The organism is Oceaniferula flava (assembly GCF_016811075.1).
Taxonomy (GTDB): Bacteria; Verrucomicrobiota; Verrucomicrobiia; order Verrucomicrobiales; family Akkermansiaceae; genus Oceaniferula; species Oceaniferula flava.
On sequence record NZ_JAFBGL010000001.1, the window covers coordinates 345,756 to 461,098 of the forward strand.

General features: G+C 55.2%; 95 protein-coding genes, 4 tRNA genes and 1 pseudogene (2 of these 100 cut by a window edge). 65 read left to right on the forward strand and 35 right to left on the reverse strand.

Annotated features, from left to right (window positions below; genetic code table 11):
* From JO972_RS01495 to JO972_RS01555, 13 genes are all read left to right on the forward strand, one after another.
* Positions 1-336, forward strand: the end of a protein-coding gene (locus JO972_RS01495; protein ID WP_309488217.1) for an Amuc_1100 family pilus-like protein. The gene continues 729 nt to the left of window position 1, outside the view; only the last 336 of its 1,065 coding nucleotides appear in the window; its start codon lies off the left edge, out of view; its stop codon occupies positions 334-336.
* Between the two features lie 51 nt (positions 337-387).
* On the forward strand, positions 388-1,410 hold the full coding sequence (locus tag JO972_RS01500) for an Amuc_1099 family pilus-like system protein (protein WP_309488218.1): 1,023 nt from the start codon (positions 388-390) through the stop codon (positions 1,408-1,410).
* Between the two features lie 117 nt (positions 1,411-1,527).
* A complete protein-coding gene (locus tag JO972_RS01505; protein ID WP_309488219.1) occupies positions 1,528-4,149 on the forward strand; it encodes an Amuc_1098 family type IV pilus outer membrane protein in 2,622 nt (873 codons plus the stop codon).
* A 173-nt stretch (positions 4,150-4,322) separates the two neighbouring features.
* Entirely contained in the window at positions 4,323-4,943 is a 621-nt protein-coding gene (coaE, locus tag JO972_RS01510; protein ID WP_309488220.1) for a dephospho-CoA kinase, read from the forward strand.
* A 112-nt stretch (positions 4,944-5,055) separates the two neighbouring features.
* Positions 5,056-6,480, forward strand: a complete 1,425-nt coding sequence (gene rho / locus JO972_RS01515; RefSeq protein WP_309488221.1) for a transcription termination factor Rho — start codon at positions 5,056-5,058, stop codon at positions 6,478-6,480.
* A 321-nt stretch (positions 6,481-6,801) separates the two neighbouring features.
* Positions 6,802-7,290 (forward strand): PEP-CTERM sorting domain-containing protein, encoded by a 489-nt coding sequence (locus JO972_RS01520; RefSeq protein ID WP_309488222.1) that lies wholly within the window; start codon positions 6,802-6,804, stop codon positions 7,288-7,290.
* 135 nt (positions 7,291-7,425) lie between these two features.
* On the forward strand, positions 7,426-8,481 hold the full coding sequence (locus tag JO972_RS01525; RefSeq protein WP_309488223.1) for a ribonuclease D: 1,056 nt from the start codon (positions 7,426-7,428) through the stop codon (positions 8,479-8,481).
* Positions 8,482-8,523: 42 nt separating this feature from the next.
* Positions 8,524-8,970: a hypothetical protein gene (locus tag JO972_RS01530; protein ID WP_309488224.1), complete on the forward strand. Its 447-nt coding sequence runs from the start codon at positions 8,524-8,526 to the stop codon at positions 8,968-8,970.
* A 143-nt stretch (positions 8,971-9,113) separates the two neighbouring features.
* Positions 9,114-11,690, forward strand: a complete 2,577-nt coding sequence (gyrB, locus tag JO972_RS01535; RefSeq protein ID WP_309488225.1) for a DNA topoisomerase (ATP-hydrolyzing) subunit B — start codon at positions 9,114-9,116, stop codon at positions 11,688-11,690.
* A gap of 45 nt (positions 11,691-11,735) precedes the next feature.
* Complete coding sequence (gene gyrA / locus JO972_RS01540) at positions 11,736-14,378, forward strand: DNA gyrase subunit A (protein WP_309488226.1); 2,643 nt, start codon at positions 11,736-11,738, stop codon at positions 14,376-14,378.
* A gap of 3 nt (positions 14,379-14,381) precedes the next feature.
* The gene (locus JO972_RS01545; RefSeq protein WP_309488227.1) at positions 14,382-17,222 is read left to right on the forward strand and encodes a PD-(D/E)XK nuclease family protein; all 2,841 of its coding nucleotides are present in this window, start codon (positions 14,382-14,384) and stop codon (positions 17,220-17,222) included.
* Positions 17,223-17,253: 31 nt separating this feature from the next.
* The gene (locus tag JO972_RS01550) at positions 17,254-18,684 is read left to right on the forward strand and encodes a glycoside hydrolase family 75 protein (protein WP_309488228.1); all 1,431 of its coding nucleotides are present in this window, start codon (positions 17,254-17,256) and stop codon (positions 18,682-18,684) included.
* A 36-nt stretch (positions 18,685-18,720) separates the two neighbouring features.
* Complete coding sequence (locus JO972_RS01555) at positions 18,721-19,155, forward strand: hypothetical protein (RefSeq protein ID WP_309488229.1); 435 nt, start codon at positions 18,721-18,723, stop codon at positions 19,153-19,155.
* Position 19,156: 1 nt separating this feature from the next.
* Here JO972_RS01555 and JO972_RS01560 read toward each other — a convergent pair whose 3' ends face one another.
* Positions 19,157-20,056 carry a DMT family transporter gene (locus tag JO972_RS01560; RefSeq protein WP_309488230.1) on the reverse strand — a complete coding sequence of 300 codons (900 nt, stop codon included), beginning with the start codon at positions 20,054-20,056 and terminating at the stop codon, positions 19,157-19,159.
* A gap of 305 nt (positions 20,057-20,361) precedes the next feature.
* On the opposite strand from JO972_RS01560, the gene JO972_RS01565 reads away from it, so the two are divergent.
* Positions 20,362-20,451 (forward strand) — tRNA-Ser (locus JO972_RS01565).
* A gap of 163 nt (positions 20,452-20,614) precedes the next feature.
* On the opposite strand, the gene JO972_RS01570 is transcribed toward JO972_RS01565, so the two are convergent.
* From JO972_RS01570 to JO972_RS01585, 4 genes and pseudogenes are all read right to left on the reverse strand, one after another.
* On the reverse strand, positions 20,615-21,934 hold the full coding sequence (locus tag JO972_RS01570; RefSeq protein WP_309488231.1) for a sulfatase-like hydrolase/transferase: 1,320 nt from the start codon (positions 21,932-21,934) through the stop codon (positions 20,615-20,617).
* Between the two features lie 92 nt (positions 21,935-22,026).
* Positions 22,027-23,577 (reverse strand): annotated as a pseudogene (locus tag JO972_RS01575) (sulfatase family protein); the annotation flags it as partial.
* Positions 23,578-23,580: 3 nt separating this feature from the next.
* Complete coding sequence (locus JO972_RS01580) at positions 23,581-25,152, reverse strand: hypothetical protein (protein ID WP_309488233.1); 1,572 nt, start codon at positions 25,150-25,152, stop codon at positions 23,581-23,583.
* Positions 25,153-25,157: 5 nt separating this feature from the next.
* Positions 25,158-26,663, reverse strand: a complete 1,506-nt coding sequence (locus JO972_RS01585; RefSeq protein ID WP_309488234.1) for a sulfatase family protein — start codon at positions 26,661-26,663, stop codon at positions 25,158-25,160.
* Between the two features lie 161 nt (positions 26,664-26,824).
* Between JO972_RS01585 and ilvD the strand changes: the two genes are divergently transcribed.
* The 4 genes from ilvD (at position 26,825) to JO972_RS01605 (ending at position 29,729) form a co-directional block, all read left to right on the forward strand.
* A complete protein-coding gene (gene ilvD / locus JO972_RS01590) occupies positions 26,825-28,522 on the forward strand; it encodes a dihydroxy-acid dehydratase (RefSeq protein WP_309488235.1) in 1,698 nt (565 codons plus the stop codon).
* Between the two features lie 143 nt (positions 28,523-28,665).
* Positions 28,666-28,740 (forward strand) — tRNA-Thr (locus JO972_RS01595).
* A gap of 58 nt (positions 28,741-28,798) precedes the next feature.
* Complete coding sequence (locus tag JO972_RS01600) at positions 28,799-29,278, forward strand: DUF3592 domain-containing protein (RefSeq protein ID WP_309488236.1); 480 nt, start codon at positions 28,799-28,801, stop codon at positions 29,276-29,278.
* A 91-nt stretch (positions 29,279-29,369) separates the two neighbouring features.
* Complete coding sequence (locus JO972_RS01605; protein ID WP_309488237.1) at positions 29,370-29,729, forward strand: RidA family protein; 360 nt, start codon at positions 29,370-29,372, stop codon at positions 29,727-29,729.
* A gap of 92 nt (positions 29,730-29,821) precedes the next feature.
* On the opposite strand, the gene JO972_RS01610 is transcribed toward JO972_RS01605, so the two are convergent.
* The 9 genes from JO972_RS01610 to JO972_RS01650 form a co-directional block, all read right to left on the reverse strand.
* Positions 29,822-29,895, reverse strand: a tRNA-Arg gene (locus JO972_RS01610).
* A gap of 152 nt (positions 29,896-30,047) precedes the next feature.
* On the reverse strand, positions 30,048-30,326 hold the full coding sequence (locus JO972_RS01615; RefSeq protein WP_309488238.1) for a CopG family antitoxin: 279 nt from the start codon (positions 30,324-30,326) through the stop codon (positions 30,048-30,050).
* A 27-nt stretch (positions 30,327-30,353) separates the two neighbouring features.
* Positions 30,354-30,632, reverse strand: coding sequence for a BrnT family toxin (locus tag JO972_RS01620; RefSeq protein WP_309488239.1), 279 nt, complete (start codon positions 30,630-30,632; stop codon positions 30,354-30,356).
* Between the two features lie 92 nt (positions 30,633-30,724).
* Positions 30,725-31,495 carry a S8 family serine peptidase gene (locus tag JO972_RS01625; RefSeq protein ID WP_309488240.1) on the reverse strand — a complete coding sequence of 257 codons (771 nt, stop codon included), beginning with the start codon at positions 31,493-31,495 and terminating at the stop codon, positions 30,725-30,727.
* An 80-nt stretch (positions 31,496-31,575) separates the two neighbouring features.
* On the reverse strand, positions 31,576-32,031 hold the full coding sequence (locus JO972_RS01630; RefSeq protein WP_309488241.1) for a hypothetical protein: 456 nt from the start codon (positions 32,029-32,031) through the stop codon (positions 31,576-31,578).
* Between the two features lie 81 nt (positions 32,032-32,112).
* Positions 32,113-33,381, reverse strand: a complete 1,269-nt coding sequence (locus tag JO972_RS01635; RefSeq protein ID WP_309488242.1) for an adenylosuccinate synthase — start codon at positions 33,379-33,381, stop codon at positions 32,113-32,115.
* 137 nt (positions 33,382-33,518) lie between these two features.
* The gene (carA, locus tag JO972_RS01640) at positions 33,519-34,661 is read right to left on the reverse strand and encodes a glutamine-hydrolyzing carbamoyl-phosphate synthase small subunit (protein ID WP_309488243.1); all 1,143 of its coding nucleotides are present in this window, start codon (positions 34,659-34,661) and stop codon (positions 33,519-33,521) included.
* A gap of 110 nt (positions 34,662-34,771) precedes the next feature.
* Positions 34,772-36,061 carry an MFS transporter gene (locus tag JO972_RS01645; RefSeq protein ID WP_309488244.1) on the reverse strand — a complete coding sequence of 430 codons (1,290 nt, stop codon included), beginning with the start codon at positions 36,059-36,061 and terminating at the stop codon, positions 34,772-34,774.
* A gap of 124 nt (positions 36,062-36,185) precedes the next feature.
* Positions 36,186-37,766: a glucose-6-phosphate isomerase gene (locus JO972_RS01650; RefSeq protein ID WP_309488245.1), complete on the reverse strand. Its 1,581-nt coding sequence runs from the start codon at positions 37,764-37,766 to the stop codon at positions 36,186-36,188.
* A gap of 164 nt (positions 37,767-37,930) precedes the next feature.
* Here JO972_RS01650 and JO972_RS01655 point away from each other — a divergent pair, with 164 nt between their 5' ends.
* From JO972_RS01655 to JO972_RS01675, 5 genes are all read left to right on the forward strand, one after another.
* The gene (locus JO972_RS01655; RefSeq protein WP_309488246.1) at positions 37,931-40,027 is read left to right on the forward strand and encodes a RecQ family ATP-dependent DNA helicase; all 2,097 of its coding nucleotides are present in this window, start codon (positions 37,931-37,933) and stop codon (positions 40,025-40,027) included.
* A gap of 73 nt (positions 40,028-40,100) precedes the next feature.
* A complete protein-coding gene (trpD, locus tag JO972_RS01660) occupies positions 40,101-41,165 on the forward strand; it encodes an anthranilate phosphoribosyltransferase (protein WP_309488247.1) in 1,065 nt (354 codons plus the stop codon).
* A 182-nt stretch (positions 41,166-41,347) separates the two neighbouring features.
* The gene (locus JO972_RS01665; protein ID WP_309488248.1) at positions 41,348-42,460 is read left to right on the forward strand and encodes an LOG family protein; all 1,113 of its coding nucleotides are present in this window, start codon (positions 41,348-41,350) and stop codon (positions 42,458-42,460) included.
* A 90-nt stretch (positions 42,461-42,550) separates the two neighbouring features.
* Positions 42,551-43,384 (forward strand): SDR family oxidoreductase, encoded by an 834-nt coding sequence (locus tag JO972_RS01670; RefSeq protein ID WP_309488249.1) that lies wholly within the window; start codon positions 42,551-42,553, stop codon positions 43,382-43,384.
* A 33-nt stretch (positions 43,385-43,417) separates the two neighbouring features.
* On the forward strand, positions 43,418-44,698 hold the full coding sequence (locus JO972_RS01675; protein WP_309488250.1) for an NTP/NDP exchange transporter: 1,281 nt from the start codon (positions 43,418-43,420) through the stop codon (positions 44,696-44,698).
* A 23-nt stretch (positions 44,699-44,721) separates the two neighbouring features.
* On the opposite strand, the gene JO972_RS01680 is transcribed toward JO972_RS01675, so the two are convergent.
* On the reverse strand, positions 44,722-46,353 hold the full coding sequence (locus JO972_RS01680; protein ID WP_309488251.1) for a fumarate hydratase: 1,632 nt from the start codon (positions 46,351-46,353) through the stop codon (positions 44,722-44,724).
* Positions 46,354-46,485: 132 nt separating this feature from the next.
* On the opposite strand from JO972_RS01680, the gene rpsN reads away from it, so the two are divergent.
* The 7 genes from rpsN (at position 46,486) to JO972_RS01715 (ending at position 55,602) form a co-directional block, all read left to right on the forward strand.
* The gene (gene rpsN, locus JO972_RS01685; RefSeq protein WP_309488252.1) at positions 46,486-46,755 is read left to right on the forward strand and encodes a 30S ribosomal protein S14; all 270 of its coding nucleotides are present in this window, start codon (positions 46,486-46,488) and stop codon (positions 46,753-46,755) included.
* Between the two features lie 62 nt (positions 46,756-46,817).
* Positions 46,818-47,078: an FmdB family zinc ribbon protein gene (locus JO972_RS01690; RefSeq protein ID WP_309488253.1), complete on the forward strand. Its 261-nt coding sequence runs from the start codon at positions 46,818-46,820 to the stop codon at positions 47,076-47,078.
* 14 nt (positions 47,079-47,092) lie between these two features.
* On the forward strand, positions 47,093-47,533 hold the full coding sequence (locus JO972_RS01695) for a hypothetical protein (protein WP_309488254.1): 441 nt from the start codon (positions 47,093-47,095) through the stop codon (positions 47,531-47,533).
* 225 nt (positions 47,534-47,758) lie between these two features.
* A complete protein-coding gene (locus tag JO972_RS01700) occupies positions 47,759-52,381 on the forward strand; it encodes a lamin tail domain-containing protein (RefSeq protein ID WP_309488255.1) in 4,623 nt (1,540 codons plus the stop codon).
* A gap of 205 nt (positions 52,382-52,586) precedes the next feature.
* Complete coding sequence (locus tag JO972_RS01705; protein ID WP_309488256.1) at positions 52,587-53,414, forward strand: PEP-CTERM sorting domain-containing protein; 828 nt, start codon at positions 52,587-52,589, stop codon at positions 53,412-53,414.
* A gap of 349 nt (positions 53,415-53,763) precedes the next feature.
* Positions 53,764-54,576: a PEP-CTERM sorting domain-containing protein gene (locus tag JO972_RS01710; RefSeq protein WP_309488257.1), complete on the forward strand. Its 813-nt coding sequence runs from the start codon at positions 53,764-53,766 to the stop codon at positions 54,574-54,576.
* A 135-nt stretch (positions 54,577-54,711) separates the two neighbouring features.
* Positions 54,712-55,602, forward strand: coding sequence for a tyrosine recombinase (locus tag JO972_RS01715; RefSeq protein ID WP_309488258.1), 891 nt, complete (start codon positions 54,712-54,714; stop codon positions 55,600-55,602).
* 389 nt (positions 55,603-55,991) lie between these two features.
* Here the strand turns inward: JO972_RS01715 and JO972_RS01720 are convergent, their stop codons facing one another.
* The gene (locus JO972_RS01720) at positions 55,992-56,360 is read right to left on the reverse strand and encodes a hypothetical protein (RefSeq protein WP_309488259.1); all 369 of its coding nucleotides are present in this window, start codon (positions 56,358-56,360) and stop codon (positions 55,992-55,994) included.
* A gap of 20 nt (positions 56,361-56,380) precedes the next feature.
* Positions 56,381-56,746 carry a hypothetical protein gene (locus JO972_RS01725; protein WP_309488260.1) on the reverse strand — a complete coding sequence of 122 codons (366 nt, stop codon included), beginning with the start codon at positions 56,744-56,746 and terminating at the stop codon, positions 56,381-56,383.
* A gap of 555 nt (positions 56,747-57,301) precedes the next feature.
* Between JO972_RS01725 and JO972_RS01730 the strand changes: the two genes are divergently transcribed.
* Positions 57,302-58,198, forward strand: coding sequence for a LysR family transcriptional regulator (locus JO972_RS01730; protein WP_309488261.1), 897 nt, complete (start codon positions 57,302-57,304; stop codon positions 58,196-58,198).
* 39 nt (positions 58,199-58,237) lie between these two features.
* Here the strand turns inward: JO972_RS01730 and JO972_RS01735 are convergent, their stop codons facing one another.
* From JO972_RS01735 to JO972_RS01750, 4 genes are all read right to left on the reverse strand, one after another.
* Entirely contained in the window at positions 58,238-59,332 is a 1,095-nt protein-coding gene (locus JO972_RS01735; protein ID WP_309488262.1) for a pyridoxal-phosphate-dependent aminotransferase family protein, read from the reverse strand.
* Between the two features lie 78 nt (positions 59,333-59,410).
* A complete protein-coding gene (locus JO972_RS01740; protein ID WP_309488263.1) occupies positions 59,411-60,496 on the reverse strand; it encodes an alpha-hydroxy acid oxidase in 1,086 nt (361 codons plus the stop codon).
* A gap of 21 nt (positions 60,497-60,517) precedes the next feature.
* Complete coding sequence (locus JO972_RS01745; protein WP_309488264.1) at positions 60,518-61,207, reverse strand: Fe2+-dependent dioxygenase; 690 nt, start codon at positions 61,205-61,207, stop codon at positions 60,518-60,520.
* Positions 61,208-61,363: 156 nt separating this feature from the next.
* Positions 61,364-63,646, reverse strand: a complete 2,283-nt coding sequence (locus tag JO972_RS01750) for a TonB-dependent receptor (RefSeq protein WP_309488265.1) — start codon at positions 63,644-63,646, stop codon at positions 61,364-61,366.
* 588 nt (positions 63,647-64,234) lie between these two features.
* On the opposite strand from JO972_RS01750, the gene JO972_RS01755 reads away from it, so the two are divergent.
* From JO972_RS01755 to JO972_RS01775, 5 genes are all read left to right on the forward strand, one after another.
* Positions 64,235-64,570, forward strand: coding sequence for a hypothetical protein (locus JO972_RS01755; protein WP_309488266.1), 336 nt, complete (start codon positions 64,235-64,237; stop codon positions 64,568-64,570).
* 33 nt (positions 64,571-64,603) lie between these two features.
* On the forward strand, positions 64,604-65,608 hold the full coding sequence (locus tag JO972_RS01760) for a hypothetical protein (RefSeq protein ID WP_309488267.1): 1,005 nt from the start codon (positions 64,604-64,606) through the stop codon (positions 65,606-65,608).
* On the forward strand, positions 65,605-66,645 hold the full coding sequence (locus JO972_RS01765; protein WP_309488268.1) for a hypothetical protein: 1,041 nt from the start codon (positions 65,605-65,607) through the stop codon (positions 66,643-66,645). Before JO972_RS01760 ends, JO972_RS01765 begins: the two co-directional genes overlap by 4 nt.
* A 516-nt stretch (positions 66,646-67,161) precedes the next feature.
* A complete protein-coding gene (rpsO, locus tag JO972_RS01770) occupies positions 67,162-67,431 on the forward strand; it encodes a 30S ribosomal protein S15 (RefSeq protein ID WP_309488269.1) in 270 nt (89 codons plus the stop codon).
* Between the two features lie 294 nt (positions 67,432-67,725).
* Positions 67,726-69,873, forward strand: a complete 2,148-nt coding sequence (locus JO972_RS01775) for a polyribonucleotide nucleotidyltransferase (RefSeq protein ID WP_309488270.1) — start codon at positions 67,726-67,728, stop codon at positions 69,871-69,873.
* Positions 69,874-70,017: 144 nt separating this feature from the next.
* On the opposite strand, the gene JO972_RS01780 is transcribed toward JO972_RS01775, so the two are convergent.
* Positions 70,018-70,974, reverse strand: coding sequence for a DUF3179 domain-containing (seleno)protein (locus JO972_RS01780; RefSeq protein WP_309488271.1), 957 nt, complete (start codon positions 70,972-70,974; stop codon positions 70,018-70,020).
* Positions 70,975-71,164: 190 nt separating this feature from the next.
* On the opposite strand from JO972_RS01780, the gene JO972_RS01785 reads away from it, so the two are divergent.
* From JO972_RS01785 to JO972_RS01845, 13 genes are all read left to right on the forward strand, one after another.
* Entirely contained in the window at positions 71,165-71,743 is a 579-nt protein-coding gene (locus JO972_RS01785; protein ID WP_309488272.1) for a sigma-70 family RNA polymerase sigma factor, read from the forward strand.
* 9 nt (positions 71,744-71,752) lie between these two features.
* Positions 71,753-72,091 (forward strand): zf-HC2 domain-containing protein, encoded by a 339-nt coding sequence (locus JO972_RS01790; protein WP_309488273.1) that lies wholly within the window; start codon positions 71,753-71,755, stop codon positions 72,089-72,091.
* Positions 72,092-72,115: 24 nt separating this feature from the next.
* Positions 72,116-73,288 carry a methyltransferase domain-containing protein gene (locus JO972_RS01795; protein WP_309488274.1) on the forward strand — a complete coding sequence of 391 codons (1,173 nt, stop codon included), beginning with the start codon at positions 72,116-72,118 and terminating at the stop codon, positions 73,286-73,288.
* Between the two features lie 121 nt (positions 73,289-73,409).
* A complete protein-coding gene (locus JO972_RS01800; protein WP_309488275.1) occupies positions 73,410-73,745 on the forward strand; it encodes a hypothetical protein in 336 nt (111 codons plus the stop codon).
* 19 nt (positions 73,746-73,764) lie between these two features.
* The gene (locus tag JO972_RS01805) at positions 73,765-74,880 is read left to right on the forward strand and encodes an inorganic phosphate transporter (RefSeq protein ID WP_309488276.1); all 1,116 of its coding nucleotides are present in this window, start codon (positions 73,765-73,767) and stop codon (positions 74,878-74,880) included.
* Positions 74,877-75,848, forward strand: coding sequence for an arsenosugar biosynthesis radical SAM (seleno)protein ArsS (arsS, locus tag JO972_RS01810; protein ID WP_309488277.1), 972 nt, complete (start codon positions 74,877-74,879; stop codon positions 75,846-75,848). Before JO972_RS01805 ends, arsS begins: the two co-directional genes overlap by 4 nt.
* An 18-nt stretch (positions 75,849-75,866) precedes the next feature.
* Positions 75,867-76,304 (forward strand): arsenate reductase ArsC, encoded by a 438-nt coding sequence (locus tag JO972_RS01815; protein ID WP_309488278.1) that lies wholly within the window; start codon positions 75,867-75,869, stop codon positions 76,302-76,304.
* Positions 76,305-76,308: 4 nt separating this feature from the next.
* Positions 76,309-77,670 (forward strand): NAD(P)/FAD-dependent oxidoreductase, encoded by a 1,362-nt coding sequence (locus JO972_RS01820; RefSeq protein WP_309488279.1) that lies wholly within the window; start codon positions 76,309-76,311, stop codon positions 77,668-77,670.
* 4 nt (positions 77,671-77,674) lie between these two features.
* The gene (locus tag JO972_RS01825; protein ID WP_309488280.1) at positions 77,675-79,045 is read left to right on the forward strand and encodes a 4Fe-4S binding protein; all 1,371 of its coding nucleotides are present in this window, start codon (positions 77,675-77,677) and stop codon (positions 79,043-79,045) included.
* Between the two features lie 31 nt (positions 79,046-79,076).
* Positions 79,077-80,528, forward strand: a complete 1,452-nt coding sequence (locus JO972_RS01830) for a glycosyltransferase (protein ID WP_309488281.1) — start codon at positions 79,077-79,079, stop codon at positions 80,526-80,528.
* 52 nt (positions 80,529-80,580) lie between these two features.
* Positions 80,581-82,539, forward strand: coding sequence for an MptA/MptB family glycosyltransferase (locus tag JO972_RS01835; protein ID WP_309488282.1), 1,959 nt, complete (start codon positions 80,581-80,583; stop codon positions 82,537-82,539).
* A 106-nt stretch (positions 82,540-82,645) separates the two neighbouring features.
* Complete coding sequence (locus JO972_RS01840) at positions 82,646-83,413, forward strand: DUF547 domain-containing protein (RefSeq protein ID WP_309488283.1); 768 nt, start codon at positions 82,646-82,648, stop codon at positions 83,411-83,413.
* A 105-nt stretch (positions 83,414-83,518) separates the two neighbouring features.
* Positions 83,519-84,916, forward strand: coding sequence for an alpha/beta hydrolase (locus JO972_RS01845; RefSeq protein WP_309488284.1), 1,398 nt, complete (start codon positions 83,519-83,521; stop codon positions 84,914-84,916).
* Between the two features lie 5 nt (positions 84,917-84,921).
* Here JO972_RS01845 and JO972_RS01850 read toward each other — a convergent pair whose 3' ends face one another.
* From JO972_RS01850 to JO972_RS01870, 5 genes are all read right to left on the reverse strand, one after another.
* The gene (locus JO972_RS01850; protein ID WP_309488285.1) at positions 84,922-85,467 is read right to left on the reverse strand and encodes a hypothetical protein; all 546 of its coding nucleotides are present in this window, start codon (positions 85,465-85,467) and stop codon (positions 84,922-84,924) included.
* A 46-nt stretch (positions 85,468-85,513) separates the two neighbouring features.
* Positions 85,514-87,091, reverse strand: coding sequence for a DUF1501 domain-containing protein (locus JO972_RS01855; protein ID WP_309488286.1), 1,578 nt, complete (start codon positions 87,089-87,091; stop codon positions 85,514-85,516).
* A 19-nt stretch (positions 87,092-87,110) separates the two neighbouring features.
* The gene (locus JO972_RS01860) at positions 87,111-92,123 is read right to left on the reverse strand and encodes a DUF1800 domain-containing protein (RefSeq protein ID WP_309488287.1); all 5,013 of its coding nucleotides are present in this window, start codon (positions 92,121-92,123) and stop codon (positions 87,111-87,113) included.
* Positions 92,124-92,134: 11 nt separating this feature from the next.
* Entirely contained in the window at positions 92,135-92,785 is a 651-nt protein-coding gene (locus tag JO972_RS01865; RefSeq protein ID WP_309488288.1) for a PEP-CTERM sorting domain-containing protein, read from the reverse strand.
* A 94-nt stretch (positions 92,786-92,879) separates the two neighbouring features.
* Positions 92,880-93,542: a metallophosphoesterase family protein gene (locus tag JO972_RS01870; RefSeq protein ID WP_309488289.1), complete on the reverse strand. Its 663-nt coding sequence runs from the start codon at positions 93,540-93,542 to the stop codon at positions 92,880-92,882.
* 150 nt (positions 93,543-93,692) lie between these two features.
* Between JO972_RS01870 and JO972_RS01875 the strand changes: the two genes are divergently transcribed.
* The 11 genes from JO972_RS01875 to JO972_RS01925 all read left to right on the forward strand — a co-directional run bounded on the left by JO972_RS01875 (position 93,693) and on the right by JO972_RS01925 (position 102,738).
* Positions 93,693-95,090: a TonB-dependent receptor gene (locus tag JO972_RS01875; RefSeq protein WP_309488290.1), complete on the forward strand. Its 1,398-nt coding sequence runs from the start codon at positions 93,693-93,695 to the stop codon at positions 95,088-95,090.
* A gap of 252 nt (positions 95,091-95,342) precedes the next feature.
* Positions 95,343-96,524: a tyrosine-type recombinase/integrase gene (locus tag JO972_RS01880; protein WP_309488291.1), complete on the forward strand. Its 1,182-nt coding sequence runs from the start codon at positions 95,343-95,345 to the stop codon at positions 96,522-96,524.
* Between the two features lie 46 nt (positions 96,525-96,570).
* Positions 96,571-97,065 (forward strand): hypothetical protein, encoded by a 495-nt coding sequence (locus JO972_RS01885; RefSeq protein WP_309488292.1) that lies wholly within the window; start codon positions 96,571-96,573, stop codon positions 97,063-97,065.
* A gap of 60 nt (positions 97,066-97,125) precedes the next feature.
* Positions 97,126-97,353 carry a hypothetical protein gene (locus tag JO972_RS01890; protein ID WP_309488293.1) on the forward strand — a complete coding sequence of 76 codons (228 nt, stop codon included), beginning with the start codon at positions 97,126-97,128 and terminating at the stop codon, positions 97,351-97,353.
* A 32-nt stretch (positions 97,354-97,385) separates the two neighbouring features.
* Positions 97,386-97,604 (forward strand): hypothetical protein, encoded by a 219-nt coding sequence (locus JO972_RS01895; RefSeq protein ID WP_309488294.1) that lies wholly within the window; start codon positions 97,386-97,388, stop codon positions 97,602-97,604.
* Positions 97,601-98,536, forward strand: coding sequence for a CHC2 zinc finger domain-containing protein (locus JO972_RS01900; protein WP_309488295.1), 936 nt, complete (start codon positions 97,601-97,603; stop codon positions 98,534-98,536). Before JO972_RS01895 ends, JO972_RS01900 begins: the two co-directional genes overlap by 4 nt.
* A complete protein-coding gene (locus JO972_RS01905; RefSeq protein WP_309488296.1) occupies positions 98,529-100,187 on the forward strand; it encodes a hypothetical protein in 1,659 nt (552 codons plus the stop codon). The genes JO972_RS01900 and JO972_RS01905 overlap by 8 nt, the downstream gene beginning before the upstream one ends.
* A 510-nt stretch (positions 100,188-100,697) precedes the next feature.
* Positions 100,698-101,219: a hypothetical protein gene (locus JO972_RS01910; RefSeq protein WP_309488297.1), complete on the forward strand. Its 522-nt coding sequence runs from the start codon at positions 100,698-100,700 to the stop codon at positions 101,217-101,219.
* 551 nt (positions 101,220-101,770) lie between these two features.
* Positions 101,771-102,016 (forward strand): hypothetical protein, encoded by a 246-nt coding sequence (locus tag JO972_RS01915; protein WP_309488298.1) that lies wholly within the window; start codon positions 101,771-101,773, stop codon positions 102,014-102,016.
* An 11-nt stretch (positions 102,017-102,027) separates the two neighbouring features.
* Entirely contained in the window at positions 102,028-102,522 is a 495-nt protein-coding gene (locus JO972_RS01920) for a hypothetical protein (protein ID WP_309488299.1), read from the forward strand.
* A 12-nt stretch (positions 102,523-102,534) separates the two neighbouring features.
* Positions 102,535-102,738, forward strand: a complete 204-nt coding sequence (locus JO972_RS01925) for a hypothetical protein (RefSeq protein WP_309488300.1) — start codon at positions 102,535-102,537, stop codon at positions 102,736-102,738.
* A gap of 92 nt (positions 102,739-102,830) precedes the next feature.
* Here the strand turns inward: JO972_RS01925 and JO972_RS01930 are convergent, their stop codons facing one another.
* A complete protein-coding gene (locus JO972_RS01930) occupies positions 102,831-103,196 on the reverse strand; it encodes a hypothetical protein (RefSeq protein WP_309488301.1) in 366 nt (121 codons plus the stop codon).
* 231 nt (positions 103,197-103,427) lie between these two features.
* Positions 103,428-103,503, reverse strand: a tRNA-Phe gene (locus JO972_RS01935).
* A 295-nt stretch (positions 103,504-103,798) separates the two neighbouring features.
* Between JO972_RS01935 and JO972_RS01940 the strand changes: the two genes are divergently transcribed.
* Entirely contained in the window at positions 103,799-104,590 is a 792-nt protein-coding gene (locus JO972_RS01940) for a glutaminyl-peptide cyclotransferase (protein WP_309488302.1), read from the forward strand.
* Positions 104,591-104,631: 41 nt separating this feature from the next.
* On the opposite strand, the gene JO972_RS01945 is transcribed toward JO972_RS01940, so the two are convergent.
* Positions 104,632-105,516, reverse strand: coding sequence for a ParB/RepB/Spo0J family partition protein (locus JO972_RS01945; protein ID WP_309488303.1), 885 nt, complete (start codon positions 105,514-105,516; stop codon positions 104,632-104,634).
* 102 nt (positions 105,517-105,618) lie between these two features.
* On the reverse strand, positions 105,619-106,467 hold the full coding sequence (locus JO972_RS01950) for a YitT family protein (RefSeq protein ID WP_309488304.1): 849 nt from the start codon (positions 106,465-106,467) through the stop codon (positions 105,619-105,621).
* An 85-nt stretch (positions 106,468-106,552) separates the two neighbouring features.
* Here JO972_RS01950 and JO972_RS01955 point away from each other — a divergent pair, with 85 nt between their 5' ends.
* The 3 genes from JO972_RS01955 to pyrF all read left to right on the forward strand — a co-directional run bounded on the left by JO972_RS01955 (position 106,553) and on the right by pyrF (position 108,698).
* Positions 106,553-107,221: a hypothetical protein gene (locus tag JO972_RS01955; protein ID WP_309488305.1), complete on the forward strand. Its 669-nt coding sequence runs from the start codon at positions 106,553-106,555 to the stop codon at positions 107,219-107,221.
* 32 nt (positions 107,222-107,253) lie between these two features.
* Complete coding sequence (locus JO972_RS01960) at positions 107,254-107,835, forward strand: SET domain-containing protein (RefSeq protein WP_309488306.1); 582 nt, start codon at positions 107,254-107,256, stop codon at positions 107,833-107,835.
* 92 nt (positions 107,836-107,927) lie between these two features.
* Positions 107,928-108,698 carry an orotidine-5'-phosphate decarboxylase gene (gene pyrF / locus JO972_RS01965; protein WP_309488307.1) on the forward strand — a complete coding sequence of 257 codons (771 nt, stop codon included), beginning with the start codon at positions 107,928-107,930 and terminating at the stop codon, positions 108,696-108,698.
* 39 nt (positions 108,699-108,737) lie between these two features.
* Here the strand turns inward: pyrF and JO972_RS01970 are convergent, their stop codons facing one another.
* Positions 108,738-109,757 (reverse strand): SGNH/GDSL hydrolase family protein, encoded by a 1,020-nt coding sequence (locus JO972_RS01970; RefSeq protein WP_309488308.1) that lies wholly within the window; start codon positions 109,755-109,757, stop codon positions 108,738-108,740.
* Between the two features lie 5 nt (positions 109,758-109,762).
* Positions 109,763-111,169 carry an MBOAT family O-acyltransferase gene (locus tag JO972_RS01975; protein ID WP_309488309.1) on the reverse strand — a complete coding sequence of 469 codons (1,407 nt, stop codon included), beginning with the start codon at positions 111,167-111,169 and terminating at the stop codon, positions 109,763-109,765.
* Between the two features lie 179 nt (positions 111,170-111,348).
* On the opposite strand from JO972_RS01975, the gene JO972_RS01980 reads away from it, so the two are divergent.
* Entirely contained in the window at positions 111,349-114,048 is a 2,700-nt protein-coding gene (locus JO972_RS01980; protein ID WP_309488310.1) for a DEAD/DEAH box helicase, read from the forward strand.
* A 193-nt stretch (positions 114,049-114,241) separates the two neighbouring features.
* Here JO972_RS01980 and JO972_RS01985 read toward each other — a convergent pair whose 3' ends face one another.
* Both JO972_RS01985 and JO972_RS01990 read right to left on the reverse strand, forming a co-directional pair.
* Positions 114,242-114,913 (reverse strand): phospholipase D-like domain-containing protein, encoded by a 672-nt coding sequence (locus JO972_RS01985; protein WP_309488311.1) that lies wholly within the window; start codon positions 114,911-114,913, stop codon positions 114,242-114,244.
* A 12-nt stretch (positions 114,914-114,925) separates the two neighbouring features.
* Positions 114,926-115,343 carry the 3' portion of a glutathione peroxidase gene (locus tag JO972_RS01990; protein ID WP_309488312.1) on the reverse strand. It continues 119 nt past the right edge of the window, so only the last 418 of its 537 coding nucleotides appear in the window; the start codon falls outside the window, past its right edge; it ends in the stop codon at positions 114,926-114,928.

A 115,343-nucleotide genomic window follows, 5' to 3' on the forward strand; every position in this document is an offset into this window, starting at 1 on the left:
AAGTATTTCTTCGCCATCCGCAGCTTGCGTGTGCGCAATGAAAAGCAGACTGCCCCATCCGAGGCTGACGCGAATTTTCCAGCCCCAGCTGCAGCACCTGCTGCGGGTGATCCATTTGCCGGTTTCCCTGGTCTTGGTGACTCGGCGAACACCGGTGAAGGTGATGTCGCGGCTGGCGCTGATGATGCCGGCGCTGCACCAGCACCTGCTGCCAACAGTGGAGAGCAGATCCTGAAGCAGGTCTTGGGTGATGAAAGCCTTAACGTGCACATCGTTTTCGATATCGTGCTGCTGAAGCCCGTCAGTGAGCAAGCAGCTGAAACCGCAGCCAACTAATCAATCATCACCGATTATTTAGTCTAAACACCTTATACTATCACATTACCTATGTCCTGGATTTCAGAAAATTACGAAAAGGCTGCCATCGGCGGAGCGGCAGTTGTCGCCCTTGCTTTCGGTGCCGTCATTCTTAAAAACAAAGGAGCAATTGATGAAGCAATTGTTCTTCCATCCGTAACGCCCAATAACGATGTGTCCGTTCCGGGCTCACTCGCTATCGAGCATGCACAGAGATCGCTCTCCGAGGTTCATGAGATTGCCGTTGGTGATCTCGATGGCCGCAAGGTCGATCTGTTCACCGGCGTGCCGCTTTTCTCCAAGAAAGACGACCCCAAGAACCCCGTCGATCTGTTGAAGAGTTCGCCCGTGCATGCAGGCATTCCCAATACCTGGTGGATCGAGGAAAATATCGATCCTGGTTACGCAGACTCTCCTGAGCGCGATCCTGATGAGGACGGTTTCACCAACCGCGAGGAATACACGGCCGAGACTGACCCGAACGATCCAGCCAAGCATCCCAACCCCATCGCCAAGCTGAATGCTGTGGGAATCGAAACCACCGAAGTTCACCTGAAAGCCAGCGATTTTGGTGGTGGTCAGTTCACCTTCAAGTTGCAAACCAAGCTTGAGCGTCGTGTAAACAAGATGCCAGCCGAGCCCATCAAAGAGGGAACGGATATCGTCTTCGAAAAAGAACTGATGAAGAACCGGTTCAAGTTCGTTCGTCTCGAGAAGAAGCAAGTCAAGAAAGGTGGGATCACTACCGAAGAACGCTTCTGGATCATCGAGGATAAGCAGTCTAACAAAAAGGGCGTCACCTATGAGATCGATCGTCAAGGTAACCCTGGCATTTTCGACAGCACAGTCGAGTTCCAACTCAATGCTCTTGGCCAAGAAGGTGAGACATTCAAAGTGCCTGAAATGACCCGCTTCTCGCTGCCATTCGATGCCAACGCCACAGAAAAACCTTATCTGTTGAAGAGTGTCGATCGCATCAATAACAAGGTCGAAATCGAATATACCGACAAAGAGGGGAACACCAAAACACAGGTCCTCGACATCAAAAAATAACCCATTAACCAACAACTTGATCACTCGTGAGTATTGACGAACGAGATGGATTGAAAATAATCAAAAAATACGCTTCACAAACCTAGGTCAAGAAGTCAGAAACTATACACATCTATTATGGAAACCACACCTACGCACCAACCTACACACACTACTCTCCTCGCGGGGAATAGTGATCGTGGCCACTCCGTGCTTCGGCACGTGAGCCGTAAGGCGGCGATCCTGATGGCCGTTGCTGCCGCTATGCCTGTTGCTATTGAAGTAGCACATGCACAGTCCAGCATCGCCTCCGGTGAAATCGCACGTCGCTCGCAGCTCGTTGTCGAGGCTGATAAAGCGCTCCTTTTGGGACGCAAAGCCTACGCAGAAAACGACTATGAGGAAGCTGTTAAACAGTATCAACAAGCTGTTAGCTTGCTGCCTCCTGGTCCAGCACTTGCTGACCGCCGCCACTCCTACACCGGTCACTTGGGCGATGCTACTGTAGCACTTGCTCAGAAATACCGCCGCGTGGGTAAATACAACGAGGCTCGCACCATGCTTGAAGGTGTCCTCGCCAAGGATCCTGCGAACTTCGCTGCCAAGAAGCAGCTGGAGTATCTTGACGATCCTATCCGCACCAACCCAGCTCTTGACTACCAGCACACGCAAAACGTCGATCGCGTGCGCAAGGCTCTCTACATGGGTGAAGGATACTTCAACCTCGGCAACTTCGATGCTGCAGAAAACGAATTCAAAAAGGTTCTGCAAGTTGACAAATACAACACAGCCGCACGTCGCTGGCTTGAGAAGATTGCTTCTAAAAAGTCTGACTACTATCGCTCAGCTTACGACCACACCCGCGCTCAGTTGCTTTCCGAAGTGGACCGCGCTTGGGAAATGGCCGTTCCTCCAGAGCTTCCTACTGCTCGTCCTGATGAAACACCAGAGGGCCCTGCTTACGGAGTTCAGTATATCAAGCAAAAGCTCAACAACATCATCATTCCCGTTGTCGATTTTGATAACACCACTGTTGAAGAAGCATTGGATTTCCTTCGCCTCCGTGCTCGTGAGCTCGATCCAGAGCCCGATGAAGGACGAAAAGGAATCAACTTCATCGTTCGCAAGCCTCGCACCGATGGTGCAGCTGCTGGCGGAGAAGCTGACCTCGCTGCTGACGCAGGAGCCGCTGCTCCTAACCCAGCCAACCTGCGCATCAAAGAGCTGAAGCTTCGCCAAGTTCCACTCGGCACCGTGCTTCAGTATATCTGTGACGCAACTCGCCTTCGCTACAAGCTGGACGAACACTCCGTTGTGCTTCTTCCTCTTGACGCACTTGAGGTTTCCGATCTCTACACCCGTTCATTCACTGTTCCACCAGATTTCATCTCCAAACTTTCTGGTGCTGAAGGTGGCGGCGACGGTGGAGCTGATCCCGATCCATTCGGTGGCGGAGCTGACACAGGTGGCGGCGATGCTCTCAAAGCACGTGCCGGCGCCAAGGAGCTTCTCCTTCGTAACGGTGTGAGCTTCCCGGACAATGCCTTTGCGAACCACATCGCAGCGACATCCACTCTGCTGGTTCACAACACCCTGGGTAACCTCGACATCATCGAGCAGATCATCAACAACATGCGTCAAGGCGGTCCTCGTCAGGTGCGCATCATGACCAAGTTCATCGAAGTCTCCCAAGAGAACAGTGATGAACTCGGATTTGATTGGATTCTCAACCCTGTCAGCCTCAACGGTAGCAGCAGCTTCCTGAGTGGTGGTAGCACCGGCAACGGTTCAGCGCGTTCCATCGCAGACTTGGGTGATCCTTCGATCCTCGGCACTGGCGCAACTTCCGTTTCCAATATCGCCACCTCCGGTCTTCGTAGTGGTGATTACGCAACAACTCGTAACAGCATCGACTCGATTCTGAACAACCCTGACCGCACAGCTCAGACAAGCAGTGTGGCTCCTGGTATCCTTTCCTTCACTGGTCTGTTCACAGACGGTGAGGTGCAAATGATCATGCGCGGATTGGCTCAGAAGAAGGGCACTGATGTGATGACCGCTCCAAGTGTTCTCGCCCGTAGTGGTGAGAAAGCGACTATTGAGGTCATTCGCGAGTTTATCTACCCAACTGAGTATGAACCACCAGAACTTCCTAACTCCGTGGGGGTGGGCACTGGCGATTCTGACACTGGCACCAGTGCAGCAATCTTCCCAGTGACTCCAGCAACGCCTACTGCGTTCGAAACACGGAACACAGGTGTAACTCTTGAAATCGAGCCAACCATCGGTGAAAACAACTACACCATCGACCTCCGCTTTGCTCCTGAGCTGGTTGAGTTCGAAGGCTTCATCAACTACGGTAGCCCAATTCAGAGCCCATCCACAGATGCTCTCGGTAACCCGATCTCAATCACCATCACAGAAAACCGCATCGAGATGCCAGTCTTCTCAACCCGCCGCGTGACAACTGCGCTGACCATCTATGATGGTTACACCGTTGCCGTTGGTGGTCTGATGAGTGAAGATGTGCAAAACGTGCAGGACAAGGTGCCAATACTTGGTGACCTTCCAATCATCGGACGCCTCTTCCAGAGCAAGTCCGAAAGCCGCATCAAGAGTAACCTGATCATCTTCGTGACTGCTCAGATTATCGATGCTGCTGGTTCTCCGATCAACAACACTGCTGCACCATCTGCAGCTGGCACCGGAGGAGCTGCTGGAGCACCAGCTGATGGCCCAGGTCTTCTGCCTACGCCTTAAGTTGGAACACTAGCAACCAATCATTCAACCCTGACCGTGGTGACGCGGTCAGGGCTTTTGTTTTTTTGTGTATGTGGTTTTCGAATCGGCACGGTGCCGGTTTCTTCTCGGCTTGCCCCTTGGCGCTTGCTTGGCTAGGTTTTTTCATCAGTCGCAGGTGGCTGTTGAATTTTATGACGAACTCGCAATTAACGATCCTTGGGCTCAGTGGGGGAATTGCCACAGGGAAGTCGACCTGTGCCAAGGTTCTATTGGATCTTTTGCCAGAGACCGTCCTTTTTGATGCCGATGCCTGTGTTCGCGATCTCTATCAGCGTGATACTGTGCTTCGGGCTTTAGCCGCTCACTTTGGTGACGGCCTATTTAGCGATGGTGGAGAAATCAACAAAGGGCTGTTGCGTGAGCGGGCGTTTTCAAATCCAGCCGACAAGCAATTTCTGGAAGATCTCTTTCATCCCTTGGTGCGTCAGGAATGTCTTGCATTGCTGGCTCAAACGGTTAAAAACAGTCAGTCTCGCCTGTTCGTTGCGGATGTCCCTCTCCTGTTTGAGAACGGATTTGATTTTGGTCAGTCGACCAATTTGCTGGTAGCTACCAGTAGAAATACTCAAGTCAATCGACTGAGGCAACGGAACAATTGGGATGCCAACACGGTGCAATCTGTGCTCTCATCGCAGATGCCTATCGAGTCCAAGTTTGCCTTGGCCGATGTGGTGATCTGGAATGAGGGGCCGGTTAAAACACTGCGCAGCCAATGCCGCCGTTACCTCAATTCCCTCAATTTGAATCTTTAAGGTTCATTATTGAGCCAGCCATCCGGCGCGTCGAACCATAGCTCATACCAAGCCGGAGATTTCATCCCGATTCGTGCCCTTTGCCACCTACACTTTTCCCAACCATTTCCCCATGACCGACAAGCCAGAAACCAACGAAGACGCCAAAGAGGCTGCATCCGATGATATCGATCAATCGGCTGCCCAATCAGCTCCAGCCTCGGCTTCCGACCAGACTGCTGAAAAACCAGATTCAGAAACTCAGGAAGAGGCAAAACCCTTAATGCCTGATTTGCCAAAATCGATCAATATTAACGAGTTTCGTGAGAAGCCCTTGTCGGAGATCTATAGCCTGTTAGAAGCTCTGCCAGTGAAGATCCCAGCCAAGGCCTCCAAGAGTCAACTGATTTTCGAATTGGTTGCTTTTTATGGACGTGAAGGAGTCGAGCTCGAGGGCGAGGGGATTCTAGAGCAGGCGAAGGATAATTACGCTATGCTGCGTGATCCGGTTAAAAGTTTCAAGACGTCACCCGACGATCTCTACATCAATGGTAACCTGATCCGCGAACATGGATTGTTAGTGGGCCAGAAAATTAAAGTGCGTTTACGTGGGCCTAAAGGGCGGGATAAATACATTTCAGCCAGTGAGGTAGTGGAAATTGAAGGGATGCCAACGGATGAATATAAAAAGCCAAAAAGCTTCGATCATCTTACCGCGATGTTCCCTGACCGTCGAATTATTCTTGAGAACGTAGAGACCGGTATGACCCCTCGCGTGCTCGATCTTGTGGCACCTCTGGGTAAAGGACAGCGTGGATTGATTGTTGCTCCGCCACGTGGAGGTAAGACGATTGTGCTGAAGCAAATTGCCAAATCCATTCAGCTCAATCACCCGGAAGTGGAATTGATTATCCTGCTGCTCGATGAGCGGCCAGAAGAGGTCACTGATTTTGAGGAAACCGTGGATGCTGAGGTGTTTAGCTCAACCTTTGATGAGCCTTCGAAACGTCACGCACAGGTTTCGGATCTGGTCATGGAGCGTGCCAAGCGATTGGTCGAGCTCGGTAAGGATGTGGTTCTTCTGTTAGATAGTTTGACGCGACTTGCCAGGGGGCATAACAACACTCAGCGTAATGGTCCGATTGGTTCCGGTGGCTTGAGTCCTGCCGCCCTTCAGCAAAGCCGTAAATTCTTTGGCGCTGCGAGGAACTGTGAGGAAGGTGGGAGCTTGACAATTTTGGCCACAGCTCTGATTGAAACTGAATCCAAGATGGATGAGGTGATCTTCGAGGAGTTCAAGGGCACCGGCAACATGGAGGTGCGTTTGGATCGCGAGCTTGCGGAGCAGCGGATCTACCCGGCGATCCATATCCCACAGAGTGGCACTCGAAATGACGACCGACTCTATCACCCTGATGAAATGGCTAAGGTGCTCGAGATTCGCCGCCAGTTGGCCTCTCTTCCGGTTGGCGAAGCCATCGAAACACTACTTAAAAACCTGAGAAGAACGGGGACTAATGCGGAGCTGCTGCTCAGTGGATTGACCATCGGTCGCTAAGGGGCGGCCGTGTTTCATGCGCAGAAACCGAAGTGTGTGCTGGGGTTAGTGACTAAGTTTGAGATTGTCTCTTGACCGATGCGGCGGATGATGTTTTTTCAAAGACGCAAGCAACTGGTGCCCCCCAGTATTGTTTCATGTAAGTGCAAATGCACAAATCCATATTACGACTTAATAATGAATAACTTATATACAAGAGGACGATATTCCGCTCAGGTGCTCGCTACAGGCGCTATTCTTCTTGCCTCTGGATTAGTTTGCCAGACAGCAAATGCAGCTCTTCTCATTACCTTTTACCAAGACGGTTCTGATGTGAAGGCCGTGACCAGTGGTGAACTCAGCGTTGGCACAGGCACTTTGCAAGTAGCCGATTCTTCAGCACTGCTAGACGGCTCGTCCACCAGTCTGCAAGGGGTGCATGCCAGGTCGGATCAGTCGACCTATGATATCTACAGCGGTGGTTCTTCAACTGATTCCGATCTGATCGCTAGCCCTGATTACTTCACCGGAGATACTTTTGGTTACACAGGAACACAGGTGATTGCGAATGATGATATCGAGTCTTTCGATGGCTTGGATGACGACAATCAAATCGTCAACGTTCTGAACCCCAGCACGACTTGGGTTTGGGAAAATACGACTCTGTCTGACATCGGTCTCGGTGGGCTCTCAACCACTTCTGAGGTGGTCTACACTTCGTCCGCAGGGGATACCATTTCCTTCGCTAGCACGACCAGTGTTCCTGAGCCCAGCAGCATTCTGATGCTTGCTCTTGGTGCCGTTGGCTTTACGCTTCGCCGCCGCCGCTAGGCGACGTCGCCGTTGCCTGCATTTGCTGCGACGGTCAATTTTACTTTCCAAGGTGATGGGTTTACGCCCATCACCTTTTTTGTTTTTGGATATTTCGCTTTTTTCCCAGCCTTATTCAGCGCATGTTCTCTGTGAATGATCAGTAACAAAGAGGATCTCAGCGCTTTTCTCACTGGGCGCCCAGAACAAGAGGTGAGGGTCTGTGCGGTCGATACAGAGGCCGATAGTTTGCACCGCTACAGTGAAAGTTTGTGCTTGGTGCAGTTTAGCGATGGCGTGGATCACGTGTTGATCGACCCCTTGGCGATCGATGACTTGTCAGACCTGAAGACCTACTTGGAGACGGCAACGTGTTGGATGCACGGTGCGGATTACGATATGCACATGCTCAAGCAAAACTTGGGGATGATTCCGCCGGTGGTGTATGATACCCAGATCGGAGCACGCTTACTGGGTGTGCGAAAGTTTGGTTACGGAAATCTCGTCGAGCATTACATGGGCGTGGAGTTGGAAAAGACGTCGCAGAAGGCGGATTGGGCTAAGCGTCCATTAACTCCTGTGATGGAGGAGTATGCTCTGAATGACGTCGTTTATCTGCTGCCGATGGCTGAGATGATCGTCTCTCAGCTGAAAGAAAAAGGTCGCTATGAATGGTTTACCGAAAGCTGTGTGGCGGCGCGCGACAAGGCTCTTGAGAGGAAGGCTGAGAAGACCGACCGCTGGAGGATCAAGGGTAGTGGGAAGTTGGACCCCAAGGGCTTAACTTTCCTTCGTGCTCTGTGGAACTGGCGTGATTCCGAGGCAGAAAGCTGGGATCGTCCACCATTCATGGTCGCTGGAAATAAGCAACTGCTCGATTGGGTGGCCGACCTTTCAGAGGGGCGTAGTCCTAAGATGCCACGACACTACCGCTCCAGCCGGGTGAAGGCATTCCATGCTGCCGTGGCCAAGGCCAAGGAGGTTCCTGCTGAGGAAATGCCGCAAAAGATTCGCGGCAAGAGACGTCGCAAAGATCCTGATTTTGATAGTAAATTGGATGCTTTGATGGCCAAGCGTGACCGTATTGCTGAAGAGCTCGATATCGATAGCTCGTTGATCGCTGCTCGGGCTGCGTTAGAGGCGCTCGCTGGCGAACATGAAGGTGCAGCTGAGCAATTACTTCCATGGCAGCGGAATCTGCTTGGCATTTGACGGGCCTCAGGCTTGCATGACTGCGATCGCTTTTTTCCTATCATGTCACTCCCTCAAGTTAGATCGGTCTCGCAGTCGGCCGAGCGGAAATTACTCAGGTTCGGTTGCCCCGCTTGCGGCGTGCGCCTAGTCGTTGACCAATCGATTGCCGGGGTAGAGGGCCCGTGCCCATCGTGCGGTGCAAAAATTGTAGCCCCTCCGGCTGAGGTGGGGCGTGAGCTGGTGTCGAAACCTGCATCACCTCTGGCTGTGCAGCCTCGGCAGGTTCCCGGACAAAGCGCTGCAGCCCCTGAGCCTGATAATCAGGACACGCCAAAGGCAAAGGCCGAGATTGATTACCCTCCATCAAAACGGCGTTCAGTTTCCCCGAATACAGTGATTTCGGAGAAACACATGGAGACGACCAACACCTTGGTCTTTTTGAAAATACTGGCCGCTGTGCTGATCGTGGCGTTGATTGTGGTCGCAGTTTATTTGGCTCTCAAATAACAGATCGGATACTGCTGAGATTCAAGCAATCAGGTCCTCGTTAGAAGGGGGGATCGGTGAGCTCTGGTTAAGGTAAAAAAATGCCGTAAAATGGCGAAAGAAACTTGTGTCCGCGCACGAAATTTCAGACATTTGGGGCGTCTATGACCGATATGCCAAATGAGCCCGAGCAGGAGCCTGAAATCAATCAGGATGCTGCCGATACCAATGTCTCCGACGCCCAAGAATATGGTGCGTCCCAAATCGATAAACTTGAGGGCCTGGACGCCGTTCGGAAGCGCCCCGGCATGTATATCGGTGACCCGGATGTGCGTGGTTTGCACCACTGTGTGTTCGAGGTGTTAGATAACTCCATCGATGAGCACCTCGCTGGCTATTGTAACAAAATCAGCATTTCCCTGCACGTCGACGGATCATGCTCCATTGCCGATGATGGTCGTGGTATTCCCGTTGAGATGCACCCGAAGTTCGGTATTCCCGCTGTCGAGCTCGTGCTCACCAGCCTGCACGCCGGTGGTAAGTTTGGCCAAGGTGCCTACAAATACTCCGGCGGCCTGCACGGTGTCGGTGCCAAGTGCGTCAACGCCCTGTCCGATTGGTTCCGGGCCGAGGTCAGCCGGGAAGGAAAAGTCCATGCCATCACCTTCGAACGTGGTAAAACGGTCAAGCCACTTGAAGTGGTGGGGGATGTGGACCCGAATCACACTGGCACCACCATTACCTTCTTCCCCGATGCGACGATTTTCGTCGATACTATCGAGTTCGAATTTGCCCGCCTGTCCACCCGCCTGCGCGAATTGGCATTCTTGAACCCCGGTTTGGAAATCGAACTGCAAGATGAACGTCCGGAAAGTGCGCAGTCGGCCAAGTTTTTCTACGCCAAGGGGATCGAGGAGTTTGTCGCCCAGTTAGGCGAGAACAAAACCGTGGTGCACCCCGATCCGGTGGTCATCAAGGGCAAGCGCAAGATCGAGGTGGATTACGATGGCAAGATCGCCAAGGACGACGTCTTTGCCGACATTGTGTTCCAATACAACGATAGCTATCAGGACAACATCCTCTGCTTCGCCAACTCCATTCCCAATGCCGATGGCGGAACGCACCTCACCGGCTTCCGCGGTGCTCTAACAAGGTCGATCAACCAATACGCCAAGGCGAACAAGATTCTCAAGGATAAGGATCCGGCGCTGTCCGGCGACGATGTGCGCGAGGGCATCGTCTGTGTGCTCAGCGTCAAGATGCCGAACCCACGATTCAGCTCGCAGACCAAGGACAAGCTGGTCAATGCCGAGATCGAGGGTGTGGTCAGCTCCATCGTCTACGAGGGGCTTCAGGACTATTTCGAAGAGAACCCGAACTTGGCGAAAACCATCATCGACAAGGCGATCAACGCCGCCCGCGCCCGCGATGCCGCCCGGAAAGCTCGCGAGACCGTTCGGAAGTCGGTCATGTCCGGCGGCGGACTGCCCGGAAAGCTGGCCGATTGCTCAGAGCGCGATCCTGCCAAATCTGAAATTTACATTGTGGAGGGCGACTCCGCAGGTGGCTCGGCCAAATCAGGCCGAAACCGTATCAACCAGGCGATCCTTCCTCTGCGGGGTAAGGTCATCAACGTGGAAAAAGCCCGTCTTCACCGCGCCCTTCAGAACAAGGAAATCCAAGCCATGATCACAGCCATCGGTGCAGGGATCGGCGAGGGCGACCAGGAAGGAGCCTTTGATATCGAAAAAGTCCGCTATCACAAGGTGGTGATCATGACCGATGCCGATATCGATGGTGCCCACATTCGGACCCTGCTGCTGACGTTTTTCTGTCGACACATGCCGGAGCTGGTGAAAGCCGGTTACCTCTACATCGCGCAGCCGCCGCTCTATAAAATCACGCGCAAGAAACGTGAGGAGTATCTGGCTGACGATGACGCCCTGAACGAAGTGTTGATCCGCCTGGGATCCGAGGACGTGAAGCTAAAAAAATACGGCTCCGAGGACACCGTGGAGAGCGACCTGCTGAAAAGTGTGCTCGATACGCTCGCGCAGCTGACCCGCTTCACCACCACGCTCGAAGGACACGGTGGGAATTTCCAAGACCTGCTGTCCGAAGGAAAAGACGGCCACCTGCCCGAATACATGGTCCGCATCCGGGTCGGTAACGAGGAGGAAATCATGTATTTCGACACGGAAAAAGAACTGCTGGCCTACGCCCAGGAGAACCGTGACCTCAGACTCTTCGATGAAGAACTCAGCGAGGAAGAGGAGGCTGAATACAAGGAGAAATTCAACGGTGTGCAGCGCCGTGCAGTGAAACGTGAACTGCACGAGTCCTCTGCCATCGCCAAGATCCTGGCTCGCCTCAACGAGTTCGGACTGCAGACCGATCCCTTCTTCTCCGATGACAAACCGGTTTACGAACTGATCGAAGGGGACTCCACCGAGGATCCACTGCCGGTGTTCAACCTATTTGAAATCCTCGATCGGGTTCTGGAAATTGGCCGTCGCGGTATGCGCATTCAGCGATTCAAAGGTCTCGGTGAGATGAATGCCAAGGAGCTCTACGCCACCACCATGGATCCTGAGACCCGCCAGTTCCTTCGCGTCCGCCTGGATGAGGAAAACGCCATTGAAGCCGACAAGATGTTCGATGTCCTGATGGGCGATATCGTCGAACCTCGTAAACGCTTCATCGAAGACAACGCCCTGAACGTCCAGAACTTGGATGTCTAACGCATTCGTCCTAACCAGACCTATTAGTCCTATACCTATTTCCCAATGTCGAACGACAATATAAAACCAATCAACGTAGCCGACGAGATGTCGAAGTCCTTCTTGGACTACTCGATGTCGGTGATTATTTCCCGTGCTTTGCCAGATGCGCGTGACGGCCTGAAGCCATCACAGCGGCGTATCCTCTACGCGATGCACAACGACCTATCGCTTTCCCCGACCAAACCTCACTTGAAGAGTGCGCGTATTGTGGGTGACACGATGGGTAAGTATCACCCGCACGGTGACAGCGCCATTTACACCACCCTGGTGAACATGGCCCAACCGTGGACGATGCGTGAAACGCTCATCGATGGTCAGGGTAACTTCGGTTCTGTCGAAGGTGACGCCGCTGCAGCGATGCGATACACCGAGGCCCGCCTGACCCACATGGGCACGGCGATGATGACCGATCTCGAAAAAGAGACCTGTGATTTCCAACCCACCTATGATGAAACCCGTAACGAACCCTGCGTTCTTCCGGCAGCTATTCCTAACCTGTTAGTCAACGGTGGCACAGGCATCGCGGTGGGTATGGCCACGAACATTCCATCCCATAACATGGGCGAGGTGATCGATGGGGTCTGCGCCAGAATCGATAACCCACAGCTCACCATCGAGGAGCTGAAGCAGCATATCAAGGGGCCTGACTTTGCCGGGCGTTGCGAAATCCGCGGCTTCAAGGGGATTGATTCCTATTTCCACACCGGTCGTGGCAGCATCAAGATGCGAGGCACGATGGAGGTGGAGGAAAAAGCCTCCGGCATCGCCATCATCACCATCACCGATGTGCCCCACGGGGTGAACCGGGCTGTTCTACAGCAACGAATCGCCGAGCTGGTGCGGGAGAAAATCCTGCTCGATATCTCCGGCATGCGTGACTTGTCCGATGATGAAACACGCATCGAGATCACCCTCAAGCGCGACGCCCGTCCGCAGGTGGTGATCAATCAGATTTTCAAACTCACCGCGATGGAAACATCTTTCGGGGTGAACATGCTCGCCATTCACGAACGCCGGCCGAAACAGCTGTCGATCATGGATGCGCTGGACTGCTTCATCGAGCACCGCCGTGAGGTGATCATCCGCCGGACACGCTTCCTGTTGCAGAAAGCCGAAGACCGTGCTGAGAACTTGGAGGCCTTCCTTCTGGCGCTCGGCCACCTCGATGATTTCATCAAGATCATCCGCGATTCTAAGAACCGCGATGAAGCGCGTGAGCGACTCAAGGCCTACACTTTCCCTGTGACTACCGCCGAGCAGTTAGGCATCCTCATCCGCTCGCAGCCTAGCGTTCGCGGTGAGAAATACGTGTTCACCGATCGCCAGGTTAACGCTATCCTCGAACTCCGCCTCTACCAACTCACCGGTATGGAGCGCGACAAGGTGAAGACCGAATACGATAACATCCTCGAGGAAATCAAAGACTACTTGGACATCCTTGCCAAGGAAGCCCGCGTGCTCGCGATCATCAAAGATGAGCTGCTGCTGATTAAGGAAAAACACGCGACTCCGCGCCGTTGCCCTATTCTTCCTGATGATGGTGAGATTGCCATCGAGGACCTGATTGCCAACGACGGCATGATCGTAACGCTCTCTAACAAAGGTTATATCAAGCGCACACCATCCGCCGAATACCGTGTTCAGGCACGTGGCGGTAAGGGGGTGCGGGGCATGGAAACTCGGAAGTCGAACAAAGCGGAAGACGAAGAGGACGATTTTGTCGAGCAGCTGTTCTCCGCCCAGGCGCATGATTACCTCATGTTCTTCACCAACACCGGTCGTGTTTACGTCGAGCGTGTTTACGGTATTCCTGAAGGCTCCCGTGCTTCCAAAGGCCGGAGTATCAAGAATGTGCTCAACCTCGCTGCGGACGAAAACATCGCCGCGACACTGCGTCTCGAACGTAAAACAAACGAAGACGGTGAGGACATCACCTTTGGCGAGGAAAATGGCTTTGTTCTGTTCGCTACCCGCAACGGCAAGGTGAAGAAAACGTCGCTCAGCGACTTCAAGAATTACCGCAAGGATGGCATCATTGCGATCAAACTGGACGAGGCCAACGAGCTCATCGATGTGCGCCTGACCTCTGGCTCTGATGAGGTTGTGCTGGTGACCCGCAAGGGCCTCAGCCTGCGCTTCAATGAAGAGCAATCTCGCTCCATGGGCCGCGCCACCGCCGGTGTGCAAGGCATCAAACCGGTCGATGGGGACTACGTCGTCGGCCTCGCTCTGGTCAATGACGAGGGCACTCTGTTAGTAGCCTCCGAGAATGGCATCGGTAAACGCTCACCATTTGCCGATTACCGATCGCAGTCACGCGGCGGTAAGGGCATCATCACCATGAAGTGCAATGAGAAAACCGGAGAGGTCGTTGGCGCAGCCACCGTCTTCGCCGATGATGAACTCATGTTGATGACCTCCGACGGTCAATCGATCCGTATCCGCTGCGCCGACGTGCGTGAGGCCGGACGAAATACCCAAGGGGTGAAACTGGTCACTCTCAAAGAGGGCGAGAAACTTCAGGATATCGCCCGCGTGGTGCCGGATGACGACTCTGACGAGGAGGAAACGGATGCCGCATCCGAGGAATCCACCGATGTCGATCCATCTGCCGAATCTACCGACGCTCCTGAGGGGGAGGAGTAATCCATGTCCCAAATTGAGTTCGATCTTAGCACGGAGCCAGAGGCAGAGCCTCTACCAGACCGGGAGTTTCTCGGCTGGGATGCTCCGTTGTTAGAATCGCTGACTCAATGGCTGCTCGATCTGGGGCCGGACCTCGCGAGCACCTTGGTCGTGGTTCCCACAACCAACAGTGGCAGGCGACTCCGCATGGCGCTAGCCACTGGTGGTCCGGGCGGCACAGGGGTGTTAGCACCTCATGTGATGCCTCCCAACCGCCTGTTTGAGGCGGAACATGCGGCGTCTCGCCAAGAATCCTTGTGGGCCTGGGTGCGCACCATCCAGAATATCGCGGTCGAGGATTTTCCCACCCTGTTGCCGAACCACGTTTCCGGATCCACCCGCTCATTCAGCGCGGCACTGGCATTGGCCCGACAGCTGATGACCCTGCGCGACCAGCTGGCCGACGGCGATGCCACCTTCCGCGATGCAGGCTTTCACAGTCAGGAAAAGGAACGTTGGCAGGAACTGGAGGCTTTGGAAACGGCGATGCTGCAGCGACTCGGTCAGTGGAAGCTGTCCGACCCGGTGCTGGCGAAACGGAACACCGCAAAGAACCCCGAGCTCATCACCGGTGTCAAACGCGTCGTGCTCGCTTGTGTGCCAGATCCAACACCGCTCGCATTACGTGCGATTAAAGCTTTCCTAACAAAAAATATTCCAGTGACGGTGCTGATCCACGCCCCCGAGTCGGAAGCGGATAGTTTCGATGCCTGGGGGACACCGATCACCGAAGTCTGGCAGAGGAAAACAATCGATTTCCCCGAGTGGCAAGAGCGCATGCATGTGGTCGACTCTGCCAGCGAAGCTGCGGAAACCTGTCTGCAGGTTTTGGCTGAGGCGAAGTCGGAATCGTCTGATGTTGCGCTGGCACTTTGCGACCCTAGCTTCAGTGCCTCGTTGGGAAAATCCTTCACCGAGGCTGGTTGGCCCTTGTTTGATCCCGAGGGGAAAAGCTTGGCCGACTCGGGCTTGATGCGCCTGCTCCGTGTGATGCGCGACCTGACGGCTGAGAATGCGCCTTTCGCTGCCTTGCAAGAATTTGTCAGGCTGCCAGGCGCGGAAGAATTTTTGCCTCGAGATCTCAGCCGCCGTGCAGCCGCTGCGGAACTGGACCGACTGCAGGTCAGGCACCTGCCTGAGACAGTGAAGGATGCCTTGCAGCTGACTCGTTCAGACAGCGCCAAAGCCATCATCAACAGCGTCGGCGATGGTATTTCCAAGCTGTCATCGGATCGATCCGGTGAGGTGCTTCGACAGTGGTTGACCCGCTGGCTGAAGGCCACTGAGGATCGCTTGTCAGGCACCGCCGAGGCTGCCGAACCTCGCTTTGCCGAGGCGCTGGACGCTTTGGCCCGACTCGAACAATTCGGTGAAAAGCCGAAGCCTGCAGATGTGTTCGAAATGCTTGCGGAGAGCCTGCAATCGGCAATGGCGAGTTCTAACCGAGATTCCACCGTGCTCGATCTGCAAGGGTGGTTAGAGATTTCCTACGATCCGGCGGCGCACCTGCTGCTCGCCGGAATGCACGAAGAGTGCGTGCCTGACGGTTCGGTGGACGATGTTTTTGTGCCGGACTCCTTGCGAGAAAAACTGGGTCTCAGAGACTCGGCGGGTCGTTTCGCCCGCGATGCTTTTTTACTGCATTCGGCCCTGCGGTCACGCGATGCGAATGGTCGGGTCGATGCCGTGGTGGCTCGGTTCAACGATGCCGGAGAAGCCCGCAAGCCGTCGCGCTTGCTGATGCGTCAGCAGGGGAAGGATCTGCCTGCCGTGGTGCAGCATTTGTTTGCCGAATCCGATTCCACCCGATCGAAAGGTGGCCCATGGCGGCGCGACTGGGTGCTGGATTTACCCGAGGTGGAGAACCCCTACACCAAAGATCCGCCAAGCCGTATTTCACCCTCGGCTTTGGGCGATTACCTGAATTGTCCACTACGCTTCTATCTCAAGCGGATATTAAAAATGCAGCGCTACGATGCCGGCAAGCGTGAGATGGATGCCATGGACTTCGGTAATCTCTGCCACAAAGTGGTGGAAGAGTTCGGCCGTGATGCGGCGGTGAAAGACTCCGTGGACGAAGCTGAAATCCGCAATTATTTGTTCGCTACTCTCGACCAGCAGATCCAAAAAATCTACGGCAAACATCTCAGCCTGCCGCTGATGGTGCAGCAGGAAAGTGCGCGTGAACGCCTGCGGGCATTCGCGAGAGAACAAGCCGCCTATCGCGCTGATGGCTGGGAAATTGTCGCCACCGAACTGGCAGTGGGTAGCAGTCAGGATGAGAACCCACTCGAGTGGCAACTAAGCGGGCATCCGCTGACGATGGTTGTCGACCGCATTGACCGCCATGAAGACGGCGAGCGCTGGCGTGTCTGGGATTACAAAACCTCCGGCAAGGCACACCCGCCTGAAGAGCAGCATCTGAAAGCGTGGGACGAAAAGGAAAACCGACTATTGTTAGGCGACCTGTTATCGGCCAAACGAAAAAATGGCAGAGATCGTCGCTGGGCCAACTTGCAGTTGCCCATCTACGCCGCCTTCGTGCAGGAGCATTTTAACACCGGGGAGCTGCCACAGGTGGGCTACATCAATTTACCTCGCGCTGTGGGAGATGTTGGATTTAGCCCATGGGAAGGTTTTGATCAGGGGATGTTAGATCACGCGCTGGTCTGGGCCGGTCATGCCATTGAGCACATCAAAGCCGGCCATTTCCATCAAGCGGCCGAGCTCTCCGCCCAAGAGCGCGAGTGGGACGATTTTTACGAGCTGGCCCCCGATGGCTTGGCCGCCGCATTTGGCATTTGAAAGCTGCCTTTTTTAACGCATCATTATTACTATGGCAACGCCCCCTAACAATTCGCATAACCATGACCCTCACGAGATCGAAGGGGTGAAGCGCAGAGGCTCGAAAGCAGCCTCGTTTCCCTGGATTCGGGCATCTTTTTTTGTGCTCGTCTGTGGCTTGGTCGTCGTCTCGCAGGGGCCGCTGCCGGGGAAAATCTGGCGTAAGCTCAAGTCCTTGCAGAACCATGAGCGCAACGAGCGCCCCTCGCAACCCGCCACCGCTGAGGACGGTGCCGCCCCCGTGACGGTCACTCCGCCGGAACCACCACCGGTCGTTCCGCCTAAAATCATCGTTCCCACCGACCACACCGCCAGCTCAGGGGGCGATATTCGCAAGATGTCGAAAGGCTTCATCCTCGAAACCAAGGTGAGTGTGGAAAAAGGCAAGGCGGCGTCTCTCGAGAGAGTGAAGGACGAAAGTTATACCGCGAGCTACGAACTGAAGATCCGTCTGCCGGAAGCCACGCGAACCATGGATCAGCTTCATCAGGTGAACCCCGAGCTGGGCAGCATGCTCCCGGGTCTCGCAGCGATGCTTCCCAAGGCTCAGGTGTCGCCATTTTTCTATCAGCTATACGAAAACAAAACTAAGCGACTGAAACTGAAAGCGACGAAGCTGGACGAACTGATGACGCGGCACAATTTTTACGATTGTGAAACCATGCTCAAGTTGAAGAACGAGAGCACTGGCAGGCGCCTGCTGCTGGTTCAAGCCGAGATGGATGTGGTCTCGGACGGTTCCGATGGCGATCGCTTGCCAACCATGCCCGACAAGATAGTCAACTCCACCCACTACCAGCCGATGACTAGTTACGGCTGGCGAAAAACCGGTAAGACACCAAACCCCTTGATCGCCGGTTGGAAACGGAGAATTGAAAATGCCAATAAGGAGCTGGCACTTGCTGGCACTAGTGCGGAGCGCAAGAGTTGGTTGCGGATGCGCATTGCCAAGATCAAACGCGAAATCCAGGACATGGAAGCCCGCAGTTATCTCATTGCGGACTACGATCCCTTCATTGTCATGCCCATCAACATGGTCACAGCACGCGGCGATAAGTATGCGGCGAAGGTGGGGGATTACGCTGTGGTGGCTTATAAAAACAAACTCTACCCGGCGATCGTCGGTGACGCTGGCCCCAGCTTTAAAGTAGGTGAGGCATCGCTGCGGATGGCAAAGGAGCTGAACCCCAGGGCGAGCCCGTATTCTCGTCCGGTCAGTGACCTCACCGTGACTTATCTGGTCTTTCCCGGCAGTGCAGACAAGTTCCAAGCTCCCGACTACTCACGTTGGCACGAACGATGTTCCAGCTTGCTTACCGAGGTGGGTGGTTTGGGCGCGGGTGTGACGTTGCATCAGTGGGAAAATACTCTGCCTGAGATCGAAACTGACACAGAATCAACGGACACGACCGCAGCTCCCTGAGCTTGCAAAATTGGCAAAACTGGCTAACTTTTCGAAATGAAATCACCTTTACTCATCGCCATGGCAGTGACTCTGGCTCTGACCGCATGCGATTCCGTTTTTGCTCCCGCTGGCTGGCCTGTCACGGTGACATCAGACCGGAAAGCCGTGAGCCATATGGTGGATCATGTCAAATTCACGGGTTCCACTACGAACCTCAGCCATCAAGAGAAAGTGCTGCTTACGTTTCTTGATGATCCGAAAAATATCGCCGACTCCATTGGTGAGGAGCATCATGAGAACTCCCATAAGTGGACCGCTGCCGAAGTGTATTTGGTAGAGCCCGGAAAGCATGTCTCCGTATTGTGTGAAAATGGCGTCGAGCAGAAACCGGTGTATTTCCATTACCATGAAACGGAGAAAACCTGGTATCGAGTCGGCAATCTTGAGCCCGAACATTCCAAAGGCGTTGCTGCCGTGGTGGTGCAATAGCTCATCGCTGCTGGCTGGCTAACAAACTCCCCGTCACCGAGAGTGCAACTCCGGCGCATTGCAGTCCACTGGGGAACTGACCGGCCATTGCCAACGACAGGATAATGGTTGCCACAGGCCCTGCCGAGGAAAGCACCGCGTAGGACGTGGCGGGGATTTTCGAAAGCCCGAAGGATAAAATATAGGTGGGAAGCACGGTGCCAAAGACGCCGATGATGACCCCGTAGCTGAGCACTTTAGCGGAGGCTGTTAGTGCGCCGATATCGCCCTCCGTCGTGGCAAAGTAGCCGAGGACCCATACGCAGGATATGCACATGACCACGCTGGTGTATGCCTCGGATCCCACCCGCATGATCAAGGGTTTTGAAATCAAGATATAACAGGCGTAGAGGACGGCGCTAAAGAACACCAGGCCACTGCCGAGCAAAATTCGGGAGGCCTGGTGGTGGAGATGAATTTCATCTTGGATGACCAAGTAGAGTCCGATCCACGACAGCAAACAGGCTGCCAGCAAGGCCTTGGCGGGTCGTTTCCGCTGAACCATCGCCGATCCTAACAGCACAACAGAAGGGTAGCAGAATAAGATCACTCGTTCCAAACCGACGCTGATGAATTGCAGCCCGATCATGTTGACCAAGGAGCAGAGGAAATAGCCGAGCAAGGCGAGACCGGCAATGCTGCACCAGTCTCGGCTGGAGATGGCGCCTAACTTTTTACGCAGGATGATAGCGATCACCAAGTAGAAGGGCAAAGCGATGATCATCCGCAGCATCAAAACACTGGCGGGACTGAGTCCCTCGGCATACATCAACTTGATGACAATCCCTTTCGAGGAAAAGAGAAAGGCACCCAGAATGACGATGGCTGGTATCAGGGCGGAGGTCGGAGGTGTGGTTTTCATGGTGGCTAAACACAAAAAACCCGCATCGAACGAATCGAGGCGGGTCGGTGAGTGGTGTTCTGGTTCAATTCTATCAATCGATCGCACGCACATTCCTTCCCACCGGACGAAGCCAGAGTAGAAGGTTGAGAAGGGTTGCTGAAGCGATGCGGATCATTGCGACGCCATCCTGTTGGCGTCCTTGAAAATGTAAAGAGGGAAGGGCGAGTGACATGATTTTCATCAATTTGACAAGAGAGTGAAAAAAAGTTTGCCAAGTTGCAGGATGCTCGCTAGCTTCCGCCCGCATCCCACAGGATACCTCAGGACAGGTGGCAGAGTGGTCGAATGCGCACGCTTGGAAAGCGTGTGAGGCAGCAATGTCTCCGCGGGTTCGAATCCCGCCCTGTCCGCCATTCTTCGCTCAAGCGCAGCGAAGAGAGAAGAATGCCCTTCATAGCGAACAGCGACGAAGGGCTTTTTTGTGTTCGAGGGGCGGAGAGTTCTTACTTTTCATTCTTTGCCCGATAATGCGGGCTGCCTTCGAGCCAGTCGTAGTCGGCGTATTGGATGTTTTTGTCACCGGTCCAGCGGGGGCTTTTTGTCGTTGTCCCATTCCAGCCAGCGGGCCTTCATCGACTGCACTTTTTCCGGATATTTTGCCGCCAAGTTGTGTTTTTCGCCCAGGTCGTCTTTCAAATGGTAGAGTTCGACCCTATTGTTGCGGATGATGAGTTTGAAGTCTCCCTCACGGATCACTCCCTCGGGATCCATGTTGCGCGCGGTGTGCCAGTAGAGAGTCTGATGGGGGGCTTGGGTCGATTCCTGAGTCAGGTAGCTGCGGATATCCTTGCCGTGGAGACCCGCCTGTTGCGGCTGTCCGCCTGCCATGGCCAATGAGGTGGCCCCGATATCGAGAGAGGTGATGGCGTCTGTTAGCACTTTGCCGCTGGCTGTCTTGCCCGGCCATTTGACAAACATGGGCACCCGGATTCCTCCTTCGTAGGATGATCCTTTGGCCCCTCGAAGCGGTCGGTTATCGCTGGTTTTTCTCATCCCTCCATTGTCGCTCAGGAACCAGATCACGGTGTTATCGCTCAGTCCGAGGGCGTCGACCTTCGCCAGCAGTTTGCCGATCCCTTGGTCCATTTCGTAAACCATGGCGCCATAGATGGAGCGCGACTTCGGGCTGACTCCAGGCAGCTTGCTCATCTTCTTGGGTGGAAATTTGGCGATGGTTTGCTGTGGCGCTTCCAGATCGAGGTGGGGCGCGTTGTACGACATGAAGAGGAAGAACGGTTTCTCGGTGTTCTCTACCAAAAAGCGGATACCGGCATCCGTCAGCTCGCGTGTGAGATACTGCTCCCATTGCACCGGTTTCCGGTTGTGAATCACGGGCAGTGTGTGCTGCAGATACTTGTGATTCAGGGGCTTTTTCATGGGCGAAAAGCGACCTTTGTAAGAGGGATGATCGAGCGGGAAATACATCAGTCCGCCGCCGAGGAAGTCAAACCAATCGTCAAAGCCCATGGCGTTCGGGTGTTGATCGTTGGTGGTGCCCATGTGCCACTTACCCACGCCTCCGGTGACGTAACCCTGCTTTTGCAGCAGGCTGGCGATGGTCTCCATTTTGGGCAGGCCCTGTTGGGGGTCGAAGGGGGCTGAGACGTTCTTGTAGTAGCCGAATTTCGATTGATGCTTGCCGGTCAGGAAGCCGGCACGCGAAGGGCCGCACATCGGCCAGGTGACATAGGCGGATGTGAAGCGCACCCCTTCTTTGGCGAGCTTGTCGAGATGGGGGGTGGGGATGTCCTTGCAGCCGTAGACGCCGAGATCGTTATAACCCAAGTCATCCGCCATGATGACGATGATGTTAGGTTTTTGGGCGGCTGTGATCACGCTGCAGCTGCCAGGAGTAACAGGGCGGTGAGCAGGGATGGGAGGCGCAACATCAGCGTGCTAGGATTCAGGTGAATGAATGATTGGGATTACTTCTTGATGGGATGACTGGAGGAACGGGTGGATTCTAACAGATTTCGCATCTCTTTCACCACCTCCGGATATTTGCGATAGAGGTTGGTGGTTTGGTTACGATCTACCTCGAGGTTGTAGAGCTGGGCTGGGGGAGCGTTTTTCACAATCTTACCCTTTTGGATATCGCTGTTTTCATTGCCCACGAAGAAGATCGCAGCAGGTCCGCCAGCGCCATGGGTGCCAGGTTTTCCTCGGAAGCCGCCGTTTCCTCGTGCTGGGATATACATCCATTTCCCCTTACGGATCGCCAGATGTTTGGCGCTGCGTGGGACGATCACGAGGCTTTCGCGCATGGGAACTTCAGGCTCATCGACCAGGGCGGGAAGCACATTGATGCTGTCGGCAAGTTGCTCGTCCGAGATGTTCTGCCCCGTCACCGCGGCCAAGGTGGCGAGCATATCGATGCCACTGATCAACTGATCGGAGACTGTGTCGGCTGGGATTTTGCCAGGCCACTTGGCGATGAAGGGAACGCGGTGGCCACCCTCCCAGACGCCGAACTTGAAGCCGAGCAGATCGCCATTGATCCTGTGTCCGTCTTGAAAGGCATCTTGACCGCCCCGGTTGAACATGCCCCCGTTGTCGCTGGTGACAATGATCAGGGTGTTGTCGATGAGGTTATTTTTCTCCAGACATTTCACGATTTCGCCCACCTGCCAATCGAGCTCGTGAATGAAATCGCCATAAAGTCCCGCCTGGCTGGTGCCTTTGAATCGGGGGGCGGGAGTGAACGGGTGGTGGACGTTCGGTGAGGGGAAATAGAGAAAGAATGGTTTCTCCTTATTCGCATCGATCCATTGCACGGCCTTCTCCGCCAGCAGGGTGCCGGTTTTCTCGTCGTCGTAAATCGCATGCGCTTTCTTGGCGCCACCGATGCGATTGATGGTTTTTTTCCCGGCTTCCGGTGGATAGGTGGTGGTTTTTGAGTAGGGCTGATCGTAGCTGATCGGATCGTTGGGGTCGTAGCCCACAATGCCGTCGTTTTCCACATAGACGTAGGGGAAGCCGCTGTTGACCTTGGGCAGGCCAAAGTAGTAATCAAAGCCTAACTCCAGGGGGCCGGGGCGCAGGGGTTTGTTCCAATCGGTCTCGCCCTTGCCAAAGCCGAGGTGCCACTTGCCGATGGCGGCGGTGGCGTAGCCTCGGTTTTTGAAGAGCTGGCCAAGGGTGAGTTTTTCGGTATCGATCAGCAAGGGCTGCAGGTGATCGCACGGGCCCCAGATGCCTTTGCCGTTATTGGCTCGAAACGGATACTCGCCTGTGAGCAAGCCATAGCGTGACGGGGTGCAGACTGCTGAGGCCGAGTGGGCATCGGTAAAGCGGCGACCCGCCTTGGCGATGCGGTCAATGTTCGGTGTCTGCACCTTGGTGGCACCGTAGCAGCTGAGATCGCCGTAGCCGAGGTCATCGGCGAAGATGAGCACGACGTTAGGTGGTTTGGCCGAAACGCTTGCGGCTGCTAGAAGGCTGAGGACTAAGCCGGGAAGGTGTGTTTTTACGAAAGTCATTGCTTAGGGTGACTCGAATGAGATGGAAACCTTATCCAAGATCGGCTTGGACTCGTTCTCGGTGGTGTCTGTTAGTCGGATCTCGTATTGAAATCCGTAAGCGTCAGGCAGCTTGCTGAGATCGAGCTGAGCGGGAGTTTTTGCCACTTGCTTGGCAAAGCCGGGGATGTAGTCGTAGCTTTCCTTGACCTCCTGCCAGTCGGTCCATTGGTCGGCTTTTTGATCGTTGTTAGTGTCCACTCCCACGCGCACTTCCACGCCATCAACCCACGGGCCGGAGCTGACGTAGTCGGTCTTCATCTGGGTCGCGAGGTAGAACTGGCCTTCGGCAAAAATGACATCCGGATCCGGGTGGCCGCTGCCGAGGTTGCCACAGAAGCTGAACTGCTGATCGATGCTGGATGAGGTGAACCAAGCCACGCTCATGGCTTTCTTATCACGGTGCGCGTCGGACGGATCGTAGTCGCAGAACAGGTAATACTGGCCGCCGACGGAGATCGCCGCCCAGTCGCCGAAGGCATTTTGCGCCGGCTCATGGATTTCGTATTTGGAAAAGGCCACTCGTTGTCCCGGCTTGATGCCGTGATGCACTGTTTTGCCCTCGTAGATTTTCCCCGGGTAATTCTCGCGGTCTTCCTTGTGCCAGTGCGGGTGCAGGAACTCGGCAAACTTACCGGTCGACTTGCTGCGTTCGTCCACCGCCGGGTTCATGATTTTGAAATCGCCACGGCCATCAGGGCTGACCGCGTGACCCGCCAGAGGGGAGTCCCAGGCGTTGACGCTGGCATCGATCGGGCTCCAGTCCTCGTAGATGATGTGGAACTTACCATCGAGATCGCGGATGATGCCACAGTCGGATCCGTCCGAGGGATCTTTGAAAGCCATGCCGATTTTCTCGCCGATTTTGCCATCGGTGAGGTCCTCGTCGATGATCAGGTGCGGGTCCTGGTCGTTGGGGAAATCGTAGTAGAGGTAGGCTTTGCCATCGACCACTTCGGCGGTGGTCATCCATCTCGACTGCTTGTCGGAGACCGGACCGTGGTGCACCCAGTTGACCATGTCCTTGCTCTGCCAAGCGTGGTAGCCGCCAAGAGATTTTTCCAAACCTCCAGGCGCGTTGAACTGGTGAGGATGGGCGGTGGTGGTGAGTGGCACATCGAAGCCTTCTAGTTTGGCGGGTTTTCCGGCGGCGTTCGCTTGTTTGCCGAGCTGGCCGTATTTGCCAAACATCCAGTAGTTGTCAGGACCCATCTGAAGAAATACCGGAGCGTCTTTGAGATTGGACGGCCCTAAGTTTTTCACCGGCTTCCAGTTCAGCCAGACGGGCGACTGACTGATGGTTAAGTTGCTGGCACTGCGTTTCTTGGCAAACGACTTCATCGCGCTCTTAAACGTCGCCTTTTCCCCGGTGGGGGAAACCATGCCGTTCTTGATCTCCACCCCTTCTTTATGGGCGGTGTTTTTTACCCATTGTTCTTGGGTGTCCATGGTCCACTCCGCGGCTTGAGCCGAGAGTGTGAGGTTTCCTGCGATGGCTGCGGTGAGGGCGGCTGTGATGGTGGTGGCTGGCTTCATAAGTGTTATTTGTTATTTTTCCAAAGTTGAATGTTCTCGATGTCGTTCTGACTGGCCGATCCGGCGGTGCTGCGGCCCTTGCTGACGTCTGCTTGGAGTTGTTGGAGCAGTTGTTTGGCGACTTCCGGGTGGGAGGTGTAGAGGTTCTTGGTTTCGCCCGGGTCCGCTTCCATGTCGTAGAGCTGGGCGACCGGGGACCCCGGCTTGACTTGTCGCTCGGTAGGGCTGGTCCAGCCGCCGGAGCCTTTGGCCAGGAGTAGCTTCCATTTCCCTTGGCGGTAAGCAAAGTGGCCGCTGATGGAGTGGTGAATCACGCCCTGGCGCGTCGATTGAATCGGCTCGCCCTTGAGTGCTGGCGCAAAGCTCACACTGTCTTCGCCTGCATGGGGCGGAACGGTGGTGCCGGCGAGCTCGGCGGCTGTGGCCATGAGGTCGGTTAGACAGATCGTCTCATCACTGGTCGATCCTGCTTGCACGCCCTTCGGCCAGCGCACGATGAATGGCACGCGATGTCCGCCGTCCCAGAGGTCGGCCTTCGAGCCACGCAGGTGGGCCGAGGGGAAGTGGCCTTTCTTTTCCAAACGATCGATCTTAGCGGCCTTGGAGCAGCCGTTGTCGGCGGTGACGATGACCACCGTGTTCTCCGCGAATTCCGAGGCGTCCACGGCTTTCATGATCTGCCCGATCACGTGATCCGTTTCCATCATGAAGTCGCCATAGCTGCCGAGGCTGCTTTTTCCCTTCCACTGCGCAGACGGCACGATGGGGGTGTGCGGCGAGGTCAGGGGAACGTAGATGAAGAAGGGTTTCGAGGCGTCCTGCTTTTTAAGATACTCCACCGTCTTGTTGCCGATGGAGGCTAACACTTGGTCTTTTTTAAAACCAGGAGCTGGTTTGGATGGATGATGGTTATCGGCCTCGCCGACAAAGCGATCGTTTTCAATCCAGATATAAGGCGCCATATCGAGTGAGGCGGAAATGCCGTAGAGGTAGTCAAAGCCACGGTCCACCGGGCCTTCTTTGATTTCGCCTTTCCAGTCGATATTCGTTTTCTTCGGCTTGCGCTGATCTTTTTTGCCCTCCATCACCGGTTTGCCGTCGAGCGTTGGCAGCTCCATTCCCAGATGCCATTTGCCGATCATGGCGGTGTTGTAGCCCTGTTGTTTTAAAAGTTGCGGCACAGTGAGTCGGTCGGCTGCGATGAGTGGTTTACTGTAGCCCCAGATGACTCCTTCTTGGAGATGGGTGCGCCAATTGTATCGGCCTGTCATCACGCCGTATCGCGTGGGCGTGCAGACCGACGAGCTGGAATGGGCATCGGTGAAAATCATGCCTTCTGCGGCCAGTCGATCGATGTGGGGCGTGGCAATTTTGCTTCGCTCAGGATTGAGGCAATGCACATCGCCGTAGCCCATGTCATCGGCGAGGATGTAAATGATGTTGGGCTTGGGCGCGGCATGGGCGACGAGAGCCAGGCAGGTGGAGAGGAGGGGAATGAGTGTTTTTTTCATGAAGCTAGGGCTGCAGGATGAGCATACGGAATAAAATCGGGGCTCATTTCAAGAATGGCAACCACCATCCTCGAAAAGCGTGGCATGGGCTTCGCTTGCGCCTAGGGCAACATACAAACTTGTCTATTTACAATTATGTCCCGATCTCATAGCAACTGTGCATGTCTGATTGCCGCCGCCCATTTTCCTCACAAGTATTCGATGGCCCTGATCGCGCACCTAGCCGTGCGATGATGCATGCCGTCGGTTTTAAAAACGAAGATTTCGAGAAACCACAGATCGGAGTGGCCTCCACCTGGAGCCAGGTCACGCCCTGCAACATGCACATCGATCGTCTCGCCAACGAGTCCGCCAAAGGTGTCGATGCCGCCGGTGGTAAGGCCGTGATTTTTAACACCATCACTATTTCCGATGGAATCTCCATGGGCACCGAGGGGATGAAATACTCCCTCGTCTCGCGTGAAGTCATCGCCGACTCCATTGAAACCGTGGCCGGCTGCGAAGGCATGGACGGCGTGGTCGCCATCGGTGGCTGCGATAAAAACATGCCGGCATGCATCATCGCTCTGGCTCGGATGAACCGCCCCAGCGTCTTTGTCTACGGCGGCACCATCCTTCCCGGTTGTGCGAGCATTAAGGGGGAGGAAAAGGATCTCGATATCGTCTCCGTGTTCGAAGCCGTGGGAAAACACGCCGCCGGTGAGTTCTCAGATGAAGAGCTGAAGACCGTGGAGGAAAATGCCATCCCCGGCGAAGGCTCTTGCGGCGGCATGTACACCGCGAACACCATGGCCTCCGCCATTGAGGCGCTTGGGATGTCGCTTCCTAACAGCTCTGCGCAAGCGGCGGTTGGCGATGACAAGATGATCGACTGCTTCGATGCCGGCGCCGCCGTGCTGAACATGATCGACAAAGGCATCCGCCCACTCGACATCCTCACACGCAAGGCCTTCGAGAATGCGGTCACCGTGGTGATTGCTCTCGGCGGCTCCACCAATGCCGTGCTGCACCTTCTCGCCATGGCGCACGCCGCAGGTGTGGATCTGACCATCGAAGACTTCACCGAAATCGGCAAACGCGTCCCAATGCTGGCCGATCTGAAACCGTCGGGCAAATACGTCATGGCCGACCTGGTAAAAATCGGCGGCACCGTGCCACTGATGCGCATTCTGCTGGAGGCTGGTCTGCTTCATGGCGACTGCCTCACCGTCACCGGCAAGACCATGGCGGAAAACCTCGCCAATTCACCAATCAAGTATCCAGAAGACCAGGATATCATCCGTCCGCTGGATAATCCGATCAAGAAAGACAGCCACCTGCGCATCCTCTACGGCAACCTCGCTCCAGAAGGGGCTGTGGCCAAGATCACCGGTAAGGAAGGCAACAGCTTCACCGGCAGCGCCCGTGTCTTCGACTGTGAGGAAGACGCAATGAAAGCCATCCTTGACGGCAAAATTGTCGACGGCAATGTCATCGTCATCCGCCGCGAAGGGCCGAAAGGCGGTCCTGGTATGCGTGAGATGTTAGGGCCCACCTCCGCCGTCATGGGCCGAGGCCTCGGCGATACTGTCGCGCTGATCACCGACGGTCGATTCTCCGGTGGCAGCCACGGGTTTGTGGTCGGTCATATTACTCCGGAAGCGCACGTCGGCGGACCGATCGGTCTGCTGAAAGACGGCGATGAAATCACCATCGATGCCGTGGGTAACACCATCAGCGTCAACATCAGTGAGGAAGAGCTGGAAGCCCGCAAAGCCGATTGGCAACCGTATGAGCCACGCTACAAACGTGGTGTGCTCGCCAAATACGCCCACACCGTGACCTCCGCCTCCACCGGCGCCGTCACAGATAAATTCTAATCCGGTTTCACCGCTTGGAGCTGCGGCTGGCAGCGAGACGATTATGTGTTTCCCACATCATTCTTGAGCTTGCCACGCCGCCGTTCTGTGCTAAAAAACCGACCGTCCACCCGCCGTTGGGATTTTCACCCAACAGCACCCAGGCCGCTGTAGCTCAGGGGTAGAGCAATTCACTCGTAATGAATAGGTCGCCGGTTCAATTCCGGCCAGCGGCTCCAGGTGATGGGAGCGAGGTCGGAGGGCCCTTTTCCGAAGCCTCCATTGACTCGGCGAACGATGAAGAACAGCCAAGCCGCCCTAGCCGCGTGGTGCTGCTTACTTTTCCTAGTAGCGGCATTCGGAGTGGTTCAGCTCAAGCAGCTGATCACCTTGGTTTATGATCACTTGCGGTCGCAGCAGTGGGAATCCGTTGAGGGGGTAGTTCTGGACGATCAGGTCGTTTCTCAAACGAACTATCAACATACTGGAAGATATGGCCGTAGCGGTTCGGTGAATTGGATAACAGGTTCCAGTGACAAGGTGGTTTATGATTGGCAGGGCGGTGAGGAATCGATTTTCATTCCCTCTCGGTGGCTGACCGAGTCGGGCGATGTCGTGGATGTTGCCTACAGCGATGCGGCTTACCCTGAGCGAATCGTCCGTTATCGAAACTTTCCGCAGCGCGTGCTCTGGAAGTCGGTTTGTTGTGTGGTCTTGTTGTTAGGGCCGGTCTGGTTCTTTCGCATGCTCTCGAGCTCAAAGCGTGCGAGTGCGTGACGGGTTCGATGATTAATGATTCTTGAGAAAAAGGATGAGCGATTGCAGTTTGCGCTGTTGGATGACGACCGGATCGGTCTAGTTTTGCGCCATGAGTATTCAACGATTGGAAACCAAGCAACGCATGAGCCGGGTGGTGATTCACAACGACACCATTTATCTCTGCGGTCAGGTCGCGAAGGACGCTACGCAAGGCATGGCGGAGCAAACGAAAACCATGCTCGAGAAGGTGGACGAGCTGTTGATCCAGGCTGGTTCGGATCGGGAGCACATGTTATCGGCCACCGTTTACGTGCGCGACATGAAGGATTTCGCTGCAATGAACGAAGTTTGGGATGCCTGGGTGCCGGACGGGCATGCGCCAGCACGAGCCTGTGTGGAAGCGCGCATGGCGCGGCCAGAACTGCTGGTGGAGATCTCCGTGGTTGCAGCAGTGAAGAAGGCCTCCTAGGGCGGAAGCGGGTGCAGATGAGGACGTGATGCACGCACTTTGTGAGTGCTCGAACTGCGTTCTCATCCTGTAGTGCTTTTTAAAAAGAAAAGCACGCCCTACAGGATTCGAACCTGTGACCTACTGATTAGAAGTCAGTTGCTCTATCCAACTGAGCTAAGGGCGCTTTGAAAAATGATGGCCACGGTGCCGGTGAGGATGCACTGGCGGGGCTGGGAGGGATTTACGAGGGGATGGGGCATCCGTCAAGACAGGATGCATGGCCACGGTTGGAAAAATGATCAGTGACCGTGGCGAAAGTTGGCTGGGTGAGGGGGCCTACTCGGGGAGATTGCGCTGCTCTTCCTCGATGCGTTCGGCGAGCCATTGTTTCATCATCGATTGGTAGTTGAGGAAACGGGAGCGGGCGAGACGCTTGATGCGTGAGAGCATGCGGGGATCGAATCTCAGGGTGATGGTGGTGGACTCGCGGGAGTCCGGCTGGTGCACGGAGCTGGCCAGAAGTTTGGCGTCGAGCTCGTGTTCCATCCAGAATTTTGCCTCATCGGCCTCTTCCTCGAAGGGGGGGATTTCTTCCCAGGTGCTAATGGTTTTCATCGTGGTAAATTGTGAACGTGGATAAGCTTACTTGATTTCGCCGTAGCTGCGCTGGTAGAAGCGGAGTTCGGATTCGGTCATTTCACGAGCGGCGCAGACGCGGGCGATCTTGCCATCGGTCCAGAAGGCGATGAACAGGTGTCTGTCTTGAACGGTGCGGCCGAGGGTGTAGTAGCGGTTCTCGCCATCTTCACGATCGACATCCGGCAGCAAGCGGATGCCGAAGGGATCTTCAAGGATTTCCTCAAGCTCACGTGGTGTGATATCTTTGAGGTTTAATGGGGAGTCGGTAAGGTCAAGTTCCATGAGGTGAGACGTCGATAAATGTGACGGCGCGATGAAAACACATGTCAGCGCATTTGAACATGGTTTTTTTAGCGGGCTGACAGGCAACAGGCCTAATTTTCCGCTCTTTCTTCGGCGATCTGGCGCAGCAGTGATTTGGCGTGCAGCGGATGGAGGCCGGGGAAAACCGAGAGAATGCGCGCGAGCATGGCGGTCACGCGTGGGGCGGCGAAGCTGCTGCCGATAACTTCCTTGCTGGAGCCGCCGAGCCAGGCGGCGGACGACTCGCGGCCGCGGGTGGCGAATTCGACTAAGCTGCCTCTGCGCAGCTGGATGCTGTCGCCATCGTTCGGATCGGCTCCCACGGCGATGACGGTGGGGAAATGCGCAGGCCACTCGGCGGTGTGGAAACCGCTGTTGCTGCCGGCGGCGACGACGTGGACCGAGCGCAGGTAGAGGGCGTCCAGCCAAGCTTTGTAAATGGCGGCATCTTGAGCACGAGCGGGGGCTCCGAAACTGCACTGAATGATGTCGTAGCCCTTCCTTGCGGCAGATTTCACCCCTTCGCGGATGACGGCGGCGCGGGACTCCTTGAAGTGACCGAGGACGCGGAACGAGCCGATTTCGGCATCGGGCGCGTGGCGATGGATGATGTCGGCGACGGCCGAACCATGGCCGAAAACATCTTCGCCAGATCCCTCGACCGCTTCAATCACTCCACCGCGCGATTGGATGATGACGTCATCACTCAGCGTGAGATTTTTCAGCTGGGGGTGACTGGTTTCCACTCCGGAATCTAGAATCGCAATGCGCACCCCCTTGCCGTTGCCGCTTTCCAATGCGTCACGTGCTTGTTCCGGTGATATCCACGTTTCCTTGTTCATGATCTGGGCAACACCCGCATTGCACCACAAATATGCGGCCAGTCCGAGAGTTTAATCCATGGGGCTGCAGCCGTGTTCGCTTAGTTCGAATTCTTTGCGTTTCGCCGCCTGATGAGCAAACATAGCCAAGTGGCGAAACAGGTGACTTCGATGTCGTCAAGTTGACCCGAGATGGTCGAGCGCCTGGTAAAGATATGGTCGGGCTCAATCCGCACAGACCCGTTAGGACCGTCGAGGGTCATGGTTCGGCTGAATGCAGAAGGGGCTTTGAGCTGATAGTTTCCCAAGGGGCTTTGGATGGTGAAAGTCCGCGAGAAGGCCGAGAGTTTTTCGGCGGTGAGGCTTGTTCCCGAATGGTTGGTCATGATCCAAGAGCCGCTGAACATGCCGCATTTTTGGATGTCGTAAACTTGACCGTTCAGAGCGATGCTGCCTGATTCGCCATACCAGTTAAATGTCAATTCCGCACGATGCCCGGCACCACTGAGAACGGAGTTCCAAGTGAATATGTTGTTAGGTTTACAGTGCAATATCATGATGGAACTATGACCTGTATACAAAAAGGCCGCCATTGTGAATGACGGCCTTTTTTATAAGAGCTGGGAAATGTGTGTCGTTTAGACCACGATCGTTTGTTCGCGCTCAGGTCCGTTGCCGATGTAGGTGACGGGGGCTCCGGCGAGTTCGCCGAGGCGTGTCAGGTAGGCTTTGGCATTTTCCGGAAGATCGTCCCAAGAGCGGGCGCCGGTGGTATCGGACTGCCAGCCGGGGAGGGTCTCGTAAACCGGAGTCGCCTTGTCCCAGGCGGCGCGGTTGGCCGGTGGGTAATCGTGACGTTCGCCATCGATCTCGTAAGCGGTGCAAACTTGGATAGTTTCGCGCTCGTCGAGGCCGTCGAGGATGGTGACGGCGAGGTCGGTCACGCCATTGACCATGCAGGCGTAGCGGATCAGCACCATATCGAGCCAGCCGCAGCGGCGTGGGCGACCTGTGGTAGCGCCGAACTCCATGCCACGGGCGTGGAAATACTCGGAGATGTCGTCGTTTTCCGTGATGAAGGGACCGGAACCAACACGGGTGGTGTAGGCCTTGCAAACGCCGACCACGCGCTCGATGGCTGTGGGTGGCAGCCCGGAGCCGGTGCAGGCACCGCCGGAGGTGGTGTTCGAGGAAGTGACAAAGGGGTAGGTGCCGAAGTCGACATCGAGGAAAGAACCTTGAGCTCCTTCGAAGAGGATGGTTTTACCGTCCTTCCACGCCTTGTGCAGGGCGGGGATGGTGTTGCTCACGTGCGGGCGCAGACGCTCGATGGCGGGGGCGATTTCTTCCCAGACCTGATCGGTGGTAAACGTTGGCAAGTCGTGGCGTGAGAGAGTTTCGTTGGCGTCGGCGAGACGGATCTCGATCAGCTCGCGGGCGGTGGTTTCACACATCAGGTCGGCTAGGCGGAGACCATTTCTGTTCGCTTTGTCCGCGTAAGTTGGGCCGATTCCGCGTTTGGTGGTGCCGATCTTGTTTTTGCCAAGGGCGGCTTCACGGGCGGCATCGAGCTCGCGGTGGTAGGGGAGCACGATGTGCGCGCGGTCCGAGATCTGGAGCTTGGCGGCATCGACCAAAATCCCCGCTTCTTCCAGGGTGGTGATTTCCTTGCAGAGACCGACGGGGTCCATGACAACACCATTGCCGATGATGCAGTTTTTACCTTCCCAAAGAATGCCGGATGGGATGAGGTGGAGAACGTATTTCGTTCCGTTGGCGATGACGGTGTGGCCGGCGTTGTTGCCGCCTTGGCCACGCGCGACGACGTCGGCAGTTTCGGTAAGGTAATCGACAATCTTGCCTTTTCCTTCGTCTCCCCATTGGAGACCGCAGATGATGGTGTTCATGATGTTGTGAATGGTTATTTGGGGAATTGGGATTAGGAAGTGGGTATTTGGAAATAGGTGGAGTAAGGCTCTTGGGAGCCAGTCTTAGAAGTCAGCTCCCCAGAGCTGCTGCTAGCCTATTTCCTACTTCCAGTTTCCTACTTCCTATTTCCTTCGATCAGTTCCGCGAACTCTTCGAAGAAGTAAGTGGCGTCGTTCGGGCCGGGGGCGGCTTCGGGGTGATACTGGACGGAGAAGGCGGGGTATTCCTTGTGGCGGAAACCTTCGATGGTGTCGTCGTTCAGGTTGACGTGGGTGACCTCGACATCGTCCGGTAGGGAATCGGTGTCGGTGGCAAATCCGTGGTTCTGCGCAGTGATGGAGATTTTTCCTGTGCGCAGGTCCTTGACTGGCTGGTTGCCGCCGCGGTGACCGAATTTCAGCTTGAAGGTATCACCTCCGAAGGCGTGGGTGAGGATTTGGTGGCCGAGGCAGATGCCGAACAGGGGAGTTTTTCCGAGCAGCTTTTTCACCTCGGCGTGAATGTAGTCGAGCGCGGCTGGGTCGCCGGGGCCATTGGAAAGGAAGACGCCGTCAGGTTTCAGCGCGAGCACTTCTTCGGCAGGGGTGCGGGAGTTCACCACGGTGACGTTGAAGCCGGCCTGGCGGAGGTGGCGGAGGATGTCCCACTTGATCCCGAAATCGTAAGCCACGATGTTGTATTTCACCTCGGGCAGCTCCTTGTAGGTGCCGATCTGGCCGGTGCAGGTATTGGGGATGGTCCACTCGCGGGACTCGCCGTCCCAGAGGTAGGTGGACTCGGTGGAGACTTCTTTGACAAAATCGGAGCCGGCCATGGGCGCGGAGTCTTTGGCGGCTTGCACCGCTTCTTCGGCGGAGAGCTCGGTGGTGATGCATGAGCGCATGGCTCCGGCGGAGCGCAGGTGCTTGGTCAGCGCGCGGGTATCGACACCTTCGATGCCGATGATTTTGTGCTCGGTGAAATACTCTGGCAGCGACTGACGGGAGCGCCAGTTGGAGGCGACTGGGGAGAGCTCGCCAATGACCAGTCCTCGGACGTGGGGTGCTGACGACTCGGCGTCCTCCGGATTGATCCCGTAGTTACCAATCATCGGATAGGTCATCGTCACGATTTGGCCTCGGTAAGAGGGATCGGTGATGATTTCCTGATAACCGGTCATAGAGGTGTTGAAGCAACACTCGCCTGTGGTGGTTCCAGTGTGTCCGAAGGCTTCACCTTCGAATGTGCGTCCGTCTTCTAGTGCCAAAATAGCTTTCATAACGATAAGTGGCAGCTTGTCCGTGGGGGGCTGGCCGCGCGCACTTTAGGTTTCACCTGTGAAGTTTCAAGTTTCAAGTTTGCGGTTAGAGCTCTAATTCTGACTGTGTCTCAATCAGAGAGGCGTTCTTGACGGTGCATCAACAGGGCGATGCCGCAGCCCATCAGGCTTAAAAAACAGTAAATCCCCAGTGGAATCAACGGTGAGAAGCTGTGGAAGGCGGAGGTTAACAGCCCCATGAGGATGATGCAGAGCGCGATCAGGGTGTTCGAGGCGGAGACGTAATCGGTGCGTCGATCGCCTTCGGCGGCGTCGACCACCCAAGTTTTCCGTCCGACCCGAACTCCGGCGTAGCCGAGATTGAACAACAGGAAGAGCACAGGCCAGCACCAGTGGGAGTCGGATAGTCCCTCGAACCACAGCGCGATGAAGATGCCGGCGATGCCGAACAGGGTGCAAGTGAGGCCTCCGATCGCCATGGTCAGGCTGCCAGAGCGGTCGGCCAATTTTCCCCATAAAAAGGAACTCACGCCCGATGCCAGGCCGGAAGCGAGCACAAAGCCGACCAGTGAGATCAGGGTGCCGGTGTGTTTTTGGCCCAGCACCACCAGCAGGGGCGAGGCCAAGGCGCTACCGAGCAGGAGGCAGCGGCAGATGATGAAATTGCGAAATACGGAGTCGTCCAGGACCAGGGAGAGGCGCTTTTTCAGATCGGAGACGACCTCCGGTTCCGCTTCGGCGTCATCGGGCAGGGGTTCCTTGACCAAGCTGTAGAGAGCGGCCCCAATCAGCCAGAGCATGGCGGCGATCAATAACACCCAGGCCAGCACGGTGATGGTTTTTTGGTCTCGGTAGAAAGTCATCGACGCTGCGGCTGCGGCGGAGAGCAGGCCTGAGATGGTGGCGGAGAGACCTCCGACCCGACCACGCACGCCCTTCGGCACGCTGCGCCCCAGCACATCCTTCGAGCTGATCGAGCAAAACGCCCGAGCCACGGCAAACACGGTCAGAGCCGCCAGCACCGACCACCCGGCGGCCATGGCGGACAGAAACATCGCGGCGAATCCCATGGACGCCACAGCCACCGCCTGGGTCAGCGCACCGGCGATGAAGACCCGCTTGCGGTGGCGCACGCGCTTCACCCAGCTGGAAATCAACAGCTGCGGCAGCATTGAGCCGGACTCGCGGATGGGCACCAGCATGGAAATCAGCCCCGCCGGAGCTCCCAGATAAGTCAGCACCCAAGTCAGCACCGTTTTCGGGTTCATCAGCACATCGCCGATCTTAGTGCAGGTCTGCGAGGCGATGATCGCGGCGGCGCTGCGTTTCTGGCTGGAGTCGAGTGTGGGTGTGTTTTGCGAGGGCACCGCAGAGCTATAGACGGCAAAGGCTCGCGGCACAATCCGAGATGCCGACTGGTCGGGGTTTTTACGCCTCTGAGTTCAGGGCAAGGAAAAGGCTGAGGATACGAGATCCTCAGCCTGCTGTTCCCTTTGTGGGGAAATTTGTGAAATCAGCCTGTGCCTAGGCTTTTTTAAAGCGATCCTCTGCGGGAGTGCTGCCCTGGGAAACGGTCGCGGTGCCGTTGTTGGCCAGGTGGGTCAGGCAGTGGTAGACGTCCTCGGTATCGGCTTCGATCCATGAGGCAATCTGCTCGGCAGTCTGTTCGCTGTCGGTGAGTGCACCTTTGACCTTCTGCAGGAGGTCGAGGAAGATGCCGGCGGCGGTTTTTCCTGCTTCCACACCAGGCTGGTGGTAGGCGTTGATGTTCACCAAGAGCGCGTAATGGGAGACGGCGCGCTCGAACAGGGCGATCAGCGCACCGATCATCCGGGCGTCGACCTCTTCGATAGAGAGCGTGATGGATTTGCGGCCGCTCTCATACAGGGCGGTGCGGGTGCCGCGGAGGAAACCTTGGAGGTAATCGGCGGAGGTGGTGTTAGGATCGACTTCCACGCTGTTGCCATCGCGGCCCTTGCGGACTTCGATGAAAGTGGCGAAGAAGTTAGGCACCCCGTCACGCAGCTGCTGCACATAGGCGTGCTGATCGGTGGATCCCTTGTTACCGTAAACTGCGATGCCTTGGTGCACCACCTTGCCATCGAGGTCCTTCTCCTTGCCGAGCGATTCCATCACCAGCTGTTGCAGATACTTGGAGAACAGCACGAGGGAGTCCTTGTAGGGGAGGACGACCATGTCTTTCTCACCTTTGCCATTTCCTGCGTGGTGCCAGGCGAGGGCCAGCTGCATGGCGGCATTCTCGGAAGCGTTGTCGGTGCGAGTGAGTTCATCCATTACCTTGGCTCCTTCGAGCAGGGCGTCTATATCGATTCCTTGCAGTGCGGCGGGCACCAGACCGACGGTGGACATCACCGAAGTCCGGCCACCTACCCAGTCTTCCATGGGGAAGATCGAGAGGAAGCTGTTTTCCGTGGCGTAGTTAAAAAGTTTAGATCCTTCGCCGGTGATCGCCACCGCGTGATCGCCGAATTCCAGGCCGATGGCTTCGTAGGCGGCCTGTGCCTCCAGCATGCCATTGCGTGTCTCGGGGGTTCCGCCTGATTTGGAAACGACCAGTGACAAGGTCTTGCTGATGCCGCCCTGGGTCTTGGAAATGATTTCCGAGAGCGTGGCGTCCATGCCGGCAGGGTCGGTATTATCGAAGAAAAAGGTCTTCAGTGGGCTGTCTGCGCCGAGGGCCTCGTAAATGAACTGGGGTCCGAGGGCAGATCCGCCGATACCGATGATCAGCAGGTTTTCGAAGCGTCCGCCCTTGGGGTTGCTGACTTCGCCGCGATGCACTTTTTTGGCGAACGCCTTAAGGTCTTCCAGGGGCTCGGTGATTTGCTTTTTGATCTCGTCGTTCGGGGCGAGATCGGCATTGCGCAGCCAGTAGTGGCCAACCATCCGTCCTTCGTCCGGGTTCATGACCTCACCGGCTTCGATTTTTTTGATCCCATCAAAGGCGCGGGCGATTTCCTTTTCCAGCTTCTGCGCGTAATCGGCAGGTATGTCCATGCGAGAGGTGTCGATGGAGAATCCAAGTTCTGGATAACGGGTGACGGAGTTTTGGTAGCTTTGCCAATGTGAGGATGCTTTCGACATGGGGGCATAGTCACTGGAGGCCGTGCTGTATTCAAGTGATTAGTGTTCCATGGCGTGACTTTTTTGTGGCAGTGGCGTGCTGGGGCTTGAGGATCAAGTGGCGCACCGTGCGAGCGCGGGCATTCGGCATTGATTCGGTGCGGCGGTTTTGTTTTCTTCGCGGCATGCCTCAACCGAGTGAACCACTGCCGACCTTGAAAAAATACTTCGGTTTCGATGGCTTTCTCGATGCCCAGGAGGAGGTCGTCGATCAGATATTGTCCGGTCAGGACGGCTTGGTGGTGATGCCCACCGGTGGTGGTAAGTCACTCTGCTACCAGCTTCCGGCGATGTGCCTGTCGGGGGTGACCTTGGTGGTTTCTCCGTTGATCGCGCTGATGAAGGATCAGGTGGATGCCTTGTTGGAAAAAGGGATTCCCGCCACGATGATCAACTCCACCTTGTCGTGGGACGAGCAACGGCAGCGGATCGATCAGATGAAGCGCGGCGAGTTCAAGCTGGTCTACATCGCCCCGGAGCGCTTTCGCGTGGCCGCGTTCATGGAAGCCCTGAAGCAGGTGGAGATCTCCCTGTTTGCCGTGGACGAAGCCCACTGTCTGAGCCAGTGGGGGCACGATTTCAGGCCGGAGTATATGAAGCTGGGGCGGGCGCTGGAGCAGATCGGACGACCTCAGGCGATCGCTCTCACCGCCACGGCAACTCCCGTGGTGAGAAAGGACATCCTCGAGGTGCTGGCTCTGCGCGAGCCTTTCGAGACGGTCAGTGGCTTCAGTCGACCGAACCTCTCGCTGAGCATCGTGGAGGTGGAAAAACACAAGGTGAAGCATGAGCGACTGAAAAAGGTGGTGGCCAAGTGGAAAACAGGGATTGTCTACTGCTCCACGCGCAAACGTGTGGAGGAGGTCGGTGAGCTATTGCACAGCTGGGGGATCAAAAGCATCGCCTATCACGGCGGCATGACTCCGGACGAACGCGACCGGACGCAGAATATTTTCATCAGTAAACAGGCGGACGTCGCGGTGGCGACCAATGCTTTTGGCATGGGGATCGACCGATCCGATGTGCGCTTCGTGCTGCACTACGAAGTGCCCGGCAGCATTGAGGCTTACTATCAGGAAGCGGGTCGGGCAGGGCGTGACGGGGAGGCGGCCTACTGTGAGTTGCTATTCAACTACGCAGACACTCGGACGCAGGAGTTTTTCATTGAAGGGGCGAATCCGGGCTACCAGACCATCGCGGATGTCTATCAGTTTTTACAAAACGACGCCGATGCTAATTTCGAGGTGCAGCGAACCATCGACGAGATCAAAGAGGGTGCAGAGGTGAAAAATGGCATGGCTGTTGGCAGCGCGATTGGCATCCTGATGCGCAACGGCTACGCAGAACGTTTCGATATCTCAGGGAAACGGATGAAGGGCACCCGCTTGCTCAAGCCAGACCAAGCGCTCAATATTGATCGGCACGCGCTGGAGGAGAAGGAGCGGCGCGACCGCGAAAAGCTCGATTCCATGGTTCATTTCTGCTACGGTCAACAATGTCGCCAGCAGGCCATCTTGGAGTATTTCGGCGAGGACGATGCGCAGACATGCGGCACCTGTGACATCTGCATCAATGCCTTCGGTGGCTCTGCCCGCGAGCCGGCGGATGAGGACGAACTTTTGATCGTTAGAAAAGCATTAAGCGGTGTGGCGCGCATGAGTAGGAAAGTCAACGGCCGGTGGGAGGGTATTTTCGGACGTGGTCGCATTGTGCAGATGCTCATGGGTAGTAAGTCCCAGGAGATCAAACGGGTCCGACTCGATGAGCTCAGCACTCATGGGATTCTCAAGGACTGCGGCACCGCGTATTTGAATGAGCTTTTCAGATCCTTGCAGAAAGCCGGCCTGGTGTTCACGCAGCGGGGGGAGTTTCCCCTGATGACGCTTACCCCACAGGGTGAAAAGGTGATGTTAGGGAAGTCGTCGTGTCGACTGGTCTGGCCGGAGCAGCATCAGTCGAGCCCCGTGAAGGAGTCGGAGATGATTATCGAGGAGTTTGGCTTTGATGGTCAGCTCTATGATCAGCTCAGGGACCTGCGCCAGCAGTTGGCCCAGCGGGAGAGAGTGCCACCCTATCAAATCTTTCCTAACAAGACGCTGGAATATTTCACCCGACTCCGCCCCAAAACCATGGCCGCCGGCATGCGCATCAAGGGCGTGGGAGAGGTCAAGGCGGAGAAGTATCTGCAAGCCTTTGTGGATACGATTGTGGCATTCGATTGATCACTCGTTAGAACCTTGATCGCTACCGAAAAAACTGGCCATTCTCCAGAAATCGGCCTAAGCTGGAGTCGATATGGACGCACTGATCCAACATGTGGAAAACGGCACCGAGCTGAGCTCGCGTGAAATCGATGTGGCTGCAGAGATGCTGCTGAACCCCGAGATCTGCGACGATAAAAAAGCTCGGTTTTTAAAGGCGCTCACCAACAAAGGCGAGACTCCCGCTGAGATTGCCGGTTTTGTGGAAGCCTTTTTAGCGCGCGCCGTGGACCCCGGCGTGACGGAGCTGGATCTGGAGGGACCCACCCTCGATGTCTGTGGCACGGGAGGTGACAAGCTCAACATGTTCAACGTCTCTACCACCAGCATGTTTGTCATCGCCGCCGGCGGTGCGGTGGTGGTGAAACACGGCAACCGCGGTATCACTTCGAAGAGTGGTGGTGCGGACGTGTTAGAGGCGCTGGGAATCAATATCGAACACTCTCCGGAAGAATTCAGAAAATGTCTCGAGCACGCCGGCGTCGGCTTTCTGTTCGCTCCCAAATACCACCCTGCATTCAAGGCGGTGGGGCCCGTCCGCGCGGCTTTGGCCAAGGAGGGGGTGAGAACCATTTTCAACCTGATCGGGCCGCTGTTGAACCCAGCTCGCCCTGAGTGCCAGCTGGTGGGTGTCTGTGACCCGGATCTCGATGCCGCCTACGCAGATATTTTACAACGTCTCGGTCGCGACAGCGCCTGGGTGGTGCATGGCACCACGGCAGACGGTGGCCCGGTGGATGAAGTCAGCCTGCTCGGGCCGACCCGTATTTGCAAATCCGGTCGATTCCAGTCGCCAGTCGATGAGGAAGTCAAACCCGAAGACTTTGGATTCACCGCCTGTGAAGTGGAAGACCTGCGCGGTGGTGATGCCGAGGTGAATGCCAAGATCCTCACCGATGTGCTCAGTGGGGTGGAAACCGGACCGAAGCGCGAAATGGTGCTGCTCAATGCCGGAGCGGGACTGGCCTGCGCTGGCCTGGCCGATACCTTGGGGGCTGCGATCACGCTGGCTGCGCAATTGATCGATTCCGGTCAGGCGATTGAGCGACTGCACAAGCTGCAAGCCATCAGCAAGCAGCTCAGTGAGGCATCGGTCTAACTGATGTTAGCCCATGTTTGGGCCGAACTTCACTAGGGGCTGGGCAAAGCGCTCGGCCATGATGTTCGTGCGTGGAACAAGCGCTCGAAATAATCAGAATAATTTAGCGGCAGAATCCGAAGATTCGTGTAGTCTGTGTTGTTGTGCATTTTGACCAACAATGACCACCCCATAAATTATTCATGAGTTCCCACGTTAAGCCTACCAAGATTCCCCAAGAGAGAGATTTTACCGGAGGTATGATTCACTCGCAGTCCTGCGCCTACATTGGCTCGACAGGAGAAAGAGACCTCGATCACAAGCTGCTAGCACTCTCGAAGGAGATTTCCGGCGGCGAAGATAACTGTCTGTTAGCCGAGATGCTGATCTCCGCGGTGAGAACCTCGCGAGGGGCGGTGACCGAGGGGGATTTCAAAATGATGAACCGCTCACTCAAGGAGATGCGGATCGCCAACGAGGTGTTTTACCCTTATCGAAATTGCCGCAAGATCTCCGTGTTCGGTTCGGCTCGCACCGATCCGGAAGAGCCTGAATACAAGGCTGCGGTTGAGTTTTCCGACAAGATGCGTGAAGCCGGCTTCATGACCATCACCGGCGCAGGTCCGGGTATCATGGCCGCTGGTAACGAGGGCGCAGGACGCGAGGATAGCTTCGGCCTGAACATCAACCTTCCCTTCGAGGCCTCTGCCAATGCATTCATCGCCGGCGACGAGAAGTTGGTCGATTTCAATTTCTTCTTCACGCGCAAGCTGTCCTTCGTCAAGGAGTCCGATGCGGTGGCGGCCTTCCCTGGTGGCTTCGGCACCATGGATGAAATTTTCGAAACACTGACTCTGATCCAAACTGGAAAAGCCGCGATCTATCCGCTGGTGTTGATCGATGCCAAAGGGGGGAAATACTGGAAGTTCTGGCAGCAGTTCGTGGTGGAGCACCTGAGCCGACTGAAACTCATCTCCGACGAAGATTTTTCACTCTACAAAGTCACGGACGATGTGGATGAGGCGGTGGAGGAAGTGGTGCGTTTTTACTCCAACTTCCACTCTTATCGCTACTGTGGCGATCGCTTAGTGATCCGCATGCAGCGTCAGCTCACGGAGGAGAAGATGAAGCAGCTGGCCAAGGACTTCTCGGATATCATCAAAAGTGGAACCTTCGAGCAATCCGGACCACTTCCGGCAGAGGGTGATGAGCCAGAGTTAGACAAGTTGGCCCGCTTGGTATTCCGGCACCGACGACGGAATTTCGGTCGACTGCGCCAGCTGATCGACTCGATCAATGAAGAGGGCGCGAGCTAAGCCAGAGGGCAGGGCGGTGATGAGATGTCACCGCTTGTTTGTTTTAATCTGCTCGTCAGGAAAGTTTATTGCTAGGGCTGTCGTATTCGCATGTCTATCGCCGCCAACTGCACCATGATGTTCACCCAACGCACACTTTCTACCTCCTCAATCCTCATTCTGTCCTTGTTGGTCCTGTTGGGATCGATGTCTTCCACTTGGGCCGAAGAGGCCGAGCCTGCGAGTCATAAAAACTCCCGGGTATTGATTACGGGGGCGAACCGCGGTTTGGGCTTGGAAATGGCCAAGCAGTTTGTCGCCAAGGGCTACCAAGTCATTGGCACGGCCCGCAAGCCGGAGCAGGCGGTGGCATTGAAGCAAACAGGAGCCACGGTGATGAAGTTGGATGTTACCAGCGAAGCGGATATCGCTGCCTTGGCGAAGGCTTTGGAGGGCGAAAAAATCGACATCCTGATCAACAATGCCGGCTATTTCGGGCCGAAGCTGATGACGGAAAACCCGGAAAACCTCGCCAAGTTGACGCGTCAGGAAATGGAACTCTGTTATCGGGTCAACACCCTGGGGCCACTGTTCGTGACCCAGGCACTGTTGCCGAACCTCAAACTCGCTGAAGATGCCAAGGTGGTGCATATTTCCACCCGCGCCTCGATCTTATCCAAGGGCACCAGTGGCACGGCCTATGGCTACCGCGTGAGTAAAACCGCACTCAATATGGTGACCCGCACGATGTCCGGGGATCAGGCGATGAAGGGCATCCTCGTGGTGGCCATTGCTCCCGGGCACAATAAGACGCATATGGGAACGGAGCGGGGGAAGCTGGATCCTCAGCAAAGTATGGCTCAAGTGATCGACCTGATCGAAAACCTGACGCGCAAACACCACGGCGGACTGTGGTATTACGATGGCAGCCGCCTGCCTTGGTAGTCCCCGCAACGAGCGCACTCACATCCATTTGTTATGAATCCTTTGACCTCATTTCTATCTCAGATCACCCAGATTAAACCTTCCGAGATGAAGGCCGCGCTGACGGCGTTTTTCTTCATCTTCGTGCTCATGGCATCCTACATGATCATGAAGCCGGTGCGCGATGCCCTGCCGAGCAACTGGGGGGATGTGAGTCTGGCGCAGCAGTGGACGCTGACCTTTTTGGTGTCGATCGTTGCGGTCTCGATTTACAACGTTTGTGCCTCCAAGATCTCGCTCCGCGTGCTGGTGCCGGGGGTGTTTGTGTTTTTCTCCATCAGCTTCACCGGACTGTTTCTAGCCTACCGCTCGGGCGTGGAAGTCACCTTGCTGGGGAAGATTTTCTATGTCTGGAGCAGCGTGTTCAGTCTGTTCCATATCTCGGTGTTCTGGAGCTTTATGTCCCAGCTTTACACCAAGGCAGAGAGCAAGCGCATCTTCGGGTTCATCAATACCGGTGCCAGTGCTGGCGCGATCAGTGGCCCCTTGTTAGTGGTGCTGCTGGCGCAGAAGATGAGCGTGGCCAATATCTTGTTAGTGACCAGTGGAGTGCTCTTGCTTACCCTGCCGCTGATCAAGCTGCTGAACACCTTTTTCGAGCGAGACGAAAACGCGGAGAGCGATCGCCAGCAACTCAGCCCCAACCCTTTTTCAGGTTTTCAGGAATTGATCACCCACAAGCGCCTGCTGGGCATTGCTGCCTTTATTTTCATGTTCACCAGCATCAGTGCGTTTCTATATTCCACCCAGAAAAATGTCCTGGCTGAATTCTCCGAGGCCGATCGGACCTACTGGCTGGGCGTGGTGGAGCTGGTGACGAACAGCCTGACCATTGTCATCGGCATCTTCGTGACCAACCGGCTGTCGCGTAAATTTGGCATGCCACTGACTCTGTCTCTGATTCCTTTCTTGGTAGCCATCTTGCTTCTGGTCTTGAGCATGAATCCCATCGCGCTCTACGTGCTCGCATTGCAGGTGGTGCGGCGCTCGGGGAACTACGCCATCACCCGTCCTGCCCGTGAGATTCTCTTCACCGCGGTGGATAAAGAGGCCCGGTATAAAACCAAGCCCATCATCGATGTTGCCGTCTACCGCGGCGGCGATGTGTTCTGGATTTGGATCATTGCGCTGTTAGGCGATGGCTATTTCAAGCTCAGCATTGCCCAGATCCTCTGCGTGGGCACTGCGGTGGCCGTGCTCTGGGGACTGGTGGGTATCTACATCGGCCGCAAGCATGAGGCCGATGAGGCAGCGGAGCTGGTAGAGAGCCCGTGAGACACGGGCTCAATCCCTAAGATCTAACACGCTGGGCACGAACTCAGCTGCTGGAAGAAATCGTTGCCTTTGTCGTCGACCAAAATGAAGGCAGGGAAGTTCTCCACCTTGATCTTCCAGACGGCTTCCATGCCGAGCTCTGGGAAATCGACGACTTCCTGGCTCTTGATGTGTTCCTTGGCGAGCAGCGCTGCAGGGCCACCGGCGGAGCCGAGGTAGAACCCGCCGTGCTCCTTGCAGGCGTCTGTCACCATCTGGGAGCGGTTTCCTTTGGCCAGCATCACCATCGATGCGCCGTGTTTTTGGAAAAGGTCGACGTAGGGGTCCATGCGGCCGGCTGTGGTGGGGCCGAACGAGCCACTGGCCATCCCTTCGGGGGTCTTGGCGGGGCCAGCGTAGTAAATGGGGTAGTCCTTGAAGTAGTCGGGGATGCCTTCGCCGTTTTCCAATTTCTCCGCGATCTTGGCGTGGGCGATGTCGCGCGCCACAATGATGGTGCCGGTGAGGGAAATGGCGGTGGTGACCGGGTATTTGGAGAGGGTCGCGAGGGTGGCTTCCATGCCTTGATCGAGATCGATTTCCACGCCCTTGAATTTCCAGTCGTGGTATTTCTCCGGGATGAAGCGGCCTGGGTTGTCTTCGAGTTTTTCCAAGAAAATCCCTTCCTCGGTGATCTTTGCCTTGGCTTGTCGATCGGCCGAGCAGGAGACGCCGAGACCAACCGGGCAGGAGGCGCCGTGACGGGGGAGTCGGATCACGCGCACATCGTGGGCGAAATACTTACCACCGAACTGCGCGCCGATGCCTACCTTGCGGGACTCCTCGAGCAGTGTCTTCTCCAGCTCCAGGTCACGGAAGGCACGGCCGTGTTCGTTTCCTGATGTGGGAAGTTCATCGTAGTAGCGGGTGGAGGCCATTTTCACGGTCTTCAGGCAGGTCTCCGCCGAGGTGCCTCCGATGACGAAGGCGAGGTGATATGGGGGACAGGCCGAGGTGCCGAGTGTCTTCATCTTTTCAATGCAGAACTCCACCAGTCGTTTTGGGTTCAGCAGGGCCTTGGTTTCCTGATAGAGGAAGGTTTTGTTCGCCGAGCCACCGCCCTTGGTGATGAAGAGGAATTTGTAGGCATCGCCTTCCGTTGCGTAGAGATCGATCTGCGCTGGCAGGTTGGTCTTGGTGTTCACCTCGTCATACATGTTCAGAGGGGAGCTTTGCGAGTAGCGCAGGTTTTCTTCCTGGTAGGTCTTGTGGATGCCGTGGGAGAGCGCTTCCTCATCGTGGCAGCCGGTCCAGACCTGCTGGCCTTTTTTTCCCATCACAATGGCGGTTCCGGTGTCCTGGCAGCCGGGGAGGATTCCCTTCGCGGCGATCTCCGCATTTTTCAGCAGCATCAGGGCGACCATGCGATCGTTATCGGTCGCTTCCGGATCGTCGAGGATGGAGGCGACCTGTTGCAGGTGGCTAGTGCGGAGTTTGAACGAGACGGCCTTGATCGCCTCGTTGGCCAACATGGTGAGTGCCTCGGGCTCAATTTTCAGAATCTTTTGGCCTTCAAATTCAGCTGATGACACATAATCGCTGCTGATTTTCACGTATTCCGTGCTGTCCTGGCCGAGTGGAAATGGGTCTTGGTAGAAAAAGGGTGTGTCTGACATGATGTTAAGTTAAATAAAGGCCGCAGCAGGTCCGGAGGCAACCTGAAACAGGACGGAACGAGAAAAATTTGCACTTTTGTTCAAAAATGGCTTGATTTACCCCTCAGAGCAGCTATCTCCGCTCCCCCAATTATGGCTAAGAAATCATGGATCGCGCGCAACAAGCGCAAACAAGCAACTGTCGCTAAATATGCAGACCTGCGTAAGCAGCTCAAAGAAGAGAAGGACTACGTTGGTCTCAGCATGCTCCCTCGCGATGCAAGTCCCACACGCGTGGTGAACCGTTGCGAGCACACTGGTCGTCGTCACGGATTCCTCCGTCGTTTCAAGCTCTCACGTATTTCCTTCCGTGAGCTTGCTTCACACGGCATGATCCCCGGCGTGACAAAGTCCAGCTGGTAAGCTGCACTTTATTGTGATACTTTTTGACGCAAGGCGGTCCACCCCCGTCTTGCGTCTTTGCTATGCCCCTATACGACTACATTTCACTTCATCCCGACGACCCTGAAAAGAGTTGTCGCGTATGTTCGCGGGGCTTTGAATTACGTCGTCCGATTGATCGGCCGGCTCTTGAAGTCTGCCCGCTTTGCCGCCATGAGGTGAAGAAACTGATTAGTCGGGTAAACACTCCCAAAATCACCAAGCCTTTTTCTGTGACCGATGCCAAGAAGGCCGGCTTCACCGTGTTGGAAAAGCGCGATGAGGGGGTGTATGAACGCCAGTAATGAGGGGCTAGGTCATGGAGCAGTCGGAGAAACCAGAGACCAACACTCGCAAGAGCCTTTTCTCGATTGTCGCTCTATTGGGCATTTTGATGTTGGTCATCTATGGCTCGCCGCTGCTGAAGGAAAAACTTCGCGAGTATTCAGACAAGAAGGCGTCTGAGGAACAGGAGAGTGCCGAGACCGAAGTTTCGCCCCAACCACAGGTTCCGGAAGCGCTGACTCAGTGGTTACCGCTGGTGACCGAGCAGCTGCCCAAGCTAGACAACGGATCGGCCCGCTACCAGCTACGCCACCTGCGGATGAACGACGATCAAAGCTGCTTGCTTCTCGATCTGCAAGAAGGGGAGCATGGCAGACCTTTCGATCTGATTCTCGAACGTGATCAATTTGGTCGCTATATCAGTAGGGATTCCGATATCCCCGTAAAAATCTACCCGCCTACAGAGGGGCATTAGGCTCCGTGTTGTGAGTGGGAAGGGCTGAAGCCTTTTGGTTGTGCTGTGTGGTAAGTCATTGGCCACGATTGCGCTGTGGTTGCAGCGTGATGACAGTCTACGCAGGGGGAAACGTCTTTTTTGTGTTTACCTGATGTCGGGGAGTGCGCATTTTGAGCGTTACTCCCCCTAATGATGAATAGTTTACATAGTATCGCCTGCAGCCTCTTATGGGCTGTCGGTTGGATGTCCTTCGCTCACACGGCTCATGCTCAGCCGATCGATCTCAGTGATGGAACCGCAGCCCAAAGCAGCACGCTGGATGAATACGATGCCGGCCTCGCCCTCGATGGAGTCAATAATTTCACCCACACCGAGGCATCCGACAACGATCCCACCTGGCAGGTGCTCCTGCCTTCTGATCGAACCTTTCAAGAAATCACCTTGGTCAATCGAGGGGGGAGTGGTAGCTGGCTGCCACGCTTCCGCGATCTAACGGTCGAAGTGGTGAACTTCAGTGGAAATGTGAATCAGGACTTCGACGGTGGCACCGTGGTGTTCACCTCGCCCTTGCTCAACCCGAACAATGAGCTGGGGTCTCCGGCCAGCATCACCGTGGATGCCGGTGGAGTCACAGGAAACATGATCCGCGTGACACGAACACCGGATGGTGATGCCAACGACGGTGTGCTGTCGCTCGACGAAGTCACCGCCACAGGCCCTGGGCGGATTGTTTCTTTCAGCCCGGATTGGACGACTATCACTCCGGGCGATCCGCTGACCCTGAGCTGGGATGTTTCGGCGGGGCTGACCTCGCTGCAGATCGATCAAGGCGTGGGCAACGTGCTTGCACATACCTCCAATGGAGTGGGGAGCGTGGTGCTGACCCCGGGGCCGAGTGCCACCACGACCTATCAGATCACCGCAAGCGATGCCAATGGCAGCTCGGTGGACTCGACCACCGTTGCTGTGGTCAATGATCCTTTGATCTATTCCTTCGCAGCCGACAAGGGCTTCAGCACATCGGGGGCCAACGTCAATTTGAGCTGGAATGTCAGTGGCAATACCACCTCGCTGACACTCAATGGAGTCGATGTGTTAGGGGGCAGCAGCACCACAGTTTCACCGACAACCGACAGCAACTACGTCTTGGTTGGCTCAAATGCCAATGGCAGCGTCACCAAGACGCTTTCGGTGAAGATCATCGAATCTGGAGTGCCTGTGATCACCGAGTTCATGGCGGATAACGAATCCGGTTTGGCAGATGGCGACGGTGACCGGTCGGACTGGATCGAGCTTCACAACCCCGGCAGTGTGTCCGCTTCGCTGGCGGGCTATTTCCTGACGGATGATCCTGCGGACCTTACCAAATGGGCCTTCCCTGATGTCACCATGGCACCGGGCAGCTACCTGGTGGTCTTCGCTTCCGGTAAGGGCCCGAACGGTCCTGCCGGAGAGCTGCACAGCCATTTCTCCCTCAATGCCGATGGCGAGTATCTTGCTCTGGTGAAGCCGGATGGAAGCTCGATTGCCACCGAGTTCAGCCCGACCTATGACGAGCAACGGGGGGACATTTCCTTCGGTTACTCCGACTCCGCGGCCATGGAAGGGTATTTCCTAACACCTACGCCTGGCGCGGCGAACAGCACGCCGATGGGGGGCTTTGTCAAAGACACCAATTTCTCACACGACCGAGGCTTTTACAGCGCCTCCTTTCCACTGGAAATCACGAGCCTAACCGCCGGCGCGCAGATTCGTTACACTACGGACGGCTCCAAACCGACGGCCTCGCACGGGCAGATTTACACCGCGGGAAATCCGATCACGATCAGCCAGACCACCGTCGTGCGCGCCGCCGCGTTCAAGGATCAGTTTGAATCGACCAATATCGATACCCACACGTATATTTTCAAATCGGATGTCATCGCGGATCCGAACATGGACACCGCGATCACTCAAGATTCCAGCTACGGTCCCCAGCTCGATGCGGCACTCACGTCCATTCCCAGCATTTCGCTAACCTTCTCGGGCGACCTGGACTACGACGAAAAGGAAGTCGCCATCGAGATGATCAACTTTGAGGGGGGAAACAAGCAGGTGGATGCGGGCATGGAGCGATTTGGCGGTTATAATACTGACTACGCGAAGCGGAGTATCCGGATCACCTTCCGCAAGGATTACGGCCCGGGGAAATTGGAATTTGATCTGTTTGATAACCACGATTGGAAAAGCTACCAGCCGGCAGAAAAATACGACGCCATCGAGCTCCGCGCGGGCAACCACGACATGTCGCTTCGCGGCGCCTACCTGTCGAACCGATACGCCGATGACTCCCTGCTCGATATGGGGCAGATCGCTCCGCACGGGCGCTTTGTGCACGTCTACATCAACGGTCGCTATTGGGGCCAGTATCACCTGCGCGAGCGCTGGAATGCCTCGATGCTGTCCGAGTATTTCGGCGGTGACAAGGAGGACTACGAGGCGATCAATGCCAACAACTCCGGTGGCAATTTTCAAACTGGCGAGGCCTACGATGGAACAGGGGAGCAGTGGGAGGAAACACAAACCCTGCTGGACAGCTCGACCCCCTTTGCCTCAGCCAAGTCGCATCTTGATATCATCAATCTAATCGATTTCATGCTGCTGTGGACCAATGGCAACTCTGAGAGCGAGTTCCGTGCGGCTGGTTCGGTGCCACTTGGCGTGCCTTTTAAGTTTTTCATGAAGGATGCCGATGGCTTTTTGCGCAATCCGAGTCACAGCGTCGATCACCAAGGTCCGCTGAGCGCGATGGATGAGCTGGCGGACGAAGGCGACCCTGACTATGAGATGCTGCTGGCGGATCGGATTCACAAACACTACTTCAATGACGGAGCGCTGACTTCCGCCAAGAGCATCGAGCGCTTGCAAGAACGGGTCGATGAAACCCAACTCTCGATCCTCACAGAGAGTGCACGTTGGGGCTATCGCACGCCCTCGAGCTGGCAATCGTATCAAGACAATATGATCAACAGCCAGCTGCCTGGGCAAACGGCGAGTATGATCACCAAGTTTAAAAATGCCGGCATGTATCCCTCCATCGATGCCCCGGTCTACAACCAGCATGGCGGCACAGCACCTGGGGAGGGACCGACGATTGCCGTCAGCAGTAGCAGCTTGAAAGTCTATTACATGTTTGGCCCGCTGGACACGGATCCAGACCCCTACCGGCATTCGCTCGACCCTCGTCTTCCCGGCGGTGGCATCAATCCGGCGGCCACCATCATCAACTACGATGGCACCGGTGGCGTGCCCACGAATTTCGTGCAGACTGGTGACGATTGGTCTTACCTCGACGATGGCTCAAACCAAGGCACTGCATGGAGGGCGAAGATCTTTAACGACAACACATGGAGCAGCGGCCCGTCGGAACTCGGCTATGGCGATGGCGACGAGGCCACGGTAGTCGGCTACGTCGATGTCGATCCGGGCAGCAATGGCATACAGAAAAATGTCACCACCTACTTCCGGAAGTCGGATATCAACATCGCGGACCTCTCGCAGTATGAAAGCTTCACCCTGAACTACTGGTATGACGATGCCATTGCCATTTACGTCAATGGGGTGGAGGTCGACCGCAAAAACCTCACCGCCAACGCCCCCTACGATGAGTTTTCCTCCGGTACCGTGACCGACAACGCGTTTGCCAGCATCACCCTGCCGGTGTCGTATTTTAACCAAGGCAACAACACCATCGCAGCGGAGGTGCATCAGCGTAGCTACACGAGCACAGATCTGTCGTTCAACTTGAACATGGTTGGCAATCTCCCCGGCTCGGGGCAATCCGGACTGGTGTCCGATGAAATCCCGGTGACCGCCTCCGGCTGGCTCTTGTCGCGGACATACAACCCGAACGCCGGCGCCTGGAGTGCGCTCAACGCAGCCTTCTTCGCACCCGACCCTGTGCTCGCCGACGCCTCTAACCTGGTAATTTCCGAACTCAACTACCACCCAGCCGATCCCTCCGGGGCGGGGGAATTGGCGATCACCGCAGACAAGAATGATTTCGAATTTGTGGAGCTGAAAAATGTGTCGCCTGTGCCGGTGGACATGTCCGGCGTCGCCTTCACCGATGGCATCGATTTCACCTTCGGCCCGAACAATGTCATCCCCGCAGGTGAACGGATGATCATCGTGAAAAACAAAGCCGCCTTTTCAGAACGATACGGCGCCGCTTTGAGTTCACTGCGCTTCGGCACGGACAGTATTGGCAACAGTGAATTCTCCGGGAGTTTGAGCAACGGCGGCGAACAGGTCGTATTGAGGGATGCCTCCGGCGGGCTGATCCATGATTTCACCTATGACGATGCGGCACCGTGGCCAAGCGCGACCGATGGCGATGGCTTCTCTATGGTGCTGATTGCCCCCGTCATTCCGATCCCCGATCATAATGTTGGCAGCAATTGGGCCGCCAGTGCGCAGGCGGGAGGTCAGCCAGGTGCGGCAAGCCCCGCTGGTTTTGCCGGCGACCCGTATGCGGATGCCGATGGTGACGGAGTCAAGGCCCTCATCGAGTATGCCCTTGGCACCAGTGATGACAATGCGCTGGACAGTCCATACACCGCTGAAGTTGCCGCTTACTCCGTAGGCACTGAAACCATTCATTACCTCACCCTCACTTATAAGGTGAACCAGCACACCCGCAATGCCGTCACCGTGACCGCTCAGATATCGGAAGACCTCAGCATCTGGCAGGGGGCTCCCGAGCTGGTGTTGGTGTCGGAAACCGACAACGGAGATGGCACTGTTAGCTATATCTATCGCAGTGCCGTGCCCTTTGGGGAACGGCTGTCCGGGCGCGAGTTCATGCGGATTAAGGTGACGGAATAGTGGCGCAGCAGTGGTGGCTGGAAGGAAAATCCGCAGGTCAGAGCACAAGGTTTTTCATACACCGAGTAAGACACAGAAAGGTGCGATCTCGATTGAAACTATGGTGGGGTGATGTTTTAATGAACGACATTAATAGATTAATGCTTACCGGTTTAGTCCAGTTGCGAGACAATCTATCAACACACAAAACCCCAAAATACACATCATGAAAATAAATAAATTAATAGCAACGTCCTCCCTTCTCGCGATGCTTCCTATGGGGGCACCAGCGGCACTGATTACCTGGAGTCCTTCGGTCGATATGTATGCCGATGGCGTCGGTATAGATGGCGATCAAAGCTTCGTCAGCACAAACGGCACTGGTGTATTAGCTGTAAATGGTACTGATGTTACCACCCAAAACCCTACAGTGAATGGTGTAGCCTTTACAGATGTTATTGCAACAACGCTTCAGGCTGGCTACACGGATGCTGGAAGTGGCGTGACTATTCAGTCAGATGTTCTTATTGGTCAAACTGATAATGCTTTTGGAGATGGAGGGTTTAGTGGCGACACAGATATCTTCAATCTGATAGCAGGAGGATACTTTGGCGCCAACACTATCACATTCGGAGGCTTAACTATAGGTAACACCTACGAGATACAGGTTTTTTCCAACGATGCACGAACCACGGGTGGGCGTGCAAACAATAGCACGGATTGGCGCACGGGTTTTAGTGATGGCACACAAAGCTTTGCAGACAGCTTGACGGCAGGCACAATTGGAGAATCCAGTCTAAATAATCGCACTCCCGCACCTGATCTCACAGGCGAGACATCAGGTGACTATATCATTGGAACATTTGTGGCTACAGCAGCTACACAGTCTTTTGAAACTGCTGGAACGAGTGATGGTGGCACAAACTGGACCGACGGAGGACGTTCCCAGATCAATGGTATTCAGCTCCGTCAAATTGCCGAAGTGCCAGAACCTTCATCCGCAGCCCTTCTCGGCCTCGGTGGACTTGCTCTTATCCTGCGCCGCAGGAAGTAATGCATTGACTTGTTAAGTGACCTTTCAAGCCGCTCTACCCAGGTAGGGCGGCTTTTTCTTGTCTGCGGGGTGGCATGGCACACGGTTGCCTGACACGTGGTCTAACAATTTCATAATGATGCCGAAATATGGATGACACTCTCATTGTTCCCTGAGTGTGGCTGAATGTGGCCTGGCAGCGCTCTTGAATCAGCCTGTTTTGTGCTCTGAGTAAGACACAAAAAGGGACGATCTCGGTTGACCACCATGGTGGGTTGATGTTTTGATAGGACGATCTAATAGATTAACGCTTACCGGTTTAGTGCGGTTAAGTGACGATCTATCAACACACAAAAACCCAAACACACACATGATAAAAATAAATCAATTATTAGCAAACGCCTCGCTACTGACGCTGCTTCCCATGGCCGCGTCTGCAGCATTAATCACTTGGAGCCCTTCAGTCGATATGTATGCCGATGGCGTAGGTGTTGATGGTGATGATAGTTTCGTCAACAACTCAACTGGATCCTTCGTTCTTGCCTATTCTGGTACTGACGCCAGCACGGCTGCTACAGGAACGCTCAACGGTGTTACCTTTGGCCAAGCAGATGAGGTCCTTCTAACTGGGGCGGGTTACACCGGCGGTGGTGTTACAGTCACACTCTCTAATGGCAGATCTACAGGCACAGCATACAATACTGGATCATTTGCTACCGGCGGTGACATCGAAAACTTGCTTGATGGCGGTGTATTTGATGCGGCTACCTTGACACTGTCTGGACTGATAATTGGGGACACGTATATCCTGCAAATCTTTACTAATGACGCCCGCACGGGGGGGACTCGGAGTGTGGACTGGCAAGTTGGCTTTAGTGATGGCACGCAATCATTTGATGACAGTTATACAGCGAACACCCATGGTGCTTCAGATTTAAACAACCGAGCTTCCGGCGGTGGAGCTGGAGAGTTATCTGGCGACTCGATTATTGGAACCTTCGTAGCCAGCGATACCACTCAGAGCTTTGAATATAGAGGAACCCGAGATAATTGGGTTACTCAAACGGTTGGCACAGGTCAGATTAATGGCTTGCAACTTCGCACGATTCCAGTTCCGGAGCCATCCTCCGCAGCTCTTCTCGGTCTCGGTGGTTTAGCTTTGATCCTGCGCCGAAGAAAGTAATCCACTGACTTCCGAAGTGTCCTTCCAAGCCGCTCTACCCAGGTAGAGCGGCTTCTTTTGATGGGGTATGCCGTCGGTGGAAGAGGTTGGTGTGGAAAGATTGCTCTCTGGTCTATTTTAGCTAAGCTCGGAGCTGTGACTTCTTGGATCGATCAATTTGTGCTCTACCTGGCTACCGAGAAAGGTCTATCGTCAGCCTATCAGCTATCGGTCAGGCAATCGCTGGATGCTCTGGCGAAGTGGGCGGAGGCGCGTCCTGGGCTGACCAGGTGGAATGATATGGGCACTCAAGAGCTGGCGAGCTTTCTGGCAGCGCAGAAAGACGGTGGGATGTCGGCCGCATCACTGCGCATCACCATGGTGCACATGAAGATTTTCTTCCGCTTCCTTGTGGCAAGAAAGGTAATCGTCGCCGATCCTGCCGAGCCCTTGCAGCCGCCACGCGGCGAGATGCATCTGCCGGAAACGCTGAACGAGCAACATGTCGCCAATTTGTTAGCCTCGGTTGACATCAACAAGCGACTTGGGAAACGGGATCTGGCGATTTTGGAACTCTTTTACGCTTCTGGCCTTCGCCTTTCAGAGCTCTGCCAGGCGCGGTTGGAAAACCTCGATCTCGATGAGCATTTCATTCGGGTGACAGGGAAAGGTAACAAGACCCGACTGGTCCCTGTCGGCGGCAAAGCGTGTCAGGCCGTGGCTAACTATCTGAAGCATGAACGACCGGAGCTGGTGTCGCCCAAGACCTCATCGTGGGTTTTCCTCAGTGTTCGAGGTGGAGCCTTGAGTCCGGAGCGGGTGCGGGAAATCGTCAAGCAGCGCGCCAAGGCCGCGGGCATCGAGCAGACGATGTATCCGCATTTGCTACGTCACTCCTTCGCCACCCACCTGCTGCAAAACGGCGCCGATCTCCGCGTGATCCAAGACATGTTAGGGCACGCGGACATCGCCACCACCCAGATCTATACCCACGTTGATCAGAAGAGCCTCAAGTCGACTCATCGCAAATTTCATCCCAGAGGCTGATAATCTCTGCGAGGGCTAGGATGCTATCTTTGATCGCTGGGGTTTGGATAGCTGAGAGCAAAATACCAGAAAGGCCATGCTGTTGAGCAGCCAAAAAATATACCGACCATCGGCTACTAGGTTGATGATCTTGATTAGGCGGTCGCTGTGAAGCTGTGGCATTTTCATCCAAACGTATTCCGAGATGGAGGGAACACTGAGCAACATATTCAGGATACCGCCTAAGAAAGCTGTTGCTGCTGCCACCGCTGAAAAGATGAGCATGAATCGCAATGCGGGAGTGCGATAGCGCTTCCACCAAATCAGCGTGCACCACAAACACGCCATGGGCAGAAGGAGCGAGACGTAATAGTCCACCTGAAGAATCAAGAAGGGTAGGGTCGGGGGATTCATGAGACCTCGGAGTTGTAGGCTGCGCGCTGTGATTGGATTTGCTGACGTGCTTCCAGAACGAAGCCTATCACCGCCAACAACGCACCCAGAGTCGATAAGGCAATATGCCCCCAGAAAACAATTTTATGAAAAACCGGCACAGGTGCGGCATAGAGAGAGAGGTAGTCCTGATATGGGGTGTAGTTGATCGTGATGATGTCTAGTTGCTGGGCGAAAATGTAAATGGCGCAGAGCAGGATTAGAGCAAAACCCGATACCAAGAGCTTGCGTGCGGAGCTGTCCTGTTCCTTGCGTAATTGGATCGCACCCATAAAAAACAAGGTAGCACTACCAAGTAACACGTAATAGATGGATGCTCCGATCATGTCGTTCGAGTGGTTTTTTGTTAGATTGCAACTAGCTTAGCTTCTGCAATCAAATCATCGTCAAGAAATGCCTCATCGAGAATATCCTGAGCCCAGTTTTCCTTTTGGGCGATATAACTCAGTAGCCGGTAGCTCATGATCTGGACGGGGACGAGGTCACTCCAGATGAGCTCTCCGAGGTTACGCCACTGATCGGGGATGATGGTGTTTGGTTTCTTGATTTGATCGAGAATATCTTCAGAAAGCATCAGGCAGCGGTGGTAGTCTGGCTCGGTGGGGACCGGAGGAACTTCGTAAATGTGCAGTGGCACCCCGGAAGCTCCACTGAGTTCACACTTCGACTTGGCACGCCGTGCGAGATCTTTCCCAAATGAGGAAAGCGCCATCTGTCGCTGTTGGTGTGCATCATATCCCTTGGCCATTCTGAAAACATGCCCCCAAGTTGAATCTTGGGCAATCTTTTTACGTTAGAGGCGATGAGCAAAGCGGTAGGTAAGACTGGCCTGGTGATGTTTGGGCTGCGGTGGTTGAATGGGTTGGGGAGTGTTAGGTTGGGGACGGTGAATGGCTCCGGTCCGGCAGATTGGGCCAATCTGCCCTACCAGGTAGGTGTTAGGAGGTGTTTGGTGGTTCGTGTGATCTGATTGTTGGTCTGTGAATCTCTCCGTTGACCCTATTGGCTGAGCGGTAGGGAAGATTGGCCTCAATCTTCCGGATGGTGGCTGGGGTGGTGATGTTTGGGTCTGCTGTGGTTGAATGGGTTGGGGGTGTGTTAGGTTTGGGGAGGTGAATGGCTTCGGTCCGGCAGATTGGGCCAATCTGCCCTACCGTAATGTGTTAGGTTATGTCTGGTTGCTCGGTCTTTATTAAGCCAAAGCATTCGCTTGGACTTTTTGGGGTTTGAAACTTAACATTTAAAACTTAGACTCCTGCGTATGAACGTGCATCATCTCGAGCTTTTTTATTACGTGGCAAAATACGAGGGGATAACGTCCGCTGTAAGGAAGATGCCCTATGGGATTCAACAGCCGGCGGTGAGTGGTCAGTTGCTGCAGTTAGAAAAAAGCCTGGGGGTGAAACTTTTTAATCGCAGACCGTTCAGTCTCACCACCGCAGGCGATGACCTCTACGATCACGTCTATCCCTTCTTCTCCCGCCTGGGGGATGTTGAGGAGCGCTTGAAAGGGGAGGAGAGCAAGCATCTGCGGATTGCGGCCTCAGCCTCGGTATTGCGCCACCATCTGCCCGAATTGTTAGCCGAGATGCGCAATGCTGCGCCTGACCTGCGCCTAACCTTGCGCGACGTTGAACCGTCCGATGTTCAGGACGTGTTGACCCGGCAGCAGGCCGACCTGGCGGTCTCCGTGATCCACTCACGCCTTGGCTCGGGGATCAATGCCGGGGAGCTCATGCGACTGCCACTGGCTTTGCTGCTTCCCGAAGATCATCCGGCGAATGGTTTCAATGCTTTGTTAGATGACGACGAAGGCGTGATCACCCCGAATACTCCCTTGGTCGGTTTGCCGGCTCACGAGGAGGTGAGTCAGCTGTTTCAGAAAGAAACCGAGCGACGAGGCCTGAACTGGCCAGTGGCCGTGGAGGTGGACTCCTTGGATGCGGTGCAGCAATTTGTCCGCTGTGGGTTCGGCGCCGGGATCACGGTGAAAATCCCCGGTGTGGCGGGGCCGAAGGGGCTGAAGGTGATCGATCTCGATGGTTTTCCTCCCTTGGTCATCGGTGTGGTCTATCAAGGCACGCTCAAGCCGATTGCCCGCCAGTTTCTCGAGGCGGCCATCACTAGGGCCCAAGAGCTCACGAAAAAGCCGGCGGGACGATAGACGTCCGACCGGCTTGAAAGGAGGTTCGCTTTTCCGTGTTTAGAGGAACTCGGGAAGCACGTCATCGAGAGCGTCGATGAGTTCGGTCATGGTGGCTTCGGTTTCGTTGCCCATGTTGGAAATGCGGAAGGTGGTTCCCTTGATCTTGCCGTAACCGCCGTTGATCAGGAAATTGTATTTCTCCCGCAGTGCCTTGATGAAGGCGGCCACATCGATGTCTTTGTTGTTGGCGATGGTGGTTAGCGTCTTGGAGCGGTAGCCCTCTGGAGCGAAGTGCTCGAAGCCGTGTTTTTCCAACCACGCGTGAATCATGCCATTGAGTTTTTCGTGGCGGGCGTAGCGGTTTTCCAGTCCCTCCTCGAGGAAGCTGTCGACCTGCTGCTTGAGCGCGTAGAGCAGGGCAATGGCGGGGGTGGACGGTGTGTTGTTCTTGGCGGCATTTTTATCGAACTCAAGAAAGTCGAAGTAATAGCCACGGCCTTCGGTGGTGGATGCTCGCTCGAGAGCGGCCTCGGAGATGGCGAAGACCGCCAGGCCTGGGGGCAGTGCGAAGGCTTTCTGCACGCCGGCCAGCACCACATCGATGCCGAGCTTGTCCATTTCGATCGGCACTGCGGAGAGTGACGAAACGGTATCGACCACTAACAGCACGTCTGGAAATTCATTCACCACGGCAGCAATGCCAGCGAGGTCATTCATCACCCCGGTGGAGGTTTCATTGTGGACGAGGGTGACGGTATCGAAGCCGCCTTCGGAAAGTTTTTCACGCACGGCATCGGGGGAGATGGCCTCGCCCCATTCGACTTGAATTTTTTCAGCCTCTTTGCCGCAGCTTTGTGAGACGCCATACCATTTGTCTGAAAATGCGCCGCAGCACAGGTTCAGCACCTTTTTTTGCACCAGATTGCGGATGGCACCCTCCATCACTCCCCAAGCGGAGGAAGTCGATAGGTAGACCGGGCGCTCGGTGCCGAAAATTTGTTTCAGCCCTGGCTGGATGCTTGCGTAGAGAGCCTCGAAATCTCCACCACGGTGACCAATCATCGGCTGGCACATGGCTTGGTAAGTCTCAGGCGAAATATCCACCGGTCCGGGGATAAACAGTTTGGGTAGCTTGTTAGTGGCGTTTGACATCGCGTGGGGATTATTCCCTTGGCCGTGGCTTTGTCAAAGACGGAGAGTGTCAGAATCCGGCCGGAACGAGGGTTCCACTCAGGATTTGAACCTCAGGTGCTCGGAACCTGCCGAGGCCAGATCCGCACAGCCGGCGAGGGCCATGGTCATTTCCAGTTCGGTGCGCAGGAGTTTCAGCACATGGGCCACTCCCACCGCTCCCGCTGCGGCAAGACCGTGCAGGACAGGGCGCCCGACCATCACAGCATCCGCCCCTGAGCAGATGGCTTTGAAAACATCGGAGCCGCGCCGGATGCCACCGTCAAAGAGCACCGGGGCGTCGTCACCCACCGCTTTGGCAATGTCGGGCAGCACCTCGAAGGTCGACGGCGTAGTATCGAGAATCCGTCCGCCGTGGTTCGAGACAATGATGCCGGAAGCTCCGTGGTCTAGGGCCGTCCGGGTATCCTCGGGGTGAAGCACGCCTTTGAAGAGAATCGGTAGCGTGGTGTGTTCTGCCAGCCAGGTGAGATCTTTCCACGTGGGCGCCTGACGGAGCAACTGGCTGCCGAACACTTGCTGCTCGGGCGGTTGTGGACGCATGCCCTGCAAATTCACGGCGCTGACGTCAGCGGGCATTTGAAAGCCGGCCCGTTGTTCCCGGTTCCTGATGCCGCTGAGCGGAGCATCTGCGGTGAGCACCAGTGCTTCGTAGCCAGCACGCTCGGCGCGCCGAACCAGATCGAGGGTGAACTCGCGGTCGGGCTGAATGTAGAGCTGGAACCACAGCCCGGCGGTGGCTTCTCCGGCAAGCTGCTCAAGCGGAATGCTGGCCTGGGTGCTGACCGTGAACCCGGCCTGCATCGCCGTGGCGCCCAGCAGAGAGGCAAACTCTCCATCCGGGTGGAACAGGCGGTGGTAGGCGGTGGGAGCGACCAGAATAGGGTGCTCAAAGGTCCGGCCAAAGAGGCTGACCCGAGTGTGGGCCTGACTCAGGTCGCGGAAATGGCGGGGGACGATCTGGCATCTGGCGTAGCTGGCGAGGTTGCTGGCTACGGTGAGCTCATCGGCGGCTCCACCTTGCAAATAGGCCCAGGCCCCAGCCTCTACCCGTTCGCGCGCAAGCTTTTCGTAGTCGGCAACTGAAGCGACGTGAGCTGGGATCGTTTCTAAGGGAGGAAGCATGGGCTGGTGATTGGGGGTAGGCTACATTTGCGCCCACTGGCGGATGAGGTTGTGATAGACGCCGGTCAGTTGCACGGCGGACTCGCTGGCCACTTCGTGATCCGGCAGCGCACCTGAAATGCGTTGAATGGCGATGTCCATATCAAATAACAGTGAGCGGCGTTCATCCGACGAGATCATGCTCTGCAGCCAGAAAAACGACGAGACCCGCGCGCCACGGGTGACCGGGGTGACGTGGTGCAGTGAAGTCGATGGATAGAGCACCATGTGACCGGCGGGAAGTTTGACGGATTTGCTGCCGTAGGTGTCCTCAATGATCAGCTCGCCACCATCGTATTCATCCGGCTCCGCGAAGAAAAGCGTGCAGGAAAGGTCGGTGCGAATGCGTTGGCCTCCCGGCAAGGTGCGCACTGATCCGTCGACGTGGGTGCCGAACTGCTGACCGCCGGCATAGCGGTTGAACATCGGTGGCATGATGTGCAGGGGGAGGGCCGCGGAGGTGAACAGAGGGTTCGATCCCAAGGCCTGGAGAATGGTTTGCCCTACCTGCTGCGCAGCGGGGCTGTCGGCTGGGAGCTGCATGTTGTTTTTCTGTTTCGCTGCCTGATGACCGGCGGTTTTTTTTCCATCCTCCCACTGCGCGTTATCGAGAATTTCGCGGCATTGCTGGGTGACTTCAGGCGTGAGGACATCGGGTATACAGAGAATCATGGCTGGTGGGTGTTACTGAGCTTTGATGAGAATGAATCTCAATAAAGGGTGTGAGTCAAACTTATAAGCGGAAGGCGGGGCGATAAAAAAAGCCGCCCAGCGGCCTCTCGATGAGAGACGCGCTGGACGGCTGAACCAGATAAAAATCGAGTGATCCTAGAATTCCCACTCAGCGCTGAGTGTGAATGTGCGCGGTGCGCCGAGTGCGGCACGGCTGGCACTCCAGTTGGTGGAGACGGCGTAGACTTCGTCGAAGACGTTGTCCACGTTCAGGCGCAGGGTGACGTTGTCGTTGACTTCATAGGAAGCCAGCGCGTTGAACACGATGTAGCTAGGAAGTTTACCGGCCACGCCGTTCGGGATGATGCGATCGTGATCGTCGGTGCGGCCGACGTAAGACGAGCCAACATACTGCAGTCCACCACCGATGGTCAGGCCGTTGCCGAAGTCATAGGTTGTCCAGAGGTTGGCGGAGTAGTTAGGCGTGAAGGCGAGTTCGTCGCCATCAACGTTGTAACGATCAGCCAAGTCACCTTCGGGGCGACCGGATGAGTTCCGGTAGTCATCGAAGTGGTTACGCTCGGATGTCATAGCGAGAAAGCCACCGTAAACCGTCCATTTATCAGTGATTTTGCCTGCAACGCCGAGTTCAATCCCGGTGAGGTTCTGCTCGCCCTCGCCGATGGTGCCACCGCGACCGTCGGAAATGACGATGTTTCTGCGGTTGGTGTGGAACAGCGCGGCGGTGGTGGAGAGTCTACCATCGAAGAAGTCCCACTTGGTGCCGATTTCGAAGTTCCAGTTTTGTTGGGTGTCGGCGTCCGGATTGTTGACGCCGCCGCCAGCACCTGGGAAAGCGTTGTCGCCGGTGCGGGAGACATCAGGATTGGAGAGGTAGGCACCTGGAGGCAGGGCGGAGAGTCCCACTGCACCGTAAATGCTGCCGTTTTCCTGCGGTTTGTAAACCACACCGAGTTTTCCGGTCAGATAGGTATCGTCATTTTTGAAGCTGGGGATGCCGGCGCTTTCTGGGTTGTTTTCCAGATCGAGACGGTAGTGCTCGAGACGCAGACCACCGGTCACTTGCCACTGCTTGTTGATTTCCACAGTGTCGTAGAAGTAGGCGGCGACGGTATCGATCCGCACTTCGGAGAACTGGGTGGGAGCCCCGAGGAAGTTGCCATTGGCGCGATCAGGGAAGGATCCGTCGACGGAAACCGGAGCGCCGGTTCCTGGGTCGGTGACGGTGTCGAATCGATCGGCTTCGGATTTTTCAATGCTCAGCTCAAGGCCGGTGGAGACGCTGTGCTTCAGGTTGCCGGTTTCGAATTCGTAGGAGAAGTTCGTCTGGTTGGCGAAGAGGGTGTTCTCGCGACCGTATCCCAGCTGTCTGGTAGAGACTTCACGGTTTACCGGATCGTAATCGGCGGGGACGGTGAAAATGGCGTCACGCGTGGTCTTGGAGATCCGACTGGTGTTAGTGAGTCGGGCGCCGGATTCGAATTCGTGGCGGATGATGGCTGTGAAGCTATCGGTGGTGGTGTCGTCGTAGTCGGAGGAGAGGCCGTAGTAATTGTTGCGGTTGCTCTCACCGATGGAGGAATCGTAGTTGATGGTGCCATCGACAAAGGCAGCGGGGACTCCCCAGTCGGGACGGTCTCTGGTTTCGTAGTGCTGGAAGGCGAAGGAAATTTCGGTTTGGCTACCGAGGCCGAAGGTGACCGATGGAGCCAGGCCCCAGGAGTTCAGTTCCGCGACATCACGACCGTAAACGCCGCCGTCTTGGAAGATGGCATTCAGGCGGAAAGCGGTCTCGCCGAGAGGGCTGGTGCCGGTCATCTTGTTCCAGTCGAAAGTCTGGCGGAACAGTCCGTCGCCGCCGGAAGGTGCGTAGCCGAAGCTGGTGGTGCCGCGGAAGAAGTCCTCCGCACGAGCGGTCTTGGTGATCATGTTGACATAACCACCGCTGCCGCCGCGACCGTTGTCTGCTGCGGCGCCCTTGGCGATTTCCACTTGCTCGATGTTGTAAATGTCGCGGGTGTAGCTGCCTGAGTCACGAATGCCGTCGACATAAATGCTGCCCGAGGCATCGGTTCCGCGCAGGCTGAAGTTGTCCTGGGATGCGGCAAAACCATTTTCGCCAGCGTTGAAAGAGATGCCGGGAGTGTTTTTCAGCACATCGGTCAGGTTCCGAGCGGATTGTTGGTTGAAGACTTTTTCAGGAACCACGTTGAATGTCTGTGGTGTATCCAGCAGGGGGGCGGTGTTTTTGTCGCCACTGAGCTGCTTGACGTTCACAGGCTGCTCGCCATTGGCATTGATGACGGTCTCGTCCAGACGTTTGTCATTGTTCGTGTTCTCTTGGGCTGTGCCATTTGCGATGCTTGCAAAAGTGGCCAGGGCGAGAAGTTCGCGGGAGGATACAGGTGGTCGGTTCATGATTAGGTAGTGCAGTCGGTTGATGCAATTGAGACCCAGTATCAATTGGGTGAAAGTAGGTCAACCCAAACTGAGGAAAAAGTCACGATTTCTGATCAATTGGTGGTCTTGGGTGTCGTGACATCGCAAATTTCTTCTTCTAACAAAAGTGCAGTGGTTCTTATGGTCATGATGCCAATACAATTACGAAGCTTCTAGAGCAATAGATCACTTCCTGCACAAGGGCTCACTGCTAAGGACCTGCTCTGCGGTTTCGCTGCCGCCCTCGGAAAGTTTTTCAAACAGGGCATCGCGGAGTTGGCTAAAGCTTTTCGTCACGCTCAAGCAGGGGGAGTCGGTAGGTAAACTGGTCACTACGGTGACGAAAATTTGTTTCAGTGAGGGTGAGCGATTTGGATGACCTTGGTAGTGGTGTTTAACATCGCGGCGCGCCTATTCCTATCCTGATCGTCTCGCTAAAAATCGGGGAATGTTAGGTTGACAAGCCATAATATAGGACGGGTCTTGGATTGACAGCGACGGACTGGTTACCTATTTTTTTTGGGCACTTGCTGAAATTTGCCAGTCGCTCGATTTCCTTTCCTAGCTATGAAACGCTCCCTACAAATTACGATCCAAGCATCTCTTGCTATGCTATGCCTGTTTATTGCGACTTCCTGCGAAGACAAGGAGGCTATCCAGAAAAACGAAGAACTCCGCGTTCAAATTGTTGAGCTTGAGAAAAAAATTGGCTTGATGGAAATCGAGGCCGGAGAAGATCCCGGTGACCAATCGGTTCATTTGAAACATGCCAATGAAGAACTGGCAAAAGCCCTGAAAACACTCGAATCGCTCGACGATGAAAAGACAGCTCTGGAAGAGCAACAAAAACAGCTCGTAAAAGAGTTTCGAGCGTATCAACAGAAGTATCAGGTCAAAGAGTAAATGGTATCGAATTAACCTAACAGGATTTTTATTATGTTTAATGATTTATTAACGAGCGCCAAAGGTCCGGGAGTGATAGGTCTTGGCCTTGGTCTGGTCGTTCTAATTGGCTTTGGTAGCTTGGCATTTCTCGTTCTGGAGGATAACTCTGGGGGCAAAGGACTCTACGAGGAGATCAAAAATAAGGAAAAACACGTTCAGACTCTCGAAGAGAAGGCGAAAAAATGGACAGAGACGATCAAGCAATATTCGGAGAAGCGCGAAGTTGCTAATCAGCTAGCGGCTGTTAAGGGAAACCTTAAGAGCCAACAAGCACTTGTGGCTAGTGCAGAAGCAGAGGTGGCAGAACTGAATGATCAGATCTCTGCTACGCAGCAAAGATTTGAAAGCTACAAGGACAGCTACAGGCTGGCTGAACGAGCACGGGCGGTGGGTGAAAAAATCCCAACATTGACTATCAAAAACGGCAAGGTTTATGAAAATGTGGTGATCCGCCGAGTGTTTGCCGAGGGTATGGATATCATCCACAAAAATGGAGGAACATTGATCACTCTCAAGCTCTTGCCGGACGATCTGCTCGAGCGATTTCAGTTTTCTGACGATGATGCGGCTACGGCTAAAAAGAACAAAGCTGCCCGTATCGCTTATGCCAATAAAGGCGCTGCGGCCTACGGCAAATCGGTCAAAGTGAATGCTCTAAAATCGAAGCAAAACAGCCTCAAGTTCGAAATTCAACAAATGACCCAATCGATCACCGAAGCTCAGCGGTCGATTACTCTCAATCGAGCTGCTGCAGAAAGGGCTCAGGCCAAAGCGAGAGAACACAGTTCGAAAGCGTCAGCCGCTAGAGCGGCAGGACGTCACTCCATGCAGGGAGCGCTGGCTACAAAAGAAGAGGCAAGGGCGGCGAATTTCAATAAAACGGCCGATAAGCTCACGAGGTTAATTAGTTCAAAAAAACAGGAAATCGAAAAAGCTCGTCGTCAGGTTGCTGATTTAGAGGATGAGATTCGCGCCGTGCAGGCCAAAAAGAAATGAAAAACCCCTTTGCCGAGCAAGATTACTCAATCATCTCTGTGATGTTGGTTGGGGTGATTGTCCTTGTGTTTGTAGGCCTCGGCGCCGCTTTGTTATCAGAGAGTTCGTCCCACCTGATGTCTGGGCCTGATACTTCGATGCTGGACCAAAATTCTAGGCTCAAAAGCCAAGTGGCCAAACTTGAAGTGAGGTTGGAAAAACGATCACGCGAGATACTCGCTGCGAGCCACAATCGTGAGCAGGCAAGGCGCGTCGAGGAGCTTAAGAATCAATCGATCTCCGCTTTGAAAGAGGCTGAAACCTTACGAGCATTGATCGCAGGCGAGAAGGAGGCGATCAAGCTCATTGCCAAGGCTAAGGAGGCCCACCGCTTGGAATATCGTGATTACGTCCGGGGCGAAGCCATTGGTAAAAGCTATGAAAAAATAACAACACGTCTTGGCAAAGACTACCATGATGTGCGAGTCACCGATGTGACGCCATTAGGGGTATCCATTACCCACCGGACCGGCGCGGTGATGTTGGGGTTTCGACAAATTCCCGTTGCATGGCAACGAGGTCTCATGTTTACAGCCGCGGAAATGGCCGAGGCGGCAAAGGCGGAACAGAAACGTCAGACGATGGCAAGGAATCAAATTGACCGCCGAGTGCGTGCAAATACCAAAACCATGAAGAGTCAGGAGCTGATGCGTGAAAAAGCATCGCTACGACGGCAGATCGCATCGCTCAATATCAAGCTCACGGCCGCGAATTTTGAAGCCAGCTTGGCTAGAAACAAGCTATCCGCTCAGGAGAGCCTCCGCAACAGCCGGACCTACTCAAGCTCATCGTCTAGTTACTATTACTATAATACATCGACAGGTGCGTATTATTCAACAGGCTACCGCCCTCGTTATCGAAGCCGATGGATTGGTAGTAAATCAGTGCCTGGCAGTCTTGAAACCTGGGATCAGAGAGCAGCCAAGTTTGAACGTGCCGCAGCTCAATATACCGCCAAGCTGACCGACCTTACCGCACGTTTGAAAGCCATACCGTAAACTGGCGTTCTATCGTTGATCTCCATGCGATCATTCGAGGCGACTGAAGGTTAGCCTTCTCGAAGGTCGGAATTCCTCATACTTTCATAGAGCTCAGGCCAAACAAGTATGTGAGCTAGATGACATACTCACTTGCCGTGGAAACAGGCGGAGATTGATTTGCTTATGGGGCGGTCGCTTTCAGGAAAAGCTCTAGCTCTCTCGATTTCCGGATGAATAGGGAGCTGTTCAATTCACTTATTCTTACGATCCCATGCCAAATGACCGGAGTCTTGAACGTGATCTTGCGCAATCTGGTCAAGGACCTTGATTCAACAGAGCATGTGCGAGAACCTCCATGTGAGTGTCGTTGCAGAGCCCTGGGGGAGAATAGGCAGAGTCAACAGTTCTCATTGCGGCGATGGAATCTTAATTCATGCTGCATTTTCCTTGCAAATGCCTCGGTTTCTGGTTAATTCCGCGCCTCCCGCACAAGGGCTGACTGGCAAGGAGCTGGTCTGAACACAAAATACTACTATGAGCAAAGCAAGCATCGCCATCGACTTCGATCCCGCAGACTTCAAACAATCAGAAGCTGACACAGGAAGCGCCGATTACCAAATCGCCGTTCTGACCAAGCGGATCAAACTCCTCACCGCCCACATGGGTGAGCACAAAAAAGATTTCGCCAGCCGCCGTGGCCTCCTGACCATGGTTGCCCAGCGCCGCAAACTTCTCGATTACCTCAAGGGACAATCGGAAGAGCGTTACGCTAAGCTGATCAAAGGCCTCGGTCTTCGTCGCTAATTCAACTTTTCGCAAACGGTCACGGCAAACTCCGTGGCCGTTTTGCTTATCACCCAGTGGCCTGCGTTTCATCTCACGCGGGCCCTTGGTTTTTTTGGACAGGCCTTTGAAAACTTTCCGCACCTCTCGGGTGCACGCACCTTTCTCGGTGACGGGTTTTCAACATCACCCTCACCGGAGGCTCTGTCCAAAGCACAACACAACGAGATGACCGTCCCCATGCTTTGCGCAAAGTGCGCAAAAACCTGAAAGGGGACTCAATACCAAAAGAAGAAAGAAAATAAGAAAATGGAAATGAACATTGAAAAAATTACGATCCCCGTGGGATCGAATCCTATCTCAATCGAGACGGGTAAACTGGCCAAGTTGGCCGATGGAGCTGTTGAAATCAGATCCGGCGAAACTGTTGTTCTGGTAACAGCCGTTTCACAATCCAAAATCCGTGAAGGTCAGACTTGGTTCCCCCTGTCTGTTGAATACAAGGAGCGCGCTGCTGCAGCGGGCACCTTCCCTGGTGGCTACTTCAAGCGCGAAGGCCGTCCTACCGAAAAGGAGGTTCTTACCTGCCGTATGACCGACCGTCCACTGCGTCCACTTTTCCCCAAGGGTTATCTCTACGACACCCAGATCATCGCCCTGATGCTTGCTGCTGACGGTGAGAACGATGCTGACATTCTCAGCATGAACGGTGCTTCCGCAGCACTGGCCATCTCCGACATCCCATTCGCTGGCCCAATCGGTGCTGTGCGCGTTGGCCGTGTTGATGGTGAGTTCATCGTCAACCCAACCTTCGAACAACGTGAAGACAGCGATCTCGACCTCGTTTACGTCGGTAACAAGACCGAGGTCATCATGATCGAAGGTGCCGCCAACGAGCTTCCAGAAGCTGAGTTTGTCAAAGCTCTCCACTTCGCCCAAGAGCACGTTAACGTCATCGTTAGCGCGATCGAGGAACTGGCTGCCAAAGTCGGCAAGCCTAAGCGCGACTACACCGTGACCGTGGCCAAGGAAGATCTCCTTGAAATCGCTTACGAAGTAGCCGGCGACCGTATCGAAGACGCCATCTACGCCCCTAACAAGGTTGAGCGTGGTAAGAAAGTCGGAGCCCTTCGTGACGAAGTGGAAGCCACCTTGAAAGAGCGTGTTCCTACCGTTTCCGAGTTCGAAATCGAGCAGTGCTTCGAGTACATTCAGAAAAAGGCGTTCCGCATCGCCATCATGGAAAAAGGCGTTCGCGCTGACGGCCGTGACATCGATACTCTTCGCCCACTCTACTCCGAGGCTGGCACGCTTCCACGTGTGCACGGTTCCTCCATCTTCGCTCGTGGTGAGACCCAAGCTCTCGCCACAGCCACTCTCGCACCTGCTGACGAGTGCATGTATTTCGATAACTACGCCGGTGGTGAAGACAGCAAGCGCTTCTTCCTGCACTACAGCTTCCCTCCATTCTCCGTGGGTGAAGCAGGTCGCTTCGGCGGCATGAACCGTCGTGAGATCGGTCACGGTGCACTTGCTGAGCGTTCCATCGCTCCAGTGATCCCATCCGTGGACGACTTCCCATACGCCATGCGTGTGACCTCCGAGGTGCTTGAGTCCAACGGTTCCTCCTCCATGGCCACCGTTTGTTCCGGCACCATGGCTCTGCTTGACGCCGGTGTGCCCCTGATCCGCCCTGTGGGTGCGATCGCTGTGGGTCTCGTCACCGAGATGGACGAAAACGACAACATCAAGGAATACAAAACTCTGCTCGACATCATCGGGTCTGAGGATTTCTACGGCGACATGGACTTCAAAGTCTGTGGCACCAGCGAAGGTGTGACCGGATACCAGCTTGACCTCAAGCTCCCCGGTATCCCGCTTTCCATCCTCGAGGAAGCCCTTGAGAAAGCCACCAAGGCTCGCACCATCGTTCTTAAGAAAATGGAAGACACCATCGCTGCTCCCGGCACGCTCTCCGAGCACGCCCCACGCATCGAGTCCACCAAGATCGACCCAGAGCGCATCGGTGAACTCATCGGACCAGGAGGTAAGAACATCAAAGGCATCCAGGCTGAGTCCGGTGCTGACGTCAACATCGAGGACGACGGCACAGTGCACGTCTATGCATCCAAGAAGGAGTCCCTCGATCGCGCTATGGAAATGATCAAGCAGATGTTCGCAGAAGTGGAAGTCGGCACGGTCTACACCGGCGCCATCGTCTCCACCACCAACTTCGGTGCCTTCATGCAGATCCTTCCAGGCAAGGACGGCCTCATTCACATCTCCGAGCTGGCCGAAGGTCGCGTCGAGAAGACTGAGGACGTGGTCAAAAAAGGTGACACCGTCACTGCCAAGTGCATCGGCGTCGACGATCGCGGCCGCGTGAAGATGTCCATCCGTGCTGCTCAGCGTGAAGCCAAGCAGAAGGAAGCATCAGACGCTCCCGAGAAGGCTGAAGCCTAATCGAACGAAGGGTGCAAACCCTTCGCTACCAAGCTAATTACCAACGGCGAGTCACGAAAGTGGCTCGCCGTTTTTTGTAGGGAGGATGGACATTCCTGTCCATCGGCAAGCCAAGTTCCCAACCCAAGAGCAGAAGCCCAGCCCTTATTTCACCATCGTTCCATCCGGAAAAAAGGTTTCCCAAGCTCGTTTGAAGGAAACGGTTCCAGGCAGAAGCTTGAGCTGTTTTCCCTCCAGCTGACCTTTGGTACATTCGCCGGTGACGATGTCCCAGGTCGATTGGGTGAGAGTGTCGCGCATGCTGCCTTTTTCCTGGCTCAGTTGAAACACGAGCGGGGGGCTGGATTTCTTGTCGTCAAGGACCCGACTGAATGCCTGAGCACGCTTGCCCTTGTCCGAGAAGGTAAACAGATAGAATTCACCCTTGTCCTTAGCCTGTATGAGTTTCTGTTTCTGCAGCAATGGCATCGCCACAGCAATGGGCTCGGTCCCGGCATGGGGAGTGATGCCGTAGATGAAAGCGGCGGGGTTTTTCCAGACGCTTTCGGTAAACCTTTTGGCGGTGCGTGGCAGGGCGAGCAGGGTGGTCTGAGGATGGCGTTGTTTCCATTCACCCCAAGTGGTCATGCTGGCGGGGAGGATCTCAAGCGCAGAGCCCTTCATCTTCCCTTGCATCGCCGTGCCTAGCAAGTGGCTCCAGAGTGATTGGGTTTCCAGGTCGCGCATCACTAAGCTGCGCTGCCAGAGCATGCCTGAGACTTGAAAGGTGAGGGTTTTTTTATCGACGTTACGGTCATACACGATGCCGTTAAAGCAGAGGTGTCACCAGGTGGCGGCGATGTATTTGCCCCCAAGCTTGTCGTTGATGATCTCACGCGTCGGATTGGTGAGCATATTGATGGGGTAGGCACGCGAGGCTTGACCGATCGATACCCCGAGCACCAGTTCATTATCTTTGACAAATGGCTTAGCGGCTCCGGCATCAACGTGTGGAGCATCGACGATGGCCTTGAACGGCTTGACCACCTGTCGCGGTTTGAACTCCGGATCGGCGTGCAGCATGGATGGAATCATCAGGGAGATAAGAAGAAATTTGTGCATGCTGGGTAGGAGTCGTGGAGAGGTTTTTTATTCCGTCGATGGTTAGAATGAAGTTCGGCGGACGGCGAGGTGGGGGCTTTTGATGGCGAAAAGTATCCTAGCACAATTTTAGCAAAATCGCTGTTAAGGAATTTTCAAGGAATACGACTACTTACACAGGCATCCTACGATTACCTCTAAATAGACGCCTATGAACAACATCCCCATTGAAGATCTGATGCAGCATGCCGATAGACTCTACCAGTTTGCCTTGTCGCGGGTGAAGGATCATCACGTCGCGGAGGATTTGGTGCAGGACTGCCTGTCGGCCGGATGGCAGGGGATCGATCGCTTTAACGCAAGCTCGTCATTGAGCACTTGGCTGGGCGGCATTATGAAATTTAAAATCATCGATCACTTTCGTCGCTCAGAACGCAGCCCGTCCGATCAATGCCAGGATGCCTGCGATGAGCGTGACACGCTTGATACGTTGTTTGACGCGCATGGATCCTGGAGGGTCGATCCGAACTATGGCCTGAAAATGCTGACCGATGCTCCGGATCAGGCGGCATCGCAAAACGAGCTGTTCGACTGGATTAGCAGATGTCTGAAAAAACTTCCGGAGCGCCTTCATGTCCTCTTCACCCTGCGTGAGGTCGATGGCTTGGATGTGGCATCGGCAGCGGCTGCCGCTGGGGTGACCACGGGCAGCGCGGGGGTATTACTCACAAGATCGCGACAAAAACTCCGAGCCTGTTTGCAGAGCCACGGAATCACGCCGCAACCATAAATCATCACGATGAACAACCATTCCCCTCCGCCACCGCCACTCAGCTATCGGCTGATGCAGCGGCTGATGTGGCCGGTGCTCAAGGTGCTCGGCATGTCCTGTAAGTCGACTTACGAGCTGTGCTCTACCCAGATGGACAGGAAACTCAGCTTTTCTGAATCCCTTCGGCTGCGCTTGCATCTCCTGATTTGCAGCAGCTGCCGGCATTTGCCCGCCCAGTTCAAGGGACTGAAAAAACTGGTCCATGTTGCCTGTGACCATGACAGCGAGCCGCATCTCGATAGCACAGCCCAATTGACCGAAGAGTCGAAAGATCGCATTCGCGAATCACTCAGCAAAAAACCTTAACGCTCATCCTTTCCCCATTTTCATATGACTACCCAAACTACCTCATCGTCTGAAGCCGCCACCCGTGACCGCTACGCCGCCGCTGCCCTTGCTCCCGAAGCCGCTCTTTGCTGCCCGGTTGACTACGACCCCCAATACCTGAAGGCGATCCCTGCCGAAGTGATCGAAAAAGATTACGGTTGTGGTGATCCTTCCAAGTATCTGCAGCCCGGTGAAACCGTGCTTGATCTCGGATCCGGCACCGGAAAGATCTGTTTTATTGCTTCCCAGGTCGTGGGCCCCGCAGGAAAAGTCATCGGGGTCGATATGACTGATGACATGCTGGAAGTGGCTCAGCGCAATGCTCCGGTTGTGGCTGAAGAAATTGGCTACGCGAATGTGGAGTTCCGCAAGGGGCGTATCCAAGACCTTGGCTTGGATCTCGACTTACTCGATGCCGAGTTGAAAAAACAACCGATCACCGATGCCAACTCCTATCTGTCATCGGAGTCACTCGCCTCCGATCTCAGGATCAAACATCCCTTGATTGCGAGCGATACGGTCGATGTCGTCGTTTCTAACTGCGTGCTCAATCTCGTTGAAACTCATTTGAAGACTCAGCTCTTCGAGGAGCTTTTCCGGGTTCTTAAAAAAGGAGGCCGCGCGGTGATATCCGACATTGTGTCCGATGAAGAAATCCCGACTCATCTTCAGAACGACGCCTATCTCTGGAGTGGTTGCATTAGTGGTGCTTACACCGAAGAGGGGTTCCTCAAAGCCTTTGCCGATGCCGGTTTCCACGGTATCGAAATCCTTAAACGTGACGAGGCCCCGTGGCAAACCGTCGAGGGGATTGAGTTCCGCTCGGTCACCATTCAAGCCTGGAAAGGCAAACAGGGTCCCTGTCTTGAGCGCAATCAGGCGGTCATCTACAAAGGCCCTTTCAGTAAGGTGCTCGATGACGATGGCCATGCGATGGAACGCGGCAAACGTTACGCGGTCTGCGATAAAACCTTCCACCTTTATCAAAAGCCTCCCTACCGTGAGTATTTTGAGTTCATCGAACCGCTCGAGTCCGTTGCTCTCGAAGATGCGGTGGAGTTTCCCTGCGGAGCGACCCGCGAGCGCCATCCGCGCGAGACCAAAGGTGGCGACTACACCGTCACCACCGCAGCCTCTAACTGCTGTGATCCCGCCGACGGGACAAGCTGCTGTTAACGGCGACTTCATCGCAGGTCTAAAAAAAAGATCATGCTTGTTGTTAAGATAATTCGTGGGGCAACGACTACACCACAGAGCACGGAGTTCAGCTCCCAGACTCGCCCTATTTTTATCCACAATGAGCCAGCCAAACATCCTCGATCGTTGCTTGAAGAACTGCACCAGCAGTTTTCATCAGCAGCATGCGATCTTATGGCCCGCTGTATCACGCACCGCCAATCTCTTGGCGGTGCTCAACGTGAGTCTTTTCTTCCTTAATGGCTCGGTGAAATCAGGGGGCTATTATTTCCCCTTGCTTTCACTGTCGCTGCTAGCCTTGGCCGTTTTGCTCGTCCTGCTGCCTCTGGGGCAACACGACAGGCTCTGGTATTACCTCGTCGTTCTCACGTTATGCGGAATTGCCGCATGGCTGTTAGGATCCAGCATTCTCTACTGGCTTCAGAGTAACGCTTAAGCATCACCTCACACACAACATGATCATTCCGCTCGCCGTCATTTTAGCCGTTGCCTTTTTAGCCTATGCCAATGGAGCAAACGATAACTTCAAAGGTGTTGCCAGTCTCTTTGGCAGCGGTGTTTGTAACTTCCGAACCGCGCTCACATGGGCGACCGTCACCACCATGGCCGGAAGCATTGCTGCCTTGTTTCTAGCTTCGGCATTGTTGAAGAACTTTTCAGGAAAAGGTCTGGTGCCAGAAGCCCTTTCGGTCTCACCGGCGTTTGTGTTGGCGGTTGCCATCGGGGCAGGGGGCACGGTCCTACTCGCGACACGTTTTGGTTTCCCCATTTCCACCACCCACGGCCTCACCGGTGCGCTCGTGGGTGCCGGCATGATGGCCGACAGTGCCGGCGTCAACTACGCGGTGTTAGGGAAGACCTTTTTAATGCCTCTCCTACTCAGCCCGTTTCTCGCCCTCGTGGTGGGTGGACTGATTTACCTGCTCTTCAAAGGGGGGAGAAAAGCGCTGGGGGTCACGGAGGAGACGTGTGTTTGCGTCGGTGAGGAATGGGTGCCTGTGCATAACAGCAATGGTTCGGCGGTCGCCAAGAGCTCGGTGACGCTGGCTGTCGACGAGACTGCGGCCTGTGAACGTCGCTATCATGGTCGGGTGTTAGGGCTGGAGGTGAAAACCTTGGTCGATCAACTGCACTTTCTCAGCGCGGGTGCGGTGAGTTTTGCGCGTGGACTCAATGACACCCCTAAAATTGCCGCCCTGCTCCTTGTCGCTGGCTCACTCAGCATCCCTTGGAGTTTGGCGATCGTGGGCGTTATTATGGCGCTCGGCGGACTGCTTCAGTCCAAACGCGTGGCCACCACCATGAGTCACAAACTCACCGACATGAACCCGGGCCAAGGACTTGCCGCCAATGTTTCCACCGCCTTGCTGGTCACGACCGCCAGCTTTCACGGTCTGCCGGTCAGCACCACACACGTCAGCGTGGGCGGATTGCTTGGCATGGGCACGGTCACCGGCCAGGCCAAGTGGAAAACAGTCATCCCAGTCCTGGCTTCGTGGGTGATCACTCTGCCCGTCGCGATCATTTTCGCAGCTCTTGCTTATTACCTCTTCAACTTTATCCAGTCATGAACCCATTCCAGAAAAAACTAACAGCTGGCGGTGTCCCGCTCTCACGCGGACGTTTCGAAACTTTGCAAATCAACGTGGGTCGCAAGTGCAACCAAGTTTGCACCCACTGCCACGTCGATGCCGGGCCACACCGCACCGAGATGATGGATGAGGCCACGGCGCATAAGGTCGGCGCATGGATTCGTGAGCACCGACCTAAAATTGTCGACATCACCGGTGGCGCACCGGAGATCAGTGAGTTTTTCAACTACTTCGTCGAGACCGCACGTTCGGTGGGTGCGCATGTGATCGACCGTAATAATCTGACCATCATCGAGACCAAATCCTACGCCTACTTGCCTGAGTATTTGGCGAAGCATCAAGTGGAGGTGGTCGCTTCACTGCCATGTTACCTCGAGGAAAATGTCGATGAACAACGTGGCAACGGAGTCTTCCAGAAAAGCATTTCAGCCCTGAGAAAACTTAACGCAGCCGGCTACGGAACCACCTTGCCCTTGACCCTGGTTTACAATCCGATCGGGGCCAAGCTTCCGCCCGAACAGTCGCAGCTGGAAGCTGATTACAAAAGGGAACTCGAGGCTCGTTACGGCATTGTGTTCACCCGACTTTTTGCCGTCACCAACTTACCGATCGCACGTTTTGCCGTCGATCTCCGTGAGCACGGTCAGTGGGATTATTACATGGAGTTGTTAGCCAACAGCTTCAACCCCGCCACCGTCGACGGTTTGATGTGCCGCAGCACCATCAACATTGGTTACGAAGGAGAAGTCTTCGATTGTGATTTCAACCAGATGCTCAAGATGCAGCAGAGGGCTGATGGTCAACCGCTCTACCTCTGGGACATCACTCCGGAGTCGATGGCGCAGCAGGCGATTCTCACCGCGAACCATTGTTTTGGCTGCACCGCAGGCCACGGCAGCAGCTGCACCGGATCGCTGGAGCCCAGCGAACAAGTGGCCGCCATTTAATCTCATTCTAAAATCATCATGAAACCAACCATTCTCATCCTCTGCACAGGCAACTCATGCCGCAGCCACATGGCCGAAGGTTACCTACAGCATAAGTTAGGAAATCTCGTCAACGTGCAAAGCGCTGGCTCGAAACCCTCGAACTACGTGCACCCGATCGCAATCCAAGTCATGCAAGAGCTCGAGATTGATATCAGCGGCCACCGTAGCAAGCACCTGGATGAATACATGCAGCAGGACATCGATACCGTGATCACCGTCTGCGACAATGCGGAAACGTGCTGCCCAACCTTTCCGGGTGAACGAAAGCATTACTGCTGGAGTTTTGCCGACCCTGCGGATGCGACTGGCACCGAGGAGGAAATCGTCAATGCCTTCCGTAAAGTCAGAGACGAGATCAGAGAGACCTTTGACCGATATGCCGCTGAGTTGAGTTTGCAACTATCAGGAACTTAAAACGATGAAACCTATCATTATCATCGGCAATGGTATCGCTGGAGTGACTGCCGCCAGAGAGATCAGAAAACGTCATCTGGAGATTCCCATACTCATCATTTCTGGCGAGACCGACCATCACTTTTCCCGCACGGCCCTGATGTATATTTTTATGGGGCACATGCATTATAAGGATACCAAACCTTATGAAGATCACTTCTGGAGGGAAAACAAACTCGAACTCAAACGTGCATGGGTGAAAAAGATCGAGCACGAAGCGAACAGGATTGTATTGCAAGATGGAGACGCTCTGGAATACAGCGATCTGATCCTCGCCGTCGGCTCCACACCCAATAAATTTGGCTGGCCAGGGCAAGATCTTCCCGGTGCTCAGGGACTCTACTCCAAACAAGATCTCGACCAACTAGAGGCCCATGCCGAGGGAGCCAGGCATGCGGTCATCGTAGGTGGCGGTTTGATCGGTATTGAGATGGCGGAAATGCTCATCACGCGCGGAATCGGTGTCACCTTCCTCGTCAGGGAAAATGTCTTCTGGGGCGCCGTGCTGCCTGAAGAGGAAGCTAAAATGATCGAGCAGCATATCCATGAGCACCACGTGGATCTGCGCATGCAAGATGAACTGGATAGCATCCATGCTGGCGACGATGGAAAAGTCTCTCACATCATCACCAAGAGTGGCGAGAAAATCGATTGCAGCATCGTCGGACTCACCGCTGGTGTCCGCCCCAACATCGACTGGCTGAAAGAGGGTAGCGAGGTCGAGCTTGATCGAGGTATCTTGGTCAACAACTATTTCAGAACCAATCTCCCGAACGTCTGGAGCATCGGCGACTGTGCCCAGCTCCGCACGCCTCCCGCTGGACGCAGACCGATCGAAGCCGTCTGGTATGTAGGAAAAATGCAAGGGACCTTCGTGGCGGCCAACATTCTAGGTGATGAGTTAGAGTATGATCCAGGCATCTGGTGGAACTCGGCGAAGTTTTTCGACATCGAATACCAAACCTACGGAACCGTGATGCCGACACCGCAAGAGGGTGAAAAAAGCTTCTTTTGGAAGGCTCCCGGCAAGCACATCACCCTGCGTATCAACTACCGTGAAGACAGCCTGGCCGTCACCGGCGTCAATGTTTTCGGTATCCGCCATCGGCACCAAGTATGGGAACACTGGATCCGTGAAAAAGTGGCGATCACCGAGGTGCTTCGCCAATTAGCCGCGGCGAATTTCGACCCGGAATTTTTCACCCAATACGAAGATCAGATCATCGCTCAGTGGAATCAACAAAGCGAAATCCAAGTCAGCAAACAGCTGGAGAAAGGGCTCTTCAGCTCCATGCTCGCCAAACTCAACCTTTTCAAATCCCACTAACACCATGCTCAGAGAAAGTCATTCGATCGTTCCTCCAGATCCACAACTTGATGCCATCGAGCGCAGTGGTCTTGCCATCCTGGGCATTGGCCTGGTGTTGTTTTTCCTCGCGCTTTTCGAGCAATTCACCGGTCTTGGTAGCTGGGTGTTTTTCACCATGGTGTCCTGTATCATCGCAGGTGGTGTCATTTATGGAGTGCGTCACCACCTCAAGCGACCAGCAGGAATCCAGAACAACAACATTGTCAAAAACACCTTCACCGGAGTGGGCTCCGGTGGGTGGTTGCTCGGTGTCGTCATCACCGGGCTTTACACCGCTTACTATTTTTACTCCGGACATCTCAGCGGTATCACCCGTGTCTTCGATCCCTTGAGCGAACTGCTGCGCAATCGGGCTGCGGATATCTGGTTTGTTTACGGAGCTTGTTACACCATCGCGGTGGTTGTGATGGGGATCAAAGCGATCGCGAAATACCGCCACAGCAAATACCAAATCATCCGGACCTGCTCGATCATGTTTTGCCAGTTTGGTTTTGCCTTCATGGTGCCTTCGATCATGGAACGGCTGAATCAGCCTTACTTTTTACCGAACTACTTCTGGCCGTTAGAATACAAGGCCCTGATGCCGGATAAAGTCGGCGACCTACTCAACAGCGGCAAGGCCATGGCTGGGTTTGTCTTTGGCTGGGGGATTCTGATGACTCTGATTGCGACTCCTGTGCTCACTTATTACTTCGGCAAGCGTTGGTATTGTTCCTGGGTTTGCGGCTGTGGTGGACTTGCCAATACCGCTGGCGATAGCTTCAGGCATCTGTCTAACAAATCGCGCAGCGCATGGCAGGTCGAACGCATCATGATCTACAGTGTGCTGGTCTTCGTCGTTGTCATGACCGCAATGGTTTGGCTCGATGCCTGGTGGGGGACTTTGGGGGGAGCTTCGCTTACCGTTAGAAAAGTCTATGGCTTCCTGATCGGCGCCGTATTCTCAGGGGTGATTGGTGTGGGGTTCTATCCTCTTCTTGGCTCGCGCGTCTGGTGTCGATTCGGATGCCCGATGGCGGCAGTCCTCGGGATCATTCAGAAGTTCAAATCCAGGTTCAGAATTACGACTAACGGAGCTCAGTGCATTTCCTGCGGCAACTGCTCGAAATACTGTGAAATGGGGATTGATGTCCGTTGGTATGCGCAGCGTGGCCAAGACATCGTGCGCTCAGCCTGCGTGGGTTGTGGCATGTGCTCGACCGTTTGTCCGCGCGGAGTTCTTAACCTGGAAAACGGGCCGACGGATCAACGCGAGGAGTATCAATTTGACTTAATCGCCAGCATTAAAGCCAGGCAGCTCGAGGCTCCGAAAGCCTCCCATAGCAATGACTAAGCCCGACAAAAACCTCAGCTAAGCATTTTCTATGTTATCCACCTTATTAGTCAGCTTCTACCTCATGTGTAGTGTCGCGCTCGTCGTTTACGGCTTGCACCACTACTTCATGATCTTTCTGTTCTGGAAATCCAAGGACCACATCCGCCAGGGGAGTCGTGCCGCTGAGGAGAAGTTTGCCATCAGCGATTCGCGTTGTCCGGCAGTGCTGACACAGATTCCACTGTATAATGAATCGACCGTGGCTGAGCGGATTATCCGCGCAGTGGCGGCGATCGATTACCCAAAGCATGCCATCCAAGTGCTCGATGATTCCAATGACGAGACCTGCGAAATTGTCGATTCCGTGGTGGCCGAGTTGCAGTCTCAGGGACTCGACATCACTGTGGTGCGACGCGAAGACAGGTCGGGCTACAAAGCGGGGGCACTCGCCTATGGCATGCAGCTCAGCGAGGCTCGATACATTGCTATTTTTGATGCTGACTTTGTGCCGCCGGTCGATTTTTTAAGGCGCACAATCCCTCACTTTTTTGCGCGGGAAAAATGTGGCGTGGTGCAGGCGCGCTGGAGCCATCTCAATGCCAATGACTCGGCTTTGACCAAAGCCCAGAGCGTGGGAGTGGATGGACATTTTGTGGTCGAACAGACCGCCCGCTCTTACAATGATTATTTCCTCAATTTCAATGGCACCGCAGGTGTTTGGGATCGGGAAGCGATCGATGATGCCGGCGGGTGGAACGCTGACACCCTGACCGAGGATCTGGATTTATCCTATCGTGCTCAGCTCAAGGGATGGAAGTTTCACTACCTGCCAGATCTCTGTGTTCCCGCCGAGTTGCCGCCACAGTTTCGGGGCTTTAGGAGTCAACAATTCCGCTGGGCGAAAGGTTCGATCCAGACCTCGCTCAAGATGCTGCCGAAAGTCTGGTCGGCACCGATCGAGCTGCGTAAGAAGGTCGAGTCGACTTTCCATCTAACGCATTACTCCCTGCACTTTTTCATGTGTTTGCAGGCATTGCTCGCGTTACCGATGGCAATTTTCAATCCAATGCCATTTGAGATCTCCTACTTGGTGTGGTTTTTCATCCCGATGGGCTTTGCCATGCTGGGGCCGAGTCTGTTGTATTTAGTCGCAGAACTATGGATTTCTCCAGACCGCTGGAAACACTATTTCTCACGATTGCCGATGCTGATTCTGATTGGTTTTGGTGTCTGTGTGAGCAATTCCAAAGCCTGCATCGAAGGACTGATCGGCGTGGAATCTCCGTTTGTTAGGACTCCCAAGCAGGGGGATAAGAAACAGAAAATGCGCTACACGGAAAAGCAGGATCTTATGCCCATGATCGAGCTGTTTGTGGCGGCATTGACACTCACTGCCGCGATCCAATACTTTCACGTGGGCGTCTATGGGGCTGTTCCCTTTTTCCTCATTTATCCGATCGGCATCGGCATGATGGGAGTCAAAAGTCTAACCGAACGCTAATGTGATCGCGCCGTATCCATCGAACCGATTGCGCAAGGCTCTTTGGAGTTTCATGGCAGCGGCGATTGTTTTGTTATGCGCACTCTACAGTTATTTTACGACAGATTTCAATGTAGCGGGCATCGAACGAACCGTCATCGCGGCCACTCTCGGCCTCCTGGGCATTGCGGCGGTGTTTGTTTTTCCCCATTTTCACACCCCTAAGGCAACGGCCTTCTGGATCCTGTTGCTGTGTCTGGTCGCCCGATTGGCCTTGATTCCAGCGGCGCCATCGGACGACATTAACCGCTATCTCTGGGAGGGGAAATTGACGGCAGAGGGGGTGAGCCCATACCGTGGCCTGGCTGAGGATGCGATGTATGAAAGTCATCGCGATGATTATTGGGTGAAAATGAATCATAAGGACCGGCCTACCGCCTATCCACCGTTGGCGATGCAGATTTTTCGTGGCATCAATAGTTTGGGGTATTCCCCGTTGAGTTATAAGTGGGTGTTTCTGGCGCTCGATCTCTTGGTGATTGCGCTGTTGCTGGGCGTGCTGGCTCAGTTGCATAGGCCTCCTCACTGGAGCTTGTTTTACGGACTGAGCCCACTGACCTTGCTGTCATTCAGTGCCGAAGCTCACTTTGATGTGGTGATGGTGGCGGCCTTGGTGGCGGCCTTGTTGGCCTATTCGAAACGCTGGTTCATCGCCTGTGGCGTGGCGGTGGGGATTGCAGTGGGTGTCAAACTCATGGCCGCAGTGGTCGCTCCCATCTTGCTCTGGAAGGCCGGCCGGAAAGGTATCTTAGCGGGCCTGTTGACTCTGTGTATTCCATTGCTGTTTTCATGGAGTGACTTGCCTCACGTTTTCAATGCACTGATCGTCTTTGGCTCTGGTGGTGGATTTAACGGGCCGGTTTATTCGATTGTTGAGTGGTTGTTAGAAAGTTCGAAGCTTGCCACGATGGTGGTCGCCTTGCTTTATGTGGTTTGTTGGCTGATGGCATTTTGGCTGACACTGAAGAATCGAGTTTGGTCCGCCTTGTTGCTCGCCCTTGGTGGGTTGCTCATCCTGTCGCCGATTGTCCATTTCTGGTATCTCACCTGGGTCTTGCCCTTGATTGTCGTTCGCCCGAGACTCTCGTGGATTTCGCTCTCCATCACATTCAGCCTTTATTTTTTAGTATGGCATATGCAGGCAGGGACTGGGATGTGGACGCTTCCGCTATGGGCGAAATGGATGTTCTGGCTGCCATTCATGATATTCCTGCTGGCAGAAGCACGGCGATGTGTGCCTCGTTTCATGCGTAAGCTGGAGCGCAAAGATCGCATAGCGTGGTCGGTGGTTATTCCTACCTATCAGGTCGATCCGCAACAGCTCGATGGTGTTCTAACAAGTATTGCCGAGCAGACGTTACAACCCAGGGAGGTGATTATCACCAATGCAGGCGATCCACCGCAGGTAAATTGTCCAGAGCTGGCGCTGCAAATCGTCCAGTCTGATCCGGGGCGAGGCATGCAAATCAAAGCCGGAGTCGATGCCGCAACCGCGCCGTGGGTGATCGTGCTCCACTCGGATCTCATCCTGCCAGCGAATGCTCTAGAAAACCTGACTCACGCACTTGAGGCGAACCAACAGGTGATTGCCGGCTCACTGGGGCAACGCTTTGATCATGCCTCTGCTGGTTTGCTTCTCGTCGAAGCGATGAATGAATTTCGTGCCACGACCATGCAGACAAGTTTCGGCGATCAATGCCAATTTTTCCACCGAGCCACCGCCATTGACCATGGTGTGCTCACTGAGCAAAAACTGATGGAGGATGTCGAGATGAGTGATCGGCTCAATAACATTGGCGAGAACCTTTACCTCGCAAATGAAGGCATTGTCTGCGCCCGGAAATGGCGGCGGCATTCATTCTGCAAACGCTTTTTCACCATCATCGAATTCATGCTGCGATATCGGTTTTCCTTTTCTGGAAATGCGCGGCTTTCGCTGTGTGAGAGGTTTTACCAACGTTATTACGGCTAGTGGATTGAGCGCGTTAATCAGCTGGGGATGGCAGCCAAAGAAAAATGATTGTTAAGGGTTCACCTTGTTCGACCGACTGAACTAGTGAAACCAATCAATCAAACCTATGAAAAACATCACTACTGCATTTCTAATCGCATCACTGACGCTGTCGGCTGGCCTGGCATCGGCAAAGGCCCAAGGCTTCGATCATCGCCATAGCGCATTCACCACCATCCTCAAATCTCATGTAAAGAACAACAAGGTGGATTATTCCGGACTTAAAAAGAACCCGGGAGCACTGGACAATTACCTCAATACTCTCGCGGCGGTTCCTGAGGCCAAGTTTGACACCTGGGGCAAAGACGAACGGATGGCATTCCTGATCAACCTTTATAATGCCACTACCTTGAAACTTGTGGTCGACCATTACCCGGTCAAAAGCATCAAAAATATTGGCGGAGTGTTCAAGAGCCCATGGAAATTGAAAGTCGTTCATGTTTTTGGAAAAAAACACAGTCTGGACGACATCGAGCATGAGCAACTGCGGAAGAAATACAAAGATGCACGCATCCATTTTGCGGTGAATTGTGCGTCGATTGGTTGCCCATCGTTACGGGCGGAAGCATTTCAGGCCAGCCAGCTCAGCAGGCAGCTCGACGAACAGGGGCGGGCATTTCTAGCAGACAGAACGAAGAATCGGATCGATGTCAGCAGCAAAACGCTCTACCTATCACAGATCTTTGATTGGTTTAAGGGGGACTTCAAAAATCAAGCTGGCAGCGTGGAAAACTTCATTGCCACTTATGCGAGTGCCGAAGATGCCAAGCAGATCAAGCGCGGTGGTTTTTCGGTCAAATACATGGATTACGACTGGAATCTGAATCAGCAATAAGCGTGCTTTTTTCTGAGGCTTCGATATCGATCATGATGAAATCATCGGAGCACCCCAAGCCGTTTCCTCCATTTCAAGCCAAACAAGCGACAACAGCATCTTCCCATGAAAACGAGAATTGACCGAATACTGGCCTTTATGGTCGTGGCTCTAACAGGCATCCTGTTGAACAGCTGTGCAGGCACCGCCGGACTTGATGATGAGGATTACGCCAGCGTTGCGCGGCTGAACAAGCGCGAGCCCAATCCGGTCATCGTCATTCCCGGCATCCTGGGCTCACGGCTGGTTTCGGATGATGGCAAGGTGGTCTGGGGGGCGTATGGCATCGGTGCCATTCGCCATGGATCCGCTAACGGGCGGCGCGCATTGGCACTGCCGATGCGGCGGAACAGTGGACTGGGCTCGCTCACCGATGAGGTTCAGCAGGATGGCACGCTGGATCGGCTTACGTTGAGCCCCGGCATCGGGCTGAAAGCCTATCACGGTCTGCTGAAGGCTCTTGTCATCGGTGGTTATCGCGATGACAAGAACCGTCCACCCAAGGCAGGCGAACACATTTCATGTTTCGAGTTTGGTTACGACTGGCGCCGGCCGAATGCGGAAAATGCCGCGGCTTTGGGCAAGTTCATCGAGGAAACACGCCGCTTCATCCGTGCCGAGCGGATACGGCGTGGCTTGCCGGAACGCGAAATTAAATTCGATATCGTCGCCCATTCGATGGGGGGCTTGGTCGGCCGATATTACATGATGTATGGCGACGCTACACCACCGACTGATGGGACTCGCCCGCAAGTCACCTGGGCTGGCGCGCGTAGCGTGCATCGGTTTATCCAAGTCGGCACACCTAACAATGGATCCGCCGAAGCCATCCTTCAGCTCAAAGACGGGATGGTGCTTTCTTCCTTCGTTCCCAAGTTCCAAGCGGCAGTGATCGGCACCTTTCCTTCGACTTACGAACTGCTACCGCGGGCCGCCGACCAGCCGCTGGTTGATGCTTTGGGAAGACAGCTTGATCCATTCGATCCCGCTGTTTGGAAACGTTACCAATGGGGGCTCGCCGCTCCCTCGCAGGACAAGTATCTCCAGCAACTTCTTCCGGGAACTCGGGATCGAGCCACTCGCTTGGAGATCGCTCTCGACCACCAACGCAAGTCGCTCGCCGCAGCCAAGGCCTTTCAAATGGCGCTCGACTGCCGCTGCACCCTGCCAGCCGGCGTGACGATGCACGCGTTTGTGGGCAATGCCAAACCCACGGTCAGCCAACTCCAGGTAATGGCCGATGGCTCGCTCACTCCGATTGCCTACCAGCACGGCGACAACACCGTCACCGCCCGCTCGGCACTCGCGCGGACTCCCGATGATCGCCCCGGCCCGATTCCATGGACCAGCGTTCACACCATCAATGCTCCTCACATGACTCTGCCGGTTCAACCGGATTTCATTCGCCAGCTCCTTGCGATCCTGCTCGATCTGCCCGATACGGAGGCAAGCACTCGGCCATGAACGAGTTAGTTTTTGGTGAAACCTTCGACAAACGTGCCATTCGGTAGCAGTTGTAAATCGTCCCCGGTCCAGAGTTTTCGGTCTGGTCCTGCCGACCTGATTTCCCATCGGCCTGCTGAAACCGGGTGGATGAAAAGTGGCGTCTGCCAGCGGTCGATCATTTCTCCTTCATCGTTGAAAACCTTGTGTCGGTCCGGGAGGAAACGTTGTTGATGAGGGTTTTTACCATGAAAGGCATCGGCCAGGTCAGCGTTGCAGCCGACGGGGTGATTGGCGTGGTTTTTCACCAGGGTGATGTAGCTCAGACTGAGTCGACTGATCGCCTGTAGGTCATCGCGCAGGGTGGTGTCATCCGAAGCGTATTGATGCAGTAGCTTTTCACCGATGAGCTTTCCCATGGGCACCTCCGGCTTGGGGGGCGGAGGCTTGGGCAGGGTAACAATCGGTGGCTGCTGCTCGAGCTCAGAAGGTGCGGTGTTGCGATTCCAGAAAAAGAACACAGCAAGGGCCGCGGTGAGTGCAAGCAGAGCGATGGATTTCCGAGTGATCATGACTGTGGAGCTAGCGCGCCTAGGGAAATTTTTGTAGCGAATGCCGTCAGGAAATGAATCCCAGCGGTCGGTTCACGGCTCCGAGGGTGTGGAAGTTTTCGATGTTAGGTAGCACGGTGCCCATTTCGCCCTGGGCGACGCCAAACCAATCGAGCAGCTCGCAGAAGTATTCATCGACCGAGACTTTGGGGAAAATACGACCGCCACGACCGATGTCATCCGGCCCGTCGATGGCGAGCGAGGCGTAGTTGCCGACGATTTTGCCACCATCGACCGGTGAGCCTAACACAAACTGGTTGCCCGACCAGGCGTGATCGGTTCCTTGGCCGTTCGAGCGCAGGGTGCGGGCAAAGTCTGAGCTGGTGAAGGTGATGACATCGTCACCGAGCCCAAGGGCTTCCAAGCAGTTCTGGTAGGCATACAGGTTGGTGTCCAGACTGCTGAGCAATGCGGCTTGGGTGTTCAGCAGTTCGCTGTGGTTGTCCCAGCCGCCATATTCGATGAACAAGGTTTGGCGACAGAGTTTCAGTGTCTCACGGATCGCAATGGTGCGCACCGCTGCGCGGAGTTGGTTTCCTAAGTAGTCGTCAAGGAAGCCGGCGGCATCGATGGCCGCGTCCACGTCCTGGCCATTCACCGATCCGGGGGCGTCGAAGCTGGTCTGGAACTGCTCGCCGCGCTCAATGCTGTCGGCCGTGCTCTTGCGGAAGGCCTGCTGGAAGAGATTGCGGTAGTGCTCATTCATCGGATCGGTGGCCATCTCCTTGAGGGTTCGGTTTTTGATCGATTGCGCATCGTTGGCAGTGCCGTGCGGACCGGAAAACGACAGCGCTCCGTTCGAGGTCAGCACAAACTGTCCCTCGGTGGCACCTGTTTGGAACACGGTGTTGCCGTTGATGGAAAAATTCATCGGCATGTAAAAGCCGTTGGTCTGCTCGGTGTTCAGACGTGAGTGCAGGATGTCGGCGGCGCGACCGGCCCAGCCGCTGAGGATCGTCTGCCCCTGCGGCACGGAGGTCTGCCACTGCTCGGTCTGGTCACTGTGCGAGAAGAGCGCTTTGGGCAGGGGAAGGTTGCCACTTTCGTAGGCGGATTTATCAGCGATCGGCTCCACCAGGGTGCCAATGTTTGAGATGAAGGAAAGGCGCTTTTTGTTAGGCTCGGCAGAGGTGCCTTCGAACAGCTCCTTCAAGCGTGTGCAGCTGGGGTGGATGCCGTAGCTGCGTCCCGAGCTATCCGTGTAGGCGGCCCCTCCTTCGGCGGTGTTGAGCGGTAGGAAATTGGGGTTGGCAATCTGGTCGTTTGTGCCTGCGTCCGGGTTGAAAATGACCGGAGCCTTGTCGGGGTGGGAGAGGGCGAGGTTGGAGCGGGCGGCGGCGTAGTCATCGTAGGCTCCGTCGTTGGCCGGACTGGTGTCGGCTGGCAGTAGCACGTTGTAGCTATCGCATCCGCCGGAGAGGAACAGGCAGACCAGTGTCTTTCGTCCGGAAGCTCCGTCACCAGTGCCCGCCACCGCGTTGTTGGCCATCTGGAGGTTGAGAATGGTGGATAGGATGGAAGTCGAGCCGAGTGCGGCGCACGATGCCTCACCGAGGAAGCGGCGTCTGGATAGATTGCGTGACATGGTTAGAAATGGTTAGATGTTACTGCTGGGTGGCGGCTTCGGGGCTCATCAGGGTGAGGTAGGCGGCTAGCTGGATCCGACCGTCCTCGGAGAGCTCGGTCGTTTCCAAGGCATTCAAGATGATGCCGCGCGTGTGTGCCGTCATTTTTCCGGCGGCTAACAGCAGGTTCATATGATCCAGCAGTGCTTCGTTCGAAACGGCGGCCTTGCGGGCGGCGGTGAAATTGAGTGGGTAACGTCGGTTTTCCCAGCCGGAGCGGAAGCCGGTGCTGAGGTAGTCCCACATTAAATTGGGAAAGGAGATGGCCGAGTAGCTGTCCATGATCTGGAACACGGGGCTGACCAGGCCGGCATCGCGGATTACGCCGGGTGCCTGGTAGCTGGGTTTGTAAAAGTTGAACACGCTCGGTGCGTTCATGGGCTCTTGGAAGGACAGGCCGGCATAGAGGTCTTCCGGGTTCCACCAGACGAAGGCGGGGTGCGTTTCGCCCAAGTCGAAGGCTCTCGCCATCGCCATGGTGCGGATCACGGGCTCGCGGAGTTTGCCGTAGCTGGGATCGCCCGTGGCATACTTCGCCTCACGTGCTTCATCGTCGAGGAGGATGGCTTTGACCACCGCTCCAAGGTCGCCGCGCACGCCTTGGCCATTGTCACAGAACACAGCCTGCACACGTTGGATGTAATCCGGCGAGGGGTTGGCTGTGACAAAGAATTGGATCAACTGTTTCGAGATGAATACCGGCGTGTTCGGGTGGTTGAATAGATGCGCCAGCGCGTCATCGATGTCCTTGCGCGCGTTCTCGCTGGATGGGGCTCGGGCGGGAATCACGAAGCCGTCTAACAGTGTTTTGGTCTCGGTGTCGTGATAGTCCGCGTGCATCACCATTGGGCGCATGAAGTGATCCTCCGCCCAGCCGCCGGACCCCCAGCCCCACTCGGAGTCATACCAGAGACCAGTGAAAACACGCGCCAGCTCGGTGATCTCGGCGTTGTTGTAGGTGGGGATGGGCTCGCCTTGGTTGTCGAGTTTCCTGCTGCCGTCGGGGTTCAGCTGCCAGAGCCCCACGGTGAACAGCTGCATCACCTCGCGGGCGTAGTTTTCATCGGGGAACCGACCGATGCTGAGGTCGGCTTTCTGATTGCCCACGTGGCTGAGATACCAGCCCATGCACGGGTGGTAGGTGACTTCCCTGAGGATGTCCAAGTAGTTGCCGAGGCCGTTGCGGACAAAAATATCATAGTAATCCGCCATCGGCTCCGGCTTGTTATCCAGCGTGGCATCCTTTCTTGAAACCACGAGGATTTGCGAGAGCGCGAAGGCCATGCGCTGGCGCAGCTGGTCCTCGCCGGAGATCGCGGCACGGGCAAAGGCGGTGGTGATATTTGAGCCTCCTACACTAGAGCTGTTAGGATCGGCGTCGTAGGTTTGGTCGGCGCGCGGGCCATTGTGATCCACTTTAATCTCGCGGATGTATGAGCTATGCAGGGTGGGGGGCTTCGCCAGCTGGTCGTCAAGCCAGCCCTCGTATCCCAGCTCACGGACATGCTCGGTGTCTTTCATCGTGGGGCCAAAGCTGGCCTGGGTGAGGAAACGTGCGGCGGAACGTTTCGATGGCGTGCCTGAGGCGCTGCTGCCGGGGAGACCTCCACTTTTTGACGACCCTTGCATCATTTCTAGAAAGCTAAGGTAATCGCCCGAGAGTGTCGCTCCGCTGGAATTCACCAAGGCGATGCGGGTGGAATTCTCCGTGCCGGAGCCGCTGTTATCGGCGGAGGTTCCCAAGACCGATTCCTCTGTCCAGTCGCTGAGGCCATCGAGGTCGGTGTCTCGGTCGGAAATCTGAATTTTGTAAAAGGAGAGTGTTTCAGGGGTGAGCAAGACGTCCGGAATGGTCTGATAGATCATGCCGTTCGATGCGCTCGGAGCAGGCAGACCGGTGACGGCGTCCCAGCCGACCAATGTCTCACTCGCACAGACGGTGAAATCTTTTCCAACAACATCCGGCCACTCGATCACCAAGTCATCGCCGGATCGTCCAAGCGTGGATTTTGGATGGGAGTTGGCATCGGTGGGATTGGTGCCGGCGATGCTTTCTTGGAAATTGCTGAAACCATCGCCGTCGTCATCGCCGCCGGCTGTTAGTCCTGAGACTCCGGCCCAGAGTTCCCAAGCATCGGATAGGCCGTTGCCGTCGAGGTCTTCGTTAGCGCTGGGAGGTGAGAAGGTGAAAAAGGCGGGCAGGGAGAGGGCTGAGGTGGGATCGGTGCCGTGGGCGAGCTCCACGTTATCGTCGACGCCGTCGCCATCGCTGTCGCTGACATTCGGATTGGTGCCCGCGAGGTATTCATCGACGTTGGAAATGCCATCGCCATCGGCATCCACATCGGGGGCGAGATCTCCACCGTAGCTGCTTTCCCAAGCGTCATCCATGCCGTCGTTATCGAGGTCGGTCGGTCCGAAGGACGCCCGACTGATCACCGCGGTGACGCCGTCCGAGGTCTCCATGGTGATGGTGTTTTCATCATCGTCGATCGCCCAGATTGCGGTTCCGTTGCGGATCTCGGCATTGTATGAACGCATGCCGGTTTCCGTGGAGGAGTTGATCAATACGGGGTTGTTAGGATCGCTGAAGTCGTAGGTATTGAACGTTACCGTCCAGGTGTTCTCGGCATCACCCCACACCGAGGGAGCCACAGGTGGGTCTTCCTGAGCGATGCACTCAAAACGCAGCGGCGAGGTATCGTCTTCCCGACCTTTCATACTGAGTCCGAGAGAGGCTGAGAGATCGGCGGGTGGATCGCCGCTGCCGTTGTTATACCACGACCAATCAGGGTTGTTATCGCGATAAAACACACCGTTCCGGCTGGTGTTGTAGTAGGTGATGCTGCCCTCTTCATAACTGAGGCCCATGGTGAGCGCGCCGCGCCAGTCCGAGTCCTTGATTTCGGCGCGGAGTTGTAAAAGCACATCTTCACCCCACTCGTTGGTGGTGATCAGGCCGGTGCCGTGGTCGAGCAGCATGCGCACGTTGTCGACGCGCCAGACCCAGCGGTGATTGCCGGCCTCCCACTGCGGCACGGTGGCTGCGGCGGCGGTGATGTTGGTATCGGTGGGGTCGGTGCCGGCGAGCAGTTCATCGTAGTCCGAGGTTCCATCCGCATCCGTGTCCGCGAGGGCAGGGTTGGTGACGTAGGGATTGTTGAGGATTTCCACGCCGTCGAGAATCTTGTCGCCATCGCTGTCCGAAACCAGAGGGTCCGCCCCGTGCGCGGCTTCCTGGCCATCGGGGAGCTGGTCGTTATCGGTGTCTGGGTTGTTGGGATCGGTGCCGGCGAGAAACTCGCCGTGGTTGCTGAGTCCGTCGTTGTCGGCATCGGCCGTGGCGTCGCTGCTTTGCGGATCGAGTCGATGCTGGATCTCATAGGAGTCGGGCATGTTGTCGCCATCCGTGTCCTGTGAGACATTGACCAGCTGGATGGCGTGCACGCCGGTGTTACCTGAAATCGAAGCATTCTGAACGGTGATCACCGGGCCGGTGACATTGCGATAGAGCACGTAGTTCGATTCCTCAGCCGTGGGGTCCGTGGTGGCGGTGGCCTCGATGAATCGTAAAAACGGGGGCGTGACGTAGGTGAGGTAGTAACGGTCCGTGGCAGGGTCTGCGTTCAAGCGGACGGCGCCTTTGCGGTAGTTGTTAAACGCACCCACATAGACGTAGAGATCATAGGTTCCGGCGGGGATGTTGCTGAGGGCGATCTCGGTGGGGGTGCCGGAGAAATCTTGGTAACCATCAAGACAGCCGGTCCAGATTTTCTGATCCGGGCTGCCGATGTTCCTGGTGTAATCGCTCCTTGAGGCCGACCACGTGGCGGTGATGCCCGAGCTGGTGTTGATGCTGTTGGTGAGGTCGACAATGCTTCCTGAGGCATCGGTATTGTGGCTGAGAGGCTCGGTGTTATTCCAGTATCGTTGCGGGAAAACGCCGGCTTGCTCGTGGAGTTCGATCAATGTGTCGTGGCGACGGGTGGAGGTGAAACTGAGCGCCACAGCGCCATCGAACAACAAAGGTGTGCTGGCTGAGTTGAGTGGGTCGGTGCCGCGTTCTATTTCCATGGGGTCGGAGACGCCGTCGCCATCGGAGTCGGCTAACAGCGGATTGCTGGCAGTTTCCTGACCGTCGAGCAGAGTGTCGCCGTCGCTGTCGGGGTTGAATGGATCGGTGCCGGCGGTGTGTTCCTGGCCGTCGTTGAGTCCGTCGTGATCGCTGTCGGCGGCCAGCGGCGAGGTGCCGTCGGCGAACTCTTCGGCATTGCTTCGGCCGTCTGAGTCGGGGTCTTCGGCGGCGTCCGACGGGTTGCTGTCGTCGAAGCCATAGAGCTGCTCCCACCAGAGCGGAATGGTATCGGAATCAGTATCCGTTAGTCCGTCATCATCGGAGGAGAGCGCGACAAAATCGATCCGCGTCCAGCTGTTCGGAGTGCCGCCGGTTTCGCGAAGCTCCACGGTATTGCCGGCGGTGGATGTGGCATTCACTGAGCTGGAGCTGAAACTGACATCGAAGTGATGTTCTTCCTGCACGTCACTGGCGCTGGCGACGACAACACCATTGAAGCGCAGCTCTAGATCCCGACTGCCGTAGCCGGGGCCGGACGCGTCATTTTCCCAACGACCGCTGCTGAAAAACTTGACCTGCAGCCGGAGCCTGGAGGTGGTCGAGGCCTGTGAGGCGCTGAGATTGAAGTGGATGTTGTTGCTAGGGTCGGCTTCACGCAGTGCGCGCTCGAAATGGTTCAGTGCCTCGTCGGTGGCCACGGTGCCGACGCCATTTGGATAGCTGCCCGCGAAGTAGTAATGGTCATCGGCGGCGGTGGGGCTGCCATTTCCAGATGTCACCGACCAGTCTTCAGATTTAAACTCGGCGGTGCTGTCATCGTCATTACCTAACTGCCAAACAGGGGCAAATGTCTGGGCGGACGCTCCCAAGGAAAAGGTGCAGAGCAGCAGGGGGACGGAAGCGAGATGGGCCTTCATGATGTGTGTGATTAGATTTTCCTGCGCATCAGCAGGGTGGTGAGCCCCATAGTGAGCATCGCGATCGAGCTGGGCTCGGGCACGAGGGTGATGTTATCGACGGTGAACGAGCCGGAGACTGAGGATCCTTTGAAGTCTCCTGAGCTGGCGTTGTGCAGAATTCGGATTTGGCTGACGTCGGCGAGCGCGGCACTCAGATCGCTGCCGCCTGCGGAGCTCAGTGAGCTGGCATCGAGCTGAAACAGAAAGGTGCCACGGTCGCTGGGTGAGAGTTCGATCGGCACCGAGGAGGTCCATCGGTTTCCAGCCGAACCACCCTCAATGCCCACGCGCATGAATAAGGTGGAGCCGCTGTTGTTGACCAAATCCATCTGCACGGCGGTGATGCCCGCGGCGGTGTAGTCGCCGGTCCAGGCTGCGGTGGTGTTGGGCACCACGAGTCGAGACCCGGCTCCGGAGCCGCCACTCGAGGTCACTAACAATAGATCGTTGAAGGGGCCGTCGAACTGAATGCTGGTCTGGTTTCCGTTGCTCACCGGATGCTGCCAGCCATCTTTGTTTTCGGACTCAAAGTCGCTGACATGCGCCAGCGTGGCTGCGGAGAGGTTTCCTTCGAGCAATGAAAGCCCGCAGATAGCCAGTAGACATGATAAACCCCGCATATGTAAATACATAGCAGGGTCGTGGCCACTCGGCCAAGGCTAGATTTCTAACTTTTCCTGATATTCGCTCTGAATCAAGCAGTTGTCAGCGATCCTAGAGCTCATCTAACGTCATTGTCCGACTCTCTCCCTGCTCGTTGGTCTGCCAAATTTGACCAGAATCGACGTCCAGAGCGCTGAGCCAGCCACCACCGTAGGCGCAGGTGTCGAGGCAGATGGCGTGGCCGAGGTTAGTGGGCAGGTCGCCTTGGATGGTGTGGCCGCAGACGACGGTTTTGCCGGAGATATGTGGCTGTTGGCTGTAAAATCGCTGGTAGTAATAAGTTTCCTGATCCTGCTGGTCGACCGGTGTCTGACTGGAAACCCCGGCGTGCACGAGGATGTGATTTTCCAGTTCGTGGTAGAGTTTCGCTGAGCGCATGAAGTCCCAGTGCGCCTCCGGCACGTCCTCGAAGCTGCCGCCGTAGGAGTCCAGCGTGTCTTGGCCGCCACACATCTCACTGAGAAAACGGTCGCGGTCCTGGCGGGTTTCCAGTGCGCGGATCATCTGGATTTCATGGTTGCCCATGAGATGCACGTAGTTGTGGTCTTTTTGGAATTCCAACAGGGAATCGATCACCGACTTCGAGTCGGGCCCGCGATCGACGTAGTCGCCGAGAGTGACGATGAGATCTTCTGCGCTGGGCTGGAGTTGCTCCAGCATGGTCATCAGCGCGTGGTGGCAGCCGTGAATGTCTCCGATGGCGATTCGTTGCATGGTCAAAAAATAGAAAAGGTTACTGGGGCTTCAATAGGGTAGCTGCTGGGGTGGGAACAAGGAGGAAATAAGGAAGCTCGCTGGAGGCGTGGCGCTATGCTCACCAGTATTTTCTCCCGAAGCTAGCACGCTATCTGCTCAACTGACAATATGCCCACTACCGAACTGAAAACCACTTTAGACAAGGCCCTACAGGTGAACCTAGACCCCAAACGCTACGGCACATTTGCAGAAATTGGTGCCGGGCAGGAGGTGGTGCGATGGTTTTTCCGCGCCGGAGCGGCAGCAGGGACTATTTCCAAAAGTATCTCCGCTTACGACATGAAGGTGAGCGATGCGATTTATGGTCGTTGCAAGCGCTACGTTTGCCGGGACCGACTCGAAAGCATGCTCGAATATGAGCAAGACCTCAACCTCGAGCGACTGAAATCGGAGCGCGGGGATACCACTGCCTTTTTCACCTTTGCCGATACCGTCTCGGCGCGCAACTACCATGGAACCAACGAATGCCATGGCTGGATGGGCGTCCGTTTCCAAGCGCATCCACGCGATGAAAGCAGCCAAATCATCATTCACGTCAGAATGCTGGACACCACCAATGCGCTCCAGCAGGAAGCGCTCGGCGTGGTGGGGGTGAACCTGCTCTACGGCGCCTGCATGCTGCACCATCACCCGGACAAGCTGATCGAGTCGCTGCTCGATAACCTCTCCACGGCACGCATTGAAATCGATATGATTGAGTTCTCTGGGATCGAGTTTCGCCATGTGGACAATCGTCTGATGAGCCTGAAGCTGGTCCAGCTGGGCCTGACCAGTGCGGCGATGTTTGGTGCGAAAGGGAAGGTGCTGCAGCCGTCCGAGGTGCTCCGCAAGAAGGCAGTGCTGGTGGAGCGCGGCAGCTTCCGCCCGGTCTGCAACACCAATATCGATATCATGCGCTGCGCCCACGAGCGCTTTATCGTGGAACCTGAAGTCGATGCCGACTCGGTGATCCAGATTATGGAAGTGACCATGAGTAACCTGATGGCCGACGGGCAGATCGACTATCGAGATTTCCTGGCGCGAGCCGATATGCTGGTGGCCTGCGGCATGACGGTGCTGATCTCGGACTATTTCCAATACTACCGCCTCGCCGCCTATCTCAGTCGCTACACCAAGAAAAAGATCGGCATCACCATGGGCATCGGCAGTGTGCGGGAGCTATTTGATGAGAAATACTACACCGCTCTGGAAGGGGGAATTCTCGAGTCGTTTGGCAGATTGTTTAAAAATGACCTGAAGCTCTATGTCTACCCGCTCAAGGATGCTAACAAGAAAGAGCTGATGACCATCGAGAATCTTGAGGTTTCCGAGGATCTGAAAAACCTCTACAACTACCTGATCGACCGTGGCTGCATCGAACAGCTCACCAATCACGATGAAGAATGCCTCGAGGTCTTTTCCAGAGATGTGCTGGCCAAGATAGCAGCCGGCGATAAGAGCTGGGAAAAGATGGTGCCGGAAGAGGTCGCCGAGGTGATAAAAACTCGAGGCTACTTCGGCGCCTAGGGAAGGGTCGATTGGAAGATCGACGGAAATGCCAGCTTCGAGGGCAAAAAAATTCCCGCTCGTGTGACCGAGCGGGAAATATTAAGCAGGAGGAAAAAATGGTGGCTCCACTCGGATTCGAACCAAGGACACGCGGATTTTCAATCCGTTAATCGATCATTAAATCCATTGATTTACAGTGGTTTGTTTCTTTTTGAATTGCCTTATTCCGTTTATTCTCGACTTTTAACTGCGATATTGCAGTAATGGTTCATGCCCAGAACTCCACGATTTGATTACAGAAAGACCTCGAAAGGTTGGCTGGTGAATGTGCCAGCCAGTGCATCAGACACCGGTAAATTCCGCCGCCGGTATTTCTCGACGCGTGACGAGGCTAAGGCCGAAGCTAAGCGGCTACGTGAAGCGGCCAATGGAACACGGGCAAAGGCAATCGACATTCGGGCCGATCTGGCCGCCGATGCGATCAAGGCGAGCGAGTTGCTGAGTGAATGGGGCATATCTTTAACGCAGGCTGCGATGCATTATATTGAGCATCACGACACGCGAAGCAAGGCCCCTACGCTCTGCGATGCCTGGACGGCAGGATTGAAGCACAGGGAAAACCACAGGCCGCGAACATTGGCCGACTTCCGAGCATGGGAAAAGGCACTGCCTGAATGGTTCATGTCGATGAACTGCCACGACATCACCGCCGACGATATCCAGAAGGCTCTGGACGAAACCACCGACGGTCAGACTCGGTGGAAAAACGGAATGCGTAACATTTCAGCTATACTTGGCGACGTGGTGAAAAGTGGTGCTATTGAAAAGAACCCAGTGAAGGCGATGAAGGTGAAGCGAAACCCAGAGTCGTCTGATGAGGTGACCACCTACACGCCCAAGGAACTCAAGGCACTATTTGCAGCGTGTGTTGATTACCCAGAGGGGGAGACTGATCGGCTTTGCTCTGGTTGCGCTATGCCTTTTGCTTTCATGGCCTTTGCTGGCATCCGGCCCGAAGAAGTCACCAAGTTGCGCTGGGAGAATGTCTCCTTGGAGCTTGGCAACATCAGAATCGACGCGACGATTGCTAAAAAGCTGTATCGCCGAAATGTTAGAATTCAGCCGACCCTAGAAAAATGGATCGAGTCAATCCCCGCCAAGGAGCGTGTGGGCAAGATCATTCCTCCGCGATGGCGATTTAAAGCTGCTAAAGTCCGCAGTAAGGCAGGTATCGACGGCAGAGAGAAGCAGGACGCGCTGAGGCATTCATTCGGCAGTTATTTACTCGCCACGGAAGGTGATCTTGACGCGCTTAAGTCCGATATGGGGCACGGGCACATGAGCACGTTCTTTGATCATTACCATAAGGCATTCACTAAGCGCGAAGCTTTGCCCTACTGGCAGGTATTACCCGCTGGCGCTAAACTATCCAATATTTCAGCCGTTGTTTGATTACAATTAAAGCATTAACCGAAGTATCTTAACTAAGAATATTGTTATGAGTGAAAAAACTATTACGGGCGACGATGGCGTAGCGCGAACCTGCATGGAATGGATTAGTTTTCTATTTATGAAAATGACGGCTTTACGCGGAGGCGAAGACAATGACCAACTAACAATATTGAAGAGAGATTTTCACCTACATGATAGATTGGGAAGTGATCCCGAGACACTAGGCAGAATTGCTAATGATTACGTCATAGCGTCGAAGCGCACCAAAGGCGAGTATCTACCGTCTGCGATGGAGCGATTATCAAAGTCTCCTAGTGATGGAAAAATATTCGAAACGAGACACCGGTTCATTTTGTTTGGAGCAGCACTTGTGAAATTTCAGAGAGAAAAAAGATCCCTCCCTGATACTCGCGTCGAGCTTGCTGATTATATGGTAGAAAGTTATGACCTTAAAAAGAGGCCGACTCGAAAGGATATATCGGAAGCTCTTGTGTATTTTTCCCTCTCTGAAGTGATAAGGAAATACTACAAGGGGAAGTGATTGAGTGTTTCTCTCCCCTTTCTACTCAGTTCCAGTGAATTAAGAATAATTCCTACTGTCATGAAGACAGTAACAAATACAAAACAAGTCGAAGCGGGCGAGCCTATTCTCGTTCCAGCAAAAGTTATCGCTCGCGATATTAGCTGTTCATCACGCTATGTTCACATGCTCTACGAGCAAGGGGCGATTCCGGGCGTGAGATTCGGGAAAGCGTGCATCAGGTTCAACCGAGCCGCCGTGTTAGCGGCTCTTGGCGTGGAATCTGAAGCAGGAAAGGAGGCCGTCTAATGGACTCCACCGACGCGAAAACACTCTCGGTCATGATCGGGAATCGAGCTGCTGACAAACTAGCCACTGAAGCGCTAGAGCGGAAAAAAGAGAAGCTGAAGAATTATTGCAGTAATCTTCCTGCCGAAAAGCAAAAGCTAGTCAGCTGCCACTTTCCGGAGTTGATCGCCCACCAGAGTCATGAGCCGTTAGACGATCTTGTCGAGTCCATCCGTGCCGCTGAATTCGAAGAGAAGGGAGCTAGCCAATGAGATCCAGATTCGATGAAAACACACTTGCAGAAATTCGCCATCGACTGCCGGACTATCTCGAAGCATCAGGCGTGGTACTCAGTCCAAAGGGCACGCGCCTTGTCGGACGTTGCCCTGTTCATGATGACCGTTCGCCATCGTTCGCAGTATTTGGATCCGACCACGAAAACTGCGGTTGCCATCCATGTGGATTCACTGGCGACGTGTTCAAACTCTCGCAATGGTTAGGACGTTCCAGCAGCTTCCCTGATGCCGTTCGTGAGGTTGCCGCCGTCCTAGGCGTTCACTTGTCACAGGAACCTAACGGACGCGCCACGAGGCCAGCCACGGCACGAAAAAGGACACCCAAGCCGACGACGCAGCCGTTTAAGTTGACCGCAGCCGACAATCAAAGAATTCACCGCGCAAATCTAGCGTTCGATGATGCTTTTTTTAGCGGCGACCCGATAATATCAGAAATTGCCGATAGCTTAGGCGTTAACCGTGAAACGCTCCGCATCGCATCATGGGGAAGCTCAGGCCTTGGAATAGCTAACGGATGGCTCTGCTATGTTTACCCGCAGGGCTTAAAATGGCGCAACCCAGATCCGAAAGCCAAACCGCGTTTTATATGGATCGCTGGTAAAGCCCTAGCACCATGGCGCATGGACTGGGTAAAACCAGAAACGCGAACCGTGTATTTAACTGAAGGAGAAAGCGACACCATCGCATTGATTGCTGCAGGAGTGGAGGCCGATGGCACCGCTGTTAGCGTAGCATCACCCGGCACAAGCTTCTCAAAGGAGTGGGCACCGTTGTTTAAGGGAAAGCGCGTTGTCATTTGCTTTGATTCTGATCCGCCTGGACGAACTGCCACCGCTACGGTTGCCGCCATCCTCAAGGGGCACGCTTCCGAGGTCCTAACATGGAAAGGATTTGCAAATCATGAGTGAAGCAGCACTAGCGAAAGATGCGCGTGGAATCCTAACGACGGCAGGGGCACCAGCACTACGCGCTGCCGTGCTCGACGTGGAACCGATCGAAGCGCCAGCCGAGGCCGCGCCACCGTTGGACAGCGCCGCCATAGAAATCCCAGACAACATTTTTCCAGTGCCTGCCGGAGGGATTGGAAACAATGCCGCCGCTGAAATCATCTTTCCTGCAATGGGTAAGATGAAGCGGCTATTCATGCGCGGATTTACAGTCCATGAAATCGTTCAGGGTGCTGAGATGGACTATCTCGCCCCCATATCACCGGAAAGACTTTGCAGCCTTGTGGAGACGGCAGGGAGTCGCATTGCGCGGCGGGAGGTGAAAAAGGGTGATGATGGTAAGAAATCAACGGTGTGGAGATCGACAACATTTCCCGTAAATGCCGCCAAGATTCTGTTAGAAACGGATGCATCTCGCCAATACCTGCCAACAATCCGCCAGCTCGTGAATTGTCCGATCCTAACACAAGAAGGGAAAATCCTTACTCGCGGATACCATGACCACGCGGGTGGAACCTACATCGGAGCTGGGCACAATCCCGAGGAAATCCCATTCAATACCGCCGTCGGTGCATTGCTTGGAATCCTTGGTGATTTTGAATTTGCCACCGAGTCGGATTTATCGAGAGCCTTCGCCAGCCTCATATCACCAGCACTAAAAATGGGGGACTGGATCAACGACGACTTTCCTTTGGATCTTGCCGAAGCTACCGAGTCGCAGAGCGGTAAGACCTTCCGGCAAAAGCTCGTGTGCAGAATTTACAACGAAGTTCCCACATCGATCACCCTTGCTCGTGGTGGAGTTGGTAGCATCGATGAAAGTATCTCCGCGGCACTCGTGAAGGGCCGCCCGTTCGTGACACTCGCCAACATGCGCGGGAAGATCGACAGCACAATCCTGGAGGAGGCCTTGCGAGGCTCAGGCCGCGTCAACTGCCGGACGCTCAGGAATAGCACCGAGGTAGACTGCAGACCATTCTTGTGGCAGTTCAGCACCAATGGCGCTGAGCTAACGAGAGACCTTGCCAACCGTGCAATAGTCACCCGCATACGGAAAAGACCGGAGGGGCGCGAGTGGAAGGAATACGCTGAGGGCGATCTTGAAAGCCACATCATAGAACATCAAAACTTCTATCTCGGATGTGTGTTTTCAGTTCTGCGAGCATGGAAGGCAAAAGGGCAACCCACTACGAAGGAATCACGCCACGACTTCCGGACATGGTGCCGGACGCTCGACGGTATCGTGCAGCTATGCGGACTCAGACCGCTACTAGACGGTCACAAGGAACAGCAGGAGAGAACGGCCAATCCTCAGCTTCAATGGCTCAGGGAGATCATTCTTGCCGCTAAGCCGTCGCAGTATGACGCGGAGTTATACACCCACGATCTTGTAAATATCGCAGAAGATTACGGCATCGAGTTTCCCGGCAATCCATACTCTAAGGATGAACCGAACAAAAGAGCTGGGCGAATACTGGGTAAAATATTCAGAGATGTGGGCGGTGAAGAGATCGAGGTTGACGGCTTTATTTTTTCTCGGAATGAGTCGCCAGATTACTCCGACGAGGGGAAAGGGCGAACGGTTAAAAAATACACCATCAAAAACCTGTAACCCTTATTCCCCCGCGTTTCCCGCGTTCACCTATTCTTTCTAGAATCGCTACACTAAAGACAAAAAGTGTAGTCATTCTAGGAAGTTATCAGCAACGCGGGAAACGGCGGGAGAGTTTACCAATTCACCGCCAAGCCCCACAGAAACCAAGTTGTAACCGCGCCTTTTGTATATGCTGATTACGACATTTGAGCCGTCAGAGACACCCGATCTTCCCGCGCTGATTGACGGCGAGGAACCGAAGCCCGCGAACCCCTACCGTGAAGCGTCCATCCGGTATCTGGAGATCGTGAACACGGTCACAACTTACATCACAGAGTCACCCTCTCCAACCGTTGCCGCCTGGGCCGTTGTCTATGCACTTGGCTTGCCATGCGCCGAGGGGGTTTCCCTAACAGATAGGGCGGAGCAATTAGGCATTTCAGTAGCTGCCTTGTCAAAGCAGGTGAGAATTATCCAGAGACGCTGCAACGTAGAGGAAAGCTTGTATTCTAACAACAAAGACAACCGATGATCGACAACATAGAAAAAGCAATGGCCGATGAACTCAGCAAGGCCCACGTCATCACGCAAGACTTGATCGCCAAGGCTAGCGCCGCAGTGAAGGCCGCTACTGGATCCGCTGCCTACGCTGGGCAACTGGTCGAAAAGGCCAGCCGGAGCAAGAAGACCACCGTTTACCAGTGGCTCAGTGAGTGCGCTCAGATCGACGGAGAGACAGCCCGAGCCTACAAGCTGGCACATACTACCGCGCAGACCCGCAAGGCTCACAGCGACCGACGCTGCTTGCTTCGCTTAGGCGTGTTGGAAGGTCAGGTGAAGACGCAGGCCAAGCCGAGCAAGGTGAAGACTCCTTTGTCTCTGTCATCTATTGTCAGGCGTGCCACTGCCAGCGTTGCCAAGGGCTTGGAGAATCGACCAATCAGCGCCATGAGTGGAGCCGAAAAGCACTTGTTGAAAGGTCAACTGGAAGACCTAGCAAGGGTCTATGTGGAACTGTCCCGCCCCGCTCAGTCCTCACAGGGCCAATAACCGGAATCGGTCAATCTGACCACCTTACCATCATGGCATCTCATTCGTAACCATCGACACGCCTCAAGATCGCTGCCGAAGTCATGGGCATCTATTGCGTCATTCACTGGCATTAGATATTTCATCTTCGTGCCTGCTTTGATTTGAAAGGCCACGAACGAGCCGTTAGCTGACTGAATTACATAGCGCATGTTTTCAGTGTGTATTTTGGTGCTGAGTTAGTGGATACAACGAGCCGAAGATATACGAGATTGGAGATAAATCCACGATGTTAGACTGTTCATTCAATCAGTTCCGTGTGAGGCGCGACCGCAAACCCCTATAAGTCAAGGTTATGGGATACCCCCCCCTAGGAATTCTAGTAGGGCAGGCGCTTTTTAAGGGGTCCTGTATGCTTACCGTCAAAAAACACGCGAAGTGCGCAGAATGACCTAATCAGGATTAGCTTGAATCCACCACTTTTTCAGAGCGTTACACTTTGGCCGGATCAAAGCCAGTTGAATTCAGTTCATTAGTAACGAGGACACCAACAAGCCTCTTGATTAGATCATATGAATACATCACCCACACCAGGACTTGCCGCAGCTTTTAAGCGCGGAGGATTCACCCCTTCAGAGAACAAGCCCGCCCCCAAGCCCCATACACCCGTGGGGAAATTTAATCCATCAGCAGCACCGCAGCAGGTGGCATGGACGCCGCCTGTCATCCCTACGCTGACCCGCGCAGGATTCCGCGCTCTCTCCTTGAAACAGCGCTCTGCCTTCCTAGCAGCCGAGGGAAAAATCACTGAAGCTTAACAAGACCCGCCATGACCAAAACCCAAAACAATCGCCCGTCCGCGACCATCCGAAACGACATCGAGCGCCTGCCAGCCGAAACCCGGCTTGCATGGGTTCGCTATCAGTCCGCGAAGCAACGCGCGGAGATGCTAACAGCCGAGACAACGAGCGAATTGCTCTGTTTAAAGGGCAGTGAAGACCTCACGAATCCCGATAACTCAGGCTCAGTGATTGCCTCGTTCGTAAGATCGGAAAACGGCAACGAGCTGGCTTCGACTCTGGCAGTGATGGAGATCATTCAGAGATCGGAAGGATTCATCGACGCTGAAAAACGACTGGTGCCACTCCTAGACGAGCTGAAGGCGTCGGAACAAGCCGAGCGCCAACATTCTGCGAAGATCGCAGCCGCAAAAGCTGCAATTAGTGAGGCTGAGGAGGCCGCGAAAGCAAGGGCCTTGGAAGCCGCCGCAGACGATCCCGAGATTGCCAAGGCTAAAAAGGCCTTGGAGAAGATCGAAGCCTAACCATTCACAGTCATGACCATTGAAACCATCGAAGCCCCCTTGCTCTCTGAGTCAGAGGTACGCCGCAAGGTCTTTTCAAAGGAGGCCCGCCCGAGCAAGGAGAGCTTTGCACGCATCCGCCGTGAAATGGGAGTGCCTCACGTCAAGATCGGCAGAAAGGTCTTTTATCAGGAGTTACCGGTTCGCGAGTTTTTCCTAAATTACCGCGAAACATAACCGCAGAAATTTTAGCCAGAGGTTTTTTATTGTCCTCGGTGTTCTTAGGCTAATGAACTGCCCGCCCCTCTGCAATCCGAGGGCGCGGGCTTTCATTTTACCTTCATGACCCAGACATCAATCCCTAGTTTTTTTCCGTCGATAAGGCTACGGAGTCGCATCAGGTGTTTTCGGTCTTTCTCACTGCGAAGTACTAGGAGGATGCCCGCTTTTTTATTTGTCTGGAATGAATACCAGAGCGCCTGTCCTACACCCTCGGCCCATTTTTCAGCAAATTCGACTTCGATAGCATGAGTGGCTGTCACAATATCACAGCGTGTTCCGTCGCCCATTCTCACCTCAACCTCGCCACCGTGCGCCTTGGCCCACGCCTTTTGATAATCAGACTCATAAAGTTTCCTCTCAGCTCCTTGTAGGCTCAGGGAGGTTAAGAGCAGGGCGGCGAATAGTAGTCTCATGCCAAAATCATAACGCGAGCGTGATAGGTCGCAATGATTACCGGATGGAATAACGAGAAAGACGGCTTGCGACCAAGTGGCACGCGCTGGGGCTACTCACTGATGCCGGATTGCAGAAGGCTCTAATACGTAGTGAACGGAGAAGGTGAACTTCGTTTTATAACTGCGATATAACTGCACCGCTGGAAAGACATGTTAGGCTCAAAGTGCCTGTAAGTCATTGTGTTTAAATGGTGGCTCCACTCGGATTCGAACCAAGGACACGCGGATTTTCAATCCGCTGCTCTACCAACTGAGCTATGGAGCCTTCACATTGTCACCAACGTGCTTTGCGCCGAGGCGCGGGAGGGGTTTAGTGTCTGTTTGTAGGAATGACAATAGAAAAATAAGCCAATTTTCGCTTATTTTTTCAAGAGCATGCGCAGCGTGGTTAGGGTGAGCCGATATCGAACGGTTTGACGATCCATCGCGCTGCCGAAAATGCTCATCCACGACCAAGCGACTCCTGGGAATATGGGCTTGCAGAGCGAATAAAGGCTGATAGCGGTGAATGGGTGATTATCAACGTAAAGCGATGGCTCATAAGCGGGCTTTTCTTATCGATGCTGGCATGCCAAGAGAAGCCGCAAGCCAAGCATGAGCCCGCAGAGACGCAAACCGGCGAGGCGACGACGGCTAAGGCGGAGTGGAAAACCCATCGCTGGTCCGGGTATCAGGTGCTGCGCGAACTGCCTCACGACAATCAAGCCTACACACAGGGCCTCTATTTATCCAACGGTCACTGGATGGAAAGCACCGGTGGACACGGGACCTCGAACGTCAGACGGGTGGAAAAAGAGACGGGCCGCGTGTTGGCGAAGGTGGATCTGGACAAGAAGTATTTCGGCGAAGGAATCACCGAACTGAATGGAAAACTTTACCAGCTCACCTGGCAGAGCCAGCAAGGATTCGTGTATGACTCCGAGAGCCTGAAACCGTTAGGCAGCTTCACGTATCAGGGCGAAGGCTGGGGGCTCACCACCGATGGCCAATCGTTGATCATGAGCGATGGCACGGACCGCTTGCGCTTTCTCGATCCGAAGACTCTGCGTGTGCAGCGCGTGCTGCCTGTGAGTTACGGCGGCAAACCGGTCCGGATGCTGAATGAACTCGAATTTATCGAGGGCGAGATCTTTGCCAATGTTTGGCATACCCAACAAATTGTCCGGATTAACCCGACCAATGGCCAGGTGATCGGCGTGATCGATCTCACAGGCATCTACCCGGATGCTGGAAAGCGGAACCCTGAGTTTGTGCTCAATGGGATTGCCTATGATGCCGCATGCGGAGATCTTTTCGTCACCGGCAAGTGCTGGCCGAAGATCTATCAGATCCGCTTAGTGAAAAAACGCTGACCCGTGCTGGCTCCCAGTGGCTCAGCTGCCTTGGCGGCCACTTAGAGCTCCACGCCCAGGAGGTCGAGGATACGCTGGAGGTCATCGTTGCCGTAGTAGGTGAGCTCGATTTTACCTTTTTTCGGCGTGTGGTTGAGTTTCACCTTGGTGGCGAAACGCTCGCGCAGGGTGCTCTGGATCTGCTGGATCACGGCATCGGCTTCCCGACTGTTCGAGCTGGATTTTCCTGACTTCTTCGGGTTGAGCATTTCTTTCGTCAGCTGCTCTGCTGCACGCACGGTGAGGTTTTTCTTGAGAATCTGATCGGCGGCCAGGCACTGGGTCTCGAGGTCCTTGATACCGAGGATAGCTTTGGCGTGACCGACGCTGAGGCGGTTCTGGGCCACGTGTTCTTGGATGTCCGGGTGCAGTTCCATCAGGCGCATGGCATTGGCCACAGAGGCCCGAGATTTACCCACGCGCTGGGCGATGGTTTCCTGCTTCATGTTGAACTCTCTCGCCAGACGAACGTAGCCTTGGGCTTCTTCGATGGGGTCGAGGTCCTTACGCTGGATGTTCTCGATCAGTGCCATTTCCAGCACCTCGTGATCGGTGGCTTCGCGAATGCGGATCGGCACTTCCTTGAGTCCGAGCTCGGTGGAGGCACGCCAACGGCGCTCACCGGCGATGAGTTCCAGCTTGCCATTCACCTTGCGGACGATCAGGGGCTGGATGATGCCGTGCTGGCGGATCGACTCCATCAGCTCGTCTAACTGACCTTGGGCGAAGTGCTTCCGCGGCTGCAGGGGACTGGGGACAATCTCGGTGATGGCAACGTGCGTATTGGCCGCTGAGGCCGACGCATCGCCTTCCTTGGAGTGCTCTGAATTAGCGGGCTGTTGCTTAATCAGTGCGCCCAATCCCTTACCTAATGCCTTTTTCGCCATAGGCGGGGAGAATAGGCGTATTTTCAGAAGATTTGCAAAGCTGATTTTTGAGGAAATGAGAAAAGTTGCGAAATGATGAAAGATCGCTGTTCGGGTGACATCCTATCCGTGATTCTGGAATCCATAGCCGAGCACTTCCGAGGCATCGCTGATGATGGTGAAGGCTTCGGCATCGACCCGGCGGACGTGTCTTCTGAGTCGGGCGACCTTATTGCGGGGCACTACACTCACCAGCAGACTGCGCGATTCTCCACTGTGTGCGCCCTCCGCCTTGATCAGGGTGGCCCCGCAGTCGAGGTGATGCAGCAGCATCTCACGCATGGCTTCTTTCTGTTTGGTGATGATGGTGACCGACTTCGCGGAGCCCAGGCCGGACTGGACGACATCGATCGCCTTGCTGAGTGAAACCACACTGAGCAGCGCCAGCATCGCCTGCTCGGCGCCGAAAAATGCCCCCGCGGCGATGACAATGATGCCATCGATGATCAGCATGCAGCGACTCACCGGAATGCCGAGCTGGCGGGAGACGATCTGGGCAAGGATCGCCATCCCTCCGGTGGTGGCATTGGCAAGGAAGACAATCCCCAAACCCAGGCCGCAGGTGAAACCTCCGAAGATGGCAGCCAGCATGGCATTTTCCACAGGCAGCCGAAACCAATCGCGGGTGACGAAAATCGCCAGCGGCAGGACCAGGGCTCCGGTCAGGGAGTGCAGTGTGCTTTGCCTGCCGAGCACCATCCAGCCGATGCCGAGCAGCGGGATCCCAACCAGCCATTGGGTGAGTGCGGGGTCGAAGCCGCTCTGACGCTCGATGAGTAGAGAAATCCCCGGCAGGCCACCGATGATGATGTGGTTGGTGGCCAGGATCGCATTGAAGCCCCAGGCGAGAATCATAATGCCGGTGAGCAGCAGTGCGATGCGGCTGAGTGGATGAAGGCTGGTGCGTTTCATGAAGGTAAAAAGTGGTCTCTAGGGGCGCGGCGACACGCTTGACTTTCCGTGTGGCTGTGTAAATGAATAGCGACACAAGATGAATATGATCAATTTCTTTTCTACCTCGCTGCTGACGGCAGCCACCGCCGTCTGTGTCTCCATCGGATCTGTCCATGCTCAGGAAGTGGGACAGGGGGCTGTGGCGGTCGATCCCTTGATCTCCAATTCCGCTAGAGCCGCGGTGCAGAAGCTGGGGATTGAGATGATGAAGGGGAATTTTCAATACAGCATCGATCGTATGTATCCACGTTGGAAACGACGCCTGGCAGTCAGAAATGGAGGCATGGTGAAGCTGGATGCGGCACTGGCCCAGTCGGTGCAACAGCAGCTCAACATGCAGATGAAGGTAGTGGGCTACACTGTCGGTCATCCAACGGCATTTTTCAGCGTCTGGAAGGCGAAAAAGATCGATGCCAACACGGGCAAACCAGTGATCGACGCCACCGGACGAGAGCGCATCGTGAGTCACTGGCTGGCTGTGGTGCCAACCGTCGTTCGGGTGAAAATCCCTGACCCTCAGCGAGGCAACATGATTCGCGAGATCGAAGAGAGCAGCTACACCATCGCAATCTCGGAAAAGGGCAGCAACGACTGGCATTTCATGACCGGAATGAAACCCAGTATCCAGGATTTACGCAGCCTTTTCCCATCGCTCCCTGCCGATGAAAAAGCCTTGCATCTTCCTCCTTCCAAAGCGCGCGAAATCAAGTAAGCTGCGCGGCGTTATCTCACCGACACATCCCCATGGCGAAAAAGAAAAAACTCGAGCGCGAGGCCGAACTGGTCCGCAAGTTGAAGAAACTCTACCAGCGTGCCCAGAGTGACCTCTGCGAGGTGCGGGGCTCGGAGATTCACGGTCGTGGCGTGTATGCCACTCAGGATATCGCCAAGGAAACCGAGATCATCGAATACGTCGGCGAGCCGATTGATAAGGAGGTCAGCGAAGACCGCGCTTGGGATCAATACGCCCGCGCCGAGGAACACGGCGATGCCGCCGTCTACATTTTCACCCTCGATGACAAGTGGGACATCGATGGTAATGTGCCCTGGAACACGGCGCGCCTGATCAACCATTCCTGCGACCCGAATTGTGAGGCGTGGATTATCGGGCGGAAAATCTTCATTTACTCGCTGAAAGACATCAAGGCCGGCGATGAACTGACCTTCGACTACGGATTTGATATCGAGTGCTACGAAGACCACCCCTGCCGCTGCGGCAAGGACAACTGCATCGGCTACATCGTCAGCCAGGAGCAGTGGCCGGAGCTGCGGGAAAGAATTGCCGAGAAGAAGGCCGCGAAGTCAAAGACCAAGGCCAGCGCGTAGAGCGCTATAAAAAATGCGCCTGATTCGCCCGATTCGCGGTCGGTCATTCTAATCATCATTGCCATTCCGCAAGTTCGTCGCTAGACACAGCCATGCGCTACGCGGAAAAACTGCAACAACGAATCTCCGAAGTCGGTTCCCGGCTTTGTGTCGGTATCGACCCTCGCCCTGAACTCTCCGGTGGAGTGGATGAAGTCCCTGAATTTCTCCGCCGTGTGGTAGGGGAGACCGCCGCATACGCCGCCGCTTTCAAACCCAACATGGCCTACTTCGAAGCCATGGGGCTGCGTGGTATCGAGATGCTGCAGGAAATGCTGCAAGAAATGCCGAAGGAAGTGCCGGTCATTCTTGATGCCAAACGCTCGGACATCGGCGAGACGCAGAAATACTATGCGAAGTCCTATTTTGAAAATTGGAACGTCGATGCCGTGACGCTGAACCCATTCCTCGGCTACGATTCCATCGAGCCCTTCCTCGATTGGGAAGGCAAGGGGATCTACCTGTTAGCCGTGACTTCCAATGCCGGCAGCGCCGATTTTCAACGTCAGAAGCTGGCCGACGGACGCTTTGTGTTCGAACTCGTGCAAGAGCTGGGCAAACGCGCCATCTCCGAGTCCCGCGCCACCGACGTCGGTTACGTGGTCGGTCTCACCAATGCCAGCGAGGAAGTGCTTGAGCGCATTGCCGATAGCCCACTGCTCATCCCGGGCCTCGGTGCCCAAGGCGGCGATCTCGCCAGCCTCGAAGGCAAAAAACGCACCGCGCCCGATGTGGTCAACGTCTCACGCGGCATCACCTACAAGGACATGGACAAGTCCTTCGCCGAAAAAGCCAAAGCCTGGAGCGAACAGCTCGCAGTGTAATCTTAGGAGATCGGTCTGATCGGTCTGATCAGACCGATCTTAATTCTCCAGCTGCGCCTTCAACTGCCCGGCCATCCATCGGCTGAACTTCACCTTGCCGGTCTCGCCAAGGTGATAGCCATCTGAAAAGTCTTCGGGAGTCATGCCGGGGATCGCCCTGGCGTCCAATACCGTCATGCCCTCAGCCTCGATGATTTTCTGAGCCTCCGGATTGAAATCCCAGACCTCCGGCTGAGGCATCGGGATGAAGTAGATTTTCACGCCGTGCTGCCTGGCTTCGGCAATGAAGCGTTTCATTCGCTCATATGTTTCCTCAGGTTCAGTGCTCTTGCGTGGCACGGGATTTTTTTTCGAGGCGAGCTCCGCCTTGCGTTTCTTGCCATCGGCCACCAGTCGGTTGTTCCGATTCAGCCCCGCTTTGTAGTCGGCGATCAAGGTCTGCAGGATCCCTAACTGGTGCTCCGGCTGGTCGCCTTCGAGCGCACTGATATTGCACAGCACCGATTGGGTGGTGCGGTGGAAGTCCTTGAGGTCGGTTTTCCAGAGCAAGGGGAGATCTTCCTTGGCGACAAAGTGACGCGACAGTCGACGCAGCTTGATCGGTTCCTGATCGTGAATGTGGTGGCTAACAAAACCGACCACCAACACGTCTGGGTGACTATTTTCATCGCTGAAATAGCGGCGGTAAAGATAGACCCAGTCGAGCATCGCCGTGCCCACCGGAGTGACCTTGGCGGTTTCGATTTCAGGTCCGTCGGCTTTTTCAAGCTCCTGCTTCACCAGCTCCTGATCCAGTCCGTGCAGCATCAGCGAGTTGCCGAAGAAGACAACTTCCGGGTTTCCAGACTCGTCCGCCTTCTCCTCGAGGTTCTTGATGACTTCAGGGAAGGCGTAGATGTTTTCCCGATCGAAATCCAGCACCGGAGCGATGATCCGTGCGATCAGTTCCAGCGCCAGAACAAAGGCCAACACCACCATCACCACGCGCAGCTCCTGCAGCCAGGTGGGGGCATTCACGCCCGTAGGCATGGCATCGTAATCGTGATGTTTGTTAGCCATGGTGATTAGAATTGGAAATAGATGAACTGACCGAAAACCGGCGGCGGAAAGACGATGAGCATGAAGACAAAGTAGCAGTAAGCCGCGGCCCTCCAGCCCCAGCGCGCGGATTCGAGTCGGCGCAAGGTGTGTGCCTGATCCAGCCAGATCTCATAAGCCATTAGCGGAGCGCAGAAGAACACCAGCATGCGCAAACCGTAGTTCGCCAGCGGTGTCATTTCCTGCTGGGTGAAGATCAGCGTCAGCATCTCCCAGGCCTGCGGTAGGGTATCGGCACGGAAGAACAGCCAGGTGAGGCAGACGAGGTGGAAAAAGAACAGAGTCGCAACGATCCGTCCCCAGCGGTCGGGTAGCTTCACCCGATCTCCCAAGACGCGGTAAATGCAAAGAATCGCACCATGCAGTCCGCCCCAGATGAGGAACGTCCAGCCGGCACCGTGCCAAAGACCGCCCAAGAGCATAGTGATCATCAGGTTGCGATAGACCATGAACTTGCTGCCACGATTGCCACCCAGTGGAATGTAGAGGTAGTCGCGCAGCCAGGACGACAGCGAAATGTGCCACCGCTGCCAGAAGTCCGATGGGTTTCGCGCGAGGTAAGGCATGCGGAAGTTGGTCATCAGATCGATCCCCAACCACTTCGAAACCCCGCGCGCGATCGACGAGTAACCGGCGAAGTCGCCGTAGATTTGAAAGGCAAAACAATACACTCCCACCAGCGCCTCCGTGCCGGTCAGGTCTCCTTTTTCAGCGGAAAAAATCCCGTCCGCAATGAATCCCAAGTTATCACCGACCACCACTTTCAGGAACAATCCCAACATCACCAGATACAGACCCTCGGAGAAGTCACCGTGGGGCCGGTTCTTCCGGCTGTTGGTGATCTGCGGCAGGAGCGAGGAGGAGCGTTCGATCGGACCCGCCACCAGCTGCGGGAAATAGGCGACGTATAGGGCGAAGTCGGCGAGGGAATGGGTCGGTTTAATCTGCTTCCGGTAAACATCGATGGTGTAAGACATCGTCTGGAAGGTGTAGAAGGAAATCCCCACCGGCAGGATGATGTTGAGCATCTTGATGTCGGCTTGGAAACCTAACCAGCTCAGCAGTTCCGCCGCACTTTCGGCGAAAAACCCGAAGTATTTGAAATAGGCCAGTAGACCTAACGACACCACGGCCGACGCCGCCATCAGCCACTTGTGCCGTTTCGGGTCGGTGCTTTTCTCCATCCCGATCGCGGTGAAGTAGTTCACCAGCGTGGTGGTCAGGATCAGTGGCAAGAAACGCCAGTCCCAGCAGGCATAGAAATAATAACTCGCGCCCAAGAGCATCAAGTTCTGCCCCCGGTGCGGCAGCAAACGATAGATCACCCAGACCAGGGCGAAAAAGAGCCAGAACGCATAGCTATTGAAGAGCACGAGGTTGATTTAAGTTCAAAATCCTAAATTCCAAACTCCAAATTCAGGAAATGATTCCACGAGCATCAAAAAAATCTGAGAAATTCTGTCCAGCGCCGCAGGCAACATCCCTAGCAAGATGCAATAAATCCGACCCACCGTATTGACGCTGCGGCAGTCATCACCTTGAATCATCAGCGATGGCAGCGGAAAATGTGGTGAGATGGTTGCGTGAGTGTTTCCGTGAGGATCGTGCGCGCTCGGGGGTGAGGGACATTTTTGCCTCGTCGGTATTGCAGCGGAAATTACTCAGCGGTCGAGAGGAGCTGGCCTCCGACTGGATGCCGGAGATCGTGCTGTCTCCGAGTTATGTCGAAAAAGCCAGCGCCCACGCTGCTCTCTACCGCCGCGAGCAGGAGGTGGTTTACGCCTGCCTGTTTCTCTGTGGCACAGACGATGGCAAACGCTGCCACACACCTCTCATTTTTTACCACGGTGAGTTCGGAGCAGCCGCCAGTTTCCAAATCGACCCCAATCGCTGGCGCATCAATCCCCGTGCACTAGAACTCCTGCAAACAGACGCAGAATCCCTGACGGAGATTCTTAGCGGTGGAATCCTTAGCGAAGGAGTCATTGGCTCGATCCGTGAATGGGCGGAACAGTTGGGGGTGAATGCCGAACCTCTCTGGCAGTGGCCGCAGCTGGCGGATCGAGAAACAATCCATGCCGCCGCCAAACGAAAACGCCTCAGCCTGCACCCGGCTGCGGCGATCGGTATCCTGCCGCGTTCGATCTCTTCACGCGGGGTGCTCGATGAACTCGACACGCTCGCGGAGTCAGGTGCCGATGCCTGGTCGGTGCCGATGCGGATATTGTTAGGTGTCGAGCCGATGCAGACATTCCCTGAAAATGGTAAACCAACACTGGTGCCGGCACTGCTCAGCCAGTCCCAGGAGCGCATCCTCGCATCGTCCCAAGTGAACCCGGTGACCCTCTGCCACGGGCCTCCCGGCACCGGGAAATCATTCACCATTTCCGCCATCGCTCTGCATCATGTGGCGCGCGGCGAGAAGGTGCTGATCGCATCGCGCCAAGACAGCGCGGTGGATGTGGTGCAGGAAAAAATCGACACCATGCTCGGCGGCGAAGAGGTCACGGTGAGGGCGGGGCGCAAGGACCATCTCTCCCGGCTCAAAAGCTTCCTGGAGGCCTGTCTGGCTGGCCAAATGAGCTCGGATCTCCCCTTTGGCAAGGAGCTGGAGATCTTGTTTGAGCGAGTCAAGGGCACGATGGAAACGCTGCACTCCGATGAGTTAGGTCTCGAGCAAGAATGGGGGAAGGCGCTCGCGCGTGGCGAGTTGATGGCTGATCCGAATCCGAATTTGTTAGAAAAGGTTAAAAAATCTTGGATTCAATACCGCGTGTCTTGCCGCCCCCTGCTGATGGAACTCACCGCGCATTTGAATGAACTTTATGTGCAACGCGAACTTCAGTTGAGTAGCTATCTGAGAAAACAGCGCAAGCACCTGCTCAATGAATCGGTGAAGCAGGACAGCACCCGCAAGGACTTCAAACTCATGCTTCAGGCACTGCGAAAATACCGTGGCAGCGAGCAGGAGGAGGTCTTTAAGAAGATGGACTTGGGTAATGTGCTAGCCGCGCTGCCGGTTTGGTTAGTCAACCTGGAAGATGTCCACCGGGTGCTGCCATTGCAGAAAGACCTGTTCGATGTCGCGATCATTGACGAGTCCAGCCAGTGCGATCTCGCCGGCGTGTTGCCGATCCTGCAGCGCGCCAAACGCATCGTCATCGCGGGCGATACCCATCAGCTGCGGCACATGTCGTTTTTGGCCAAATCCCGCCAGCGCAGTCTGGCCAGCGAGCTGGGAGTGAACGATCAGGAGCAGGAAACCTACAACTACCGCGATGTCAGCCTGATGGACCACGCGGCCACCGCCATCGAGAGCCAGGCGCAGGTCGGCTTTCTCAACGAGCACTTCCGCAGCTGCCCACGCATCATCGAGTTTAGCAATCAACGATTCTATCAGAACCAGCTGCAGATCATGCGTGAGCGGCCCTGGGAAGATCAACGTTCAGCGCTCACCAGCAGAATTTGTTACGGCACCCGTGATGAGAGCGGAGTGAATCAGAAGGAAATCGACGGTCTGTTGGTCGAGCTCAGTATCCTGCTCGACCAAGCCAAGGCCAAAACCGCTGCCACCCGACCCAGCGTCGGGATCCTCTCGCCCTTCCGTAATCAGGCCGAAGCCATCCGCGAGGCCGTCAGTGCCAAGTTCGAAAACCGAGAGATGAACCGTTTGCTCAACGAACACGACCTCCTCATCGGCACGGCGCACAGTTTCCAAGGCGAAGAACGCGATGTCATGTTTCTCTCACTCAGCGTCGATCGAAGTGTGAACTCATCCACGCTGCGCTTCCTCGAACGTGAGGATGTGTTCAACGTGGCGATCACACGGGCGCGATCGATGCAGATCATCTATCATTCTCTGGAAGCCGATGATCTTCCGGCAGGTTCAATGTTAGGAAGCTATCTGAGGTCTCTGGATGCGGTCGGTGCGAACGAACTCACCGATCAGGCGAGCGATGCCTTTGCCTTGGAAGTCGCCGCCGCGCTCGAACCCTACGACATCGAAGTCCGCAGCAGCCAGCGGGTGTCCGGTGTCAGTGTCGACCTGTTATTGGTTCAGGGCGAAAAAGTGTTAGGTCTTGATCTCATCGGCTACCCGGGAGTGACCTTCACCGCCGTCGATCGCCACCGCACCAAAATCCTCCGCCGCGCCGACTTCCGTCTCCTCCCGCTCGGCTACAGCGAGTGGTGCGCGCAGCAAGAGCATGTCATCGATACCATCCGCAAAGAGCTCGATCAGAGTTTGCTATAGTCGATCCACCTTGGTGGAAGAGGCACCCGGTAGGGCAGATTGGCCTCAATCTGCCGGGCAACGCCATTCGGGCATCCTTTCGTATGCGGTAGACCAAAGCAGTTAGGTCGGTTTTAGGTATGAGAAAGTTGACCGCTCCGATCCGGCAGATTGAGGCCAATCTGCCCTACCGCTGAATACGCGTGAGGTGTTGTTAGGAAAGCAATTCCCACAGTCGCTCAAACTCCTGCTGGAAGGAATCGACCAGTTTACCGTTGTTGCTGACGAGGACATTTTCGTTGTTCACGGTGCTGGCGGAGCGGGTCCAGTTGTAGCTGCCGGTGAGTAAGAGGGAGCTGTCAGCGATGGCAAATTTGTGGTGCATGTGCGCCATGGTGCGATCGTAGAGGCAATCGATCCCCATGGTTTCTAACTGTTCCATGTCGGAGCCTAGGTCCTCGGATTTCAGGTCGTCTGAGATCACGCGGATGTTCACACCGCGGTGCATGGCTTCTTCCAATTTGTGCACGATGCGGTTGTCGGTGATGGTAAACACGCAGATGTCCAAGCTCCGTTGAGCCTCGCCGATGAGGCGGCGGATGCGGTGCAGGCAGTCTTCGCCGGGGCTGAAGTAGGCGCTGGCCTTGACCTTCATTTCATTGGCGTAGAGCAGCTTGATCACACCCTCCAGCCAATCCATTGCGGTGACCTCACCCATTTCCTCGATGGCAGCGGTGGCCATGCGGAAGGCTTTCTGGCGCACTTTGGCCTGACCGGTTTTATCGCCCTGAAGTTTGGCTAACAGGCTTTTGAGTTCCTTGCGTTCTGAGCGGGAGATGGCGAAGTCCTCCAGCGAGGCTTCCAGTGCTTGATGAATCGCTTCCATGGGAGAGGGGACTTACTTCAGAGCTTTTTCGATGGCCGCGGTGACCTTGGCATCGTCCGGTGTGGTGCGCGGGCCGAAGCGAGCGACCAGTTTGCCGTCCTTACCGATCAGGAATTTTCCAAAGTTCCATTTCACCTTGCCGGGATATGCCGAATCTTTGCCGGTGAGTGCGGCGTAAAGCGGATGTTGTTGCTCGCCCTTCACGTGGATTTTTTCCATCAGGGGGAAGGTCACTTGATAGTTGGTGGAGCAGAAGGTTTTGATCTCTGCCAGCGTGCCCGGCTCTTGGCCATTGAAGTCGTTGCAGGGGAAACCGATCACGACCAGTCCCTTGTCCTTGTTCTTCTCGTAGAGTGCCTGAAGCGCGGAATACTGCGGTGTCAGCCCACACTTGGAGGCCACATTGACCACCAGCACGACCTTGCCATTG

What these genes read in the sequence shown, in the direction of transcription:
- JO972_RS01740 (WP_309488263.1), bottom strand. Translation starts at nt 60,496, where the DNA reads ATGCTTCCTCCCTTAGAAACGATCCCAGCTCACGTCGCTTCAGTTGCC.
- JO972_RS01710 (WP_309488257.1), top strand. Translation starts at nt 53,764, where the DNA reads ATGATAAAAATAAATCAATTATTAGCAAACGCCTCGCTACTGACGCTG.
- JO972_RS01750 (WP_309488265.1), bottom strand. Translation starts at nt 63,646, where the DNA reads ATGAACCGACCACCTGTATCCTCCCGCGAACTTCTCGCCCTGGCCACT.
- JO972_RS01555 (WP_309488229.1), top strand. Translation starts at nt 18,721, where the DNA reads ATGAAATCACCTTTACTCATCGCCATGGCAGTGACTCTGGCTCTGACC.
- JO972_RS01955 (WP_309488305.1), top strand. Translation starts at nt 106,553, where the DNA reads ATGATCAATTTCTTTTCTACCTCGCTGCTGACGGCAGCCACCGCCGTC.
- JO972_RS01925 (WP_309488300.1), top strand. Translation starts at nt 102,535, where the DNA reads ATGACCATTGAAACCATCGAAGCCCCCTTGCTCTCTGAGTCAGAGGTA.
- JO972_RS01885 (WP_309488292.1), top strand. Translation starts at nt 96,571, where the DNA reads ATGAGTGAAAAAACTATTACGGGCGACGATGGCGTAGCGCGAACCTGC.
- carA (WP_309488243.1), bottom strand. Translation starts at nt 34,661, where the DNA reads ATGAAAGCTATTTTGGCACTAGAAGACGGACGCACATTCGAAGGTGAA.
- JO972_RS01895 (WP_309488294.1), top strand. Translation starts at nt 97,386, where the DNA reads ATGATCGGGAATCGAGCTGCTGACAAACTAGCCACTGAAGCGCTAGAG.
- JO972_RS01525 (WP_309488223.1), top strand. Translation starts at nt 7,426, where the DNA reads ATGATCAGTAACAAAGAGGATCTCAGCGCTTTTCTCACTGGGCGCCCA.
- JO972_RS01615 (WP_309488238.1), bottom strand. Translation starts at nt 30,326, where the DNA reads ATGAAAACCATTAGCACCTGGGAAGAAATCCCCCCCTTCGAGGAAGAG.
- JO972_RS01755 (WP_309488266.1), top strand. Translation starts at nt 64,235, where the DNA reads ATGAAACGCTCCCTACAAATTACGATCCAAGCATCTCTTGCTATGCTA.
- JO972_RS01580 (WP_309488233.1), bottom strand. Translation starts at nt 25,152, where the DNA reads ATGAAGCCAGCCACCACCATCACAGCCGCCCTCACCGCAGCCATCGCA.
- JO972_RS01820 (WP_309488279.1), top strand. Translation starts at nt 76,309, where the DNA reads ATGAAACCTATCATTATCATCGGCAATGGTATCGCTGGAGTGACTGCC.
- JO972_RS01630 (WP_309488241.1), bottom strand. Translation starts at nt 32,031, where the DNA reads ATGATATTGCACTGTAAACCTAACAACATATTCACTTGGAACTCCGTT.
- JO972_RS01900 (WP_309488295.1), top strand. Translation starts at nt 97,601, where the DNA reads ATGAGATCCAGATTCGATGAAAACACACTTGCAGAAATTCGCCATCGA.
- JO972_RS01550 (WP_309488228.1), top strand. Translation starts at nt 17,254, where the DNA reads ATGGCAACGCCCCCTAACAATTCGCATAACCATGACCCTCACGAGATC.
- JO972_RS01635 (WP_309488242.1), bottom strand. Translation starts at nt 33,381, where the DNA reads ATGAACACCATCATCTGCGGTCTCCAATGGGGAGACGAAGGAAAAGGC.
- ilvD (WP_309488235.1), top strand. Translation starts at nt 26,825, where the DNA reads ATGTCTGATTGCCGCCGCCCATTTTCCTCACAAGTATTCGATGGCCCT.
- JO972_RS01795 (WP_309488274.1), top strand. Translation starts at nt 72,116, where the DNA reads ATGACTACCCAAACTACCTCATCGTCTGAAGCCGCCACCCGTGACCGC.
- rho (WP_309488221.1), top strand. Translation starts at nt 5,056, where the DNA reads ATGACCGACAAGCCAGAAACCAACGAAGACGCCAAAGAGGCTGCATCC.
- JO972_RS01920 (WP_309488299.1), top strand. Translation starts at nt 102,028, where the DNA reads ATGACCAAAACCCAAAACAATCGCCCGTCCGCGACCATCCGAAACGAC.
- JO972_RS01950 (WP_309488304.1), bottom strand. Translation starts at nt 106,467, where the DNA reads ATGAAACGCACCAGCCTTCATCCACTCAGCCGCATCGCACTGCTGCTC.
- JO972_RS01625 (WP_309488240.1), bottom strand. Translation starts at nt 31,495, where the DNA reads ATGAACAAGGAAACGTGGATATCACCGGAACAAGCACGTGACGCATTG.
- JO972_RS01940 (WP_309488302.1), top strand. Translation starts at nt 103,799, where the DNA reads ATGCTGGCATGCCAAGAGAAGCCGCAAGCCAAGCATGAGCCCGCAGAG.
- pyrF (WP_309488307.1), top strand. Translation starts at nt 107,928, where the DNA reads ATGCGCTACGCGGAAAAACTGCAACAACGAATCTCCGAAGTCGGTTCC.
- JO972_RS01835 (WP_309488282.1), top strand. Translation starts at nt 80,581, where the DNA reads ATGGCAGCGGCGATTGTTTTGTTATGCGCACTCTACAGTTATTTTACG.
- JO972_RS01545 (WP_309488227.1), top strand. Translation starts at nt 14,382, where the DNA reads ATGTCCCAAATTGAGTTCGATCTTAGCACGGAGCCAGAGGCAGAGCCT.
- JO972_RS01785 (WP_309488272.1), top strand. Translation starts at nt 71,165, where the DNA reads ATGAACAACATCCCCATTGAAGATCTGATGCAGCATGCCGATAGACTC.
- JO972_RS01500 (WP_309488218.1), top strand. Translation starts at nt 388, where the DNA reads ATGTCCTGGATTTCAGAAAATTACGAAAAGGCTGCCATCGGCGGAGCG.
- JO972_RS01560 (WP_309488230.1), bottom strand. Translation starts at nt 20,056, where the DNA reads ATGAAAACCACACCTCCGACCTCCGCCCTGATACCAGCCATCGTCATT.
- JO972_RS01805 (WP_309488276.1), top strand. Translation starts at nt 73,765, where the DNA reads ATGATCATTCCGCTCGCCGTCATTTTAGCCGTTGCCTTTTTAGCCTAT.
- JO972_RS01690 (WP_309488253.1), top strand. Translation starts at nt 46,818, where the DNA reads ATGCCCCTATACGACTACATTTCACTTCATCCCGACGACCCTGAAAAG.
- trpD (WP_309488247.1), top strand. Translation starts at nt 40,101, where the DNA reads ATGGACGCACTGATCCAACATGTGGAAAACGGCACCGAGCTGAGCTCG.
- gyrA (WP_309488226.1), top strand. Translation starts at nt 11,736, where the DNA reads ATGTCGAACGACAATATAAAACCAATCAACGTAGCCGACGAGATGTCG.
- JO972_RS01830 (WP_309488281.1), top strand. Translation starts at nt 79,077, where the DNA reads ATGTTATCCACCTTATTAGTCAGCTTCTACCTCATGTGTAGTGTCGCG.
- JO972_RS01800 (WP_309488275.1), top strand. Translation starts at nt 73,410, where the DNA reads ATGAGCCAGCCAAACATCCTCGATCGTTGCTTGAAGAACTGCACCAGC.
- JO972_RS01970 (WP_309488308.1), bottom strand. Translation starts at nt 109,757, where the DNA reads ATGGCTAACAAACATCACGATTACGATGCCATGCCTACGGGCGTGAAT.
- JO972_RS01865 (WP_309488288.1), bottom strand. Translation starts at nt 92,785, where the DNA reads ATGCGGGGTTTATCATGTCTACTGGCTATCTGCGGGCTTTCATTGCTC.
- JO972_RS01985 (WP_309488311.1), bottom strand. Translation starts at nt 114,913, where the DNA reads ATGGAAGCGATTCATCAAGCACTGGAAGCCTCGCTGGAGGACTTCGCC.
- JO972_RS01605 (WP_309488237.1), top strand. Translation starts at nt 29,370, where the DNA reads ATGAGTATTCAACGATTGGAAACCAAGCAACGCATGAGCCGGGTGGTG.
- JO972_RS01600 (WP_309488236.1), top strand. Translation starts at nt 28,799, where the DNA reads ATGAAGAACAGCCAAGCCGCCCTAGCCGCGTGGTGCTGCTTACTTTTC.
- arsS (WP_309488277.1), top strand. Translation starts at nt 74,877, where the DNA reads ATGAACCCATTCCAGAAAAAACTAACAGCTGGCGGTGTCCCGCTCTCA.
- JO972_RS01585 (WP_309488234.1), bottom strand. Translation starts at nt 26,663, where the DNA reads ATGAAAAAAACACTCATTCCCCTCCTCTCCACCTGCCTGGCTCTCGTC.
- rpsN (WP_309488252.1), top strand. Translation starts at nt 46,486, where the DNA reads ATGGCTAAGAAATCATGGATCGCGCGCAACAAGCGCAAACAAGCAACT.
- JO972_RS01530 (WP_309488224.1), top strand. Translation starts at nt 8,524, where the DNA reads ATGTCACTCCCTCAAGTTAGATCGGTCTCGCAGTCGGCCGAGCGGAAA.
- JO972_RS01765 (WP_309488268.1), top strand. Translation starts at nt 65,605, where the DNA reads ATGAAAAACCCCTTTGCCGAGCAAGATTACTCAATCATCTCTGTGATG.
- JO972_RS01840 (WP_309488283.1), top strand. Translation starts at nt 82,646, where the DNA reads ATGAAAAACATCACTACTGCATTTCTAATCGCATCACTGACGCTGTCG.
- JO972_RS01855 (WP_309488286.1), bottom strand. Translation starts at nt 87,091, where the DNA reads ATGTCACGCAATCTATCCAGACGCCGCTTCCTCGGTGAGGCATCGTGC.
- JO972_RS01505 (WP_309488219.1), top strand. Translation starts at nt 1,528, where the DNA reads ATGGAAACCACACCTACGCACCAACCTACACACACTACTCTCCTCGCG.
- JO972_RS01725 (WP_309488260.1), bottom strand. Translation starts at nt 56,746, where the DNA reads ATGGCGCTTTCCTCATTTGGGAAAGATCTCGCACGGCGTGCCAAGTCG.
- JO972_RS01665 (WP_309488248.1), top strand. Translation starts at nt 41,348, where the DNA reads ATGAGTTCCCACGTTAAGCCTACCAAGATTCCCCAAGAGAGAGATTTT.
- gyrB (WP_309488225.1), top strand. Translation starts at nt 9,114, where the DNA reads ATGACCGATATGCCAAATGAGCCCGAGCAGGAGCCTGAAATCAATCAG.
- JO972_RS01705 (WP_309488256.1), top strand. Translation starts at nt 52,587, where the DNA reads ATGAAAATAAATAAATTAATAGCAACGTCCTCCCTTCTCGCGATGCTT.
- JO972_RS01675 (WP_309488250.1), top strand. Translation starts at nt 43,418, where the DNA reads ATGAATCCTTTGACCTCATTTCTATCTCAGATCACCCAGATTAAACCT.
- JO972_RS01960 (WP_309488306.1), top strand. Translation starts at nt 107,254, where the DNA reads ATGGCGAAAAAGAAAAAACTCGAGCGCGAGGCCGAACTGGTCCGCAAG.
- JO972_RS01845 (WP_309488284.1), top strand. Translation starts at nt 83,519, where the DNA reads ATGAAAACGAGAATTGACCGAATACTGGCCTTTATGGTCGTGGCTCTA.
- JO972_RS01815 (WP_309488278.1), top strand. Translation starts at nt 75,867, where the DNA reads ATGAAACCAACCATTCTCATCCTCTGCACAGGCAACTCATGCCGCAGC.
- JO972_RS01695 (WP_309488254.1), top strand. Translation starts at nt 47,093, where the DNA reads ATGGAGCAGTCGGAGAAACCAGAGACCAACACTCGCAAGAGCCTTTTC.
- JO972_RS01720 (WP_309488259.1), bottom strand. Translation starts at nt 56,360, where the DNA reads ATGATCGGAGCATCCATCTATTACGTGTTACTTGGTAGTGCTACCTTG.
- JO972_RS01745 (WP_309488264.1), bottom strand. Translation starts at nt 61,207, where the DNA reads ATGATTCTCTGTATACCCGATGTCCTCACGCCTGAAGTCACCCAGCAA.
- JO972_RS01650 (WP_309488245.1), bottom strand. Translation starts at nt 37,766, where the DNA reads ATGTCGAAAGCATCCTCACATTGGCAAAGCTACCAAAACTCCGTCACC.
- JO972_RS01850 (WP_309488285.1), bottom strand. Translation starts at nt 85,467, where the DNA reads ATGATCACTCGGAAATCCATCGCTCTGCTTGCACTCACCGCGGCCCTT.
- JO972_RS01910 (WP_309488297.1), top strand. Translation starts at nt 100,698, where the DNA reads ATGATCGACAACATAGAAAAAGCAATGGCCGATGAACTCAGCAAGGCC.
- JO972_RS01680 (WP_309488251.1), bottom strand. Translation starts at nt 46,353, where the DNA reads ATGTCAGACACACCCTTTTTCTACCAAGACCCATTTCCACTCGGCCAG.
- JO972_RS01790 (WP_309488273.1), top strand. Translation starts at nt 71,753, where the DNA reads ATGAACAACCATTCCCCTCCGCCACCGCCACTCAGCTATCGGCTGATG.
- JO972_RS01905 (WP_309488296.1), top strand. Translation starts at nt 98,529, where the DNA reads ATGAGTGAAGCAGCACTAGCGAAAGATGCGCGTGGAATCCTAACGACG.
- JO972_RS01775 (WP_309488270.1), top strand. Translation starts at nt 67,726, where the DNA reads ATGAACATTGAAAAAATTACGATCCCCGTGGGATCGAATCCTATCTCA.
- JO972_RS01670 (WP_309488249.1), top strand. Translation starts at nt 42,551, where the DNA reads ATGTCTATCGCCGCCAACTGCACCATGATGTTCACCCAACGCACACTT.
- coaE (WP_309488220.1), top strand. Translation starts at nt 4,323, where the DNA reads ATGACGAACTCGCAATTAACGATCCTTGGGCTCAGTGGGGGAATTGCC.
- JO972_RS01875 (WP_309488290.1), top strand. Translation starts at nt 93,693, where the DNA reads ATGCCCACTACCGAACTGAAAACCACTTTAGACAAGGCCCTACAGGTG.
- JO972_RS01930 (WP_309488301.1), bottom strand. Translation starts at nt 103,196, where the DNA reads ATGAGACTACTATTCGCCGCCCTGCTCTTAACCTCCCTGAGCCTACAA.
- JO972_RS01880 (WP_309488291.1), top strand. Translation starts at nt 95,343, where the DNA reads ATGCCCAGAACTCCACGATTTGATTACAGAAAGACCTCGAAAGGTTGG.
- JO972_RS01735 (WP_309488262.1), bottom strand. Translation starts at nt 59,332, where the DNA reads ATGTCAAACGCCACTAACAAGCTACCCAAACTGTTTATCCCCGGACCG.
- JO972_RS01700 (WP_309488255.1), top strand. Translation starts at nt 47,759, where the DNA reads ATGTCCTTCGCTCACACGGCTCATGCTCAGCCGATCGATCTCAGTGAT.
- JO972_RS01620 (WP_309488239.1), bottom strand. Translation starts at nt 30,632, where the DNA reads ATGGAACTTGACCTTACCGACTCCCCATTAAACCTCAAAGATATCACA.
- JO972_RS01945 (WP_309488303.1), bottom strand. Translation starts at nt 105,516, where the DNA reads ATGGCGAAAAAGGCATTAGGTAAGGGATTGGGCGCACTGATTAAGCAA.
- JO972_RS01860 (WP_309488287.1), bottom strand. Translation starts at nt 92,123, where the DNA reads ATGAAGGCCCATCTCGCTTCCGTCCCCCTGCTGCTCTGCACCTTTTCC.
- JO972_RS01870 (WP_309488289.1), bottom strand. Translation starts at nt 93,542, where the DNA reads ATGCAACGAATCGCCATCGGAGACATTCACGGCTGCCACCACGCGCTG.
- JO972_RS01915 (WP_309488298.1), top strand. Translation starts at nt 101,771, where the DNA reads ATGAATACATCACCCACACCAGGACTTGCCGCAGCTTTTAAGCGCGGA.
- JO972_RS01760 (WP_309488267.1), top strand. Translation starts at nt 64,604, where the DNA reads ATGTTTAATGATTTATTAACGAGCGCCAAAGGTCCGGGAGTGATAGGT.
- JO972_RS01655 (WP_309488246.1), top strand. Translation starts at nt 37,931, where the DNA reads ATGCCTCAACCGAGTGAACCACTGCCGACCTTGAAAAAATACTTCGGT.
- JO972_RS01890 (WP_309488293.1), top strand. Translation starts at nt 97,126, where the DNA reads ATGAAGACAGTAACAAATACAAAACAAGTCGAAGCGGGCGAGCCTATT.
- rpsO (WP_309488269.1), top strand. Translation starts at nt 67,162, where the DNA reads ATGAGCAAAGCAAGCATCGCCATCGACTTCGATCCCGCAGACTTCAAA.
- JO972_RS01825 (WP_309488280.1), top strand. Translation starts at nt 77,675, where the DNA reads ATGCTCAGAGAAAGTCATTCGATCGTTCCTCCAGATCCACAACTTGAT.
- JO972_RS01980 (WP_309488310.1), top strand. Translation starts at nt 111,349, where the DNA reads ATGGCAGCGGAAAATGTGGTGAGATGGTTGCGTGAGTGTTTCCGTGAG.